General features: G+C 76.3%; 72 protein-coding genes, 4 pseudogenes and 1 riboswitch (1 of these 77 running past the window's edge). Of the genes and pseudogenes, 22 read left to right on the forward strand and 54 right to left on the reverse strand.

Going from position 1 to position 115,343, the window contains the following annotated elements; translation table 11 throughout:
• Nucleotides 1-15: 15 nt before the first annotated feature.
• From ACIQKA_RS10865 to ACIQKA_RS10880, 4 genes are all read right to left on the reverse strand, one after another.
• Nucleotides 16-297, reverse strand: a complete 282-nt coding sequence (locus ACIQKA_RS10865; RefSeq protein ID WP_383154560.1) for an STAS domain-containing protein — start codon at nt 295-297, stop codon at nt 16-18.
• Nucleotides 297-4,448, reverse strand: a complete 4,152-nt coding sequence (locus ACIQKA_RS10870; protein WP_402540954.1) for a SpoIIE family protein phosphatase — start codon at nt 4,446-4,448, stop codon at nt 297-299. Before ACIQKA_RS10870 ends, ACIQKA_RS10865 begins: the two co-directional genes overlap by 1 nt.
• 222 nt (nt 4,449-4,670) lie before the next feature.
• Entirely contained in the window at nt 4,671-5,507 is an 837-nt protein-coding gene (locus ACIQKA_RS10875) for a hypothetical protein (protein ID WP_402540699.1), read from the reverse strand.
• A gap of 88 nt (nt 5,508-5,595) precedes the next feature.
• Nucleotides 5,596-5,799 carry a DUF6059 family protein gene (locus ACIQKA_RS10880; protein WP_383154566.1) on the reverse strand — a complete coding sequence of 68 codons (204 nt, stop codon included), beginning with the start codon at nt 5,797-5,799 and terminating at the stop codon, nt 5,596-5,598.
• A 187-nt stretch (nt 5,800-5,986) separates the two neighbouring features.
• Here ACIQKA_RS10880 and ACIQKA_RS10885 point away from each other — a divergent pair, with 187 nt between their 5' ends.
• Nucleotides 5,987-6,760: a BTAD domain-containing putative transcriptional regulator gene (locus ACIQKA_RS10885; protein WP_383154569.1), complete on the forward strand. Its 774-nt coding sequence runs from the start codon at nt 5,987-5,989 to the stop codon at nt 6,758-6,760.
• 88 nt (nt 6,761-6,848) lie between these two features.
• Here the strand turns inward: ACIQKA_RS10885 and ACIQKA_RS10890 are convergent, their stop codons facing one another.
• Nucleotides 6,849-9,608 carry an AAA family ATPase gene (locus tag ACIQKA_RS10890; RefSeq protein WP_402540700.1) on the reverse strand — a complete coding sequence of 920 codons (2,760 nt, stop codon included), beginning with the start codon at nt 9,606-9,608 and terminating at the stop codon, nt 6,849-6,851.
• A 236-nt stretch (nt 9,609-9,844) separates the two neighbouring features.
• Entirely contained in the window at nt 9,845-11,275 is a 1,431-nt protein-coding gene (locus ACIQKA_RS10895) for an MFS transporter (RefSeq protein ID WP_383154575.1), read from the reverse strand.
• A gap of 389 nt (nt 11,276-11,664) precedes the next feature.
• Between ACIQKA_RS10895 and ACIQKA_RS10900 the strand changes: the two genes are divergently transcribed.
• The 3 genes from ACIQKA_RS10900 (at nt 11,665) to ACIQKA_RS10910 (ending at nt 13,944) form a co-directional block, all read left to right on the forward strand.
• Nucleotides 11,665-12,261 carry a TetR/AcrR family transcriptional regulator gene (locus ACIQKA_RS10900; protein WP_383154578.1) on the forward strand — a complete coding sequence of 199 codons (597 nt, stop codon included), beginning with the start codon at nt 11,665-11,667 and terminating at the stop codon, nt 12,259-12,261.
• 103 nt (nt 12,262-12,364) lie between these two features.
• Nucleotides 12,365-12,880, forward strand: coding sequence for an allene oxide cyclase barrel-like domain-containing protein (locus ACIQKA_RS10905; RefSeq protein ID WP_366378923.1), 516 nt, complete (start codon nt 12,365-12,367; stop codon nt 12,878-12,880).
• 95 nt (nt 12,881-12,975) lie between these two features.
• Complete coding sequence (locus tag ACIQKA_RS10910) at nt 12,976-13,944, forward strand: aldo/keto reductase (protein WP_383154588.1); 969 nt, start codon at nt 12,976-12,978, stop codon at nt 13,942-13,944.
• A gap of 106 nt (nt 13,945-14,050) precedes the next feature.
• Here the strand turns inward: ACIQKA_RS10910 and ACIQKA_RS10915 are convergent, their stop codons facing one another.
• The 19 genes and pseudogenes from ACIQKA_RS10915 to ACIQKA_RS11005 form a co-directional block, all read right to left on the reverse strand.
• Nucleotides 14,051-14,257, reverse strand: a complete 207-nt coding sequence (locus ACIQKA_RS10915) for a 4Fe-4S domain-containing protein (protein WP_391095380.1) — start codon at nt 14,255-14,257, stop codon at nt 14,051-14,053.
• A gap of 14 nt (nt 14,258-14,271) precedes the next feature.
• Nucleotides 14,272-15,483 (reverse strand): cytochrome P450, encoded by a 1,212-nt coding sequence (locus tag ACIQKA_RS10920; protein WP_383160248.1) that lies wholly within the window; start codon nt 15,481-15,483, stop codon nt 14,272-14,274.
• Nucleotides 15,484-15,540: 57 nt separating this feature from the next.
• Nucleotides 15,541-16,704 (reverse strand): acyltransferase family protein, encoded by a 1,164-nt coding sequence (locus ACIQKA_RS10925; protein WP_383446521.1) that lies wholly within the window; start codon nt 16,702-16,704, stop codon nt 15,541-15,543.
• Between the two features lie 76 nt (nt 16,705-16,780).
• Entirely contained in the window at nt 16,781-16,987 is a 207-nt protein-coding gene (locus ACIQKA_RS10930; protein ID WP_383438609.1) for a ferredoxin, read from the reverse strand.
• Between the two features lie 5 nt (nt 16,988-16,992).
• The gene (locus ACIQKA_RS10935; protein WP_402540702.1) at nt 16,993-18,180 is read right to left on the reverse strand and encodes a cytochrome P450; all 1,188 of its coding nucleotides are present in this window, start codon (nt 18,178-18,180) and stop codon (nt 16,993-16,995) included.
• A 335-nt stretch (nt 18,181-18,515) separates the two neighbouring features.
• Nucleotides 18,516-20,171: a dipeptide ABC transporter ATP-binding protein gene (locus tag ACIQKA_RS10940; RefSeq protein WP_402540703.1), complete on the reverse strand. Its 1,656-nt coding sequence runs from the start codon at nt 20,169-20,171 to the stop codon at nt 18,516-18,518.
• Nucleotides 20,168-20,977 carry an ABC transporter permease gene (locus tag ACIQKA_RS10945; RefSeq protein WP_402540705.1) on the reverse strand — a complete coding sequence of 270 codons (810 nt, stop codon included), beginning with the start codon at nt 20,975-20,977 and terminating at the stop codon, nt 20,168-20,170. Before ACIQKA_RS10945 ends, ACIQKA_RS10940 begins: the two co-directional genes overlap by 4 nt.
• The gene (locus tag ACIQKA_RS10950; RefSeq protein WP_383359329.1) at nt 20,974-21,978 is read right to left on the reverse strand and encodes an ABC transporter permease; all 1,005 of its coding nucleotides are present in this window, start codon (nt 21,976-21,978) and stop codon (nt 20,974-20,976) included. The genes ACIQKA_RS10945 and ACIQKA_RS10950 overlap by 4 nt, the downstream gene beginning before the upstream one ends.
• Entirely contained in the window at nt 21,963-23,621 is a 1,659-nt protein-coding gene (locus ACIQKA_RS10955) for an ABC transporter substrate-binding protein (protein WP_402540707.1), read from the reverse strand. The genes ACIQKA_RS10950 and ACIQKA_RS10955 overlap by 16 nt, the downstream gene beginning before the upstream one ends.
• Nucleotides 23,622-23,734: 113 nt before the next feature.
• Nucleotides 23,735-24,766 carry an LLM class flavin-dependent oxidoreductase gene (locus ACIQKA_RS10960; RefSeq protein ID WP_383435004.1) on the reverse strand — a complete coding sequence of 344 codons (1,032 nt, stop codon included), beginning with the start codon at nt 24,764-24,766 and terminating at the stop codon, nt 23,735-23,737.
• 49 nt (nt 24,767-24,815) lie between these two features.
• Complete coding sequence (locus ACIQKA_RS10965) at nt 24,816-26,825, reverse strand: HAD-IIIC family phosphatase (RefSeq protein WP_402540708.1); 2,010 nt, start codon at nt 26,823-26,825, stop codon at nt 24,816-24,818.
• A pseudogene (locus ACIQKA_RS10970) lies at nt 26,822-30,118 on the reverse strand (type I polyketide synthase); the annotation flags it as partial. The gene ACIQKA_RS10965 and the pseudogene ACIQKA_RS10970, both read right to left, overlap by 4 nt.
• 27 nt (nt 30,119-30,145) lie before the next feature.
• On the reverse strand, nt 30,146-40,678 hold the full coding sequence (locus tag ACIQKA_RS10975) for an SDR family NAD(P)-dependent oxidoreductase (RefSeq protein ID WP_402540955.1): 10,533 nt from the start codon (nt 40,676-40,678) through the stop codon (nt 30,146-30,148).
• A gap of 155 nt (nt 40,679-40,833) precedes the next feature.
• Nucleotides 40,834-59,805, reverse strand: coding sequence for an SDR family NAD(P)-dependent oxidoreductase (locus ACIQKA_RS10980; protein ID WP_402540710.1), 18,972 nt, complete (start codon nt 59,803-59,805; stop codon nt 40,834-40,836).
• Nucleotides 59,806-59,823: 18 nt separating this feature from the next.
• The gene (locus tag ACIQKA_RS10985; RefSeq protein ID WP_383435016.1) at nt 59,824-60,654 is read right to left on the reverse strand and encodes a thioesterase II family protein; all 831 of its coding nucleotides are present in this window, start codon (nt 60,652-60,654) and stop codon (nt 59,824-59,826) included.
• Nucleotides 60,651-61,769 (reverse strand): alpha/beta hydrolase, encoded by a 1,119-nt coding sequence (locus ACIQKA_RS10990; RefSeq protein ID WP_383158445.1) that lies wholly within the window; start codon nt 61,767-61,769, stop codon nt 60,651-60,653. Before ACIQKA_RS10990 ends, ACIQKA_RS10985 begins: the two co-directional genes overlap by 4 nt.
• Entirely contained in the window at nt 61,766-62,521 is a 756-nt protein-coding gene (locus tag ACIQKA_RS10995) for a 2-oxo acid dehydrogenase subunit E2 (RefSeq protein ID WP_383158442.1), read from the reverse strand. The genes ACIQKA_RS10990 and ACIQKA_RS10995 overlap by 4 nt, the downstream gene beginning before the upstream one ends.
• A complete protein-coding gene (locus ACIQKA_RS11000) occupies nt 62,518-62,763 on the reverse strand; it encodes a phosphopantetheine-binding protein (protein ID WP_383158439.1) in 246 nt (81 codons plus the stop codon). Before ACIQKA_RS11000 ends, ACIQKA_RS10995 begins: the two co-directional genes overlap by 4 nt.
• Before the next feature lies 1 nt (nt 62,764).
• Entirely contained in the window at nt 62,765-63,814 is a 1,050-nt protein-coding gene (locus ACIQKA_RS11005) for a 3-oxoacyl-ACP synthase III family protein (RefSeq protein ID WP_402540713.1), read from the reverse strand.
• Between the two features lie 332 nt (nt 63,815-64,146).
• Here ACIQKA_RS11005 and ACIQKA_RS11010 point away from each other — a divergent pair, with 332 nt between their 5' ends.
• Nucleotides 64,147-64,785 (forward strand): 4'-phosphopantetheinyl transferase, encoded by a 639-nt coding sequence (locus ACIQKA_RS11010; RefSeq protein ID WP_383158434.1) that lies wholly within the window; start codon nt 64,147-64,149, stop codon nt 64,783-64,785.
• Between the two features lie 127 nt (nt 64,786-64,912).
• Here ACIQKA_RS11010 and opcA read toward each other — a convergent pair whose 3' ends face one another.
• A complete protein-coding gene (gene opcA / locus ACIQKA_RS11015; RefSeq protein WP_383158431.1) occupies nt 64,913-65,824 on the reverse strand; it encodes a glucose-6-phosphate dehydrogenase assembly protein OpcA in 912 nt (303 codons plus the stop codon).
• Nucleotides 65,825-66,040: 216 nt separating this feature from the next.
• Nucleotides 66,041-66,574: a DoxX family protein gene (locus ACIQKA_RS11020; RefSeq protein WP_383158430.1), complete on the reverse strand. Its 534-nt coding sequence runs from the start codon at nt 66,572-66,574 to the stop codon at nt 66,041-66,043.
• Nucleotides 66,575-66,780: 206 nt separating this feature from the next.
• Between ACIQKA_RS11020 and ACIQKA_RS11025 the strand changes: the two genes are divergently transcribed.
• The 3 genes from ACIQKA_RS11025 to ACIQKA_RS11035 all read left to right on the forward strand — a co-directional run bounded on the left by ACIQKA_RS11025 (nt 66,781) and on the right by ACIQKA_RS11035 (nt 69,457).
• Nucleotides 66,781-68,157: a dipeptidase gene (locus tag ACIQKA_RS11025; protein ID WP_383158427.1), complete on the forward strand. Its 1,377-nt coding sequence runs from the start codon at nt 66,781-66,783 to the stop codon at nt 68,155-68,157.
• A gap of 117 nt (nt 68,158-68,274) precedes the next feature.
• Entirely contained in the window at nt 68,275-68,889 is a 615-nt protein-coding gene (locus ACIQKA_RS11030) for a DUF308 domain-containing protein (protein ID WP_391096985.1), read from the forward strand.
• Nucleotides 68,890-69,034: 145 nt separating this feature from the next.
• Nucleotides 69,035-69,457, forward strand: coding sequence for a DUF350 domain-containing protein (locus ACIQKA_RS11035; protein ID WP_383158422.1), 423 nt, complete (start codon nt 69,035-69,037; stop codon nt 69,455-69,457).
• An 11-nt stretch (nt 69,458-69,468) separates the two neighbouring features.
• Here the strand turns inward: ACIQKA_RS11035 and ACIQKA_RS11040 are convergent, their stop codons facing one another.
• The 5 genes from ACIQKA_RS11040 to xylB form a co-directional block, all read right to left on the reverse strand.
• Entirely contained in the window at nt 69,469-69,960 is a 492-nt protein-coding gene (locus ACIQKA_RS11040; protein WP_402540715.1) for a hypothetical protein, read from the reverse strand.
• Nucleotides 69,957-71,390 carry a WGR domain-containing protein gene (locus ACIQKA_RS11045; RefSeq protein WP_383158417.1) on the reverse strand — a complete coding sequence of 478 codons (1,434 nt, stop codon included), beginning with the start codon at nt 71,388-71,390 and terminating at the stop codon, nt 69,957-69,959. Before ACIQKA_RS11045 ends, ACIQKA_RS11040 begins: the two co-directional genes overlap by 4 nt.
• 10 nt (nt 71,391-71,400) lie before the next feature.
• Nucleotides 71,401-72,666, reverse strand: coding sequence for an ROK family protein (locus tag ACIQKA_RS11050; RefSeq protein ID WP_383158414.1), 1,266 nt, complete (start codon nt 72,664-72,666; stop codon nt 71,401-71,403).
• Nucleotides 72,667-72,998: 332 nt separating this feature from the next.
• Nucleotides 72,999-73,232, reverse strand: a complete 234-nt coding sequence (locus tag ACIQKA_RS11055; protein ID WP_402540717.1) for a hypothetical protein — start codon at nt 73,230-73,232, stop codon at nt 72,999-73,001.
• A gap of 73 nt (nt 73,233-73,305) precedes the next feature.
• Nucleotides 73,306-74,814 carry a xylulokinase gene (gene xylB / locus ACIQKA_RS11060; RefSeq protein WP_402540718.1) on the reverse strand — a complete coding sequence of 503 codons (1,509 nt, stop codon included), beginning with the start codon at nt 74,812-74,814 and terminating at the stop codon, nt 73,306-73,308.
• Nucleotides 74,815-75,083: 269 nt separating this feature from the next.
• On the opposite strand from xylB, the gene xylA reads away from it, so the two are divergent.
• From xylA to ACIQKA_RS11085, 5 genes are all read left to right on the forward strand, one after another.
• Complete coding sequence (gene xylA, locus ACIQKA_RS11065) at nt 75,084-76,256, forward strand: xylose isomerase (protein ID WP_383158407.1); 1,173 nt, start codon at nt 75,084-75,086, stop codon at nt 76,254-76,256.
• A gap of 210 nt (nt 76,257-76,466) precedes the next feature.
• Nucleotides 76,467-77,192, forward strand: a complete 726-nt coding sequence (locus ACIQKA_RS11070) for a (Fe-S)-binding protein (RefSeq protein WP_383435034.1) — start codon at nt 76,467-76,469, stop codon at nt 77,190-77,192.
• A gap of 50 nt (nt 77,193-77,242) precedes the next feature.
• On the forward strand, nt 77,243-78,640 hold the full coding sequence (locus ACIQKA_RS11075; protein WP_402540956.1) for a LutB/LldF family L-lactate oxidation iron-sulfur protein: 1,398 nt from the start codon (nt 77,243-77,245) through the stop codon (nt 78,638-78,640).
• Nucleotides 78,637-79,272 (forward strand): lactate utilization protein C, encoded by a 636-nt coding sequence (locus tag ACIQKA_RS11080; RefSeq protein WP_383158403.1) that lies wholly within the window; start codon nt 78,637-78,639, stop codon nt 79,270-79,272. The genes ACIQKA_RS11075 and ACIQKA_RS11080 overlap by 4 nt, the downstream gene beginning before the upstream one ends.
• A gap of 133 nt (nt 79,273-79,405) precedes the next feature.
• Complete coding sequence (locus tag ACIQKA_RS11085) at nt 79,406-79,663, forward strand: hypothetical protein (RefSeq protein WP_383158400.1); 258 nt, start codon at nt 79,406-79,408, stop codon at nt 79,661-79,663.
• Nucleotides 79,664-79,840: 177 nt separating this feature from the next.
• On the opposite strand, the gene ACIQKA_RS11090 is transcribed toward ACIQKA_RS11085, so the two are convergent.
• From ACIQKA_RS11090 to ACIQKA_RS11150, 13 genes are all read right to left on the reverse strand, one after another.
• Nucleotides 79,841-81,802: an acyl-CoA dehydrogenase gene (locus ACIQKA_RS11090; RefSeq protein WP_402540720.1), complete on the reverse strand. Its 1,962-nt coding sequence runs from the start codon at nt 81,800-81,802 to the stop codon at nt 79,841-79,843.
• Nucleotides 81,803-82,035: 233 nt separating this feature from the next.
• Nucleotides 82,036-82,521 carry a DedA family protein gene (locus ACIQKA_RS11095; protein WP_402540721.1) on the reverse strand — a complete coding sequence of 162 codons (486 nt, stop codon included), beginning with the start codon at nt 82,519-82,521 and terminating at the stop codon, nt 82,036-82,038.
• A gap of 373 nt (nt 82,522-82,894) precedes the next feature.
• Nucleotides 82,895-84,679 carry an ABC transporter ATP-binding protein gene (locus tag ACIQKA_RS11100; protein WP_383446165.1) on the reverse strand — a complete coding sequence of 595 codons (1,785 nt, stop codon included), beginning with the start codon at nt 84,677-84,679 and terminating at the stop codon, nt 82,895-82,897.
• Entirely contained in the window at nt 84,676-86,415 is a 1,740-nt protein-coding gene (locus ACIQKA_RS11105) for an ABC transporter ATP-binding protein/permease (RefSeq protein WP_402540723.1), read from the reverse strand. Before ACIQKA_RS11105 ends, ACIQKA_RS11100 begins: the two co-directional genes overlap by 4 nt.
• Nucleotides 86,412-87,863, reverse strand: coding sequence for a SagB/ThcOx family dehydrogenase (locus tag ACIQKA_RS11110; RefSeq protein ID WP_402540725.1), 1,452 nt, complete (start codon nt 87,861-87,863; stop codon nt 86,412-86,414). Before ACIQKA_RS11110 ends, ACIQKA_RS11105 begins: the two co-directional genes overlap by 4 nt.
• Nucleotides 87,864-87,871: 8 nt before the next feature.
• On the reverse strand, nt 87,872-89,251 hold the full coding sequence (locus ACIQKA_RS11115; protein WP_383438043.1) for a YcaO-like family protein: 1,380 nt from the start codon (nt 89,249-89,251) through the stop codon (nt 87,872-87,874).
• Complete coding sequence (locus tag ACIQKA_RS11120; RefSeq protein WP_402540727.1) at nt 89,248-90,894, reverse strand: CocE/NonD family hydrolase; 1,647 nt, start codon at nt 90,892-90,894, stop codon at nt 89,248-89,250. The genes ACIQKA_RS11115 and ACIQKA_RS11120 overlap by 4 nt, the downstream gene beginning before the upstream one ends.
• Nucleotides 90,891-91,820, reverse strand: a complete 930-nt coding sequence (locus tag ACIQKA_RS11125) for a hypothetical protein (protein ID WP_402540728.1) — start codon at nt 91,818-91,820, stop codon at nt 90,891-90,893. The genes ACIQKA_RS11120 and ACIQKA_RS11125 overlap by 4 nt, the downstream gene beginning before the upstream one ends.
• Before the next feature lie 90 nt (nt 91,821-91,910).
• Nucleotides 91,911-92,024, reverse strand: a complete 114-nt coding sequence (amiA, locus tag ACIQKA_RS11130; protein ID WP_243900507.1) for a streptamidine family RiPP — start codon at nt 92,022-92,024, stop codon at nt 91,911-91,913.
• A 56-nt stretch (nt 92,025-92,080) separates the two neighbouring features.
• A complete protein-coding gene (locus ACIQKA_RS11135; protein ID WP_390108301.1) occupies nt 92,081-92,890 on the reverse strand; it encodes an ABC transporter ATP-binding protein in 810 nt (269 codons plus the stop codon).
• Nucleotides 92,891-92,934: 44 nt separating this feature from the next.
• Nucleotides 92,935-93,867: a FecCD family ABC transporter permease gene (locus ACIQKA_RS11140; protein WP_402540958.1), complete on the reverse strand. Its 933-nt coding sequence runs from the start codon at nt 93,865-93,867 to the stop codon at nt 92,935-92,937.
• 206 nt (nt 93,868-94,073) lie between these two features.
• Nucleotides 94,074-95,096 (reverse strand): FecCD family ABC transporter permease, encoded by a 1,023-nt coding sequence (locus ACIQKA_RS11145; RefSeq protein WP_402540959.1) that lies wholly within the window; start codon nt 95,094-95,096, stop codon nt 94,074-94,076.
• Between the two features lie 128 nt (nt 95,097-95,224).
• On the reverse strand, nt 95,225-96,229 hold the full coding sequence (locus ACIQKA_RS11150; RefSeq protein ID WP_383158821.1) for an ABC transporter substrate-binding protein: 1,005 nt from the start codon (nt 96,227-96,229) through the stop codon (nt 95,225-95,227).
• Between the two features lie 87 nt (nt 96,230-96,316).
• Between ACIQKA_RS11150 and ACIQKA_RS11155 the strand changes: the two genes are divergently transcribed.
• Nucleotides 96,317-97,510, forward strand: coding sequence for a YncE family protein (locus ACIQKA_RS11155; RefSeq protein ID WP_383446181.1), 1,194 nt, complete (start codon nt 96,317-96,319; stop codon nt 97,508-97,510).
• A gap of 161 nt (nt 97,511-97,671) precedes the next feature.
• Here the strand turns inward: ACIQKA_RS11155 and ACIQKA_RS11160 are convergent, their stop codons facing one another.
• From ACIQKA_RS11160 to ACIQKA_RS11170, 3 genes are all read right to left on the reverse strand, one after another.
• Nucleotides 97,672-98,154, reverse strand: a complete 483-nt coding sequence (locus ACIQKA_RS11160) for a hypothetical protein (RefSeq protein WP_390108290.1) — start codon at nt 98,152-98,154, stop codon at nt 97,672-97,674.
• A gap of 30 nt (nt 98,155-98,184) precedes the next feature.
• Nucleotides 98,185-98,403, reverse strand: coding sequence for a hypothetical protein (locus tag ACIQKA_RS11165; RefSeq protein WP_402540730.1), 219 nt, complete (start codon nt 98,401-98,403; stop codon nt 98,185-98,187).
• A 180-nt stretch (nt 98,404-98,583) separates the two neighbouring features.
• A complete protein-coding gene (locus ACIQKA_RS11170; protein ID WP_383158831.1) occupies nt 98,584-98,961 on the reverse strand; it encodes a hypothetical protein in 378 nt (125 codons plus the stop codon).
• Nucleotides 98,962-99,234: 273 nt separating this feature from the next.
• Here ACIQKA_RS11170 and ACIQKA_RS11175 point away from each other — a divergent pair.
• From ACIQKA_RS11175 to ACIQKA_RS11200, 6 genes and pseudogenes are all read left to right on the forward strand, one after another.
• Nucleotides 99,235-100,455, forward strand: a pseudogene (locus tag ACIQKA_RS11175) (metallophosphoesterase).
• Nucleotides 100,456-101,053: 598 nt separating this feature from the next.
• Nucleotides 101,054-101,209: riboswitch (cobalamin riboswitch) on the forward strand.
• 158 nt (nt 101,210-101,367) lie between these two features.
• Nucleotides 101,368-101,700, forward strand: a pseudogene (locus ACIQKA_RS11180) (acyl-CoA thioesterase); the annotation flags it as partial.
• A 174-nt stretch (nt 101,701-101,874) separates the two neighbouring features.
• Nucleotides 101,875-102,186, forward strand: coding sequence for an aldehyde dehydrogenase family protein (locus ACIQKA_RS11185; protein WP_402540732.1), 312 nt, complete (start codon nt 101,875-101,877; stop codon nt 102,184-102,186).
• Nucleotides 102,187-102,194: 8 nt separating this feature from the next.
• A pseudogene (locus ACIQKA_RS11190) lies at nt 102,195-102,374 on the forward strand (aldehyde dehydrogenase family protein); the annotation flags it as partial.
• A 277-nt stretch (nt 102,375-102,651) separates the two neighbouring features.
• Entirely contained in the window at nt 102,652-104,463 is a 1,812-nt protein-coding gene (locus tag ACIQKA_RS11195) for a PP2C family protein-serine/threonine phosphatase (RefSeq protein ID WP_402540733.1), read from the forward strand.
• Complete coding sequence (locus ACIQKA_RS11200; protein ID WP_383154887.1) at nt 104,460-104,921, forward strand: response regulator; 462 nt, start codon at nt 104,460-104,462, stop codon at nt 104,919-104,921. Before ACIQKA_RS11195 ends, ACIQKA_RS11200 begins: the two co-directional genes overlap by 4 nt.
• Here the strand turns inward: ACIQKA_RS11200 and ACIQKA_RS11205 are convergent.
• The 3 genes from ACIQKA_RS11205 to ACIQKA_RS11215 all read right to left on the reverse strand — a co-directional run bounded on the left by ACIQKA_RS11205 (nt 104,882) and on the right by ACIQKA_RS11215 (nt 109,973).
• The gene (locus tag ACIQKA_RS11205) at nt 104,882-107,269 is read right to left on the reverse strand and encodes an ATP-binding protein (RefSeq protein ID WP_402540734.1); all 2,388 of its coding nucleotides are present in this window, start codon (nt 107,267-107,269) and stop codon (nt 104,882-104,884) included. The two genes, ACIQKA_RS11200 and ACIQKA_RS11205, sit on opposite strands and share 40 nt — an antisense overlap.
• Nucleotides 107,270-107,292: 23 nt before the next feature.
• Nucleotides 107,293-108,186 carry a diacylglycerol/lipid kinase family protein gene (locus ACIQKA_RS11210; protein WP_383154797.1) on the reverse strand — a complete coding sequence of 298 codons (894 nt, stop codon included), beginning with the start codon at nt 108,184-108,186 and terminating at the stop codon, nt 107,293-107,295.
• A gap of 191 nt (nt 108,187-108,377) precedes the next feature.
• Nucleotides 108,378-109,973 (reverse strand): FAD-binding oxidoreductase, encoded by a 1,596-nt coding sequence (locus ACIQKA_RS11215; RefSeq protein ID WP_383154800.1) that lies wholly within the window; start codon nt 109,971-109,973, stop codon nt 108,378-108,380.
• A 74-nt stretch (nt 109,974-110,047) separates the two neighbouring features.
• Here ACIQKA_RS11215 and ACIQKA_RS11220 point away from each other — a divergent pair, with 74 nt between their 5' ends.
• Nucleotides 110,048-110,686, forward strand: a complete 639-nt coding sequence (locus ACIQKA_RS11220) for a TetR/AcrR family transcriptional regulator (RefSeq protein ID WP_383446200.1) — start codon at nt 110,048-110,050, stop codon at nt 110,684-110,686.
• Nucleotides 110,683-112,242 (forward strand): glycerol-3-phosphate dehydrogenase/oxidase, encoded by a 1,560-nt coding sequence (locus tag ACIQKA_RS11225; protein ID WP_383154805.1) that lies wholly within the window; start codon nt 110,683-110,685, stop codon nt 112,240-112,242. Before ACIQKA_RS11220 ends, ACIQKA_RS11225 begins: the two co-directional genes overlap by 4 nt.
• 20 nt (nt 112,243-112,262) lie before the next feature.
• Here ACIQKA_RS11225 and ACIQKA_RS11230 read toward each other — a convergent pair whose 3' ends face one another.
• The 3 genes in view from ACIQKA_RS11230 to kdpA are tightly spaced (at most 26 nt apart) and all read right to left on the reverse strand, a layout consistent with a single transcriptional unit that may run on beyond the window.
• Nucleotides 112,263-112,934 (reverse strand): potassium-transporting ATPase subunit C, encoded by a 672-nt coding sequence (locus ACIQKA_RS11230; RefSeq protein WP_383154807.1) that lies wholly within the window; start codon nt 112,932-112,934, stop codon nt 112,263-112,265.
• A 6-nt stretch (nt 112,935-112,940) separates the two neighbouring features.
• Nucleotides 112,941-115,049, reverse strand: a complete 2,109-nt coding sequence (kdpB, locus tag ACIQKA_RS11235; RefSeq protein ID WP_390108579.1) for a potassium-transporting ATPase subunit KdpB — start codon at nt 115,047-115,049, stop codon at nt 112,941-112,943.
• Between the two features lie 26 nt (nt 115,050-115,075).
• Nucleotides 115,076-115,343 carry the final stretch of a potassium-transporting ATPase subunit KdpA gene (kdpA, locus tag ACIQKA_RS11240; RefSeq protein ID WP_402540735.1) on the reverse strand. Its footprint extends 1,397 nt past the window's final position, so the window shows 268 of its 1,665 coding nt (coding positions 1,398-1,665); its start codon lies off the right edge, out of view; its stop codon occupies nt 115,076-115,078.

Below are 115,343 nucleotides of genomic sequence, written 5' to 3' on the forward strand. Positions count from 1 at the left end.
CCCGCCGGACACGCCCTAGTGGTGCGTGGTGAGGTCGGTCAGCCCGGAGATGCTCAGGACCGGGGCCAGGAGCGGACCCGCGACGAGTTCGAGGCGGTCGGCGTGGGAGAAGAGGACGCTCAGGCCGGCGCTGTCGAGGTACTCGACGTCGGTCAGGTCGAGGACGAGCGGGCCGGGGGTGCCGTCGAGCGCGGCGGCCAGGCTGTGCGTGTTGCTCATGTCGATCTCGCCGACCACGGTCAGCACGGGCGTGCCGTCCGGCCGCCGACCGGGCGTGAGGGTCAGGGGTGCAGTCATCAGGCGATCCTCGTGTGCATGTCGACGGTGGTCCCGGTCGGTCCCCGGGTGACGGTGACCTGTTGCATCAGGGCCCGCATCAGGGCCATGCCGCGGCCCCGGTGGGCGTTGCGCTCGGGTTGGGGGACCTTCCACCGGCCGGTGTCCGCGATGGTCAGGCGCAGGTTGTCGACGGACGCCTCGGCACGGAAGTAGACGGTGTCGCCGGGCGCGTCGCGGTGTCCGTGCTCGATGGCGTTGGCACAGGCCTCGCCCGCCGCCACGAGGATGTTCTGCACGGTGCCCGGGGGCAGGTCGCACTGGTCGAGCCAGCCGCGCAGGGCCTTGCGGACGGGGGCGAGCTGGCCCGACTCGGCGGGGAAGGACATCTCCAGCGGCGCCGGGTGCCGGTAGAGCAGCAGGGCGACGTCGTCGTCGTAGCCGCCGGCGGGGGCGAGCCGGGACATGACGTCGGTGGCGAGGTCGTCGATCGCGGTGTCCCGGCCGGCCTGGAGCGCCTCGCCGGCCTGGTCGATGCCGGCGCTGAGCGGGCGGCGGCGGCGTTCGACGAGTCCGTCGGTGTAGAGCAGCAGGGTGGAGCGGGCGGAGAGGGTGCAGCGGCCCTCGGGGCGCGGGGTGCCGGGGCGGACGGCCAGGGGCAGGGAACGCCCGTCTTCGAGGAGCCGGGTGGTGCCGTCGGGGCGGACGAGGATGCCCGGGGGGTGTCCGGCGCTGGAGTAGGTGAGCTCTCCGGTGCGGGCGTCGAGGACCCCGCAGAAGACGGTGGTGCACACCGCGCCGGGGACTCCGGCGGCGAACCGGTCCAGGGCCATGAGCGCCTGGGCCGGGCCGGCGTCCTGGAGCAGCAGGGCGCGGCAGGCGCTGCGCAGCTGGCCCATGACGCTGGCGGCTTCCAGGCCGCGGCCGACGCAGTCGCCGACGACGATGCCGATGCGGCCGTCGGGCAGGATGACGGTGTCGTACCAGTCGCCGCCGACCTCCAGGGGCCGGGTGGCCGGTTCGTAGCGGACGGCGAAGCCGTCGGGGAGGTGGGACGGGCCGAGGATGGCGCGCTGGAGGGCGATGGCCGTCTCGCGCTGCTGGTCGATCTGGCGCGCGCGGGCCAGGCCCTGGGACAGGCGTCCGGCCAGGAGGGACAGCAGGAGCTGGTCCTCGCCGGTGAAGGGGCGCTGTTCGTCCAGCTCGATCCGGAGGGCGAGCGGTCCGTCGGGGTGTTCCAGGAGGACGGCGGCCCCGTTCCCGTCGGTGACGGGGGTGAGTTCCGGCTGTCCGCACAGGTCCGTGAGCGCGCGGCGGCGTTCGGCGGACAGTCCCCGCCAGGTGAGGGAGGGGTCGGTGGCGGTGAGGACGGGCTCGTCGCCGTGGCCGAAGACGGCGGCGGCGACGTGCCGGGCCTGCCACACCTCCTTCAGCTCCTCCAGGGCGCCGGCCGTGGCGTCGGGCAGGCTGGAGGCCTGGGAGAGGCGGGCGCCCAGGGCGGCCAGGGCGCTCTCGCGCTGGACGGCGTAGTGCTCCGCGGTGACGTCGCGGAAGGTTCCGACGATCACGGTGCGGCCGGTGTCGGGGTCCTGGACCTGGTTGAACGTGGCGGTGACCCACAGGCGGTGCCCGTCCCGGTGGGTGACGGGGATGGTGTAGCTGCCGCGTTCCTGACCGGTGAGCGTGGCGAAGGCGTCGGCGACCTGGCGGTGGGCCTCGGGGTGGGCGGCCGCGTCCGGCCACCAGGGGTGGACCGGCTGATACGGCAGGTCCTCGGGACCATAACCGAGGATGGTGGTGAAGGAGGCGTTGATCTCGACGACCGCGCCGTCCTCGTCGCAGACGAAGAAGGCCTCCTGGAGCGAGTCGATCAGGGCGGTGCGCCAGCGGGCGTGGTGGTTGCGCAGCCGGGTCAGCTTCACGTTGGCCTCGACCCGGGCGAGGAGTTCGGCGGCGGCGAACGGCTTGACGAGGTAGTCGTCCGCGCCCGCCCGCAGGCCCTCGATGGATGCCTCCTGTCCGGCGCGGGCGGACAGGAGCAGGACCGGCACCGAGGCGGTGCGCGGGTCGACGCGCAGCGCCCGGACCAGGTCCAGGCCGTTCAGGCGGGGCATCATGACGTCGCTGACCACCACGTCGGGGGCCTCCGCGCGGATGGCGTCGAGGGCCTGCCGGCCGTCGTCGACCGCGTGGACCAGGTGGCCGGCGCCGCGCAGCAGGCGGGTGAGGTACTCGCGCATGTCGGCGTTGTCGTCGGCGATCAGCACCCGTGCCGGGGCCGTCGGGCGGGGCGTCCGCGCGCCGTCGCCGGTCTCCGCGGCGTCCGGGGCGGCGTCGAACGCGGGAGCCGCCGCCGTGGCCCGGTCGCCCGGCAGCCAGCGCAGGGCCTCTTGGACGAAGGGGTCGGCGGTGGCGGGGAACGCGTCGGTCTCCGTCTCCGCGCCGACCGGGTCGGGGCCGGTCGCCGGCCGGACGGCGTCGGCGGGCAGGTGCGCCGTGCCGAAGGGCAACCGGACGGTGAAGCGGGTGCCCTCCCCCTCGGTGGAGGAGGCGGTGATGGTGCCGCCGTGCAGGCCGACCAGCTCCTTCACCAGGGCCAGGCCGATGCCGCTGCCCTCGCCGGAGCGGGAGCGGGCGTTCTCGATGCGGTGGAACCGTTCGAACAGCCGGGGCATCTCCTCGGCCGCCACGCCGATCCCGGTGTCCGCGACCGTCACCACGGCCCCGCCGTCCTCCGCGCGCACGCCCACGCGGATCGCGCCGTCGAAGGTGAACTTCAGCGCGTTGCTGAGGAGGTTGAGGACCACCTTCTCCCACAGGCCGCGGTCGACGTACACCGGCTCGGGCAGGGGCGCGCAGTCGACGTGGAAGTCCAGGCCGGCCCGGTCGACGGCGGAGCGGAAGACGCTGGCCAGCTCGCCGGTGACGGCGGCCAGGTCGACCGGTTCGTAGCTCGCCTCCATCCGGCCCGCCTCGATGCGGGAGAAGTCGAGGAGCGTGTTGACCAGCTTGCCGAGGCGCAGTCCGTTGCGGTGGACGGCCCGCAGCTCCTCCCGCACCTGCGGCTCCGCGTCGGCGAGCTGCTGCCGCAGTTCCTGGACCGGTCCCATGATCAGGGTCAGGGGAGTCCGGAACTCGTGGCTGATGTTGGAGAAGAAGGTCGTCTTGGCGCGGTCGAGTTCCGCGAGCTCCTCGGCGCGGCGCTGCTGCGCCTGGTAACCGCGGGCGCTGGCGACCCCGGTGGCCACGTGCCCGGCGACCAGCTCCACGAAGCCCCGGTAGCCCTCGTCCAGGGCGCGGTAGCGGTTCAGGCCGGCCACCATGAAGCCGTACGGCGCCCCGCCCTGCTGGAGCAGGGGGACGACCAGCGCCTGGGTGGGGGCCTCTTCCCAGGCCCCGGAGGGCAGGTCGCCGAACGGTTCGCCGTCCAGGGGCACCAGCAGGGACTCCCCGCGGGCCGGGGCGTCCGTCGGCCACACGGACGTGGAGCCGGCGGGGAGGGTCTCCGCCGCCGCGGGGTGGCCGGCCGGGATGCCGACGGCGGAGAAGAGGCGGGCGGTGCCGTCCTCCTGGAAGAGGTAGGTCAGGGCGAACGGCAGGTCGTGCGGGTTGCGGCGGAGCTGCTCGCCGGCGAAGTCGAGCATCTCCGGCTCGGTGCGGATGACGCTCGGGTCGGAGCCCAGGTCGCGCAGGGTCGCCATGCGGCGCTCGCCGATGACGCGCTCCGTGTCCTCGCTGACCACGCACAGCATGCCCACGACGACGCCGTCGTCGTCGCGCAGCGGGCTGTAGGAGAAGGTGTGGTAGCTCTCCTCGGGGTAGCCGGAGCGCTCGACGAACAGCAGCAGCGCCTCGTCCCAGGTCGCCTCGCCGCCGGTCAGGACGGTGTCGATGCGCGGACCGATGTCGTTCCAGATCTCGGACCACACCTGGCTGGACGGCCGGCCCAGTGCCCAGGGGTACTTCTGTCCCAGGGTGTCGCGCCGGTAGGCGTCGTTGCAGAAGAACGTCAGCTCCGGCCCCCAGGCCATCCACATGGCGAACTTCGACGACAACAGGATGCTCACGGCGGTCCGCAGGCTCTGCGGCCAGTCCTGCGGCGGCCCCAGCGGCGTCGCCGCCCAGTCCACCCGGGCGAGGTCCTCGCCGATCCCCCTGTCGGCACCGAACACCCCGGTCACAGCCGTCGACGGCGTGGCGGGCCCGCCACCCTCCGAGCGCGTCACAGACCACCCTTTCGTCGCACGCCACAGGTCCGGTACCCCGTGGGAGACGCCGGAGTGCTTCTCCACCGCACCGGGGATTCACTGGCGTATCCGTAGGATAAGACAACCGCACACGTGGTGACGGCCCCGGTGGTCGGCGGCGGGCGGGGCGGGGCTCCGGGTGTCCCGTCAGATCCGCGGCGCGGCGTCCAGGAACCGGTGCAGGGAGGCCGTCACGGCGGTCACGAAAGCGTCGCGGGTCCGGTCGGGGACCCGGTCGAGGGACAGGTAGGGGTTGAGGTCCTCCAGCTCGACCAGGAGCAGTCCGCCGTCCTGGGTGCGGCAGGCGTCCACCCGCTGGATGCCGTGGTCGAGGGTGTTCCAGTCGATGAAGCGGCGGGCGAAGGCCAGGTCGGCGTCGGTCGGCCCGTAGGGTTCGAGGACCCAGCGCCGGCCGGTGTCGGGGGCGTGCAGGGCGTACTGGAAGGTGTCGTCGACGTAGTAGAAGGACACCTCGTAGCGGAAGTCGACGCCCGGCTGGACCAGGATGTCGCCGTACGGGAGGCCGTCGAGCCGGTCCCGGGGCACGAAGGTCAGGCCGATGGAGTCGGCCCCGTCCTTCGGCTTGACCGCGTACCGCTCGGCCGGGGGCAGCACGTGCAGGTCCTCGGGGCGGTCGACGGTGGGGATGACCGGGTACCCCTCCGCCGTCAGGTCCAGGAGGTACTGCTTGCCGGCCATGTCCCCGCGCCCGTGCAGGGGGTTGTAGACCCGGGTGCCCCGCGCGGCGGCCTTCGCGCGGAACGCGTCGTACTCCTCGCGGTAGTGCAGCACCGGCCCGCTGTTGCGGACCACGACCGCGTCGAAGGCGTCCATCAGCGCCGCGGCGTCCAGGGGGTGGCACAGGGCCACGTCGAAGGCCTCGCGCAGCCGCGAGGTCAGGAGCACGTCCTCGTCGCAGTAGCGCCGCCCCCGGGCCTGATAGGCGAGATCGGTCACGAACAGGATGCTGGGGCGGACGGGCATGGTGCGTCTCCTCGTGGTGTGACGACCAGCCTAGACGCGGGTGCGAGGGGTGCTCCGGCGGGGTGGGGCCGCGCGGTTCGGGGACGTGTCACCGGGTCCCGCCCGTGAGGTCGTTCCACAGGGCCCGTTCCCGGTCCGTCGGCGGGACGTCCGGGCACAGGCGTTCCGGGTGGCCGGGGGCGGGGCCGGTGGGGTCGGCGGGTGGGGGGACGGGGATGTGGACCCAGAGGTGGCCGAAGGCGATCAGGGCCTCCCACAGCCCCGTCAGGCGGCGGAGGACGAAGAGCGGCATCCCCGCACTCTCGGGCCGGGTGCCAAAGCGGCGCCAAAGCCGGAGGCCGGGGCCGTGCCACGGGCGGCGGACGCGGGCGGCGCGCGATACGTACGTACTTTCCCCGATGCGTGGACCCCGGGACGGAGGTGACAGTGAATCAGCCACCGAAGCACAGACACCTGTTCCCCTACTGGACGAGGACTCGATGCGCTACGAACTCCTTGGGCCCCTCCGCGTGCGCCACGCCGAGCAGAACCATTCGCTGTCCGCCCCGAAGGTGGAGGCGACGCTCGCCGCCCTGCTGATCGGGAGCGGCCGGGTCATCACCAAGGAACGGCTCGTCACGGAGCTGTGGGGGGACAGACCACCACGCAGGGCCTCGGCCGCGGTCCACGTGTACATATCCCAGCTCCGCAAGTTCCTGGCCCGCGCGGGCGCGCCGGAGGGCGGGGCCATCGTCACCCGGCCGCTCGGGTACGAGCTGCGGCTCGACGGGGCCGCCTGGGACGTCGAGGAGTTCAAGGAGGCCATGCGGCTGGGCCGCGACCTGCGGGCGGCCGGGCGGCACGAGGAGGCCCTGGACCACTTCGAGCGGGCCACGGGGCTGTTCCGGGGCCCGGTGCTCGACGGGCTCGCGGAGGGGCCGGTCCTCACCTCGTTCGCGACCTGGGCGGAGGAGGAACGGCTCCAGGGCCTGGAGCTGTCGGTGGAGGCGCGCACGGCGCTCGGCCGGCACCGCGAGGTGATCGGGCTGCTGAGCACGCTGACCGCGCAGCATCCGCTGCGGGAGTCGTTCTACCGGCAGTTGATGCTGGTGCTGTACCGCTCGGAGCGGCAGGCCGAGGCCCTTCAGGTCTACCGCTCGGCGCAGCGGGTGCTGCGGGCCGAACTGGGTCTCGAACCGCACCGTTCGCTGCGGCTGCTGCACCGGGCGATCCTCACCTCCGACCGGCTGCTCGACCTGCCCACGGCGGGCTGAGCGCCGCCCGGGGCGCGTCCCCGGAGCCGGGCGGAGGCCTCCGGCCGGGCCCGGGGACGTCTTTCCGCCCCCGGGCGGAGGGCCGCGCTCAGGCCGCGCGCGCCATCAGCCGGACCAGCGCGGCGCGGGTGTGGACGCCGAGCTTGCTGTAGATCCGGGTGAGGTGGACGTCGACCGTGCGGGGGCTGACCAGGAGCCGTGCGGCGATGTCCCGGGTCTTCAGCCCCTCCCCCGCGAGCTCCGCGACCTGCCGCTCCCGCAGGGTGAGTTCGGCCAGCGCGCCGCCGTCCGGGCCCTCGTGGGCGCGGGCCTCCGCGGTCGCGGCGCGGGCGAGGTCGCGGGCGCGCATCCCGGCCGCCGTCTCGCCGAGCAGCCCGTACGCCTCCTCGTAGCGGCGCGCCGCCCGCTCCGGGAGCGAGCGCGCCCGCAGGTCGTGGCCGCGGGCCAGCAGGGCGTGGCCGCGCTGCTCGGCGACGTTGACCGTGGCCGCGACGGACTCGGCGCGGTGCGCCCACTCGCCCGCCTCGGCGCCCGTGGCCGCGCAGGCGGCCGCGAGGAGTTCGTACACGCGCGGCGCGAGGATGGCGGGCGGTTCGGGCATCCGGCGCGTGTCGGCCGGGAACAGCAGCGCCAGCGCGCCCGCGCCGTCCCCGGCGGCGAGCGCCGCCTCGGCGTGCAGCAGGGCGACGACGGAGGTGCGGGGCAGGTCGCCGTGGGCCGGGTCCGGCGCGGTGCGGCGGGGCCGGAGCGGCCCGGTGTCCCCGAGCCAGGCCCAGGCGGCGGCGGTGACGGCGTCGGCGAGCGTCACGAGGTGGTTCCGGCCCGCGGCGAGGGCGACGGCGCGGGCCTCCTGCGCGGTCTCCAGCGCCTCGGCCATCCGGCCCGACTGGTAGGTGACGTAGGCGAGGACGTTGAGCAGCGCGGGCAGCAGGGGCACGTCGCCGCGCAGCCGGGCCGCGGCGAGCCCCCGCTCCACGTGGGCCTGCGCCGGGCCGTACCAGCCCATGGCCGACTCTCCGCAGGCCAGGACGAGCAGGTAGCAGGCGAAGACGTCGGCGCAGTCCCGCGCGCCCGGCTCCAGGCCGTCGAGGAGCTGGGCGCTCGCGTCCAGGGCGCTCTCGGCGGCGCTCGGGTCCCCGGCGAAGACGGTGCTCAGGCCCTGGAGCGCCAGCGCGCCGCCGGCGGTGAGCGGGGAGGCGCCCGCCAGGTGCCGGTTCAGCGCCTCGACGTCCGCGCGGGGCGGGAGCTGGCCGGCGAGCACCCACAGGAGCTGGGACTGCACGTGCAGCGCGGCCTCCTGCTCCGGACTCGTGTGGCGGGCCGAGAGCAGCGGGACGAGCAGGGCCTGCGCCTCCTCGACCAGGCCGGCGGCGGCCTGGACCAGGGCGAGCGGGACGACGGCGGGCACCCGCTCGGCGGCGGGCCGGTCGGCGAACGCCGCGAGGACCTCGCGGGTCACGGAGCGCAGCCGGGTGAGGTCGCCCTCGGCCGCCAGGGCGCGGACGACGGGCAGCCACACGTCGCGCCCGACCAGGTCGGGACCGGATCCGTCCGGTGCCGCCCGCTGGAGCCGCAGGGCGAAGACCGTCCACTGGGCGGCGCGGCGGGCGCGGCCCGCGGGCAGGGCGTCCTTGGTCGCGGCGACCAGGGCGGTCCGGTCCTCGGGGGTGGCGAGGGCGCCGGAGCGCACGATGTGCGGGGCGAGGTCCACCGGCGGGGCGCCGCGGCGGGTGAGGTGGACGAGGGCGCGGCGGTGCGCCTCGACGCGCCAGCAGGCGTCGGCCTCGGCGTACAGGAAGTCCCGCAGCAGGGTGTCGCGGAAGGCCAGGGTGCCGGGGCGGAGCGCGGTGCGGACGAGGTCGCGGCCTTCGAGGGAGCCGAGGGCGTGGCAGACCTCGGCGTGGGGCGACCGGGTGACGGCGGCGACCGACTCGACGTCGAAGGCCTCGCCGAGGACGGCGGCGGCGTGCGCGGCGAGGCGTTCCTGCGCGGTCAGGGGGGCGCATTCGGCGAGCAGCCGGGTCTCCAAGTCCCGGCGGACGTCGAGGTGGGCGGGGTCGTCGGGTCCGCCGTCGGCGGCGGCGAGGGCGACGAGGCGGAGCGGGTTGCCCCCGCTGCGGGCGTGGAGCCGGCGCAGTCGCGGGGTGTCGGGCGCGGCGCCCAGGAGTTCGGCGCTCTGCGCGGGGGTGAGCGGTCCGAGGCCCACCTCGTCGACGGTGCCGAGTTCCACGCCGTGCCGGACCGCGAGCCGCAGTCCGACGGAGGCCTGGCGCGGGCGGTGGGCGACGACGGTGACGAGCCCGCCGCCCACCGGTCTGCGGATGAGGGTCTCCAGGAGGCGCACGGAGCACGGGTCGGCCCAGTGGAAGTCGTCGAGGACCAGCAGGAGTCCGTGCGGTGCGGCGGCGGCGCAGTCGGCGAGCAGGGCGCGCAGTTCGGCGTAGTACCGGCAGCCCCGGGTGAGTCCGCCGCCGGCCGGGACGAGGGCGTCGGGGTCCCGGGGCGGGCGGGCGAGCCGGTGGAGCAGGCGGGCGATCTCCGGCGACGGGCCGTCGGCGCCGGGCGCTCCCGGGGTGCCCGGGCCGCCGAGGGCCTCCAGGAAGGGCGCGAAGGAGGCCGGTTCCCCGGCGTCGGCGACGCACAGGCCGCGCAGCGTCACGAGGCCTTCGCGCCGGGCGTCCGCGGCCAGTGCGGTGAGCAGGGCCGTCTTGCCCGAGCCGGGGTCGCCGGTGAGTTCCACGACGGTGTCGCGGCCGATCGCGGCCGACCGGACGATCTGCCTGAGGGCGTGCCGTTCCGTGTGGCGGACGGTGGTGCGTGCGTGTCTCGATTCGAGGGCGGTGACCATGGCGGCAGGTCTCCTTCCGCGGTCTGAACTGCGGTCCGGGCACCCCGGGATCGCGCGGAACGCGGGGCGGACAGCAGCATAGGAGAGCGGAGGGAGGGAGGTTTGTCCCGCAACAAAACCTTCATGCAACCGCGTGCGGACGGGCCGGCGGGCCGGGAGGGACGTCCCGGCCCGCCGGCGGCTGCTCCGCCCCGGGGCCGCGGCGGCCGCTCCGGCCCCCGGTCCCGGCGGGCGGTTCACTCCCGGGGCGCGGCGGCCGTCTTCCTCGCCCCGGGGCCGTACCAGAACAGGACGGCGACGAGCAGTGCGAGGACGGTCAGCCCCGAGGCCCAGAGGAAGACGGAGGAGATGGTGTCGGCGGTCTCGCCGCTGCCTCCGGTGAAGGGGACGAGCAGCACCGCGAGGCCGACCGAGCCGCCGATGGTCAGGGCGGTCTGCAGGACGCCGGCCGTGACGCCGGCGTACTCGGGCGGGGCCGTCGTCAGGATGATCATGTTGAACGGGATGATGGCCACGCCGACCCCGACGCCGATCAGCACGATCTGGGGCAGGACTCCGGTGGCGTACGTGCTGTCGCCGTCGAGCAGGCTCAGCCAGGCCACTCCGGCGAGGACGACGACCAGGCCGCCGATCGCGCGGAGCTTGAGGTCGATCGCGGCGACGCGCGGGGTGAGGACCTGGGTGGTGAGCAGCAGGGCGGCGCCGAAGGGCAGGATCGCGAGGCCGCTCTGCAGGGCGTTCAGGTCCAGCACGTTCTGGAGGTACTGGACCAGGTAGATGAGGTAGCTCGTCAGGACGGCGGCGAGCAGCAGCAGGTTCAGGAAGGAGCCGGCGCGCACCCGGTCGGCGAAGATCCGGCCGGGCAGGAGGGGTTCGGCGCTGCGCCCGTCGACGGCGAACAGCGCGATCCACAGCACGGCGGAGACGGCGAGCGGGACGACGGTTCCGGTGTCGCTCCAGCCCTTCTCGGCGGCGTGCACGAATCCGTATACGAGGGCGGTCACCGCGCCGCCGACGAGGACGGCGCTGGGCAGGCCGAGGGAGCGGCGGCGGGTGGGGCCGTCGTCGGTGCCGAGCGCCTTGACGGTGACCAGGACCAGGACGAGGCCGACGGGGACGTTGACGAGGAGGCTCCAGCGCCAGTCCCCGACCCAGGTCAGGAGGCCGCCGAGGACCATGCCCGCGGACGCGCCGAGTCCGGTGACGGTGGAGTAGAGGCCGAAGGCGCGCTGTCGGCGTTCGCCCTCGAAGACGAGGGCGAGGAGGGCGAGTCCGGTCGGTCCGGCGACGGCGGCGCCGGCGCCCTGGAGGGCGCGTCCGACGAGCAGGACCTCCAGGTTGGGGGCGAGGCCGGCGAGCAGCGAGGCGGCGACGACGAGCAGGATGCCGCCGAGGAAGACCTTGCGGTGGCCGAGGACGTCGCCGAGCCGGCCGGCCAGGAGCAGCAGGCCGCCGAAGGCGAGGAGGAAGGCGTTGGGCACCCAGGAGGCCGAGGCGACGGTGACGTCGAGGTCCTCCTGGAGGGCGGGCAGGGCGACGTTCACGATGGTGCCGTCGAGCTGGAGCATGAACTCGGCGCCGACGATGGCGGTGAGGGCGAGGCCCCAGGGGGCGCGTGCGGGGGCGGCGTCCTTCGGGATGCCGTCGGGGACGGTTTCTGCGGTCACGGGTGGTCCTCCACGGTCGGCGGCCGTCCGCCGGGATGCGGATCGGGCGGAGCGGGTCGGGCGGGGCGGGCAGGGCGGGTCGAGCGAATCGAGCGGGATCGGGCCGAGTGGGGTCGGGTGCGGCGGAACGGGTGCGGAACGAGTGGGTCGGGTCGGGTGGGGCGGTCCGGAGGGAAGGGCTCGGGTGGAGCGGCTTCGGTGGAGCGGGGCGGGGCGGTGATGCCGCCGGAAGCGGGGCGTCCGGCAGGGGGTCCACCGGGGTGGCGGAGCCGTCGGCGCACGGCCGTCCGGTGCGCGGCCGTCCGGCGCGGGCTACTATCGTGAGACAGCCTCAGGTTAATTGCCCGCAGTTAACCTGAGGCGACCTCAGGTAGTCAAGTGGAGGCCCCGTGGCAGACAACCCGCCCTACATCGCGCAGCGCCCGAAGCGGGCCGACGGCGCCCGCAACTACGACGCGATCCTGGCCTCGGCCCGCAAGGCCTTCGAGGCGGAGGGCTCCGACGCCTCCCTGGAGGACATCGCCGCCCGGGCCGGCGTCGCGATCGGCACGCTCTACCGGCACTTCCCGACCCGCGCCGCGCTGGTCGAGGCGGCCACCCGGGACGGCCTCGCCGACCTCGTCGCGCGCGCCGAGAGCCTGGCCGGGGACGGGGATCCGCTGGAGGCGCTGGCCGCCTGGATGAGCCGCGCCGTACGGCACTTCAGCACGTTCCGCGGCCTGGTCGGCATCCTCACCCGGAGCATGTACGACGAGGGCACGCCCTCGCACGCCGCGTGCGCCGCGATGCACAGCAGCGGCGCGGAGCTGCTGCGCGCCGCCCAGCGGGCCGGACGGGTGCGCGCCGATGTCACGCCGGACGAGCTGTTCGACCTGCTCAGCGGGGCGGCCTGGGTACGGGAGAACGCGCTGCCCGGCGGTGGGGAGCGCGGCGACCGGCACCTGCGGCTGGTCCTGGAGGGCATCGTCACGCGCCCGCAGGCCTGACGGGCGTCGGCAGACGGCCCCGCTCCGGCCCTTTAGGACCGCTTGAGAGGGCCCTCCTAGCGTCGGCCGGGAATCGGCACATCCCGCATCAGGAGGGCTCATCGTGGTGTTGCAGGTCCTGTCCGACTGGCTCACGCCGCTGGTCGCGACACCCCCGAAGACCGTCTCCCCGGAGGTCGGCGCCCTTCGCGACACCGGCAGGTCGCTGATCCTGCGCGACCTCACAGAGAAGGTCGTCGCGTACGAGTCGAACAACCCGGATCCCACCGGCACCACGCCCACCGAGAAGGACTTCGCCACCGTCCGGCTGGAGATCTTCGGTCCCGACGGCACGCGGATCGGGCGGACCGAAGGCGCCGGCCGGATGCTCTACCGCCGGGAGGAGGACGGGCACTTCATCGCGTACTTCGGCGAGGAGATCACGCTCGACGACGGCAACGTCGTCCGGGCGGGCGGGCTCGTCGACGACGCCCGGCTGACCGCGGGCGAGCACGCGACGTTCCCCGCCGTCGTGGTCAGCGGTCCGCTGCGCGGGGCGATCGGCTTCCGGCAGTTCCGCCCCGTGGCCAAGGAGTCGCACACGACATACGAGTCCTCGATCGTCCTGTACCGGAGGTGACGGCCGCCGTGTCACCGACCCCCGCGGCGCGCCCCGCCGCCCCTCCGCCCGCACCTCCCTCCCCCGCACCCCCCGCACCGCTTCCCACCCGCCGCATCGGCTCCCTGACCGTGGGCGCCCAGGGCCTCGGCTGCCTGGGCCTGTCCGAGTTCTACGGGCCGGTCGCCCCGGAGACCGCGATCGCCACGATCCGGCGCGCCCTCGACCTGGGCGTCACCCTCCTCGACACCGCCGACGTGTACGGGCACGGCGCGAACGAGGAGCTGGTCGGCCGGGCGATCGCCGGGCGCCGCGACGAGGCGGTGATCTCGACGAAGTTCGGCGTCGTCCGGCCCGGACCGGGCGTCGGCACGGGCATCCGCGGCGACGCGGCCCACGTCCGGGAGAGCTGCGAGGCCTCGCTCCGCAGGCTCGGCGTCGAGCACATCGACCTGTTCACGCTCACCCGCCCCGACCGGAACGTCCCCGTCGAGGAGACCGTGGGGGCGCTGGCCGAACTCCGGAAGGAGGGCAAGATCCGTGAGTTCGGGCTGAGCGAGGCGGGACCGCGGACCCTGGAGCGGGCGCACGCCGTCGCCCCGGTGGCCGCGCTGCAGACCGAGTGGTCGCTGTGGTCGCGGGGCATCGAGCGCGAGGTGGCGGGGGTGTGCCGGCGGCTCGGCATCGCGATCGTCCCGTACGCGCCGCTCGGCCGCGGGTTCCTGACCGGCACGGTCCGCTCCGCCGACGCGTTCGGCGAGGGCGACTTCCGCGGCTTCGGACTGCCCCGGTTCACCCGGGACAACCTCGCCGCGAACCTGCCGCTGGCCGACCGGCTCTCCGCACTCGCGGCCGAACTCGGCACGACCCCGGCCCGGTTGGCGCTGGCCTGGCTGCACCACCGGGGGCCCGACGTCGTTCCCGTGCCCGGCACCGGCAGCCTGGAACACCTGGCGGAGAACGCCTCGGCGGTCGGCCTCCGGCTCGGCCCGTCCCAGCTGGCGGCGGTCGAGGCGGCGGTCCCGGCGGACGAGGTCCACGGCGCCCGCTGGAACGAGCAGAGCCTCGCGTACATCGAGGAGTGACGGACGGGCTCGTTCGGGGCCGTCCGGGCCGCAGGAAGGACGGTGGGGCGGCCTCCCTCTCGGGGAGGCCGCCCCACCGTCCTTCCTGCGTTCTCTTCGCCGGCCCCTACCCGGGCACCTCCTCCCGCGACAGCGAGAGGGCCCGCGACGGGCAGAGGTCCACGGCCAGTTCGAGCTCCTCCAGGAGGTCCTCGCCCGGCTTCTCCTCCACGACCACCACCAGGCCGTCGTCGCCGTGGTCGAAGACCCCGGGGACGGTGACCGCGCAGTGTCCGGCCGCCATGCAGCGGTTCCGGTCGGCGTGCACCCGCATCGTCGTCCCCTCCCTCACCACTCGACCGGCAGGCGGTGCACGCCCTGCATCGTCCCGCCGCTGCGGGAGGGCAGTTCGGCGACCGGAACCGCCGGCCGCAGTCCCGGGATCCGGGCGAACAGCGTGGTGAAGGCCACCTCCAGCTCCATCCGCGCCAGGTTCTGGCCCAGGCACTGGTGGATGCCGAAGCCGAACGCGAGGTGCTGCCGGGCCGCCGCCGCGCCGCCGCGGCCCTCGGAGCGGTGGATGTCGAAGGTGTACGGGTCCTCGTACACGGCGGGGTCGCGGTTGGCCATCGAGGAGGAGACGAGGATCCCCTCCCCCGCCCTGATGACCTCCCCGTCGATCTCGATGTCCTCCTTCGCGACCCGGACGCCGGAGACGTCCGTCACGGAGACCATCCGCAGCAGTTCGTCGACGGCCGCCGGGACCGCCTCCGGCGGTGCCGCGCGGAACGCGGCCAGCTGGTCCGGGTGTTCGAGGAGGGTGACGACGCCGAGGGCGATCATCTGCGAGGTCGTGTCGTGGCCGCCGATCAGCAGGGCCAGCGCGATCCGCAGCAGGTCCTCCCGGGTGAGGTCCTCGCCGTCGACCCGGCCGGCCAGCCGCCCGAGCACCCCGTCGCCGCCGCCCGGGGTGCGCTCCTTCGCGGTGACGAGCTCGTCGAGGTAGTCCCACAGCGCCCGGCCCGCCGCCTCCGCGCCCTCGGCGTCCTTCGCCTGGAGCAGTCCCGCGGTCTTCTCCTCGAAGAAGGCGTGGTCCTCGTACGGGACGCCGAGCAGCCGGGAGATCACCATCGAGGGGATCGGCAGGGCGAAGTCCTCGACCAGGTCCGCGGGCGGCCCCTTGCGGAGCATGTCGTCCACCAGCCCGCCGGTCAGTTCCTCGACCCCGGCGCGCATCTCGCGGACGTGCTTGAGGCTGAAGTCGGGGGCGAGCAGGCGGCGGTGCACGTCGTGCACCGGCGGATCGAAGCCGATGACGGCGATCGGTTTGAAGATGGGCGCCTCGAAGCGCGGCAGCACCACGGGGAAGTCGTCCCGGGAGCGGTCGGCGGAGAGCCGCGGGTCGGCGAGGAGCTTCCGGCCGGTGGCGTGTCCGGTGACCATCCAGAGGGACGATCCGTCCCACAGGGACACCCGGTGCAGCGGTCCGTTCCGCCCGAGTTCCCGGTAGCCCGGGGAGGGTTGGTAGGGGCAGGTCCTGTCCTGGGGATAGGAGAGCACCGTAAGCGTTCCTTCCGTCGTGTCGGGTCGGATCGAACCGGGTCGGGTCCGGTCCGGTCAGTCCGAGGCGGTCGACACCGCCGGTGCCGGCGCGGTGGTCGGAGTGGCGGGCGGAGCGGGGCGCTCCCGCGTACGCCCCCATCTGCGCATCCCCGGTTCCTCCACGAACCGGTGCAGCGCCCAGGAGAGCAGGGTGGTGACGGCGAACAGCGCCGCGAGGAGGCCGGTGGCCTGCACCACGTCCCAGGTCCGGCCCGCGCCGAGGAGCGTGTGCCCGTACGTCAGGACCAGGAAGTGCACGAGGTACGAGGCGTACGACACGGTGCCCAGCCACTGCGGGACGCGGCCCCGGAAGGGCGAGAAGCCACCGCGCACGTCCGCCGTGGCCACCGCCGGGATCAGCAGGGCGAGCGGCGCCACGATCGGCGCGGTCAGGCTGTAGACCCCCGGGAACCGGGAGACCTGGACGGCGAAGCCGAGGACGAGGAGCGCGAGCGCGGGCACCGGGCCGAACCGGATCCAGCCGCCGGTGCGGACGATCCGGGCCATGACGATGCCGAGCGTGAAGTCCAGCGCGCGTACGGGCGGGAAGGACACCAGGAACCAGTTCTGGGTGAGCGACATGTCCTGCCCCGGCAGCTTCGGCGCGCCCGGCAGCCAGGCCTGCGCGACGGCGGGCAGCAGCATGACGACCGCGACGAGGGCGCCCGCGGCCCACCACAGCCGGTGGGCCGGGATCCGCCGGACGAGGGCGTACAGGAGCGGGAACGCGAGGTAGAACAGCAGGTCGCAGGCGAGGGACCAGGTGACCACGTTGAGGGACAGGATGACGTCGAGCCGCGGGTACCAGGTGTGCACCAGGAACAGGCTCGGCAGCAGCTTGAACAGGTCGAGCGTCTGCCCGGCCCAGAGCGCGAGGCCGAGGGCGGCGAACCAGGTGACGACGTGGTTCGGGTAGACCTTGGCCAGCCGGCGGCGCCAGAAGCGGCCGGCCGGCTGCCCCTCCCGCACCGACCAGGTGAGGACGAAGCCGCTGAGGACGAAGAAGAACTCCACCCCGAGCCAGCCGATCGCGAAGGCGTAGGGCCGCAGGGCCGCCTCCGTGTCCGGGTGGTAGAAGCCGAGGACGAAGGAGTGGCAGAGGAAGACCAGGAAGGCCGCGGCGAAGCGCATTCCGGTGAGCGAGGGGAGTCTGGAGGGCTCCGTCGGCTGGGAGGACATGGATCTCTTCTCGTCGGGGGGTTCTCGTGCGGGGTGGGGCTCGTGTGTGTGGGGGGCTCGTGCGGGGACGTCCGGGTCAGTGCGGGGACGTCCGCTCGGTGATGTCGATGGCCCGTGCCGGGCACAGGTAGGCGGCCTCGCGGGCCCTGTCGTGGTGTTCCGGCGCGGGTTCCGGGGTCAGGACGACGACGAGGCCCTCGTCGTCCTGGTCGAAGACCTCGGGGAGGGTGGCCATACAGCGGCCGCCGCTGATGCAGGACTCCCGGTCGGCGCGCAGCCGCATCGCGGTCACCACTCGACGGGCAGGGACAGCACGCGCTGCACCGTGCCCGCGCCGAGGATCGGCAGCTCGTCCACGCCGACCGCCAGGCGCATGCCGGGGATGCGGGTGAGCAGTTCCCGGAAGGCGACCTCCAGTTCGAGGCGGGCGAGGTTCTGGCCGAGGCACTGGTGGATGCCGAAGCCGAAGGTCACGTGGTGGGTGTCGGAGCGCAGCACGTCGAACTCGTCGGGCCGCTCGTGGAAGTTCTCGTCGCGGTTGGCGAGGGTCCCGGAGACGAGGACGCCCTCGCCCTCGCGGATGAGGTGGCCGGCGATCTCGATGTCGCCCTTGGCGATCCGGGTGGCGACGAGGTCGGTGGTGGCGATGAAGCGCAGCAGCTCCTCGACGGCGCCGGGCAGCCGTTCGCGGTCCTCGTGGAGCTTCGCGAGCTGGTCGGGGTGTTCGAGGAGGGTGATGAGGCCGAGGGCCAGGGACGAGGAGGTGGTCTCGTGCGCGGCGATCAGCAGGACGAGCGCGATGGAGACGAGCTCCTCGTGGCCGATGTCGCCGGTGAGCACCCGCTCGGTGACGAGCTGTCCGAGCAGTCCGTCCGTGGGGGACTTGATCTGCTCGGTGACCAGGCCGTCGATGTAGTCGACGAGGTTCTGCGCGGCGGTCGCCGACTCCTCCTCGGTGCCCAGCATGACCTTGCCGCTGGCGTCCTGGAAGAACTCGTGGTCCTTGTAGGGGACGCCGAGGTGGCGGCAGATGACGAGGGACGGCAGCGGCACGGCGAGCAGCGGCACCAGGTCCGCCGGCGGGCCGTGGGCGATGATCCGGTCGACGAAGCCGGAGACGATCTTCTCGATCTCGGGCCGCATCCGCCTGACCTGCTTGAGGCTGAAGTGCGGGTTGAGGTAGCGCCGGTAGATGTCGTGCTGCGGCGGGTCCATCGCGATCAGGGCGAGGCTCCGGGCGATGTGGGACCGGAACCGGGGCGCGACGATGGGGAAGTCGGGGTGGGTGCGCAGCGAGGAGAGGTTCGGGTGGGTGAGGATCTCCCGGGACTCCTTGTAGCCGGTGACCATCCAGGCCTCGCGGCCGTCGAACAGGGTCACCTTGAGGACCGGGCCCGCCTCTCCGATCTCGCGGTATCCGGCGGGCGGCTGGTAGGGGCACGTGCGCGGCTGCGGGTACGGCGGTGCTTCTGCCATTGCCTTCTCGTCCTTCGAACGGGGCGGAACGCCGGGATGCGGGGTGCGGGATGCGGGTGCGGGGGGCTCCCCGACCGGACCCGTGGGCGGGTCAGGGGGTCGGGACCGGGAATCGGGGAGCGCGGATCGGGAGCCGCCGGCTTCGGGCCGTCGGGGCCGGGGTCGCCAGGACCGGGGTCGTCGGGGCCGGGACCGCTCGGGCCGGGCTTCCCGGCCGGGGTCGTCGGGGTCGGGCGGCGGAGGGGCGCCGGGGCGGCGCAGGTGGGGTTCGGCGTCCCTGGAAGGGCGACGCTATTGAGCTCCGGGACGCCGGGCAAGCGCGGTTAAGCGCCGCTTCAGAACTCCTTTCGTCCGGTTCCGGGCGGACGCGGGACGGCCGCCAGGAGGGCGCGGGTGTAGGGGTGCTCGGGGGCGCGCAGGACCCGCTCGGCCGTGCCGGACTCGACGATCCGTCCGTCCTTCATGACGGCGACCCGGTGGCTCAGCCGGCGCACCACGCCCAGGTCGTGCGAGACGAACACGTAGGCCACGCCGAGACGTTCCTGGACGCGGATCAGGACGTCGAGCACCTGGGCCTGGACGGAGGCGTCGAGGGCGGAGACCGGCTCGTCGCAGACGACGACGTCGGGTTCCGGCGCGAAGGCCCGGGCGATCGCGAGGCGCTGCGCCTGGCCGCCGGACAGGTCGCGGGCCCGCCGGTCCAGGACGTCGGGAGCGAGGCCGACGTGCTCCAGGAGTTCGGCGACGCGTGCCGCGCGGGCGTCCCGGGGGGTGCCGATCGCCCGCAGCGGCTCCTCGAGGAGCTGCCGTGCGGTGTAGCGGGGGTCGAAGGAGCCCAGCGGGTACTGGTGGATCGTCTGGACCCGGCGGCGGGCCGCGCGGCGTTCGGCGCGGGTGCGTTCGGTCCAGGTGCGCCCGTCGAGCTCCACGCGGCCCGCGTCGGGCGTCACGACCCCCGTCAGCATCCGGCCCACGGTGGTCTTGCCGGAGCCGGACTCGCCGACGACGCCGAGGGTCTCCCCGGCCCGTACGGTGAACGACACACCGTCGACGGCGGTGAGTTCGGGCCGGCCGGGCAGCCGGTACCGCTTCACCAGTCCCTCGGCGCGCAGCAGTACCGGGCCGGGTGCGGGCGCGGCCCTGGTCTCCTCGCCGGGGACGGCCGCGACCAGGGCCCGGGTGTACGGGTGGCGGGGCGCGGACAGGATCCGCCCGGCGGGGCCGTCCTCGACGAACCGTCCGTCCTTCATGACGTGGACGCGGTCGGCCAGTTCGCCCACGACGCCGAGGTCGTGGCTGATGAGCAGGACGGCGGTGCCGTCGCGGGCGCGGGCGCGCAGCAGCCGGAGGATCTGCTGCTGCACGGTGGCGTCGAGGGCGGTGGTGGGCTCGTCGGCGATGAGCAGGTCGGGGCGGGCGGCGAGCGCGGAGGCGATCAGGGAGCGCTGGCGCAGGCCGCCGGAGAGCTGGTGGGGGTACTGGGCGGCCCGGGTGCGGGGGTCGGGGACGCCGGCCGCTTCGAGCAGCCGTTCCGTCTCCTCCCGTATGCGCGCGGGCGGGACGGTCCGGTGGGTGCGCAGCGGTTCGGCGACCTCCGCGCCGACGCGGCGGAGCGGGTCGAGCGAACCGAGCGCGTCCTGGAGCACGAACCCGACGCGCCGGCCGCGCAGCGCGCGCAGCCGGCGGCCGTCGAGTCCGCGCAGGTCGACGCCGTCGAAGGTCAGCGCGGCGGCCCGCACGTCGGCCCCCTCGCCGGCCAGGCCGACGAGGCTGCGGGCCGTGACGCTCTTGCCGGAGCCGGACTCGCCGACGACCGCGACGATCTCCCCCGGCCGTACGGTGAACGACACCCCGCGCACCGCCTCCACCCGGCGACGGCCGCGGCCGAAGGAGACGGTCAGGTCCTCCACCCGGACCAGTTCGCGCGCGGCGGCCGGTGCGCCGGGCGCCGCCGGGGCTTCGGCCGGGGCCGTGCGGGGCTCGGTGCTCATGCGGTGCTCCCGTCGACGGTGCGCTGGATGTGGCGGCCGACCGTCGTGATCGCGAGGACGGCGAGGGTGATGGCGGCGCCGGGGAAGGCGGCGGGCCACCAGGCGAGGGCGAGGAAGTCGCGGCTGCCGGCCAGCATCGCGCCCCATTCGGCGGTGGGCGGCTGGGGGCCGAGGCCGACGAAGCTCAGGCTGGAGCTCGCCACGATCATCGCGCCCAGGGAGACGGTGGCGAGCGCGAGGACCGGTCCGAGCGCGTTGGGCAGCACGTGCCGCAGAACCACCTGGGCGCGGCTCCAGCCGAAGCCGTACGCGGCCTCGACGTACGCCCGGCCGCGCAGCGAGATCACCTCGGCGCGGGCGACGCGGGCGAAGCCGGGCAGCGCACCGACGGCGAGGCCGACGGTGGCGGCGCCCGCGCCGGGGCCGAGGACGGCGACGACGAGGAAGACGAGCAGGAGGCCCGGCACGGAGAGCAGGACGTCGAGGAAGCGGCCGATGGCCTGGTCGGCGAAGCGGCCGAGCTGGGCGGCGGCGACGCCGACGAGGGTGCCGCCGACGAGGGCGAGGGCCACCGCGCCGACGCCGATGAGCAGCGACGGCCGGGTTCCGTGGACGATCCGCGCGTACAGGTCGCGGCCGTTCTGGTCGGTGCCGAGCCAGTGCCCGTCGCCGGGCGGGCGCAGCAGGGCGTCGATGTCGGCCGCGTCGGGGTCGACGGAGGTGAAGAGGCCGGGGAAGGCGGCCATGGCGGTCAGCACCGCGAGGACCGCCGCGCCGAGCCAGAGGCCGGTGCGGGGGCGGGTCACGCGGGCCTCCCGGCGTCGCGGGTGCGGGGGTCGACGAGCCACTGGAGGGCGTCGACGACGAGGTTGACGAGGACGAACACGGCCGCGGCGAGCAGGACGACGGCCATGACGACGGGCATGTCCTTGTTCTGCACCGCCGAGAGCACCAAGCGGCCGACGCCCTGGCGGGAGAAGACGATCTCGACGATCACGGCCCCGCCGATCAGGGAGCCGGCGATCCAGCCCAGGAGCGTCGTGGCGGGCAGCAGGGCGTGCCGCAGCACGTGCCGCAGGCGCAGGGCGAGTTCGCCGATGCCGCGGGCCCTGGCGGTGACCACGAAGGGTTCGTCGAGGGCGCGCAGGAGCCCTTCGCGCAGCACCTGGGCGACGACGGCGGTGGGCGCCGCGGCGAGCGCGAGCGTCGGCAGGACCAGGCTGCCCGGGCCGGACGCGCCGACGGTCGGGAACCAGCCGAGGCCGAAGGAGAAGAAGGTCAGCAGGAGCAGGCCGAGCCAGAACGGCGGCAGCGCGACGACGACGGACTCGGCGGCGGCGAACAGGGTGCGGACCCAGCGGCGGCGGTGCGCCCCGAGCACGGCGAGGACGACCGAGCCGGCCGCGGTGACGAGCAGGGTGGAGGCGATCAGCGCGAGGGTGTCGGGGAGCTGGGACCCGACGGCCTCCCACACGGGCCGGCGCAGCACGTACGAGTCCCCGAAGTCGCCGCGGACGATCCGGCCGAGGTAGCCGAGGTACTGGGCGGGCAGCGGGTCGTCCAGGTGGTACTCGGCGGTGATCTCGGCGCGGACGCGGGGCGAGACGCTGGAGCGGGCGAGCAGCACGTCCGCGGTGCTGCCCGGCATGATCTGGAGGACCGCGAAGGCGAGGGTCACCGCGCCCCAGAGGACGACGACGGCGCCGGCCGCGCGGCCGAGGACGAGCCGGAGCAGGCGGGCGGGGCGGGCCCGCTCCCGGGCGGTGGCGCCGGGAGCGGGCCCGCCGCCGGTCAGGAGGCCAGCCATGCCGCGTAGAGGTCGGCGGAGCCGTCGGAGGTGAAGCCGGTGCCGCGCACCGCGTCGCGGGCGGCGAGGGTGGAGACGGGCGAGTAGACCGGGAGGACGGCGGCGTCCTCGGTGATCCGCCGCTGCACCTCGCGGTAGATCCGGAACTGCTCCTTCTGGTCGGTGGCGCGCTGTGCGTCGGCGAACAGCCGCTCCACGTCCGGGGCGTCGTAGCGGGCCATGTTGTTGCTGATGCCGCGGGCGGGGGTGGGGATGTTGTCCTTGCCGAACAGGACGCGCAGGACGTCGGGTCCGGGCGAGGAGAAGCTGGTGTCGATGATCTCGTAGTCGCCGGCGAGCAGCCGTTCGACGAAGGTGCCGCCGTCGACGTTCTCCTCGACGAACTCGACGCCGAGCTTCTTGCCGGCGGACTGGATCTGCACGGCGAGGTTGGTGATGGACGGGTCGGACCACAGGTGCCGGACGCGCAGCCGCTCGCCGTCCTTGGTGCGGTAGCCCTGGGCGTCGCGGGCGGTCCAGCCCGCCGCGTCGAGCAGCCGCGCGGCCTCCTGGGGGTCGTGGGCGTAGGCGGCGGCGAGGGAGGCGTCGTGGCCGGGGGTGGTCGCGGACAGCGGGCCCTCGGCGGAGGGGTACTGGCCGAAGTGGACGCGCTGGGCGATGGTCGACCAGTCGATGCCGGCGCGCAGCGCCTTGCGCACGGCGGCGTCGGCGAGGGGGCCCTTGGCGGTGTTGGGCCAGTAGCTGTAGTTGGCGCCGGGGAAGCTGGTGCTGTGCAGGGTGAAGCCGGGGGTCTTCGCGAGCTGCCGGGTGCTGGTGGGGTCGAGGCCGGTGGCGGCGTCGACCTGGCCGCTGGTGAGGGCGCCGAAGCGGGAGGCGTTGTCGGGGACGACCTGGACCCGGATGCCGTCGAGGCGGGCCGGTCCGGAGTGGCCGGCGGAGTCGGGGGCCCAGGCGTGGTCGGGGTTCCGGGTGTACTCGATGCCCTTCTGCGCGACGAGTCCGGTGGCGGTGCGGAACGGGCCGGTGCCGACGATCTTCTTGCAGAGTTCGGCGGTGGGCCCCTTGAGTCCGGCCGGGGACTCGATGCCGAGGTTGGGCAGCGCGAGGGCGCCGAGGAAGCCCGAGTCGGGCTGCTTGAGGGTGATCTCGACCGTGTGGGGATCGACGGCCCGGGAGGACTTGTAGGCGGAGATCAGGCTGGAGGCGAGGAGGGACTTGGTCGCGGGGTCGGCGACGTGGTCGAGGTTGGCGACCACGGCCGCCGCGTCGAAGCGGGCGCCGTCGGTGAAGGTGACGTCGTCGCGGAGGGCGAAGGTGTAGGTCCGGCCGTCGGGCGACAGCGTCCAGCTCTTGGCGAGCCAGGGTTCGAAGGCACCCTTCGGGGTCTGGTGGACCAGGGAGTCCAGGATCGGCCGGGACAGCAGCCGGGCGGCCTCGGTGGGGCTCTGGTGGGGGTCGAGGCACTCGGGTTCCTTGGCGATGGCGATCCGCAGGGTGCCGCCGTCGCGGGGCGGGCCGCCGGCGGCGTTGCCGCCGGCGGTCCCGGTCCCCGCGGAGCACGCGGTCACCAGCGTCGTCAGCAGGGCGGTTCCCGCCGCCAGCAGGGCGGATCTCTTCGGCCGTGTCCGTGTACCCGAGTGCATGCTCGTCGTCCTCATCGCTTGTGCCGTGACGTTCGGTCAGTCACGGTGCACGGCCGGACTAAAGCCGGTCTGAAAGCGGACGGCGGGCGGTGGGGGCGGGCGGTCCGGGCCGGTCAGAGCGAGGCGGCGATCTTCGCGACGAGTTCGTACGAGCGGATCCGGGCCTCGTGGTCGGGGACCTGGGTGAGGACGAACAGCTCGTCGGCGCGGGTCCGGGCGACGAAGTCGGCGAGGCGGGGCGCGATGCGGTCCGGGGCGCCGACGAACTGGGGGTCGATGCGCGAGCGCAGGAAGTCCCGCTCGGCGGACGTGTGGGTGTGCGCGGCGGCCTCCTCCTCGGTGGGCAGGACGCTCTCCGGGTCGACGGTGCGCATGAGGATCTGTCCGTGCACGAAGGCCTCGGCGAGCCGGTGGGCGCGCGCGTCGCTGTCGGAGGCGACCGCTATCACCGCGACGCAGGCGTGCGGTTCGGACAGGCCCGGGGCGGGCCGGAAGGCCTCGCGGTAGGCGTCCAGCGCCTGGGGGGCGCCGCCGCCGACGATGGCGTGGGCGTAGACGTACGGCAGTCCGGCCCGGCCGGCGTGGACGGCGCTGCCGATGCTGGAGCCGACGAGCCAGAACCGGGGCGGGACCTCCGGCTCGGGGACCGCCCGCACTCCCTGGTGCCCGCCGGCGAAGTATCCGCGGAGCTCGTCGAACTGGGCGTCGAAGCCGAGCCGGCGGGGGTCGCCGAGGCGGGCCGCGGAGGCGGGCGAGCCGCCGGTGGCCCGGCCGAGTCCGAGGTCGACGCGGCCGGGGTAGAGGCTCGCGAGCACGCCGAACTGCTCGGCGACGGCGAGGGCGGAGTGGTTGGGCAGCAGGACCGCCCCGGACCCGACGGTGAGGGTGCGGGTGGCCTGCAACAGGGGCCCGGCGAGGACGGCGGGGCTGGACGTGGCGAGGGCGGGGGTGCCGTGGTGCTCCGCCACCCAGTAGCGGCGGTAGCCGAAGCCCTCCACCGCCGCGGCCAGGTCGACGGTGCGGCGCAGCGCGTCGCCGGGCGTGTCGCCGCGCCAGACGGGGACCGTGTCGTGCACCGAAATCGCGATTCCCTCGGCCACCTGGTTCTCCTCCTGCTGCTGGGCGGTCGCCGGTCTCGCGGACACGATCCTGAGGCGACCTCATGTTGTCCCGGGAAGTTAAGTCGAGCATGCCTCAGGTTGTCAATGCCGGGGCGCCCGGGGCCGGGAGCAGGTCTTCGGCCGCCTCCAGGGACAGATGGCCGGGCACCTCGGGCCGCCGCTCCAGACGGTGCACGAACACGGTCCCGGCCGCCGCCCCGCCGGAGGCGCCGACCGGCCCGGGACCGCCCGTACCGGAGCCGTCCGTCCGGAAGTCGGTTTCCTCCGGGCCGAGTTCCTCGAACCCGTAGTGCGCGTAGAGGCCGGCGACCTTGGCGTTCTTCGCGGTCGGCCGGTACGCGCCCCGCACCTCCGCGAATCCAGCACGGGCGGCCCGGTCGAGGAGCGCCGCCAGGCAGGCCTGCTCGATGCCCCGCGCGAAGACCCGGCAGCTGAGCAGCATGTTCTCGATGTGCAGGACCTTCTCCTCGGCGCGCAGGAACACCGCGCCGACGAGCCCGTTGCTCCCGAACCGGTCCCCCGCCGTCAGCCCGAGCACGGTGGTGCCGGGACCGTCGGCCCCGGCCCGCACCTCCTCGGCCGACAGCCGCCGCGTCGTGAGGTTGAACTGGTTGGTGCGCAGCGTGAGCTGGGACAGCCGGGGGATCTCCGCCGGGGCCGCCGGGGCCAGCCGGACGGTCACGCCGAGCCCGTCGAGGAACTCCTCCGCGCTCCCCGCCGCGGACAGGAAGTCCGCCCGCGCCGACTCCTCGTGGTAGCGGCGGGTGCGGACCCGGTCCTCGGACGTCACCTCCGTCGTCGTGAACCAGCCGTCCGCGAGCAGCCGCGTCACGTGCAGCGCCGGGTCGCCGTCCAGCGGGATCACCGTCGTCTCCGGGAGCTCCGCGGCCACCGCCGCGCATTCGCGCACGTTGTCGTCGGCGAACACCACGCTGTCGCCGCCCAGGTTGAGACCGCCGGCCAGCGCGCGCAGCGACTCCGCCTTGGGCTGCCAGCCGGCGAGGATCCGGACGAAGTCCTCCTCCCGCACCCGCAGGTCCGGGTGGTCGCGGAGCGCCGCCACCACGGTCTCCCGGTCGTTCTTGCTGACCGCCGCGAGCAGGACGCCCTGCGACTGGAGCTGCTTCACCACCCCCTGGACCCGGTGGAAGGCCTCGCCCCGGCGCCCGTGCGCCACCTCGATGCCCTCCACGCCGTCGTCGCCCAGGACCCCGCCCCACAGGGTCTCGTCCAGGTCCACGGCCAGCACCTTCTTCGTCCGGCCGGTCACCGCCCGGACCAGGTGGCCCAGTTCACGGGCGTACGCGGCGAGGAACCCGTCGGAGAACCGGGCCCCGGCGTACGCGTCGAAGCGGGCGTCGGCGAGTTCGACCGGCCCGCCGAGCAGCGGGTCGACGTCGAGCACGACGACCCGGCCCAGCTCCTCCCCGAACCCGAGGAGTTCCGCGTTGGCCGTCCGCCAGACGGCGCCGAGCCGCGCGCGGGACGGCAGGTCGAGCAGCTGCGCCTGCTGGTTCCCCGGCAGCGGCAGCGTGTTGAGCACGAGGGTGCCGGAGGAGCGGTCGGCGAACCGGGCCGCCAGCCCCCGCCACAGCGTCAGTTTGCGGCGCAGGACGCCGTCGACGTCCTCCGCCGTGAACGGCACCGGCACCTCGTCGAAGACGGTCGCGTGGTCCAGGACGCACACGGTCACGTCGGCGGGCTCCGTGTGCAGCGAGCTCCCGGGGTCGCCGAGTTCGTGCACGTACGAGCCGAAGCCGGTGAGCCGCACCTCGGGCAGGAAGCCGTGCCGGGCGAGTTCGGCGAGCAGCGCCGTCCGCAGCGCGTCCAGGGTGCCGCCGCCGGTCAGCGCGACCGTGACGGCGGGCAGGCCGGGGTGGTGCGCGCGGGCCCGCGCCGGGTCGACGCGGGCGAGCAGGCGGGCCGCGCGGGCGAGGTCCGTCCGGTCGAGCGCGGCGAGCAGGGCGGGCACGCGGTCGAAGTGGCGGTCCAGGCCGCCGTCGCGGTGCAGCGCGCGCAGGACGTCGAGGGCGCGGAGGGCGCCGGCGGGCACGGCGGCGGTGGCGGCGGGATCGGTCGTCATCGGACGGTCTCCGGGGTGCGGGTGTCGAGCGACAGGAGGAGGTGCGCGGCCAGTTCGTGCGCGGTGCGGTGCTCCAGGACGACGGAGGGGCGGACCTCCGCCCCGGTCTCGCGGTTCAGCCGGGCCGCGATCTCCAGCGAGCCGAAGGAGGTGATGCCGATCTCGGTGAGGTCGGCGGCCGGGTCGACCTCGCCGGGGGCGTACCCGAGGGAGGCGGCGACGGCGTCGAGGACGCGCGCGAGCACGACGTCCCGCCGTTCCTCCTCGGGCACCTCGCCCAGGACCAGGAGGGGCGCCCCGGGCCGCTCGGGGGCGGCCGGGGGCGCGTCCGGAAGGGGGCCAGGCGCGGGGCGGCCCAGCCAGTACGGACGGTGCTGGAACGGGTAGACGGGCACCAGCGCGGGGTCGGCGGCCGGTCCCGCGCCGAGCAGCCGGCCCCAGTCGACGCGGACGCCCCGGCAGTGCGCCTGGGCGACGGCCCGGACGACCGAGGCGGCCTCCGCCGCGGGGCGGCGGACCAGCGGGATCACGGCGGCCTCGTCCCGCCGGTCGGCGAGGCAGTCGGCGACCAGGCCGGTCACGGTGGTGTCGGGGCCGATCTCGACGAAGGTGTCGACGCCGAGGCCGCGCAGGGCCGTCACGCCGTCGTGGAAGCGGACCGCGCCGCGCACCTGGGCCGACCAGCGGCCCGGCGCGGAGAGTTCGGCGAGGTCCGCCACCTCCCCGGTGCGGTTGGCCACCAGGGGGACGCGCGGCCGTGACACGGCGAGGCCGGCCGCCGCCGCGTCGACCGCGGCGAGCGCGGATTCCATGTGCGGGGAGTGGAAGGCGTGGCCGACCTTGAGCGCCTTGGTCCGCACGCCCTCCGCACGCCAGAGGGCCGCGAGACGGCGCACGGCGTCGGCGTCGCCGGACACCACGGTCGACCGGGGGCCGTTGACCGCGGCGACGGCCACCGCTCCCCCGGCCCGCGCGAGCGACTCCCGGACCTCGTCCTCGGAGGCCCGGATCGAGAGCATCGCCCCGCCCGAGGGGGCGGCCTGCATGGCGCGGGCGCGGGCGACGACGAGCCGGGCGGCGCCGTCCAGGGACAGGGCGCCGCCGACGTACGCGGCCGTGAGCTCGCCGATCGAGTGGCCCAGGAGCGCGACCGGGACGAGCCCGAAGGACTCGGCGAGCCGGGCGAGCGCCGCCTGGACGGCGAACAGCGCCGGCTGGGCGTACTCGGTCCGCCCCAGGAGCGCCGCCCCCGGGCTGCCGGGCGCGGCCAGGACCACGTCCCGCAGGCCGGGCCCCCCGTCGGGCCCGCGGGCCGCGTCGAGGGCGGCGCACACGGCGTCGAAGGCCTCGGCGTACACCGGGAACGCGTCGGCGAGTTCGGCGCCCATGCCGGGCCGCTGGGTGCCCTGGCCGCTGAACACGAAGGCGATCCGGGGCCCGGCGACGGCGCTCGTGACGGGCGCGGAGGGGGCCGCGAGCGCGTCGAGCTCCCGGCCGAGCCCGGCCGCGTCGGCGCCCTGGACGGCGGCGCGGTGCCGGAAGGAGGTCCGGCGGGTGGCCAGCGTCCGGGCGACGGCGCCGAGGTCGGTGTCCGGCCGGTCGCGCAGCAGCGCCCGCAGCCGTCCCGCCTGGGCCCGCACCGCCTCGGGGGACCGCCCGGACAGGGGCCAGACGACGTCCGTCCGCGGGGCTGCGGGGACAGGGGCCGGGGCCTCCGCGGAGTCCGCTTCCGGGGCCCTGCCCGCGACGGCCGGAGTGGCGGGGGTCCCGTCGGCGACGGCGGGGGCGACGGCCGGGACGGCGGGCTCCGGGGCCCCGTCGGTGACGGTCCGGGCGACGGCCGGGGCGGGTTCCCGGGCGGGCGCGGACCCCTGGGCCTGCGCGGGCTCCCGGGGCGGTGCGGGCTGCCGGGCCTCCGTGGCCTCCGGTACGTACTCCTCCACGATGACGTGGGCGTTGGTGCCGCTGATGCCGAACGAGGAGACGCCGGCCCGGCGCGGGCGGCCCTCGGCGGCGGGCCAGGGACGGGCCTCGCTGAGGACGGCCACGCGTCCGGAGGGCCAGTCGACGAACTCGGACCACTCGTCGGCGTGCAGGGTCGCGGGCAGGACGCCGTGGCGCAGGGCCTGGACCGTCTTGATCACGCCGGCGACCCCGGCCGCCGCCTGGGTGTGGCCGAGGTTCGACTTCACCGAGCCGATGTGGAGCGGGGCCGCGCGGCCGGGGTCCTCGCCGTACGCGGCGATGAGGGCGCCCGCCTCGATCGGGTCGCCGAGGGCCGTCCCGGTGCCGTGGGCCTCGACCGCGTCGACGGCGGACGCGGGGATCCCCGCGGCGCGCAGGGCCGCCTCGACGACCTTGCGCTGGGCGGGTCCGCTCGGCGCGGTGAGTCCGTTGCTCGCCCCGTCGGAGTTGATCGCCGAGCCCGGCAGCAGGGCCAGGACGGGATGCCCGTGGCGGCGCGCGTCGGAGAGCCGCTCCAGGAGCAGGAGCCCCGCTCCCTCGCCGAAGCCCGTGCCGTCCGCGCCCTTGCCGAAGGCCTTGCAGCGCCCGTCGGCGGCGAGCCCGCCCTGGGCCGCGAAGTCGGTGAAGACCCGGGGCGTCGACATCACGGTCACCCCGCCCGCCAGCGCCAGGTCGCACTCGGAGCGGCGCAGCGACTCGGCGGCCAGGTGCAGCGCGACCAGCGACGACGAGCAGGCGGTGTCGACGGTGAGGGCGGGGCCCTCGAAGCCGAAGGTGTGGGCGAGCCGCCCCGAGACGATGCTCGCCGCGTTGCCGGTCATCAGATGGCCCTCGACGTCCGCGGCCACGGTGCCGGGCGGCGGCGCGTACTCCTGGTAGATCGCCCCGGCGAAGACGCCCGTGCGGCTGCCGCGCAGGTCGTCCGGCAGGAGCCCGGCCCGTTCCAGCAGTTCCCAGGACAGTTCGAGGAGCTGCCGGTGCTGGGGGTCCATCGCCAGGGCCTCCGTGGGGCCGATGCCGAAGAACCCGGAGTCGAAGCCGGCCGCGTCGTCGAGGAAGCCGCCGGCGCGCGCGTGCTCCAGGGCGGCCGGGTCCCAGCCCCGGTCGGCCGGCGGTCCGCCGACGGTGTCCGTGCCCCGTGCGACGACCTCCCAGAGGTCCTCGGGCGAGCGGACCCCGCCGGGGTAGCGGCAGGCCATGGAGACCACGGCCACCGGTTCGCGGAAGGCCGCGAGCCGCGCCTCCCGGTCCGCCAGCTCCCCTCTGATCCGGGCGAGTTCGTTCGTCGTCCACCGGAGGTACTCGACCAGTCTCTTCTCGTCGGCCATGGCTGCGGCCCCCTCTCGTCGTCGGGATCAGGATCGGAACTCGGCGTCGATGAAGCGGAAGAGCTCCTCCGCCGTCGACGGGGCGCCGGCCGCGTCCGCCGCGTCCGGGTCCGCCGGCCCCGGTCCGGGGGCCAGCCGGTCCAGGAGGTGGTCGGCGAGCGCCCCGGGCGTCGGGTGGTCGAAGACCAGGGTCGCCGGGAGCCGCAGGCCGGTCGCCCGGCCGAGCCGGTTGCGCAGCTCGACCGCGGTGAGCGAGTCGAAGCCGAGCTCCTTGAAGGTCCGGCCGTCCGTGGCGCCGTCCGCGCCGGGCGCGGCGCCGAGGACGGTGGCGATGTGCCGGAACACGGTGTCGGCCACCAGTTCCCGCCGCCGCTCCGGCGCGGCCGCCGCGAGCCGCTCGGACAGCCCGTCGCCGGCCGGCTCCCCGGCGCCGGCGGGCGCCTCGGCCCGGGGGCGGACGAGGGAGCGCAGCGGCGGCGCGGGTTCCGTCTCCGCCGCGAGCCGGGCCGCGTCGAGCCGTACGGCGGCGAGCGCCGGCTCCCCGGCCTCCAGGGCCGCGTCGAGGAGGGCGAGGGCGCGCTCCGGGGACAGCGGCAGGAGGCCGCCGCGGCTCATCCTGGCCCGGTCCGCCCGGGACAGCGTGCCGGTCATGCCGCTCTCCGAATGCCACAGGCCCCAGGCCACCGAGGTGGCCGGGAGGCCCGCCCGGGCCCTGGCCGTCGCCAGGGCGTCCAGGTGGACGTTGGCGGCGGCGTACGCGCCCTGGCCCGCGCTGCCGACGAGTCCGGCCGCGGAGGAGAACAGGACGAACGCCGCGAGGTCGGCGTCCCTCGTGAGCCGGTCCAGGTGGCGCGCGCCGTCGGCCTTGGGCCGCAGCACCGCGTCGAGGCGGGCCGGGTCGAGGGTGCGCAGCGTGGCGTCGTCCAGGACGCCCGCGGCGTGCACGACCGCCGTCAGGGGGCGTTCGGCCGGGATGCCGGCGAGCAGCGCGGCGACCTCCGACTCGTCGCCGACGTCCGCGGCGACGGAGGTCGCCTCGGCGCCGAGGGCGGCGAGTTCGGCGTGCAGGGCGCGGGCCCCTTCCGTGTCCGCGCCGCGCCGGCCGACGAGGAGCAGGTGCCGTACGCCGTGCCGGGCGGCGAGGTGGCGGGCGACGAGCCGGCCGACGCCGCCGTACGCGCCGGTGATCAGGGTGGTGCCGTCCGGGTCGATCGGCCGCGGTATGCGCAGCGCCACCTTGCCGGTGTGCCGGGCGAGGCTGAGGTGGCGCAGGGCCGTCGGCGCCCGGTCCACGTCCCAGGCGGTCACCGGGAGCGGCGTGAGGACGCCGGTCCGCAACAGCTCGACGAGGTCGGCGAGCATCTCCCCGATGCGGTCGGGTCCCGCCTCCATCAGGTCGAAGGAGCGGTAGCCGACGCCGTGTTCGGCCCGGACGCGGAAGGCGTCGCGCAGGTCGGTCTTGCCCATCTCGACGAACGTGCCGCCGGGGGCCAGCAGTTCGAGCGAGGCGTCCACGAACTTCCCGGCGAGGGAGTTGAGGACGATGTCCACGCCGCGTCCGCCGGTGGCGGCGCGGACCTCGGGGACGAAGGAGAGGTCGCGGGAGTTGCCGATACGGTCGGCGGGCAGTCCGGCGGCCTCGACGGCGGGGTGTTTGGCGAGGCCGGCGGTGCCGAAGACGTGCAGGCCCCAGTGGCGGGCGAGCTGGATCGCGGCGCCGCCGACGCCGCCGGCGGCGGAGTGGACGAGCAGCCACTGCCCGGGTCGGGCGTCGGCCAGGTCGCTCAGGGCGTAGTACGCCGTGAGGAAAACGGCGGGCACGGTGGCGGCCCGCGCGAAGTCGATGCCGTCGGGGATCGGGGCGAGCAGCCGGTGGTCGGTGACGGCGACCGGTCCGATGCCGCCGGACACCAGGCCCATGACCCGGTCGCCCGGGGCGAGTCCGACGACGCCGTCGCCCGTGGCGAGGACCACACCGGCCGCCTCGGTGCCGAGTTCGGCCTCGCCCGGGTACATGCCGAGGGCGAGCATGGCGTCGCGGAAGTTGAGTCCGGCGGCGCGGACGGCGATCCGCACCTCGTGGTGGCCGAGGGGCCGTTCGGGCACCGGGCGGCGCACGAGGTCGTCGGCCGAGCCGCTCCCGCCGGTGGCGAGCCGCCAGTTCCCGTCCCCGCCGGTGCCCGGGGCGAGGGCCGGCCGGTACGGGTGGAGCCGGGGCACCAGGAGGTCCGCGCCGCGCAGCGCGAACTGGTTCTCGCCGCCCGCCAGGACGCGCGGCGGCAGGTCCCCTCCGGGGCCGTCCGCGTCGACGAGGACGACCCGGCCGGGTTCCTCGGTCTGCACGCTGCGGACCAGGCCCCAGACCGCGCCGCCGACCGGTCCGGCGACGCCCTCGCCGGGCACGGCCTCGACGGCGCGCCGGGTCCGGACGACGAGGCGGACGGAGTCCAGGCCGGGTTCGGCGAGTCCGTCCCGCAGGGTGGCGACGAGCGCCTCCAGGGTGCCGCGCAGGGTCTCGGGGCGGTCGTCGCCGGGGTCCGGGACCGGCAGCACGAGGGCTCCGGGCGGGCGGGTTCCGGCGGCGAGCGCCGCCCGTACGGCGGCGAGGTCGGGGTGTCCGGGCGAGCCGAGCTCCCACACCTCCGGCCCGGGGGCGGCGGGGCCGTCCGGGGCCGGGGCCGCCTCCCAGCCGAGGACGTACAGGGGGTCGGTCCCGACGGGTTCGGCGACCCGGAAGGCCACGGCGTCGAGGTCCGCCACGGGGGTGCCGTCGGTGCCGGTGAAGGACACCGAGACGGTGTCGCCCGCGCCGCGCCGCAGGTGGGTGCGGACGGTGTCCGGGACGTCGCCGTACGGTCGCAGACCGCGCCAGCTGAAGGGGAGCCGGACGGCTCCGTCGTCGGGGAACAGGCCGGCGGCGCCGGCGGCGTGCAGGGCGGCGTCGAGCAGGGTCGGCGCGATCCGGAAGCCGGGCGCCGGAGGGGTCGGGGACAGTTCGGCGTGCACCTCGTCGCCCGACCGCCACGCGGCGCGCAGACGACGGAAGGCGGGTCCGTACCGATAGCCCTTGAGCGCCAGGTCGTCGTACAGCGCGTCGACGTCGACCGGCTCGGCGCCCGACGGCGGCCAGGGGCCCGGGAGCGCTTCGGGACGCTCCCCCTCGGGTGCGAGGGTGCCGGTGGCGTGGGCGGTCCACGGCGCCCCGAGCGGATCGGCGTCGGTCCGGTCGGCGTCGGTCCGGTCCTCGACGGGCCGGGCGTGCACGGTCAGGGGCCGCGTGCCGTCCCGCTCCGGGGGCCCGACGGCCACCTGGACCTCGACGGCGCCGCCGCCGGGTCCGTCCGCCGCGAGCACCAGCGGCTCCCGCAGGACCAGTTCCTCCAGCTGTCCGGTGCCCGCCAGTCCGCCCGCGTACAGGGCGAGTTCGGCGAGGACGGCGCCGGGGACGAGGACCGCGCCGTCCACGGCGTGGTCGTCGAGCCACGGCTGCTCGTCCGGGGAGAGCCGGCCGAGGAGCAGCAGCCCGTCGGCCCCGGCGGTCCGGACCGCGCCGGTGAGGAGCGGGTGGCCGGCCGGGCGGAGGCCGGCGGCCGGGGGCCCGGCCGCGGGCCCGGGGGCGGCCGGGTCGAGCCAGTGCCTCCGCCGGTCGAAGGCGTACGTGGGCAGGGGCGGCAGGCCCGGTGTCCGGGGTCCGGTGTGGGCGGTCCAGTCGACCGGCACGCCCTGGACCCAGGCCTCCGCGACGGAGCGCAGCACCCGGTCGAGGCCGCCCTCGTCGCGGCGGAGCGTGCCGAGGACGGCGGTGGCGTCGCCGCCGGGCGCGGCGTCGAGGATGTCCTGGACGCCGACGCCGAGCACCGGGTGCGGGCTGATCTCGACGAACACCTCGTGGCCCGCCGCGAGGGCGGCTTCCACGGCCGTCCGCAGCCGCACGGTCTCGCGCAGGTTCCGGTACCAGTAGGCGGGCCGGCCGAACTCGGGGTCGCCGGGTGCGACGGGCCCGCCGGTCACGGTCGAGAAGACCTCGGCCGTGAAGGCGTCGCGGGGCTCGGTCTCCGGGAGCACGGCGAGGAGTTCCGCCTCCAGGGACTCCACCTGGGCGGAGTGCGAGGCGTAGTCGACGTCGATGAGCCGGACGCGGACGTCCCGCTCGTCGAAGGCGCGGCGGACCTTTTCGACCTCGGCGGGCGGGCCCGCGACCACGGTGGACCGGGGGCCGTTGACGGCGGCGACGGCCGCCGCCGCGCCCGTCGCGCCGAGCACCTCCCGGACCGCGGTCTCGTCGGCGGCCACCGACAGCATCGCGCCGCCGCCCGCGAGGGCGCGGAGGGTCCTGCTGCGCAGCGCGGCGACGGCGGCCGCGTCGACGAGGGACAGCGCCCCGGCCGCCGGGGCCGCGGCGATCTCGCCCTGCGAGTGTCCGACGACGGCCGCCGGGCGCACCCCGAACGACTCCCACACCGCCGTGAGGCCGGTCATGGTCGCCCAGAGCACGGGCTGGACGACGTCCACCCGGGTCAGGTCGGCGTCGCCGCGCAGCGCGTCGAGCAGCGACCAGCCGGTGACCGGGTCGAGGACGGCCGCGACCTCGGCGATCCGCCCGGCGAACGCGGGCGAGCGGTCCAGGAGTTCGCGGGCCATGCCGGGCCACTGGGCGCCCTGGCCCGGGTAGAGGAACACCGGGGCGCGGTCGGCGGGGGCGTGGCCGGTGACGGCGTGCGGGGACGGGGTGTCGTCCGCGACGGCGGCCAGTCCTTCGAGGACCGTGGCGCGGTCTCCGGCGACGACGACCGCGCGGTGGGCGAACACGCCCCGGGCGCCCGCGAGTTCGGCGGCGACGGCGCCCGGGTCGGTGTCCGGGCGGGCCTCCAGGTGGGTGAGCAGGCGCCGGGCCTCGCCCCGCAGGGCGCCCGCCGACTTCGCGGACAGGACCAGCGCGTACGGGGTGCCGCCGCCGGGCCCGTGGTCCGGCGCGTCCTCCGGGCGGTCCGGCGCCGGGGGCTCCTCGATGACGACGTGCGCGTTGGTGCCGCTCATCCCGAACGCCGAGACGCCGAAGCGGCGCGGGCGGTCGCCCGCGGGCCAGGGGACGTTCTCGGTGAGCAGGGCCAGTCCGCCGCGCTCCCAGTCGACGTGCCGGGTCGGCGCGTCGACGTGGAGGGTGCGCGGCAGCGTCTCGTGGTGCAGCGCCTGGACCATCTTGATGATGCCTCCGACGCCCGCCGCGGCCTGGGTGTGCCCGATGTTCGACTTCAGCGAGCCGAGCCGGAGCGGCGGCCGGCCGTCCCGGCCCGCGCCGTACGCGTCGAGCAGCGCCTGCGCCTCCACCGGGTCGCCGAGGGTGGTGCCGGTGCCGTGGGCCTCGACGGCGTCGACGTCCGAGGGCGCGAGCCCGGCGTTGCGCAGCGCCTCCTCGATGACCCGCTGCTGGGAGGGGCCGTGGGGGGCGGTGAGGCCGTTGCTGGCGCCGTCCTGGTTGGTGGCGGAGCCCCGGAGCACGGCGAGGACGCGGCGCCCGTTGCGCCGGGCGTCCGAGAGGCGCTCCACGAGCAGCAGTCCGACGCCCTCGCTGAAGCCGGTGCCGTCGGCGGCGTCCGCGAAGGCGCGGCAGCGGCCGTCCGGGGACAGCCCGCGCTGCCGGCTGAACTCGACGAACGTGGCGGGCGTCGCCATCAGCGTCGCGCCGCCGACCAGCGCGAGGTCGCACTCCCCGGCGCGCAGGGCCTGCGCCGCCAGGTGCAGGGCGACGAGCGAGGAGGAGCAGGCGGTGTCGACGGTGACGGCCGGGCCCTCCAGGCCGTAGGTGTACGAGATCCGGCCGGAGGCGACGCTGCCGGCGCTGCCGGTGCCGAGGTAGCCGCCGTGCTCGCGCGGGTCGGCCTGCGCCCGGCCGCCGTACTCGGTGTAGATCAGGCCCACGTACACGCCGGTGCGCGAGCCGCGCAGACCGGCCGGGTCGATGCCGGCGCGCTGGAACGCCTCCCAGGAGGTCTCCAGGAGGAGCCGCTGCTGGGGGTCGGCGGCCCGGGCCTCGCGCGGGGACATCTCGAAGAAGTCGGCGTCGAAGTCGGCGGCGTCGTGGAGGAACCCTCCGCGCCGGACGTAGGAGGTGCCGGGGTGGTCGGGGTCGTCGTGGAAGAGGCGGTCCAGGTCCCAGCCGCGGTCCCCGGGGAAGTCGCCGATGGCGTCGCCGCCGCGCTCCAGGAGCTCCCAGAGCCGCTCGGGGCTGTCGGCGCCGCCCGGATAGCGGCAGCTCATGGAGACGATGGCGATCGGGTCGTCGTCGGTCCGCGCGGCGGTGCCGGGCCGGGTGCGCTCCGGGTCGGCCGGGGCCGCCCCGGCGGCGAGGAAGGAGGCGACGGCTCGGGGCGTGGGGTGGTCGAACACGAGGGTGGCGGGAAGCCTGCGCCCGACGGCCCTGCCGAGGTGGTCGCGGAGCTGCACGGCCGTGATCGAGTCGATGCCGAGGTCGCGGAACGGCCGGTCGGGGCGGACGTCCCGGGGCGAGTCGTAGCCGAGGACGCCGGCGACCGCCCTGGAGACCGTGGCGAGCAGTTCCGCCGGGCCGGCGGGGCGGCCGGTGGCCTCCGGTCCGGCCGGGCCGACGACGCCCAGGCGGCGGGTCTGCGCGGGGACGGTCGGCGGGGCCTCGGGCAGGGGGCCGTCCAGGGTGCGCAGCCGTATCCCGGCGGCGGTGAGGACGGGACGCCCGTCGGCGTCGAGGGCGGCGGCCGCGAGCTCCTCGGGACCGCGCCGGGTGACGGCGATCCGGGCCACGGGGGTGCCGGGGGCGTGCACCCGGACGTCGGTCCAGGCGAAGGGGACGGTGACGGTGACGGGGGCGGCCTCCCCGGCGTTCGTGGCCGTAGCGGTCCCGGTCGGATCGGCCGGGCCGGCCGGAGTGCTCGGGTCGGTCGGGCCGGTCGTGGTGAGTCCGGCCAGGAAGGAGGCCTGGAGCGCGGCGTCGAGTACCGCCGGATGGACCGCGTACCCCGGCCCCGAGATGCCGGGGAGGACGTCGGCGACGACGGTGACGCCGTCCGTGCGGGCCTCGCGCACCGACCGGAGGGCGGGCTCGTAGTGCACGCCCCGCGCGGCGAGGGCGGCGTAGCCCGCGGCCACGTCGACGGGCTCGCCGCCGTCCGGGAGCGCGACGCCGGCGGTGTCCCCCTCCCCCGGCTCCTCCGCCGTGAGCACTCCGGTGGCGTGCAGCAGCCACGCCGCGTCCGGGGTGCCGTCGTCCCGCCGCGCGTGCACGGTGACCGCCGCGTCGCCGTCGTCCTGGGCGTGGACGGCCACCTGGAGCCGTACGGGGGCGTCCTCGGGCACGTCGACGGGGGCGAGCAGGGTCAGCTCCCGCACCCGGGGCAGGCCGACGCGCCCGCCCGCCGCGAGGGCGAGCTCGGTCAGCGCGCCGGACACGAGCAGCGTCCGGTCCCCGAGGCGGTGTCCGCGCGTCCAGTTCCGCTCCGTACCGCTCGCGGGGACGGAGCCGGTGAACAGCACGCCCCGGCCGTCGGCGCGCTCGACCGCGGGGCCGAGCAGCGGGTGGCCGCCGGGGTCGGCCGGGGCGGGCGCGTCCCCGCCGGTGCGGGTGTCGAGCCAGTAGCGGCGCTCCTGGAAGGCGTACGTGGGCAGCGGCACCGTCCGGCCCCCGGCGGCGGCCGGGCGGCGGACCTCCGCCCCGGCGACGTACAGCTCGGCGGCGGCGGTGAGGAGCCGGTCGGGGCCGCCGTCGTCGCGGCGGAGCGTGCCGGAGACGTGGACGGGCGCCTCCTCGTCCGGGCGGCCGTCCTCGGCCGTGTCCGTGAGGGCGGCGACGAGCACGGGATGGGCGCTGACCTCCAGGAAGTGCCGGTGGCCGGCGTCGATCAGCGCGCGCACGGTGTCGGCGAGCCGGACCGGCTCGCGGAGGTTGGCGTACCAGTAGGCGGCGTCGAGCCGGGTGGTGTCGCTCGCCTCCGCCCCGGCCGTCACCGTGGAGTGGAAGGGGACGGCGGAGGCGCGCGGACGCAGTCCGGCGAACCCGTCCAGCAGGGCGTCCCGCAGCGGTTCGACGGCGTGGGAGTGGGAGGCGTAGTCGACCGGGATCGGGCGGGCCCGCAGGCCGTCGTCCCGGGCGGCGGCGACGAACGCCGTGACGGCGTCGGCGTCCCCGGACACGACGGTGGAGCGGGGGCCGTTGACGGCGGCGACGCCGAGGTCCGTACGGGCGCCGATCCGGCGCCGGGTGTCGTCGGCCGACAGTTCCACGGAGGCCATCGCGCCGGTTCCGGCGAGGGAGAGGAGGGCCTTGCTGCGCCGGGCCACGAGCGCGGCGGCCTCGTCGAGGGACAGGGCGCCGGCGACGTACGCCGCGGCGATCTCGCCCTGCGAGTGGCCGACGACGGCGGCGGGCTCGACGCCGAGCGAGCGCCAGGCGGCGGCCAGCGACACCATGACCGCGAAGAGGGCGGGCTGCACGACGTCGACGCGGGCGAGCTCGGGGGCGTCGTCCCGGGACACGACGTCGAGCAGGTCCCAGTCGGTGTGCGGGGCGAGGGCCCCGGCGCAGCGGGTCAGTTCGGCCCGGAACGGCTCGGAGGAGGCGAGGAGTCCACGGGCCATGCCGGCCCACTGGGAGCCCTGCCCGGGGAAGACGAAGACGGGGCGGGCACCGCCGTGCGCCTCGCCGCGCGCGGTGCGGCGGGAGGGCACGCCGTCCGCGAGGGCCGCGAGTTCCCGGGCGAAGTCGTCCGGGGTGCGGCCGACGGCGACGGCCCGGTACGGCAGGGCGGCGCGCCCGGTGCTCAGGGTGTGCGCGACATCGGCCGGGGCGAGCCCGGGGTGCGCGTCGAGATGGGCGCGGAGCCGGACGATCTGGTCGTCCAGGGCCCGTTCGGTGTGCCCGGACAGCTCCCAGGCGACGGGCGGGGGCGCGTCGGCGGGGTCGGACACGGGCGTGGTGCCGGGATCGGGGTCGGGCGCGGACGCGTGGAGCGGGGCGGGGCCGGCGTCCGGCGCGGGTTCGGGTACGGGATCGGTCGCGGCGTCCGGTGCGGGCCCGGGTGCGACCCCCGGTGCGGACTCGGACTCGGGTGCGGAAGCGGAAGCGGTCACGGCCCCGGGCGCAGGATCGGTCGCGGTCCCGCGTGCGGGCTCCGGTGGTGCCTCGATGACGACGTGCGCGTTGGTGCCGCTGATCCCGAAGGACGACACGGCGGCGCGGCGCGGCCGGTCCCGTGCGGGCCAGGGACGCTCCTCGGCGAGCAGTTCGACGCCGCTGTCGGCCCAGGCGACGTGCGGGGACGGCGCGTCGATGTGGAGGCTGGCCGGCAGCACGCCGTGCCGCATCGCCTCGGCCATCTTGATGACGCCCCCGATGCCGGCGGCGGCCTGGGTGTGCCCGATGTTGGACTTCAGCGAGCCCAGCCAGAGCGGGTCGTCGGCGGCGCGCCCGCTGCCGTACACGGCGATCAGGGCCGCGGCCTCGATCGGGTCGCCGAGGCCCGTCCCGGTGCCGTGGCCCTCGACGGCGTCCACGTCGGCCGCGTCGAGCCCCGCGTCGTCGAGCGCGGCCCGGACCACCCGCTGCTGCGCGGAGCCGTTCGGGGCGGACAACTGGGTGCTGGCGCCGTCGGAGTTGACGGCGCTGCCGCGCAGCACGGCGACGACGGGGTGGCCGGCGGCGAGCGCGTCGGAGAGCCGTTCGACCAGGACGAGGCCGGCGCCCTCGGCCCAGCCGGTGCCGTCCGCGCCGGCGGCGTACGCCTTGCAGCGGCCGTCCGGGGCGAGGCCGCGCTGCCGGCTGAACTCCACGAAGGTCGCCGGGGTGGCCATCACCGTCGCCCCGCCGGCCAGGGCCATCCGGCAGTCGCCCCGGCGCACCGCCTGGGCGGCGTAGTGCAGGGCGACGAGCGAGGACGAGCAGGCGGTGTCGACGGTGACGGCGGGGCCTTCGAGCCCGAAGGTGTACGCGACCCGGCCGGAGGCGACGCTGCCGGCGCTACCGGTGCCGATGAAGCCCTCGAAGCCCTCGGGGGCGCGGGTGTGGCGGGAGCCGTAGTCGCCGTACATCACGCTGGCGAAGACTCCGACGGACTGTCCGGACAGGGAGCGCGGGTCGATGCCCGCGCGTTCGAAGGCCTCCCAGGCGGTCTGTAGCAGCAGTCGCTGCTGCGGGTCGACGGTGAGGGCGTGGCGGGGGCTGATGCCGAACAGTTCGGCGTCGAAGTCGGCGGCGTCGTGGAGGAAGCCGCCCCGGTCGGAATAGGTGGTGCCCTCCTTGGCCGGGTCGGGGTCGACGAGCCGGTCGAGCGGCCAGCCGCGGTCGCGCGGGAACGGCCCGATCGCGTCGGTCCGCGACGCGACCAGCCGCCAGAGGTCCTCGGGCGACCGGACGCCTCCGGGGTAGCGGCAGGCCATGCCGACGATCGCCAGGGGTTCGCCGGCGGCCTGCTCGACCTCGTCGAGCCGCGCGCGGGTGCGCAGCAGGTCGGCGGTGGTCCGCCTGAGGTAGTCGCGGAGCTTGTCTTCGTTCGCCATCGATAAACCGCTCTCCGAAGCTCGGTCGGTGCTCAGTTCGGCTGGTTCGCTGCTCGTTTCGGGCGGACACCCGGTACGGGCCGGTGGCCGGTACGGGTCCGCACCCGGTGCGCTCCGGCCCGGTCGGTGCTCGGCCGGGGTCCGGGCCGGACCGGTCGGTGCCGGCTCCGGCCCGTCGGGTGCTCGGCCGGTCAGTCGGTCAGTTCTCGGTCCAGCAGTCCGAACAGCTCATCATCGGAGGCTGAATCCATTCCAAAGGCGGTCGCGGGATCGGTGTCGTCCGGGCCGGTGAGGCGTCCCAGGGCCGTCTTGAGGGCCCGTACGAGTCCGGCCCGCCGGTCGTCCTCGGTCCCGAGGCCGGACGCCACGCTCACCCAGTCGCCCAGGGCGTCCGCGTCGTACACCGTCCGCTCCCCGGCGGCGCGTTCCAGCAGGTGACCGGTGAGGTCCCTGAGGGTGGGGTGGTCGAAGAGGACGGTGGCCGGGAGCCGCGCGCCGGCCTCCGCGCCGAGCCGGTTGCGCAGCTCGATCGCGGTCAGGGAGTCGAGTCCCAGGTCGAACAGGCCCCGGTCGTCGGGGACGTGGACGCTCCGCGGCAGACCGAGCACCTCGGCGACGCACGCCCGGACGACCCCGTGGACGAGGACGCGCGCGGCCTCCGGTTCGAGGCCCGCGATCCGCTCGGTGAGCGGGACGGCCGCGGGACCGCGGTCCGCCGCCGTCGCGCGCCGCGCGGGGACGAGGTCGGCGAGCAGCAGGGGCGGGCCCCCGGGCCGACGCGCAAGGGCCGCCGTGTCGAACCGCGCCGGGACGAGGAGGGCGGGCGCCTTCTCCCCGAGGGCGAGCGCGGTGTCGAGCAGGGCGAGTCCGTCGGCGGTCGACAGGGGGCGGATGCCGAGCCGGTCGATCCTGGCCCGGGCCGCGCTGTCGAGCGAGCCCGCCATCCCGGCCGCGTCGTCGGTCTCCCAGAGGCCCCAGGCCAGCGAGGTGCCGGGGAGTCCGGCGGCGGTGCGGTGCTGGGCGAGGGCGTCCAGGTGGGTGTTGGCGGCGGCGTAGCCGGCCTGGCCCGCGTTGCCGAGGACGCCGGCGACGGAGGAGAACAGCACGAACGCGGTGAGCGGCAGCCCGGCGGTGGCGCGGTGGAGGTGCGCGGCCGCGTCGGCCTTGGGCCGCAGGACGTGGTCGAGGCGTTCGTCGGTCAGGTTGGCGAGGACGGCGTCGTCGAGCGTGCCGGCCGCGTGGAAGACGGCGGTGAGCGGGCGGGCGGGGTCGATCCCGGCGACGAGCCGGTCGACCGCCGCCGCGTCGGCGAGGTCGCACGCCTCGGTGCGGACCTCGACGGACTCCCCTCCGGCGGCGCGCAGTTCCTCGGCGAGGGCGCGCAGGGCGGGGTCGGCGTCGCCGCGCCGGCTCGCCAGGAGCAGGCCGCGGACGCCGTGCCGGGCGGCGAGGTGGCGGGCGACGGCCGAGCCGAGGGCGCCGCCCGCCCCGGTGACGAGCACCGTGCCGTCGCCGAAGGCGGGCGCGGTGCCCGCCGACCGGGTGACGGGGACGAGCCGAGGTCGGAGGGCGGTGCCGTGCCGGAGGGCCGTCTGGTCGGCCCCGGCGGCGATCGCGCGGGGCAGCGCGGCGGTCGAGTCGGGGTGGCCGTCGGTGTCGACGAGGCCGATCCGGCCGGGGTGTTCGTGCTGCGCCGAGCGGACGAGTCCCCAGAGCGGGGACGCGGCGAGCCCGGTGACCGGGTCGGCCGGGTCGACCGCGACGGCGTCCCGGGTCAGTACGACCAGCCGGGTGTGCTCGGGCAGGGCGAGGATCAGCTCGCGCACGGCGCGCAGGTTGGCGCGCGCGTCGCCGTGCGCGGCGACGGCGACGACGGTGTCCTCGGTCCCGTCGGGCGCGGCCACGACCGGGAGGGGCAGCTCCCCGGCGGTGGCGGGGTCGCCCAGGACGAGGGCGACCGCGCGGCCCGCCGGTCCGGCGGGTTCGAGCGGGGCCTCCCGCCAGACGACCTCGTGCAGCGGGGTGCCGCTCCCCCGCCGGCCGGCGCCCAGCGCGGCCGCCGGGACCGGGCGGAGCCGGACCTCGTCGACGCCGAGCACGGGCCGGCCCAGGTCGTCGGTGACGTCCAGGGCGAAGGCCGCCGCGCCGAGGCGGCGAACGCGGGCGCGCAGCGGCCCGGCGGGCTCGGCGTACGCGCGGATCCCGTGCCAGCTGTACGGCACGTTCACCCCGGTCCCGTCGGTCCCCTCGCCGTCCTCGTCGCGGCGCAGCGCGTCGGCGAGCCACGGGTGCAGGGCGGCGTCGAGGAGGCCGGCGGCCAGGAGGTCGCCGGTGTCCACGTCCGCGTAGAGGGTGTCGCCGTCGGACCACAGGGCGCGCAGTCCTCGGAAGGCGGGCCCGTAGTCGTATCCGTGCGCGGCGAACTCCTCGTACACGTCTCCGAGTCCGACGGTCCGCGCACGCTGCGGCCGGTCGCCGGTCCAGGCGTCCGGGGCCGTTCCCCCGGTGGCGAGCAGGGCTTCCGCGTGGAGGGTCCAGGGCGCTTCGCCGGTCCTGGCGTGGACGCGTACGGCGTCCTCGGCCACGGTGACGCGCAGCCGGGTCTCGGTGTCGGGGCCGACGACGAGCGGGGCGTGCAGGGTGAGTTCGGCGAGGCCGTCCGCGTCGTGCCGCCGGGCCAGCCGGGTCAGCAGGTCGACGAGGGCGGTGGCGGGCAGCAGCGGCGAGCCGTGCAGGGCGTGGTCGGCGAGCCAGGGCTGCCGGCGGTGCGACAGGACGCCGGTGTACGCGGTCCGGCCGCCGTCGGGGTCGGCGATCGCGGCGGACAGCAGCGGGTGGCCGGGGTCGTCCGCGCCGACGCCCGTCGCGGTGCCGTCGCCGCCGGCCGGGGGCAGCAGCCACAGGCGTTCCCGGGCGAACGGGTACGTGGGGAGCGGGACGGTCGCGGCGCCGGGGCCGAGCAGGGCGTGCCAGTCCCAGGCGACGCCGGCCACGTGGGCGGCGGCCACGAAGGACCAGAGCGCCGCGAGGTCGTCCTTCCGGCGGTCCAGGGACGGCACGGCCACGGCGGTGCCGAGGTCGGACTGCGCGGCCATCGCGGTGAGGGCGGCGTCCGGTCCGAGCTCCAGGAAGCGGGTGGCGCCGAGGGCGCGCAGCCGGTCGAGGGCCTCGGCGAACCGGACGGTGCCGCGCACCTGGTCGGCCCAGTGCGCCGGGGACCCGAGGACGTCCGCGCCGGCCTCGCGCGCGGTGAGCGTGGAGACCACGGTGGCGGTCGGCTCCGCGGCGGCCAGCGTGCCCAGCCGGTCCCGGAGGGCGTCGAGCATCGGTTCCATCCGGGCGGAGTGGAAGGCGTGGCTGACCGTGAGCCGCTTGGTGCGGTGGCCGCGCCCGGCGAGCAGCTCGGCGAGTTCGGCGACGGGTTCGGCGTCGCCGGAGAGGACGACCGAGCCGGGCGCGTTGACGGCGGCGACGTCCACCCGGAGGCCGGTCTCCGCCATGAGGGCCTCGACCGTGGCGGGATCGGCCTGGACCGCGGCCATCAGGCCGCCCCCGGGCAGTTCGCCCATGAGCCGGCCCCGGTGGACGACCAGGTGGGCGGCGTCGTCGAGGCTCAGGGCCCCGGCCGCGTGGGCCGCCGCGATCTCGCCGACGGAGTGGCCGGCGACGAGCGGCGCGGACAGGCCCCAGGAGGCGAGCAGCCGGTACAGGGCGACCTCGACCACGAACAGCGCGGGCTGGGTGTTCTCCGTCCGGTCCAGGTCCGGGACCGTTTCCGGAGCCGGGGCCGGACCCTGGTCCGCGTCCGGAACCGGGCCCCGGTCCACGTCCGCGTCCGGGGCCGGGGCAGAGCCGTGGACGGCGGCGGTGACGTCCGGGCCGCCCGCGCGGAGCACCGCTTCGGCGGCCTCGTCGAAGGCCCGCGCGTAGGCCGGGAACGCCCGGTGGAGCGCGGTGCCCATGCCGGTCCGCTGACTGCCCTGGCCGGTGAAGAGCAGGGCGGTCTCGCCCCGCACCGGGGCTCCGGTGACGACGAGGGGGAAACCGGCGGGCTCCGGCTTCGTGCCCGCCGCGAGGTGGTCGAGTCCGGCGAGGAGTTCGGGCAGGTCGCGGCCGAGGACGACGGCCCGGTGCTCGAAGGCGGTCCGGGTGGTCGCCAGGGAGAGCGCCACGTCGGCAGGGCGCGGTTCCGGTCCTTCCAGGACGTGCCGGCGCAGCCGGACGGCCTGCTCCCGCAGGGCCTCCTCGGTGCGGGCGCTGAGCACCCAGGGCACGAGGTGCGGGGTGGCGCCGCCGTGGGCAGCGGGGTCGTGCCGGTCGGCGTCGTGCGCCGGGGGCTCCGCGACCGGCGCCGGGGCGGGGGCGGGGGCGGGCTCCTCGGCCCGCTCCAGGATCACGTGGGCGTTGGTGCCGCCGATGCCGAAGGAGGAGACGGCGGCGCGGCGCGGCCCGTCGCCGCCGGGCCACGGGGTCGGGCGGGTGGGGACCCGTACCTCGCCCTCGGTCCAGTCGACGTGTTCGTTCAGGCGCTCCAGGTGGAGCGTGCCGGGGACCCGGCCGTGCCGCATGGCGAGGACCGACTTGATGATCCCGGCGACACCGGCCGCGGCCTGGGTGTGGCCGAGGTTGGACTTCACCGAGCCCATCAAAAGCGGTCCGTTCCCGGCGCGTTCGCGGCCGTAGGTGCGCAGCACCGCGCCCGCCTCCACGGGGTCGCCGAGCCGGGTGCCGGTGCCGTGCGCCTCCAGGACGTGGACGTCGCCGGGGCCGAGCCCGGCGGCGGCCAGGGCCGTGCGGATGACGCGCTCCTGGGCGGGGCCGTTGGGGGCGGTCAGCCCGTTGCTGGCCCCGTCCTGGTTGACGGCGGAGCCGCGCAGGACGGCGTGGACGCGGTGGCCGGCGCGACGGGCGTCCGACAGGCGCTCCAGGACGAGCAGGCCCGCGCCCTCGGCCCAGGCGGTGCCGTCGGCGTCGGCGGAGAAGGGCTTGCAGCGCCCGTCGGGGGCGAGTCCGCGCTGCCGGCTGAACTCGACGAACGTGGCGGGGCTCGCCATCACGGTCGCGCCGCCGGCGAAGGCGAGCGAGCACTCTCCGAGCCGCAGGGCCTGGGCGGCCTGGTGGACGGCGACGAGCGAGGAGGAGCAGGCCGTGTCGACCGTCACCGCGGGCCCCTGGAGGCCGAGGGTGTACGAGACGCGGCCGGAGGCGACGCTGCCGGCGCTGCCGCTGACGAGGTAGCCCTCCAGGTCGGCGGCCGCGCCCCGGTGCTGGTGGACCCGGGCGCCGTAGTCGGCGTACATGACGCCGACGAACACGCCGCTGTCGGTGCCGCGCAGGCTCGCGGGGTCGATGCCGGCGTCCTCGGCCGCCTCCCAGGCGGTCTGGAGCAGCAGGCGCTGCTGCGGGTCGACGGCCAGCGCCTCGCGGTGGCTGATGCCGAAGAACGCGGGGTCGAACTCGGCGGCGTCGTGCAGGAAGCCGCCGTGCCGGGTGGAGGAGGTGCCGGGACGGTCGGGGTCGGGGTCGAAGAGGTCCGGGTCCCAGCCCCGGTCGTCCGGGAACTCGGTGATGGCGTCCGTGCCGGAGGCGAGCAGCTCCCACAGTTCGTCGGGGGTGCGGACGCCGCCGGGGAAGCGGCAGGCCATGCCGACGATCGCGACGGCGTCGTCGTCCGGGTCGGCGGCGGGCGCGGGGGCCCCGGCGGGGGTGTCGGCGGGGACGGGCTCCGGACCGGTGTCCGCCGCCTCCGCCAGGAGGGCGGTGGCGTGGGCGGTCAGGGCGGCCGGTGTGGGGTGGTCGAAGACGACGGTTCCGGGCAGCCGGACGCCGAGGTCGGCGGTGAGCCGGTTGCGCAGTTCGACGGCCGTGAGGGAGTCGAAGCCGAGGTCGGTGAAGGGGCGGTCGGGGTCGATGACGGTGTCCGGCGCGTGTCCGAGCACGTCGGCGACGGCGGCGAGGACGATCCGGGGCACGTCGCCGCCGGTGGCCCGGGGGCCCGCGTCGCCGTCCGGCGTGCGCGGTCCGGCGGCGGGGAGCCGGCGCGGGGCGGTCGCGCGGGCGTCGAGTCCGGCGGCCGTCACGACGGGCAGGTCGGCGCGCAGCGCGCGGTCGAGCAGCGCGAGCGCGTCGGCGGCCGGCAGGGGCCTGATCCCGGCCCGCGCCAGGCGGGTGACGTCCCGTTCGCCGAGGTCCCCGGCGAGGCCGCCCTCGGTGTCCCACAGGCCCCAGTGGACGGTGAGCGCCGTCCGGCCGGCGCGCCGCCGTCCGTGGGCGACGGCGTCGAGCGCGGCGTTGGCGGCGCCGTAGCCGCTCTGGCCCGCGGTGCCGAGGACTCCGGCGACCGAGCCGAAGAGCACGAAGGCGTCGAGTGCGTTGTCGCGGGTCAGTTCGTCGAGGTGGCGCGCGGCGAGCGCCTTCGGCGCGAACAGGCGGCGCAGGGCGTCGGGGGTGAGCCGTTCGGCGACGGTGTCCTCGGCGATCCCGGCGGTGTGCACGACGGCGGACAGGGGCGCGTCGAGTCCGGCGAGCAGGGCCGCGAGCGCGTCGCGGTCGGCGGTGTCGCAGGCCCGGACCTCGGCCCTCGCGCCGAGCGCGGCCAGTTCGGCGACGATCGCGTCCGCGTCCGGGTGCTCCGGGCCGCGCCGGGAGACGAGGAGCAGGGTGCGGGCCCCGTACCGGGTGACCAGGTGGCGGGCGGTGGCCCGGCCGAGGGCTCCGGTCCCGCCGGTGACGAGGACGGTGCCGCCGTCGGCGGTGCGCGGCCAGGGGGCGGGCGCGGCGTCCGGGGTGTCGGGCACGGGCGTCAGTCGCGGGACGTACGGGACGCCGTCGCGGACGGCGGCCTGCGGCAGCCGGGCCGCGAGCGCGGCGAGCAGGGCGTCGTCGTGGCTGCCGTCGGTGTCGACCAGGGCGAACCGGCCGGGCTGTTCGGCCTGGGCGGCGCGGACGAGGCCCCATACGGCGGCCGTCCCGGCGCGGGCGGTTTCGCCGTCGGCGACGGCGAGGCCCCGGGTGAGGACGACCAGCGGGTCGGCGGCGTCCGAGGCGAGGCGTTCGGCGACGGCGGCCCGCGCCGCGTCGGCGGCGGCGAGCGGATCGTCTTCCGCCGTCCGGTCGTCCGCCGCCCCGTCTTCCACCGCCGCGTCGACGGTGAACACGCCGGGGGTGCCGGACGGGGCGGGCAGCGGTTCGGCCGGTTCCCACGCCGTCCGGTACAGGTCGGACCCGGTGGGCAGCGGGCGCAGCGTCAGGCGTTCCACGGTGAGGACGGGCCGGCCGTCCGGGGCGGTCAGGTCGAGCCGGTGGGCGCCCGGCCCCACGGGGGTCAGGAGGGCCGTCGCCCGGGAGGCGCCGCGCTGGTGCAGCCGGACGCCGTCGAGGGCGTACGGGACGAGGCGCGGGCCGCCGGGCGCGTGCAGCGGCAGGACGTGCAGGGCCGCGTCGAGCAGCGCCGGGTGGATCCCGAAGGAGCCGGCGGTGCCGTGGAGGGCGGGCGGGAGTTCGGCCTCGGCCCGCAGGGCGCCGGTGGTGTCGCGGTAGGCGGCGGCCAGGCCCTGGAAGGCGGGTCCGTAGCCGTAGCCGGCGTCGTCGAGCAGGCGGTAGATCGCGGCGCGGGCGCCCGGGTCGATCCGGTCTCCGGCGGGCGCGCCCGGGGCGGGTCCAGCGGGGACGGGGTCGTCGGTGAGCCGGGCGGTGGCGTGGACGGTCCACGTCCCGTCGGCGGCCCTGGCCCGTACGGTGAGTTCTCCGTCGGCGTCTGCGGCGACCTGGAACGGCGCGTCGGCGGTGGGGTCGAGCTCCAGCGGGGACCGGACGAGGAAGTCGCGGAGCGTGGGCCGGCCGAGGGCGCGGCCGGCCGCCAGGGCGAGTTCGGCGAGGGCCGCCGCGGGGACGAGGATCCGGCCGTCGATCCGGTGGTCGGCCAGCCAGGGTCGCCGCCGGGGCGCCAGCGAGCCGGTGAACAGCGTGCTGCCGTCCGGCAGTTCGGTCGCTCCGGCGAGGAGCGGGTGTCGGGCGTCGTCGAGGCCGTACGCGTCGGCGGCGCCGTTCTCCTCGGGCGCGTCGAGCCAGTAGCGGCGGGTCTCGAAGGGGTACGAGGGCAGGTCGACGATCCGGGCGCCGGGAAGGTCCGGGACGAGGTCGACGTCCACGCCCGCGACGTGGAGGCGGCTCAGCGCGGCCCGGACGGTGTCGCGTTCGGGGGCGCCGGGGCGCAGGAGGGGCACGGCCACGACGTGGTCCGCCCCGCCGTCCCCGGCGAGGGCGGTCAGGGTGCCGTCGGGGCCGAGTTCGGCGAACCGGGTCACGCCGAGCCCGGTGGCCGTGCGGACGGCGTCGGCGAACCGCACGGGGCGCCGGATCTGGCGCACCCAGTAGTCGGGGGCGGTCAGTTCCAGCGGGTCGGCGACCTCGCCGGTGACGGTGGAGACGACCGGGAGGTTCGGGGCGGAGAAGGAGAGCCCGGTGGCGACGGCGCGGAACTCGTCGAGGACGTCGTCCATGTGCGCCGAGTGGAAGGCGTGGCCGACCTTGAGCCGGGAGGCCTTCCGTCCGGTCTCCTTCCAGTGCCGGACGAGCCGGTCGACGGCGTCGGCGTCCCCGGACAGGACGACGGAGCCCGGTCCGTTGACGGCGGCCAGCCCGACCGCGCCGTCCGACGCGGCGACGAGTCCGGCCACCTGCTCCTCGGTCGCGGCGAAGGCGCCCATGGCCCCGCCCTCCCGGGCGGACTGCATGAGCCGGCCGCGCGCGGCGACCAGGGCGGCGGCGCCGGGCAGGTCGAGCACCCCGGCGACGTGCGCGGCGGCGAGTTCGCCGACCGAGTGCCCGACGACGAAGTCCGGTCGCAGGCCGTGGGACTCGGCGAGCCGGAAGAGCGCGACCTCGACGGCGAACAGCGCGGGCTGGGCGTACCGCGTCTCCCGCAGCGCCCCGTCCGACCCGTTCGCCCCGGTGACCAGGTCGCGCAGCGCGGTCCCGAGGAGCGGGTCGAGGTGGGCGGCGACGGCGTCGAACGCGGCGGCGTACACCGGGGACGTGGCGAGCAGTTCGGCGCCCATGCCGGTGCGCTGGGACCCCTGTCCGGAGAAGAGGAACGCCAGCCGGCCGTCGGGTTCGGCGCGGCCGGTGACCGCCCCCGGGTGCCGTCGGCCGTCCCGTACGGCCGCGAGGGCGGCCAGGACGTCCCCGTCCGCGTCCACGACGGCCCGGTGGTCGAACCGGGCGCGGCGGGCGAGCGTGTGGGCGACGTCGGACGCGCGCGGGGCGGCGTCCCGTGCGAGGACGTCGTGCAGCGCGGCGGCGTGGGCGCGCAGCGCCGCCCCGGTCCGCGCGCTCAGCACGAGCGGTGCGGCGGGGACGGATCCGGAATCGGGGGCGGTGGATCGCGCGTCGTCGGGGGCCTGTTCGAGGATGACGTGGCTGTTGGTGCCGCTGATGCCGAACGAGGACACGCCCGCCCGGCGCGGACGCCCACGCTCCGGCCACACCTCCTGATCCCCCAGCAGCCGGACCCCGGACCCCTCCCACTCCACGAACGGCGACGGCTCCTCCGCGTGCAGCGTCCGGGGCAACACCCCTTCCCGCAACGCCATCACCGTCTTGATCACACCACCCACACCCGCGGCGGCCTGCGCGTGCCCGATGTTCGACTTCAACGACCCCAGGAACAAAGGCACTTCACGATCCCCGCCGTAAGCCGAGATCAACGCCTGCGCCTCGATCGGATCACCCAACCGCGTCCCCGTGCCGTGCGCCTCCACCGCGTCCACGTCCGAAGGAAGCAGACCCGCGTCCGCCAGAGCCCGACCGATCACCTCCTCCTGCGCACGCCCGTTCGGCGCCGTCAGACCGTTCGACGCACCGTCCTGGTTCACCGCCGAACCCGCCACCACCGCGAGCACCCGATGACCCTCACGACGCGCCTTCGACAACCGCTCCACGACCAGCATGCCCGCGCCCTCGGCCCAGCCGGTGCCGTCGGCACCAGCCCCGAAGGCGCGGCAGCGCCCGTCGGCGGACAGGCCGCGCTGCCGGGAGAACTCCACGAAGGTGCCCGGGGTGGACATGACGGCCACACCGCCGGCGAGCGCGGTCGAGCACTCGCCCGACCGGACCGACCGGACCGCCAGGTCCAGCGCCACCAGCGACGACGAGCACGCCGTGTCCACCGTCAACGCCGGACCCCGCAACCCCAGCACGTACGCGATCCGCCCCGAGGCCACGCTGGACTGGTTGCCCGCCAGGAGCAGGCCCTCGACGTCCTCGGGGGCCGTGCGCAGACGTGCCGCGTAGTCGTCGTACATGGCGCCGACGAAGACGCCGGTGTCGGAGCCCTTGAGGTCGTGCGGGTCGATGCCGGCCCGCTCCAGGGCCTCCCAGGTGATCTGGAGCAGGAGCCGCTGCTGCGGGTCGGTGGCGAGCGCCTCGCGCGGGCTCATGCCGAAGAAGTCGGCGTCGAACTCGGCGGCGTCGTGGAGGAATCCGCCGCGCCGGGTGTACGTGGTGCCCTTGTGGTCGGGGTCGGGGTCGTACAGCTTCTCCAGGTCCCAGCCCCGGTCCTCGGGGAAGCCCCCGGTGGCGTCGACGCCGTCGGAGACCAGGCGCCACAGGTCCTCCGGCGAGGCCACGCCCCCCGGGAACCGGCAGCCCATGCCCACGACGACCACCGGATCGTCGTCGGCCCGCTCCCGGACGACCGCCACGGCGTTCTCCGGCGCCTCCGTGGTGAGCGAGGCGTGCAGGTGACCGGCGAGTTCGGCGATCGTGGGGTACTCGAAGACGACGGTGGCGGGCAGGGCGAGGCCGGTGAGCCGGCCGAGCCGGTTGCGGAGTTCGACGGCGGTCAGGGAGTCGAAGCCGAGCTCCTTGAAGGGCCGGTCCGCTCCGACGTCCCCGGTCCCGTCGTGCCCGAGGACGAGCGCCGCCTGTTCGCGCAGCAGCGCGGTGAGCGTGCGTAGCCGTTCGTGGGCCGGTACGGCGGCGAGCCGGTCGGCCCACGCGCCGCCGCCCGGGCCGGCCGTGCGCCGGGCGGTCGCGGGCACGCGCACCAGGGCGCCGAACACCGGGCGGAGCCGGCCGTCCACCGCCTCCTGGCGCAGCAGGCCCTCGTCGAGCGGGGAGACGATCGTGTGCGCCCGTTCCGCCGCGAACAGGGCGTCCAGACCGGCTTCGGTCGCGACGGGCCCGACGCCGTACCGGGCGAGCCGGGTCCGGTCGGCGGCGCCGAGGTGCCCGGTCATGGCCCCGGTCTCCTCCCACAGGCCCCACGCGAGGGAGACGGCGGGCAGGCCGAGGCCGCGGCGGTGGGCGGCGAGGGCGTCGAGGAAGGCGTTGCCCGCGGCGTAGTTGGCCTGGCCGGGCACGCCGGCGACGGCCACGGCCGAGGAGAACAGGACGAACGCGTCGAGCGGCAGTTCCGCGGTGAGCTCGTGCAGCAGCCAGGCGGCGTCGACCTTGGGCCGCAGCACCTCGGCCAGCCGCTCGGGGGTGAGCTCGGCGACGGTGGCGTCGGCGAGCACCCCGGCCGTGTGGACGACCGCGCGCAGCGGACGGTCGGCGGGTACGGCGGCGAGCAGCCGCGCCAGGGCGTCGCGGTCCGTCACGTCGCAGGCGGCGACGGTCGTCGGTGCGCCGGCCGCGCGGAGTTCGGCGGCCAGGTCGTCCGCGCCCGGCGCGTCCGGTCCGGTGCGGCTGACCAGCAGCAGGTGCGGTGGCCTCGGCCGCGCCGCGAACCGGCGGGCGACGAGCGCGCCCAGCGCTCCCGTACCGCCGGTGACGAGGACGGTGCCGTCCCCGTCCGGGGCGGGCGGGGAGGCCGGGGCGAGGTCGTGGACGGCGAGGCGGGGGACGTGGGTCCGGCCGTCGCGGAGCGCGGACTCGGGTTCGCCGTGGTCACCGGCGAGGAGGGCGGCCGGGGCCGGCCCGTCGGTCTCGACGAGCGCGAAGCGGCCGGGGTGTTCGGCGGCGGCGGTGCGCAGGAGGCCGCGTACGGGGGCGGCGGCCAGGTCCCCGGCCCTGATCACGACGTGCAGGGGGACCTCGCGCAGGCCGGGGGTGGCGATCCAGTGGCGGAGGAGGGCGAGGACGGCGGCGGCGAGCGCGTGGGCGCGGGCGGGGACGGCACGGGGGTCCGGATCGGTGCCGGAGCCGTCGGTGCCGGTGGTGACGGGGACGAGGACGGCCGTGGGCGGCGTGGCGCGGTGCAGCAGAGCCTCGGTGTCCGGAACGGTCTCCGCGCCGGTGACGAGGCCGGTGTCGCCGAGTCCGGCGAGGACGAGGGGGGTGCCCGTGGCCGGGCCCGCGAGGGGCAGCTCGGGCCAGTCGAGGTGGTGGGCGGTGGTCCCGGCCGCCGGGCGGCCGGCGAGTTCGGCGCGGCCGACCGGCCGGAACGCCAGCGAGTCGATCTCGGCGACCGGGTTCCCGCGCGCGTCGGCCAGGGTGAGGCGGAACCGGGCGTCGGCGAGCGGCTCGATGCGCACGCGCAGCCGGTCGGCGTCGGCGGCCGCGGCCGCGTCGGTGATCCGCAGTCCCTCGAACGCGAAGGGCAGCAGCGGTCGCTCCGGGTCCGGGCCGTGCGTCCCGACGAGTCCGGCGACGACCGGGTGCAGGGCGGCGTCGAGCAGCGCCGGGTGGAGCGCGAAGCCCGTACGGGGCGCGGTGCCGTCCCCGTCGGACGGACCGGGGTCGAGCTCGGCGTACAGCACCCCGTCGGCGGTGCGGCGGGCGGTCGCCAGGCCCTGGAAGGCGGGGCCGTAGTCGTAGCCGAGCCGGAACAGGCCGGTGTAGACGTCGTCGAGGGCGACGGGCTCCGCGTCGGCGGGCGGGGAGACGGGGACCGCCGGCGCCGCGGCCGGGCCGGCCGCGCGCAGGGTCGCCGAGGCGTGCAGGGTCCACGGGGCGGCGTCGTCGGGCCGCGCGTGCACGGTCGCCTCGCGGGCTCCGGCGGCGTCGGCGGGTGCGAGGCGGACCTGGAGCGCCGTGGGGCGGTCCGGGTCGGGGGCGAGGGGAGTGCGGACGGTCAGGTCCGCCACCGTCGGCAGGTCCACGGCGGCGCCCGCGTGGAGGAGCAGTTCGGCGAAGGCGGTGCCGGGGACGAGGACGGTACCGAAGACGCTGTGGTCCGTGAGCCACGGCTGGGCGCGCAGGTCGATCCGGCCGGTGAACAGCTCCGCCCCGTCGGCGAGTTCGACGCGGGCGCCGAGCAGCGGGTGGGCGTCGGGGGTGAGGCCGGGCAGGGCCGTGGCCGCGGGGCCGCCGGACGGGACGAGCCAGTGGCGGTCGGCGGCGAAGCGGTACGTCAGCGGGAGGTCCGGCGCGGTCGCGGGGACGGCCCAGTCGACGGGCGCGCCGCCGAGGTGCGCGGCGGCCAGGGAGCGCCGGAACGTGTCCGGGCCGCCGTGGTCGCGGCGCAGGGTGCCGCCGGTGAAGGCGGTGACGCCGCGCTCGGCGAGGATCTCCTCGACGGCGAGGGTGAGGACGGGGTGGGGGCTGATCTCGACGAAGCGCCGGTGCCCGGAGTCGACCAGGCTGCCGACGGCGGTCTCGAACCGGACGGTCTCGCGCAGGTTGCGGTACCAGTATCCGGCGTCGAGGGTGTCCGTGGCGACCGGGCCGCCGGTCACCGCGGAGTAGAACGCGGTCCCGGCCGTGTCCGGCGTCAGACCGGCCCCGAGTTCCAGCAGGTGGTCGCGCAGCGGTTCGACGTACCGGGTGTGCGAGGCGTAGTCGACGGGGATGCGGCGGGCGCGCACCCCGCGCTCCTCGCACCAGGCCAGGAGGGCGCCGAGGGCGCTGTCGCCGCCCGCGACGACGGTGGCGCGGGGCCCGTTGAGGACGGCGATCTCCAGCTCGTCCGGGTGCTCGGCGAGCACGGGGGCGAGGCCGTCGGCGCCGAGGGCGACGGAGACCATGCCGCTGTCGCCGGCGATGCCGGTCAGGGCGCGGCTGCGCAGGGTGACGAGCTTCGCCGCGTCCGCGAGGGAGAGCGCGCCCGCGACGTGCGCGGCGGCGATCTCGCCCTGGGAGTGCCCGACGACGGCGTCGGGCACGACGCCGGCCGCCCGCCACAGTCCGGCGAGGGCGACCATCACGGCGAAGAGGACCGGCTGGACGACGTCGACCCGGTCGAGGCCGGGGGCATCGGGCTCGCCGTGCAGCACGTCGAGCAGGGACCAGTCGGTGTGCGGGGCGAACGCGTCGGCGCAGGCCTCGATCCCGGCCCGGAACACGGGGCTGGACCGGAGGAGTTCACGGGCCATGCCGCTCCATTGGGAGCCCTGCCCGGGGAAGACGAACACGGTGCGCCCGGCGGCCCGTTCGCCGGTGATCAGGGCGTCGTGGACCTCTCCGGCGGCGAGCGCGCGCAGGGCGTCGGGGAGCCGGCCGGGACCGCCGTCGGCCGGGACCGCCGCGCCGTGGGCGTGGCGGGCGCGCCGGGCGAGGGCGGCGGCGAGCGCGTGCGGATCGGTGTCGGGGTGGACGCGCAGGTGGTCGGCGAGCGCGGCGGCCTGGCGGCGCAACGCGGCCGGGGTGTTGCCGGAGAGCAGGACGGGCGGGGCCGGACGGTCGGGGGCGGTGTCCGGCTCGTCGGGCGACGGTCCGGGATCGAGGGGCCCGGGGTGGCCGGGGTGACCGGCCCGGTCCACGTGCTCCGGGGCCTGTTCGAGGATGACGTGGCTGTTGGTGCCGCTGATGCCGAACGAGGACACGCCCGCCCGGCGCGGACGCCCACGCTCCGGCCACACCTCCTGATCCCCCAGCAGCCGGACCCCGGACCCCTCCCACTCCACGAACGGCGACGGCTCCTCCGCGTGCAGCGTCCGGGGCAACACCCCTTCCCGCAACGCCATCACCGTCTTGATCACACCACCCACACCCGCGGCGGCCTGCGCGTGCCCGATGTTCGACTTCAACGACCCCAGGAACAAAGGCACTTCACGATCCCCGCCATAAGCCGAGATCAACGCCTGCGCCTCGATCGGATCACCCAACCGCGTCCCCGTGCCGTGCGCCTCCACCGCGTCCACCTCCGAAGGAAGCAGACCCGCGTCCGCCAGAGCCCGACCGATCACCTCCTCCTGCGCACGCCCGTTCGGCGCCGTCAGACCGTTCGACGCACCGTCCTGGTTCACCGCCGAACCCGCCACCACCGCGAGCACCCGATGACCCTCACGACGCGCCTTCGACAAGCGTTCGACCACGAGTACGCCGACGCCCTCCGCCCAACCCGTGCCACTGGCGCCGGACGCGAAGGCGCGGCACCGGCCGTCCTGCGACAGGCCGCGCTGGCGCGAGAACTCCACGAACATCCCGGGCGACGCCATCACGGCCACACCGCCGGCGAGCGCGGTCGAGCACTCGCCCGACCGGACCGACCGGACCGCCAGGTCCAGCGCCACCAGCGACGACGAGCACGCCGTGTCCACCGTCAACGCCGGACCCCGCAACCCCAGCACGTACGCGATCCGCCCCGAGGCCACGCTGATGGTGGAGCCGGTGAGGAGGTAGCCGTCGGAGCCCGCGCCGCCCTCGTGGAGGCGGGGCGCGTAGTCGGAGGCGGTCGCCCCGACGAAGACGCCGGTGTCGGAGCCCTTGAGGTCGTGCGGGTCGATGCCGGCCCGCTCCAGGGCCTCCCAGGAGGTCTGGAGCAGCAGCCGCTGCTGCGGGTCGAGGGCGAGCGCCTCGCGCGGGCTGATGCCGAAGAACTCGGCGTCGAACTCGGCGACCGTGTCGAGGAACCCGCCGTGGCGGGTGGTGGACGTGCCGGGGCGGTCGGGGTCGTCGGCGAAGAGGGAGTCGAGGTTCCAGCCCCGGTCGGTGGGGAACGGGCCGATGGCGTCGACGCCGTCGGAGACCAGGCGCCACAGGTCCTCCGGCGAGGCCACGCCCCCCGGGAACCGGCAGCCCATGCCCACGACGACCACCGGATCGTCGTCGGCCCGCTCCCGGACGACCGCCACGGGCTTCGCGGCCCGCGCGGTCTCCCCGGTCTTCCCCGTTCCCGCCGGAACGCCCGTGTCGGCGCGGAGCAGGTCGAGCAGGGCCTCGGTCGTCGGGTGGGCGAAGAGGGCCGCGGCCGGAAGTTCCGTGCCCAGGGCGGTGTCGAGCCGGTCGCGGAGTTCGACCAGGCCGAGCGAGTCGATGCCGAGGTCCTTGAAGGTGGCGGTGCGGTCGAGGCGCGCCGGGTCGGCGAAGCCGAGCACGGCGGCGACCTCTTCGACGACCCGCTGTTCGAGCCGGAGATCGACGGCGGACACGGGCGCGGAGTCCTTCGCGGGGGCGACCGGAGCACGGGAGCCCGAAGCGTCCGCGTCCCGGCCCGGGGCGGGGTCGGGGCCGGGCCCGAGGTCGAGCCAGTGGCGCTCCCGCTGGAAGGGGTACGTGGGCAGCTGCGGGCGGGGGCCGCCGGGCGGGGCCACGGCGTCCCAGTCCGGGTCGGCCCCGGCGGTGAAGAGCCGGCCGAGGGCGGCGGCGGGCGCGTCGTCCTTGCCGAGGACGGGCACGAACGTCGCCGTGCGGCCGGTGACCTCCCGGCCGAGGGCGCTGAGCGTCGTCCCGGGGCCGGCCTCCAGGAGGACGGTCGCGCCGAGGTCCGCCAGCCGGCGGACGGCCGCGTCGAACCGGACCGGTCGGCGCGCGTGCTCCACCCAGTAGTCGGCGTCGGTGGTGGTGACGAGGTCTCCGGTCACCGTCGAGACGAAGGGGATGCGGGCGGGCCGGAAGGCGATGCCGGACAGGGTGCGGCGGAACTCGTCCAGCATCGGGTCCATGAGCGGCGAGTGGAAGGCGTGGCTGACGTCCAGCCTGCGGTGCCGCAGCCCGCGTTCGGCGGCGCGTGCGGCGATCTCGTCGAGCGCGGCGGCGTCGCCCGAGAGGACCACCGACGCCGGGCCGTTGACGGCGGCGACCGCGACGGTGCCGGCGGTGTGCGCGAGCAGTTCGGCGGCGGCCTCCTCGGTGGTGCCGACCGCCAGCATGCCGCCGCCCCCGGGGAGCGCGTCCATCAACCGGCCTCGTGCGGCGATGAGTTCGGCGGCGCGGTCGAGGTCGAGGACGTCCGCGACGTGCGCGGCGGCGACCTCGCCGATCGAGTGCCCGGCGACGAAGGCGGGTTCGAGGCCCACCGAGGCCAGCCAGCGGTAGGTGGCCACCTCGACGGCGAACAGCGCGGGCTGGGTGAAGGCGGTGCGGCCCAGGAGGGCCGCCTCCTCCGTGCCCGGTTCGGCGCGGATCACGTCCTCGATCCGGCGCGGGAGGTACGGGGCGAGCGCCTCGGCCGCCTCGTCGAACGCGGCCCGCCAGACCGGGGACCCGGCGTGGGCGCGCAGGCCCATGCCGAGCCGCTGGCTGCCCTGGCCGGGAAAGAGCACGGCCGGTCCCGTCCCGGCGGGCGCGGCGCCCGTGCCCGGTGCGGCGACCGTGCCGGTGACGACGCCCGCGGAGGCGCGGCCCGCGGCGAGGGCGGCGAGTCCGGCGCGGACGTCGCCGGTGACGGCGGCGCGGTGCTCGAAGGCGGTGCGGGTGGTGGCGAGGGCGCGGGCCAGGCCGGGCGGCAGCCCGCCCTCGCGCTCGATCAGCGCGGCGATCCGGGCGGCCTGGTCGCGCAGCGCGGCCGGGGTGCGGGCACTGAGCACCAGGGGCAGGACCGGCTCCACGCCGACCGTCCCGGGGTCGGCCGCCCCGGGACCGGCGGAGGCCCCGGCCCCGACGAGCACCGGACTCTGGACCCGTACCGAGGCGCCGGCCCGTACCGGACTCCCGGCCCCTGCCGGAGTTCCCGCCGCCGCGGGGGCGTCCGTCGGCGCGGCGGTCCCGTCGGCCGGCGCCGGGGGTTCGGCGACCACGACGTGGCAGTTGGTGCCGCCCATGCCGAAGGAGCTGACGCCCGCGAGGAGCCGTTCGCCGGCGCGCGGCCAGGCGCCGGGCTCGGTGCGGACGGCGAGGCGCAGCCCGTCCAGGTCGATGTCGGGGTGCGGCTCGGCGTGGTGGAGCGTCGCCGGCAGTTCGCGGCGCGCGACCCCGAGGACGGTCTTGAGCAGCCCCGCGATGCCGGCCGCGCCCTCCAGGTGGCCGATGTTGGTCTTGACCGAGCCGACCTCCAGGACCGGCCGGTCCCCGGCGCCGTCCCGCGCGAGGCCGAGTCCGCGGGCCTCCAGCGGGTCGCCCACCGGGGTCCCGGTGCCGTGGAGTTCGACGTACTGGAGCGCCTCGGGCGCCACTCCGGCGGCGGCGCAGGCGCGCCGGACCACGTCGGCCTGCGCCTCGGGGCTGGGCACGGTGAGGCCGTCGGTCGCGCCGTCGTTGTTGACGGCGCTGCCGAGGAGGACCGCGTGGACGCGGTCGCCGTCCGCGAGGGCGGCGTCGAGCGGCTTGAGCAGGACGAGTCCGGCGCCCTCGCCCCGCACGTATCCGTTGGCGCGGCGGTCGAAGGTGTAGCAGTGGCCGTCCGGCGAGAGTCCGCCGAAGCGGGCGACGGCGGCGGTGGAGGCGGGGTCGACGATCAGGTTGACGCCGCCGGCGAGGGCGAGCGCGGACTCGCCGCGCCGCAGGCTCTCGCAGGCGAGGTGGACGGCGACGAGGGAGGAGGACTGCGCGGTGTCGACGGCGATGCTGGGGCCGCGCAGTCCGAGCACGTAGGAGACGCGGTTGGCGAGGATGCCCCGGGTGGTGCCGGTCAGGGTGTGGCGGCCGGGCCCGGTGCGGCGGGCGAGGGCGGCGTACTCGTCGGCGAGCGAGCCGACGAAGACGCCGGTGGCGGTGGAGCGCACCGCGGCGGGCAGGACGCCGGCGTGTTCCAGCGCCTCCCAGGCCAGTTCGAGGACGAGGCGCTGCTGCGGGTCCACGGCGGCAGCCTCGCGCGGCGAGATGCCGAAGAAGGCGGGGTCGAACCGGTCGACGGACTCCAGGTACCCGCCGTACCGGACGCCGGGGTGGCCGCCGGCCAGCTCGGCGACGGAGCCCGGCCCGGACGGCGGTCCGGCGCGGTCCTCGGGCACGTCCCGGACGGCGCTGCGGCCTTCGCGCAGGAGGTGCCAGAAGGCCTCGGGATCGGGGGCCCCGGGCAGCCGGCAGGCCAGGCCGATCACCGCGATCGGGGCGACCGGCCCGGCCGTGGCGGTCGTGGTCCTCGGGGTTTCCCGCGTGTCGTTGCCCTTGCCGCTCAACTACAGCCTCACTCTCGGTCAGGACAGTTCCGCGAGCACCGTGCGTACGGTGTCCGCCACGTCCGTCAGCCGCGGATTCAGATAGAAGTGGTCGCCCGGGAGGACCCGGAGCCGGAAGGTTCCCGTGGTGTGGTCCCGCCAGCGCCGCGCGTCGGCGACCGGCACCAGCGGGTCGCGGTCGCCGACGAGCGCCCGGACGGGGCAGCGCACGCGGGCGGCGGGATCGGGGACGTAGGACTGGAGCGCCCGGTAGTCGGCGCGCAGCGCGGGCAGGATCAGCTCGCGCAGGTCGGGGTCGTCGAGGACGGCCCGGTCGGTGCCGCCGAGCAGCAGGACCTCCTCGACGAGGGAGTCGTCACTGCGCAGGATCGCCGGGTCCACCCGGGTCAGGTCCGGGGCCCGGCCGCCGGACGCCAGGAGCGCGGCGGGGGCGGGTCCGTGTCCCCGTTCCGCGAGCAGGGCGGCCTCGAAGGCGACGAGCGAGCCCATGCTGTGTCCGAAGAGGACGAGCGGGGCGGTCCCGTCGCCCGCCGGGGTCCCGGCGACGGCCTCGGCGACGGCCGCGAGCGCGTGGCGGGCGAGTTCCCGGACGTCTCCGGCGGGCGGGTGGGCACGGCGTTCGAGCCGGCCGGGGTACTGGACGGCCAGGACCCGGACGGCGGGGGCGAGGGCGCGGGCGAGCGGGGTGAAGAAGCCGGCCGATCCGCCCGCGTGCGGGAAGAGCACCAGGCAGGGGGCTCCGGCGTCGGCGGGGGCGTACTGGCGGAGCCAGTCGGCGGCGGCACCGGTCCGGGCCGCGGTCGCGGCACCGGTCCCGGCCGTGGTCGTGGCGGGTCCGGCCGTGCTCATCGGGCGGCTCCCGCGCCGCGTGCCGCGGCGACGGCGGCGGCGAGGCGTTCGGTGACCGCCGGGTCGGCGTCGGGCCGCATCCGCTGGACGGCGAGCAGGCTCCAGGCCTTCGTCTCGGCGAGGTGGGCGGGGGCGCCGTGGACGTCGTCGTGCTCCAGGACGTCGAGGTGGGCGACGTGGCGGCGCAGCCGTTCGGCGTCGGAGGGCGGCACGATCTCGTCGCGGAGGGCGGAGACGGTGGCGAACGGGATGTCGAGGGAGCGGAGTTCGTCGTCGGTGAGGGCCCAGTCCCGCAGGTGGTCGTAGACGGTGTCGGCGGGGACGCCGGTGAGGTGGGCGAGCGTGTCGCGAGTGACCCGGGGGACGGTCCGCTGCCAGTCCGGGTCGGTGAAGAAGTCGTGGACGGGGGTGCCGTTCCCGACGATGCCGCGGATCCGGGGGTCGGTCAGGGCGGCGCGGACGGCGAGGTGGCCGCTGAAGCTGAGGGCGAGCAGATAGGTGCGGGAGACGTCGGCGCGGTCGGCGAGGACGTCGAGGATCGCGCCGAACAGACGGGCGCCGTCGCGCTCGTAGCGCAGGGGGTTCTCGCCGACTCCGGGCAGTTCGGCGACGGCGGCGGCCAGGCCGAGGGAGGCGAGCTGCGGCAGCAGCGGCCCCCACTGCTCCTTGGTGCTGACGATCCCGCCGGTCACGACGAGCAGCGGGCGGGGGCGGGCGGCGTCGAGGCCGGCGGTCCAGATCCGGACGGGGACGCCGTCGACGTCGGCCGTCCCGCTCTCGATCCCGGTGTCCTCGGCCTTGCGCCAGCGGTCGAAGGCGTCGACGGAGCGCGCCAGGGCGCGGGCCCGGCCGGGGCCGTCCACGAACGGAAAGCGGCCCAGGACGTAGTACTGGCCGGCGGCCGGGGTCTGCCCGACCGCGTCCAGCTCGTCGCCTGCGCGGATCCATTCGTACGCCCAGGAGCCGGGGGCGTCGCCGGTGTCGGTGGTGATCCGGTCCAGGAGCGGTGCGTAGTGGTCGGCGGGAAGGTTCTGGGAGACGGCGTGCGCGACGACGAAGCGTTTGAGTTCGTCCAGGTCGTTGCCACGGCCGGGCCCTCCGGGTGTGTCGGTCATGCGGGGTACGCCTCCAGCGCGTCCTTGATCTCGGTGAGGACGTCGGCGGCCTCGGCGCCGTCGATGACCCGGTGGTCGAAGGTGAGGGAGAGCCGCAGGACCGGTGCGACGACGACCGCTCCGTCGCGGACGACGGGCCGGTCGGCGATGCGGCCGACGCCGAGCGTGACGGTGGTGCCGCCGACGGAGTGGAATCCGTCGACGGCCCGGTGGCCGAGCGAGGTGACGCTGAACGTGCCGGTGAGCTCGGGGCGGCGTTCGAGCAGTCCGGCGGCGGCCCGGAACCGGTCCAGGGCCTCCTGCCAGGGCAGTGCCCTCAATGCCCGTACGGAGGCGAACCGTTCGGCGGTGTCGGGGTCGTCGGCGAGCGCGCGGTCGAGGTGTTCCTGGATCGCGTCGAGGCCGGCGTCCTCCAGGCGGGGGACGACCGTGGCGAGGACGACGCGGCGGCCGTCGAGGTGCCGGTCGAGGGCGACCTTGGCGCTGACGGTGTCGTAGGTGGCGACGGTCGGGTCGAGCCGGCCGTGGATCGCGGCGTTGGCCTCGGGGTGCTCGCGGAGCACTCCGGCGGCGGCGTGCACGACGTGGGCGACGACCGAGCGGCGTGCGCCGGCCTCGCGGGCGCGGCGGCGGGAGGCGACGATCGCGGTGGCGTCCACCTCGGTGTCGAGGTGGACCGGGGAGAAGTCCCTGATCTGGTCGAGGAAGAAGAGGGTGTGCCGGCGCTGGCCGGGAAAGGGACGGCCGGTCACCGGGCCACCGCCTCGTGGATGGCGGCCAGGCTGCCCGCGTCGAGGAAGTCCGGCAGGGACAGCGGCCTGCCGGTCTCCTTCTCCAGGAGGACGAGCAGGGACAGCAGGTGGACGGAGTCCCAGCCGGTCAGCGCGTCGAGGGGGAGGTCGAGTTCGGCCTCGGTGACGTCGATCCCGATCTCGTCGCGGACCAGGTCGGCGAACTCCCGGCGGTTCGGGGTGCGGCCGGGTGCGGCGCTCATGTCAGGTGCTCCCGTTCAGTTCCAGGGCGAGGCCCGAGCGGATCCACTTGCTGGACTCGATGGCCACGGCGACGGCCCGCGACGGGGTGTCCATCGCGCCGAGCAGCCGCTCCAGCTGGAAGAAGAGCAGGGCGTTGCCGTTGTTGCCGGTCTCGCCGACGCAGCTGATCTCCTCGGCCAGCGGGAAGTCGAGCCGTTTCACGATCCGGTCGGTCATGGTGACGGAGAGCTGCGGGGGCAGCAGGTAGGCGACGTCCTCCCGTTCCCAGCCGAGGTCGTCGAGGATCTCGTCGGCCACGTCGGCGGCGAGTTCGGGGACCAGTTCCTCGATGGCCTTGTAGTCCTCGCCGGCGGGTGGCTGGGGGCTGTCGCGGTCGGCGAGCCCGTACCAGCGGAGCACCTGGCCCGGTTCCCGGTCCAGGCCGGAGAGCCGGGTCAGGACGGTGCGGACGGCCGGGGCGTCGTCGTGGCCGGGCGCGGTGGTGAGGACGGCCGCGCCGGCGCCGTCGCCGAAGAGCACGTAGTTGACGAGCTCCCCGGGCGGCAGGGCGCCGAGGTCCGCGGTCACGTCGTAGTGCTTGGCGATGACGTCGCCGCCGATGACGAGGGCCGTGCGGTGGCGGCCGGCGACGAGCAGCGAGGTCGCCACGTCGAAGGTCTGCACGGCGCCCGAGCAGCCGGACTGGAGCTGGAAGGTCGGGATGCCGTCGATGCGGAGCCGGTCGGCGACGACGTTGACGGTCGCCGGCATCAGGGTGTCGGGGGTCGCGGTGCCGAGGACCACGAGGTCGACGTCGTCCGGGGACAGCCCGGCGCGGTCGAGCGCGGTCGCGGCGGCGGCCGTGGCGAGGTCGGCGAGCGACTCGCGGGGTTCGCCCGTCGCGAGGTCGAGGGCGAGATGGCGGGTGCGGGTGCCGATGAACGCGTCGACCCACTGCTGCCAGAGCCGGTCCATTCCGAAGCGCCCGGCCAGCGCCTCGGTGTCGATGGGGGAGCCTGGCAGTGCGGTCCCCGCCGACAGAACACGCACCGTACGGTCCGGGTCCACCACGTGGCGTCCTCTCTCTCGTTCCGTCCGGTCTTCCGTCCGGCTTGCGTCGGGACGCTAGGTCGGGGTTCTAAAGCAGCCCTGAACCACCGCGGCCGGGTGAGGTGCCTTCAGCGGCGCTTCAGCGGGGCCGCCGAGCCTGGGCGGGTGACAGCCATCGGATCCACGGCCGCGCCCGGGCGGCCGACCGCGCCGCGCGGCGCCCCGGGCCGTTTCCCGACCGGGACGACCTGGATGACCGGGATCACCGGTATGACGGAGGCGACCGGAACGACGGGGGCCGCGGGGCGCCCCGCCGCCGGGCCCTCTCCCTCCCGCCCGTTCGGTACGACGACGTGATCGAGCTGCTGCTGCCGCCGGGGGTGGCGTCGGCGGAGGCGTACGGCGACCCGCCGGACGCGCCGCTGTTCCCCGCCGAGGAGGCGCTGCTCCGCCGGGCCTCGGAGGGCCGCCGGCGCGAGTTCACCACGGTGCGGCTGTGCGCCCGGCGCGCCCTCGCCGGGCTGGGCGTCGCCCCCGCGCCCCTGCTGCCGGGCGAGCAGGGCGCGCCGCGCTGGCCGGAGCGGGTGGTGGGCAGCATGACCCACTGCGACGGCTACCGTGCGGCGGCCGTCGCGCGGCGGGCGCCGGAGGTGCTGTCCGTCGGCATCGACGCGGAACCGCACCGGGGCCTGCCGCCGGGCGTACTGGCGGCGATCGCGCGGCCCGCCGAGCTCCGCCGCGTCGACGGCCTCGTGCGCTCGCGTCCGTACGTCCACTGGGACCGGCTGCTGTTCAGCGCGAAGGAGAGCGTCTACAAGGCGTGGTTCCCGCTGACGCGGACGCGGCTCGCCTTCGAGGAGGCGGACGTCACCTTCGATCCGGCGGGTTCGTTCCGGGCGGCGCTGCTGCGGGGCCCCGGGCCCTCGGAGTTCACCGGCCGGTGGCTGGTGGCCGGCGGACTGCTGGTCACGGCGGTCACGTACCGGGGCTGACCCGCCGGGAGGTCTCCGCGCCGACGGCCGGGGGCGGCCGCCGGGCGTTCAGGCCCGCTCGGGTTCGGACCGGTCCGGGTCGGGCCCGCTCGAGGCCGGCCCCGCCCGGGTTCAGGCGCGCCCGGGTTCAGGCCCTCCCGCGCAAAGCGCTCTCGTAGGCCTCGTCGGGGTCGAGGCGGCGCAGTTCCTCGGCGATCAGCTCCGCGGTGGAGCGGACCTTGAGGGCGAGGACGCGGTGGGGCTGGCCGGGGATGGCGAGGCGGGCGACCGGGCCCTCGGGCCGGTCGATGAGGATCTCGCCGTCCGGGGTGCCCATGCGGACGCCGGTGATCACGGGACCGTCGGTGACGACCCGGTCGACGGGGACGCCGAGGCGGACCTCGAACCAGCGGGCGAGGAGTTCGGCGCTGGGGTTCTCCGCCTCGCTCTCCACGGCGGCGGAGGTGACGGCGAGCGGCGCCTGGTCGAGCGCGGCGGCCAGCATCGAGCGCCAGGGGGTGAGCCGTGTCCAGGCGAGGTCCGTGTCGCCGGGGGCGTAGGAGGCGGCGCGGGCCTCCAGGACGGCGAGCGGGTCCTCCACCGCGTACGCGTCGGTGATGCGGCGCTGGGCGAGCGAGCCGAGCGGGTCCTTGGAGGGGACCTCCGGCGCGTCGACGGGCCACCAGACCACGACGGGCGCGTCCGGCAGGAGCAGGGGCAGGACCACCGACTCGGCACGGGCGCAGAGTTCGCCGTGGAGCCGGAGCACGACCGTCTCGCCCGAACCGGCGTCGCTGCCGAGCCGCACCTCGGCGTCGAGCCGGGTCTCGTGCCGCTCGCGGGGGGCGCGCGCGTGGCGCTTGATGACCACGAGGATGCGGGAGGGGTGCTCCCGGGAGGCCTCGTTGGCGGCCTTGACGGCGTCGTAGGCGTTCTCCTCGTCGGTGACGACGACGAGGGTGAGCACGGCGCCGACGGCCGGGGTGCCGACGTCCCTGCGTCCCTTGAGGATCGCTTTGTTGATCTTGCTGGAATTGGTGTCCGTCAGATCGATCTTCATGTCGCGGCGCCCGTCCCTTCCTCTCCGGCGAGCCTAACTCCCCCGCGCGGCGAACGCGTGCGGGTCCCCGGCGGGCCCCGGGGAGCGCCTCGTCGATCGTGCCGGGCGCGCGGTGTCCGGTGCCTGATCCGGCCCGATCGGCAAGACGCCTCCTGGGGCGTGTGTCGAAAGTCCCGCCTGCCCTCCGGGCAGACGGCGCTACTTTCGACACACGCCCTAGGACTGCTCGGGGTCCGGCTCCGGGGCGGCCCGGTCCTGGGCGCGGCGGCCGACGACGGCGGCGGCCGCGAGCGCGGTGCCGAGGAAGGCGACGGCCACCACCCAGGGCCGGTCGAGGACGTGTCCGGTGAGGTGGTCCAGGGAGTACCGCCCGGCGCCGGTGACGCCGATCGCGGCGGCGGTGAAGCCGAGGAAGGCCGGGTACTCGTAGCCGCCGCCCTGGGCGAAGAAGCCGGCCGGGGCGTGCACCGAGACGGCGCCGGCCATGGCGCCGGCCGCGGCGGCCCCGGCGGCCGGGGTGGCGAGGCCGAGGGCGAGGAGGGCGCCGCCGCCCGCCTCGCCGAGACCGGCGGCGATCGCGCTCTGCCGGCCCGGTGAGAAGCCCATGGCCTCCATCGCCCCGCTCGTGCCCTCGACGCCCCCGCCGCCGAACCAGCCGAAGAGCTTCTGCGTGCCGTGCGCGGCGAGCACGGCGCCGGTGCCGACCCTGAGCACGAGCAGTCCGAGGTCGCGTCGGTTGGGGTGGGACATGGGGTTCTCCAGGTGCGGGAAGGGGCGCGTACGCCGTCCACTGTCCGCGTCCGCCGGGACTCCCGCCGTCCGAGCCCCGGATCCGTACTCCGTACGAGTACCCTTTTGCGGCTTTTGTCCGCTGTTGCTTTAGTGGGAGGGCTGTCGCCGTCCCGGGACCTTCGCGAGCCGCGCCCCCGGAAGCGGCCCGAGGGAAGTGGGTGCGCATGACCGCCGAGTCCACCGAGACCGCAGCCCTGCGGGAGAAGGTCCGGGCCCTGATGCCCCGGGCGAAGGAGGACCTGACCGAGCTGGTGGCGATGCGCTCCGTCGCCGACCCGCGCCAGTTTCCGCCCGAGGAGTGCGCGAAGGCCGCCGACTTCCTCGTCCGGGCCTTCACCGAGGCCGGGCTCAGGGACATGCGGCGGGTGACGACCCCGGACGGCACGGACGCGGTCGTGGGGCACGCGCCGGGCCCCGAGGGGGCGCCCACCGTCCTGCTGTACTGCCACTACGACGTGCAGCCGCCGCTGGACGACGCCGCCTGGCGCACCCCGCCCTTCGAACTCACCGAGCGCGAAGGGCGCTGGTACGGCCGCGGCGCCGCCGACTGCAAGGGCAACATCGCCATGCACCTGACGGCGCTGCGCGCGCTCGGCGGGCCGGAGGGGCGGGGCTTCCCCGTCAACCTCAAGTTCGTGGCGGAGGGCTCGGAGGAGCAGGGAACGGCCGGTCTGGAGAAGCTCGTCCCGCTCCAGCCGGACCTGTTCGCCGCCGACGCCCTGCTGATCTGCGACACCGGCAACTTCGCGCTCGGTCTGCCCACCGCGACCACCTCGCTGCGCGGGCTCACCAACGTCGTGGTGACCGTCTCCACCCTGAAGGGGGAGATGCACTCCGGCATGTTCGGCGGGCCCGCGCCCGACGCGCTGGCCGCGCTCGTCCGGATGCTCGACGGCCTCCGCGACGAGCACGGCAACACGGCGGTCAAGGGGCTCGCGGGCGACGGCTCCTGGCAGGGCGTCGACTACCCGGCCGAGCAGTTCCGCTCCGACGCCGGCGTCCTGGACGGGGTCTCCCTCGTCGGTACGGGGTCGGTCGCCGACGAGCTGTGGGCCCGGCCGGCCGTCACCGTCCTCGGCATCGACTGCCCGCCGGTCGTGGGCTCCTCGGCGGCGGTGCAGGCGAAGGTACGGGCCAGGGTCAGCCTGCGGGTGCCGCCGGGGATCGACGCGGACGACGCCCTGCGCGCCCTGACCGACCACCTGACCTCGGCCGCCCCCTGGGGCGCCCGGGTGGAGGTGGAGCCGGAGAGCGCGGGCCAGCCCTTCCGGGCGCGCACCGACGGCCCCGCCTACCGGGCCCTGGCGACGGCGTTCCGCGAGGCGTACGGGAAGGACATGGTGCAGGCGGGGCAGGGCGGATCGATCCCGCTGTGCAACGTGCTCGCCGCGCACTTCCCGGACGCCGAGATCGCGCTCATCGGCGTCGAGGAGCCGGGCTGCCTCATCCACGCGCCCAACGAGAGCGTGGACCCCTCGGAGATCGAGCACATGGCGCTGGCGGAGGCGCTCTTCCTCAGCGGCTACGCCACCCCCCTCTGACCCCGCCCCGCGCACGGCCCTCTGCGCGAACAGTCAGTCCTCCCCGCGAACGGCCTTCCTCGTGAACGGCCCCTCCCGCGAACGATCCCTCCCCGCGAACAGAACGGTTTCCGTCCCATGACACAGACTCACGACCGGTCCCACGAACGGCCCCAGGACCGGGACGCACCGCCCGGGCCCCTCGGCGTGCTGGCGGGCGCCGCCTGGCAGGCCCTGCTCCTCGCCGGTCTCGTGGCGCTGGTCCTCGGCGTCCTCGTCCTGGTCTGGCCCGGTGCCTCGCTGGTCGTGGCCGGCGTGCTCTTCGGCCTGTACCTGCTGTTCAGCGGTGTGATGCAGCTGGTGGCCGCCTTCGGCACCCATGTGAGCACCGCGCTGCGGGTCATGGCCTTCATCAGCGGCGCCCTCTCGATCCTGCTCGGCCTGCTCTGCTTCCGGGGCGCCATGCAGTCGATCCTGCTGCTCGCGCTCTGGATCGGCATCGGCTGGCTCTTCCGGGGCATCACCCAGACCGTGGCGGCGGCCTCCGACCCGGCGATGCCGGCCCGCGGCTGGCAGGTCTTCCTCGGCGTCGTCAGCGGGCTGGCCGGGGTGGTGCTGATCGTGTCCCCGCTGGAGTCGGCGGCGGTGCTCACGCTCCTCGGCGGCATCTGGCTGGTCGCCGTCGGCGCCGTCGAGATCGTCACGGCCCTCCAGGTCCGCTCGCGCGCCAGGAGCCTGCCGCCGGGAGCCTGACCGGGGCCCACCTGCCCGATCGCCGTCCTCCGCCGTCCGTCCGGTCCCCGGGCGGACGGCGGTCGTCGTTGACGCGTGCGCTACATTTTGCCGGTCCCCGACCGTCCGATCCCCGCGATCGCGAACCCTCCGGAGCCCGCATCCCATGAGCGACATCGTCAACGGCCTCGGCCGGACCAGTGCCTACGGCGCCCTCGGCGTGGTCCTGCTGATCCTCGGCATCGTGCTCGTGGACGTACTGACCCCCGGCAGGCTCGGGCGGCAGATCTGGGAGGACCGCAACCGCAACGCCGCCGTCCTGCTGAGCTCGGCGCTCCTCGGCATCGGCGGCATCGTCTTCACCTCGATCTGGACGACGTACGACGACTTCGGCAAGGGCCTCGTCTCGACCGCCGCGTTCGGCCTCCTCGGCCTGGTGATGATGGCGGTGGCCTTCTTCGTCGTCGACCTGGTCACGCCGGGGAAGCTGGGCGCCACCCTCGTCGACCCCGAGCCGCACCCGGCGGTCTGGGTGACGGCCTCCTGCAACGTCGCGGTCTCGGCGATCGTCTCCGCCTCGATCGCCTGAGCCCCCGGGGCTCAGGCCCCCATCGGCTCCACCTCCAGGAAGCGCCGGCCGCGCGGCCCCTTGTAGAGCAGGGCGTCCCAGCCGAGCCGGGCCAGGACGGGGACGCACGCGCCGAGCGCCTCCGCCTCCTCCCGCGCGGCGCCCGCGCCCGGCGGTCCCGACCACTCGACCACGGCCGTGCCGGGCCGCTCCCCCGCGGCGACCCGGTAGCCGGTGGAGCTCCGCGCCCCGGCGGCGTCCACGGACGAGGGCGTGATGCCGCCGGACTCCAGGGCCAGGGCCACCGCCCGGACCGGCTGGCGGCGCTCCCAGTCGGCGGGCACGGCCTTCGGGTCCCCGCCCCGCTCCCCCGTCAGCCCCCTGATCCGGAGCAGACCGTCGAGGGCCGCCCGGACCTCCCGGGAGCGCTGCTCGGCGTCGGCCGGGGGCAGGGGCGGGCCGTCGCCCGTGGCCGCCTCGAAGACGCCGGCGCCGCCCCCGTCGCCGCCTCCCCACACGGTCACCGCAGCCGCCGGATGTCGCCGCGGACCCGGTAGAAGCCGCCCGCGGCGGGGTGCAGGGCGTCGACCACGTAGCGCGCGCCGGGCTCGCGGATCGCGCGCGGGAACTGCACGTTCCACGAGGAGTCGTAGCCCCCCGAGACGACCCGCACCCGGGTCCTGCCCGACTCGCCGACACACTCCACGACCACCGCGCCGGCCGGGGCGTCGCTGACCACGGTCACGGCCGTGGCGGTCGTGGCGGGCTCGTACACCGGCATCGCGGCGGCCAGCTTGACGTCCCGGGCGACCGGGACCGTGCCCGCCTGGGCGGCCGTGATCGCGGCCTCGCTCGCGTCCACGCAGACCAGCGAGCCGTCGGTGGTCACCAGGTAGAGCCGCTCGTCCCGGTACTGCATGGAGAGCGCCGAGCCGCCGCCCGTGCCGAGCTTCCACAGCCGGGTGCCGTCCTCCGCGAAGCAGTAGACGGAGGAGGACGAGTCGCCCGCGAAGACGAACCGGCCGCCGGGCGAGGTGGCGCAGGAGTACACCGCGCTGTCGCAGGAGTACACCGCCTCCACGCGCCCGTCCTTCTTCGCGAGCCGCTGCACCTTCCTGCGGCCCGTGCCCGCGTAGACCGCGGTGTCCTCCTGCCAGCCGAAGAGGACCGCGCCGTCGGTGGCCGTGTGCCACAGCTCGCCGCCGCCGTCCGGCGCGTGGGCCGCGACGCCGCGCGTGTCCCCGTAGTAGACGGCGTCGCCGTCGGCGCGGACCATCCAGGCGTGCTCGCCCTGGCCGCCGCGCGCCCACTGGTGCTCGTCCTCGTGGTCGATGACGGTGAGCCGGCCCGAGCGGTCGGCGACGTGCAGGACGCCCTCGTGGATGTCGAGCCAGAAGATGTCGACGTCAGTGGCGATGTCGTACGCGGCGAAGGGGAGCTTGGACGACAGGTCGTACACCTTGCCGTCGTCGCAGCCCGCGTAGATCCAGAAGTCGTCGGCGACCAGGCACTTGACGCCGTCCGGCAGGCTGAAGCGGGCCTGGACCTCGCCGGTGCGGTCGAGCGTGAAGACGTCCCCCGCCTGGTTGCCCACCCAGCAGCGCTCCTCGTCGACGTGGATGCCGAAGGCCGCCGAGCCCGTCCGGAAGCGCCAGAGCACCGGGGCGACGGCCCGCGCGGTGGAGGGCGCCGAGGTCACCGCGCGGCGCGTCACCGGGCGGGCGGCGCGCGCTCCGCGCACCGCGGGGGCGTAGCCCTTGCGGACCTTCTCCCCTATCTTCTTCGCGGCGGCGGCCCGGGCCTTCTCCGCGGTCGGGAACGCGGAGCGCTGCGTCTGCCCGTCCGTGCCGATCCGGCCGTAGCGGACCGACACCGCGAGGTCCTCGACGGTCACTTCGTAGAACTTGTGGGCACCGCCGCCGTCCTGCGACAGCTCCAGGTAAGTCGTCGTCATGGGGAGAACGTTAGGGGCGACCACTGACAACGCCCCCGGGGCGGCCGCCGGCCCGCTCACGCCCCCGGTCGCCCGCCGCCGCGGCGTGGGCCAGCGGGTCGGCCAGGACGTCGCGCAGGACCAGGGCCGCCGCGCCCCGGGCCGCGTCCGCGGCGGCGGAGGCCGGGCGCAGGCGGCCCGCGTCCGGGGTCCAGAGGCCGGAGACGACGCGGCCGGCGAGCTCCTCCGTCAGGGCGGGCGCCAGCCAGGGCATCAGGCGCGGGTAGATGCCGCCCAGGACGACCGCCTCGGGGTCCAGGAGGTTCACGGCCCCCGACAGGGCGCGGCCGAGCATGCGGCCCGCCTCCGCGAGGGCGGCGAGGGCGCGCGGCTCCCCCGCTCCGGCGCGGCGCGCCAGGTCGGGGACGCCGGCCGCCCCGGCCGAGGCGAGGAGGGCCGCCTGTCCCGCGTACTGCTCCAGGCAGCCGCGCGAGCCGCAGCGGCAGCGGGGGCCCTCGGCGTCGACGGCCAGGTGCCCGATCTCGCCCGCGAACCCGTGCGCGCCGCGCAGGAGTTCGCCGTGGACGACGATCGCGCCGCCGACGCCGATCTCCCCCGTCAGGTGCAGGAAGGTGCGCACCTCGCCGAGGGAGCCGAACCACAGCTCGGCGAGGGCCGCCGAGTTCGCCTCGTTGTCGGAGGCGACGGGGAGGCCGGTGGTGGCGGGGCGCAGGGCGGTGAGGGCCTCGGCGAAGAGGCGTTCGGCGGGGACCTCGTTCCAGCCGAGGTTGGGGGCCTGCCGGACGGTCCCGCCGGAGACCAGGCCGGGCAGGGCGAGCCCGGCCCCCGCCGGGAGGAGGCCGAGGCCGGCCGCTTCGTCCAGGGCCCCGGCGGCGATGCGGGCGGCGCCGGCGAGGACCTCGCCGGCGTCGGCCGCGCGGTTGTCGAGGCGCTCGGTGCGGCGGACGCGGTCGGTGCCGGTCAGGTCGGCGACGCAGGCGGTGACGTAGTCGACGTTGATCTCGACGCCGAGTCCGGCGGGGCCGGTGTCGGCCGGTTTCAGGACGGTGCCCGGCCGTCCCGCCTGCCCGCTGAAGGTCTTGCCCGACTCGACGAGGAGGCCGAGGTCGAGGAGCTGCTCGACGAGGGAGGAGACGGCGGGCCGGGTGAGTCCGACGCGGGCCGCGACGGCGGCCCGGGTGGTCTCGCCCGCCTCGTGGACGCTCCGCAGGACGAGGCTCAGGTTGTGCCGTCGCACTCCCGACTTGTCGGCCTTGGGTTCCGTGGGCTGGTTCATGGTGAGCGAGAGCCTAGTCGCCCGTTTCGTTCGCACGGCAACGGCGTCCGGTGCCGTGTTCCCAGCTCCGTACGGCTCCCCGGTGCCGGACCCGTCGCGCCGGGGCTTCGCGGAGGGCGAGGCGCGGACCGCGCACCGGACCGGAGAGCAGCGGTGGACGCGACGGGCCTCCGCCGCCGTGCCGGGGCGCCGGGTCGTGTGCCGGAGGTCCCGGCCGACGGGCGTCGCGGCCCCGCCCCTGACCCGCCGGACGGGCCCTGGGGGGTGTCTCGGCGATCATGCCGGGCTCGCGGCGCCCGGTGACCGATCCGGCCCGATCGACAAGACACCCCCTACGGCCGGTTGCCGCCCCGGCGGTGGTAGGCGTCGCTGATGGTGGGCAGGGAGTTGTGGACGGCCCAGGAGTTGAAGGAGATCCGGTCGACCCGGGCCCGGCGCCGGGCCTCCTGCTCCTGGAGCAGGCCCTCGGCCGTGTCCGTCCTGCTTCCGCCCCGGCGGTGCACGACGACGAACGCCAGCACCCCCGCGCCGACGACGACCCCGAACAGCATGAACAGAGCGATCATGTGCGCCTCCCCGTGGTTACCGGCAGGGTAACCCGGAGATCACGGCCGGATCAGGGTGCGGCGGCGGAGTGGATCATGCCCGTTCCGCTCCCGCGCCCCGGTGGTCCATCAGCGGGGTCGGCGCCGCGGCCGTCAGGATTGCGGCGATCCGGTCCCAGGCCTCCTCGTCGCGGGGCAGCGGGGGCAGGACCTCGCCGGCGCCCGTGCCCCAGGCGGTGGCCAGGGCGACGGGGTCGGAGCCGGTGACCGCGCCCGCCGCGAGGGCGGCCGCGCCGAGGGCGACCGGCTCACCGGCCGCGGGGACGACCAGGGGGCGGCCGGAGAGTCTGCGGACGGTGTCGGTCCAGGTCCGGCCGCGCGCGCCGCCTCCGATCAGGCGCAGCGGCCGGTCCCGCGCGTCCGGCGCGGCCGGGTCGAGGCCGCAGGCGGCGAGGAGTCCGTCGAGGGCGCGCAGGACGGTGAAGGCGGCGCCCTCGTAGGCGGCGCCGAGGACCGCCCGGGGGTCCGTGCCGTGCCGGAGGCCGGTGACGAGTCCGGCGGCGTGCGGGAGGTCGGGGGTGCGTTCGCCGTCGAGGTAGGGCAGGACGACGACCCCGCCGCCGGGCACGGCGTCCTCCCGGTCCAGGCCCAGGAGGGCGGCGAACCGGTCGACGGCGAGGGTGCAGTTGAGCGTGCAGCCGAGCGGGAGGTACGTGCCGTCGGTGGCGGCGAAGCCGGCGAGTCCGGGGGCGGCGGGGCGGACGCGGGTCGCGGCGAAGACCGTGCCGGAGGTGCCGAGGCTGACGACGGGGTGGTCGAGCAGGCCCGCGCCGCCGAGGCCGAGCCCGACCGCGGCGGCCATGTTGTCCCCGGTCCCGGCGGCGACGGTGACCGTGCGGGGCAGGCCGAGGGCCCCGGCCGCCGCCGGAGCGAGGGTGCCGACGCGGGTGGCGCCGGTGGGGGCGAGGGCGGGCAGCAGGGCGGGGTCGAGGCCGACGAGGTCGAGGACCTCCCGGTCGTAGGCGCCGGTGGCGGTCCCGTACCAGCAGGTTCCGGAGGCGTCCCCGGGGTCGGTCGCGGCGGTTCCCGAGAGGCGCTCGGTGAGGTGGTCGTGCGGGAGGCGGACGCCGGTGACGGCGTCGGCCCGCCGGGGCTCGTGCTCGCGCAGCCACTGCCACTTGGCGGCGGTCATGGAGGCGACGGGAACGGAGCCGGTGCGGTCCCGCCAGGCCTCCGGGCCGCCGAGGCGGGCGGCGAGCGCGGCGGCCTGGGGTGCGGAGCGGGTGTCGTTCCAGAGCAGCGCGGGCCGCAGGGGCCGCCCGCCGGGGCCGAGGGCGACGAGGCCGTGCTGCTGGCCCGCGACGGCGATGCCGGTGACGACTCCGGCGGGGACGCCCGCGTCCCGTACGGCCGAGCGGACGGCGGTGACGAGCGCCGTCCACCACTCCTCCGGGTCGCTCTCGCGCGCACCGCCGGCCCCGGTGACGGTGTGCGGGGCGCGGCCGACGGCGAGGAGTTCGCCGGTGTCGGCGTCGACGGCGGCGGCCTTGGCGGACTGCGTGGAGCTGTCCACGCCGATCACGACGGAGCGGCTCGCGGGCACGCCCTCACCTCGTCTCGGTCTCGTCTCCCGGTGGGTGGCACCGAGGAGCGTCCTGGGGTTCGTTCCGGTTCGCCCCGAGGGTTCGTTCCGGAGGTTCGTTCCGGGGCGGGTCTGGCGCGGGTCTGGCGCGGCGGCGCCCCGTCCCGTATTAGTTATCTCAGAAAACAAATCCGGTGGCCAGTACCCGGCCGCCGGACGGCCCCCGCGCGCACGGCACGGGCCCGCCGCTCACGGAGCACGGCCCCCGGCGCACGAAAGAAGGACACCGCATGCCGGAGCGCTTCTCCCCCACCCCCGCGGACCGCTTCACCTTCGGTCTCTGGACCGTCGGATGGCAGGGCCGCGACCCCTTCGGCGAGGCCACGCGCCCCGCCCTCGACCCCGTGGAGGCCGTCGAGCGGCTCGCCGGGCTCGGCGCGTACGGCGTCACCTTCCACGACGACGACCTGATCCCCTTCGGCGCGCCGGAGGCCGAGCGCGACGCGGTCGTGAAGCGCTTCCGGGACGCCCTGGACCGCACGGGGCTCGCGGTGCCGATGGCCACCACGAACCTCTTCGCCCACCCCGTCTTCAAGGACGGCGCGTTCACCGCCAACGACCGGGACGTGCGCCGCTTCGCCCTGCGCAAGACGCTCCGCAACATCGACCTCGCCGCCGAGCTCGGCGCCGGCGTCTACGTGGCGTGGGGCGGCCGGGAGGGCGCCGAGTCCGGCGCGGCGAAGGACGTGCGGGTCGCGCTGGACCGGATGAAGGAGGCCTTCGACCTGCTCGGCCAGTACGTCACCGAGCAGGGCTACGACCTGCGCTTCGCGATCGAGCCCAAGCCGAACGAGCCGCGCGGCGACATCCTGCTGCCCACGATCGGGCACGCGCTCGCCTTCATCGAGCGCCTGGAGCGCCCGGAGCTCGTCGGGGTGAACCCGGAGACCGGACACGAGCAGATGGCGGGGCTCAACTTCCCGCACGGCATCGCGCAGGCGCTGTGGGCGGGCAAGCTGTTCCACATCGACCTCAACGGGCAGTCGGGCATCAAGTACGACCAGGACTTCCGCTTCGGGGCGGGCGACCTGCGCCAGGCGTTCTGGCTGGTGGACCTCCTGGAGACGGCCGGGTACGAGGGGCCGCGCCACTTCGACTTCAAGCCGGTGCGCACGGACGGCTTCGACGGGGTGTGGGAGTCCGCGGGGAACTGCATGCGCAACTACCTGATCCTGAAGGAGCGTGCGGCGGCCTTCCGCGCCGACCCGGACGTCGTGGCGGCGCTCGACGCCTCCCGGCTGCCCCGACTCGCCGTGCCCACGGCCGCCGACGGCCTCGCCGGGCTGCTCGCCGACCCCACGGCGTACGAGACGTTCGACGCGGACGCGGCGGCCGGGCGCTCGATGGCCTTCGAGCGCCTCGACCAGCTGGCCCTGGAGCACCTGCTCGGGGTGCGCCGGTAGGCAGGCGGGACGTCGGCGGCCGTGGGCGGGGACCGTCGGTGGCCGTACGGGCACCGGTGGACGCACGGCCGTCAGCGGATGTACGGGCATCGGCGGACGGGCGGGCGTCCACGGGGTCGCGCGGGGCGTCGGCCGGGCGTCCGGCCGCGTCCCCTGCCAGACTACGGACCGCGTCCGACCCCGCGCCGAGCCGTCCCCGAGGAATCCGCCATGCGTGTCGCCCTCTTCGTCACCTGCGTCAACGACGCCGTCTTCCCCGCGACGGGCGTGGCCACGGTCCGGCTGCTCGAACGGCTCGGCGTGGAGGTCGACTTCCCGGCCGCGCAGACCTGCTGCGGGCAGCCGCAGTTCAACACCGGCTACCGCGGGGAGACCGTGCCCCTCGTGCGGCGCACGGTGCGCGCCTTCGAGGGGTACGAGCACGTCGTCGTCCCGTCCGGTTCGTGCGCGGCCATGGTCCGGCACCACTACGGGGCGTTCGGCGCGGAGGTGCCGGGAGCGGCGGAGCTCGCGCCGCGCGCGTACGAGCTGACGGAGTTCCTGGTGGACGTGCTCGGCGTGACGGACGTGGGCGCGTACTTCCCGCACCGGGTGACGTACCACCCCTCCTGTCACGGCCTGCGCCTGCTCGGGCTCGGGGAGCGGCCCCGGCGGCTCCTGGAGGCGGTGAGGGGCCTGGACCTGGTGGAGCTGCCGGGCGCGGAGGAGTGCTGCGGCTTCGGCGGCACCTTCGCGGTGAAGAACCCCGACGTCTCGGCCGCCATGGGCGCCGACAAGCTCGCGAACGCGCTGTCGACGGGCGCGGAGGTGTTGTGCGGCGCGGACAACTCCTGTCTGCTGCACCTGGGCGGCATGGCGAGCAGACGGGAGGCGCCGCTGCGTCCCCTGCACCTGGCGGAGATCCTGGCGAGCACGGAAGAGGAGCCCTGGCGTTGAGCGGCGACGAGAGGACACCCCCGACGAGGTCCGGCCCGGCCTTCGTCGGCATGCCGGCGTTCCCGGAGGTGGCGCGGCGGGCCGTCGGCGACACGACCCTGCGGGCCAACCTCCGGCACGCCACGCACACGATCCGGGACAAGCGGGCGCGGGCGGTGGCCGAGCTGGACGACTGGGCCGCCCTGCGCGAGGCCGGGAAGCGGATCAAGGACGAGACGCTCCGCCACCTCGACACGCACCTGCTCCGGCTGGAGGAGGCGGTGACGGCGGCGGGCGGCACCGTGCACTGGGCACAGGATGCGGACGGGGCCAACCGGATCGTCACCGATCTCGTGCGGGCCACCGGCGAGCGCGAGGTGGTCAAGGTCAAGTCGATGGCCACGCAGGAGATCGGGCTCAACGAGCACCTGGAGGCCGAGGGCATCGCCGCCTACGAGACGGACCTCGCGGAGCTGATCGTGCAGCTCGGCGAGGACCGCCCCTCGCACATCCTGGTCCCGGCCGTCCACCGCAACCGGGGTGAGATCCGCGACATCTTCCGGGAGAGGATGGGGAGGTGGGGGCGACCGGCGCCGGAGGGGCTGGGCGACGCCCCGGCCGAGCTGGCGGAGGCGGCTCGGCTGCACCTGCGGGAGAAGTTCCTGCGGGCCAGGGTCGGGATCTCCGGGGCGAACTTCATGGTCGCCGAGACCGGCACCCTGGTCGTCGTGGAGTCCGAGGGCAACGGCCGCATGTGCCTGACCCTGCCCGAGACCCTGATCTCGGTCGTCGGCATCGAGAAGGTGGTGCCGACCTGGCGGGACCTGGAGGTCTTCCTCCAGACCCTGCCCCGCTCCTCCACCGCCGAGCGGATGAACCCGTACACCTCGATGTGGACCGGCACCGCCGACGGCGACGGGCCCCGCTCCTTCCACCTCGTCCTCCTCGACAACGGACGTACCGCCGCCCTCGCCGACGAGGTCGGCCGCCAGGCCCTGCGCTGCATCCGCTGCTCGGCCTGCCTCAACGTCTGCCCGGTGTACGAACGGGCCGGCGGCCACGCCTACGGCTCGGTCTACCCCGGCCCCATCGGCGCGATCCTCACCCCCCAGCTCCGGGGCACCGCCAGCGAGATCGACGCCTCCCTGCCCTACGCCTCCTCCCTCTGCGGCGCCTGTTACGAGGTCTGCCCGGTCGCCATCGACATCCCCGAGGTCCTGGTCCACCTGCGCGGAAAGGTCGCGGAACAGGGCGGTCACGCCCTCGAGAGGGCGGCGGTCAAGGCCTCCGCCTGGGTACTGGACCACCCGGGCGTGCTGGCGGCCGGGGAGCGCCTGGCCTCCCGCACCCGCGCGCTGCGTCCCCGGCGGGCGCCGGGTCCGGGTGTCCGCCGGTGGACCGAGAGCCGCGACCTGCCGGAGATGCCCGCCGAACCGTTCCGCGACTGGTGGAGGAAGAACCGCACATGACCGACGCACGCGCGCGCGTCCTCGCCCGGATCCGCGCGGCCGTCGCGGACGCGCCCGAGGCGCCCGCCACCGCCCGCGACTACCGGACGAGCCACGCCCCCGAGGACCCGGCGGCCCTCCTCGACCTGCTCCACGAGAACCTCGTCGACTACCGGGCCCACGTCCACAGGACCGCCCCGGACGGCCTGGCGGGGCTGATCGCCCGGCTCCTCGCGGAGCGCGGCGCCCGCAGCGTCGTCGTACCGCCCGGACTGCCCGCCGGCTGGCTCGCCGCCACGGAGGCCGCCCGGCGGACCGACGTGCCCCGGCTGACCCCGTACGAACTGGACGGCACCGACGCCGTGGTGACGGGCTGCGCGGTGGCGGTCGCCGAGACCGGCACGATCGTCCTCGACGGCGGCCCGGGCCAGGGCCGCCGCGCCCTCACCCTCGTCCCCGACCTGCACCTGTGCGTGGTCCGGGCCCCGGAACAGGTCGTCGCCTCGGTCCCCCTGGCCCTCCCCCGCCTCGATCCGGCACGCCCGCTGACCTGGATCTCGGGCCCGTCCGCGACGAGCGACATCGAACTCGACCGCGTCGAGGGCGTCCACGGGCCCCGGACCCTGGAGGTGGTCCTGGTGACCGGGCCCTGACCGGGCCGGCCGGGACCGCGTCCCGGCTCCTCCCTCAAGTCCCCGTGTCGGCAGGGAACTTCGGGGTACCCGGGTGGTGGGCCGGTCCGCTTCCGGATCGGCCCTCAGGGTGATCCTCCCGAAGGAGCGGAACATGACGACGCAGTATGACAACCGTCCGGCCGGTCAGCAGGTCCGCGCGACGAACGGCAACGTGATGAGCATCATCGCGATCGTGCTGGGCGTGATCTCGCTGGTCTTCTTCCCCATCGTGTTCGGCGTGATCGGCCTGGTGCTGGCCGCCGTCGCCAAGTTCGTCCGCCACGAGCGGCTCGCCACCGTCGCCCTCGTGGTCAGCGCCGCGGGCCTGGTCGGCGGCATGATCCTCGGCGCCGTCGTAGCGAGCGCGTGACCTCGTGGCCCGATGAACCGGGGCCCCGCGCCGAGACCGTCCCGGCCGGTGGTGGCGCCCCCCCCCCCCGCGGGGGGGGGCCCCCCCCCGGCCGGGACGGTCTCGCGTCCGTACGGTCCGGCTCGACGACGCGCCCCGAAACGGCCGGCCGGCCGTTTCGGGGCGCGTCGTCGGGCCTCAGCCCACCAGGTCCGGCGCGCGCAGCATCTCCGGCGGGACGCGCCAGGCGTCGACGAGGTCGACCGCGAGGGGGCGGACCTTGCGGCAGAGGTCGTTCACCTCTCGGGTGATCGCCTTGGAGCGCTGGACGGTGAGCCGGCCGTGCTCCATGAACCAGGCCCGGTCCGCCTCGATCGCCGAGAGGGCGAACAGGTCGCAGAGCAGACCGAGCGCCTCCTTGTTGCCGCCCTCGGGCATCGCCCGCACCCCGTCGACGAACGCTTCGAGGACGAGGCGTTCGACGTGCGCGTGGGCGAGCGCGATGACGTGGTCCTGGACCTGGGAGAAGACGGCGCCGGGGTCCTGCTTCCGGTCGATGCCGTGCTTGAGCCGCCGGGCCACGCCCGCGAGCATGTGCTCCTCGCGGTAGCGGACCATGGCGAGCTGGTACTCCGGGTCGAGCAGTCCGGCCTCCCGGTCCCACTCGTCGCCGCCGGGCAGCAGGTCGCGGACCCGTTCGAGCAGTTTGTGGGCCGAGGTCCGCTCCATGACCGTCTCGACGGCGAGGCCGGTGACGTAGCGGACCATGCCGAGCTGGTCGAGGTCCTCGAACTCGCTCGCGTGGTCGGTGAGCAGGCCCTTGGCCACGAGCTGGAGCAGGACGTGGTTGTCGCCCTCGAAGGTGGTGAAGACGTCGCTGTCGGCCTTGAGGGCGGCGAACCGGTTGACGGCGAGGTAGCCGGCGCCGCCGCACGCCTCGCGGCACTCCTGGACGGTCCGGGTGGCGTGCCAGGTGCCGAGCGCCTTGGTGCCGGCGGCCCGCGACTCCAGGCGGCGGCGCGCCTGCGGATCGTCCGCGGCGCCGGAGAAGACCTCGTGGAGCTGTGTGCGGACGACGTCCTGCGCGAAGTGCAGCGCGTACGTGCGCGCGACGAGCGGCAGCAGGCGGCGCTGGTGGAGTCCGTAGTCGAGGAGGAGCTGCTCCTCCGAACCCGGCGACGCCTCGAACTGCCTGCGCCGTACGGAGTACTTCACGGCGATCGCCAGGGCGACCTTGGCGATGCCGACCCCGGCGCCGCCGATGCTGACCCGGCCCTGGACCAGGGTGCCGAGCATGGTGAAGAAGCGCCGGTTCGGGTTCTCGATCGGGCTGGTGTAGACGCCTTCGGGGCTGACGCCGGCGAACCGGTCGAGCAGCGCCTCGCGCGGCACCCGCACGTCGTCGAACCGGATGCGGCCGTTGTCGACGCCGTTGAGGCCCATCTTGCGCCCGTCGTCCTCGATGCGGACGCCGGGCGCGGTCTCGCCGCCCACCCGGACGGGCACGACGAACGCGTGCACGCCCTCGGACGTGCCGCCCACCTCCAGCTGCGCGAAGACGACGGCCAGTTCGGCGTGGCGGGCCGCGTTGCCGATGTAGTCCTTGCGCGCCCCGTCGTCGGGGGTGGTGATGACGAACTCCCGGGTCGCGGCGTCGTACCTGGCGACGGTGCCGAGCGCCTGGACGTTGGAGCCGTGTCCGCTCTCCGTCATCGCGAAGGACCCCATGAGCCGCCCGGCGATCAGGTCCGGCAGGTAGGCCTCGTGGTGGCGCTCGGTGCCCAGGTGCAGGATCGCGCCGCCGAAGAGCCCGAACTGCACGCCGCTCTTCACCAGGACCGACAGGTCGCCGAAGGCCAGCGTCTCGAACGCGGCGATCGAGGCCCCGACGTCCCCTCCCCCGCCGTACTCGGCCGGGAAGCCCATGCCGGTCTGCCCCGTCGCCGCCATCTCGACCACGACCTCGCGCACCCGTTCGCGGAACGCGTCGACGCCGAGCTCGTCGGCCTCTTCGAGGACGGAGGCGTGCGTCACCAGGTTGGTCCGGACGAGGTCGCGGATCCCGGCGTACTCGCCGTCGAGCACCTCGGCCAGTGCGCGGACGTCGATCTCGGGCTGTGCGTAGCCGCCCTCGGAGGGGGATGCGTTGTCGGTGGCCATGCCCCTTCGCTACCCCGCCCCGGGACGATCAAGCGGGGCGATCGGGCGGGTGACCGGCGACACGGGCGCCGGACGGTGCCGGCGGCTCTCGCCGGGCCGGGCCGCGGCGGCCCTGAACAGGACGTGGTCGATGCCCTCCGGCTCGCGGAACAGCGGGCGGCCCTCGCCCGTGTCCCGGCCGGCCGCTCCCCGATGGGAGGCACCGGCGTCCGGCGGCGCGCGCCGTTCCTCGCTCAGGCTCCTTCGGGCGCGGCCTCTTCGGTGGTCCGGGCGGCGGCGCGGCGCCTGCGGTACAGCACCGCACCGCACACCGCGAGGAGGAGGGCGCCGACCGCGGCCACTCCGAGGGCCGTCCGCTCGGCGAACAGCCGCGCCAGCACTTCGAGCACCCCGAGCCCGGCGGTCGCGTAGATCAGGGCCCAGGCCGCTCCCCCGACGAACAGCGCGGGGAGGTAGCGCGGCAGGGGCATCCGCATGCTGCCCGCGAGGAAGTTGGCGGCGGTCTGGAAGCCGACGGTCAGGAAGGAGACGGCGACCACCGGGGCGCCCCAGCGCTGGATCGCCCGCTCCGCGCGCAGGAACCTGGCCGAGGAGATCCGTCCGGCGAGCCTGCTGCGCCGGGCACCGGCGCCGGCGAGCCACCCGACGGCGAAGGTGCCTCCGGCGCGCAGGAGGACGATGACGTACAGGGCGCCGGCCGTGAGCGCGATCTTATCCACGGCGCCTCTTCCCGGACGCCGGGCCGGGACCCGTGCGACTCCGATCCGCCGGGCGGGCCCTGGGGCGGACGTCCTCCGTCGGCCGTGCCGAAGGGCCCGTCCCGGCGTGCCCGCGACGGGCGCGCGCCCGGTCTCCGCTTCTCACCTGAGGTCCGCCTCTGCCCGTTCCGTCTCCCGCGTTCCCGCCGTGGCGGTCCGGGGTGCGGGCCCGGCGCCGGGCCGGGCTCCCCGGAACAGCCAGGTTAACCGAACGCCCGTACGCCGGACACGCGCATCCGGATGCCGGAAGGGGAGCCTCCCCACCGCCGTCCGGGGTCATGCCCGCGCGCCCCGTCTGCCGCGCGGCACGCGGCGCGTCCGGGCGCGGTCCTCCTCAGGAGGGCAGGCGGGCGAGGCCGCGGTGGAGGGCGCCGTCGGGGCGGGCGACCAGCTCCTCCCAGGTGCCCTCCTCGACGATGCGCCCCGCCTCCAGGACGGCGACGCGGTCGGCCCTGCGGATGGTGGCGCGGCGGTGGGCGATGACGACGGTGGTGCGCCCCTCCCGGTGGAGCGCGGCCGCGATCCGGGCGTCGCTCGCGTTGTCCAGGTGGGCGGTGGACTCGTCCAGGACCAGGACGCGCGGCCGGGCCAGGAGCGCCCGGGCGAGGGCGACGCGGGCCCGCTGGCCCCCGGAGAGCGTGGCGCCGCGCTCGCCGACCGGGGTGTCCAGCGGCGCGATCCGGTCGACGCCGCACAGGCGGGCCGTCTCGGCGAGGAGGGCCTCGTCGGCCCCGGGGGCGGCGAGCCGCAGGTTCTCGGCGAGGGTGCCGTGGAAGAGGGGCGCCTCCTGGCCGACCAGCGCGACGGCACTCCGGAGGTCGTCGTCGGCCAGCTCGCGCAGGTCGACGGCGTCCCCGTCGGCCGGTATCAGCTGCACCTCTCCCTCCGAGGGGTCCCAGAAGCGGGCCAGGAGGTGGGCGCAGGTCGACTTTCCGGCGCCCGAGGCACCGACCAGGGCGAGCGTCTCCCCCGCGCGGACGGTCAGCTCGACGCCGTCGAGGACGGGGCCGCCGCCGTAGTCGAATGTCACGCCGCGCAGCCGGACGCCCAGCGGCCCGGGAGGGAGCGGGCGGGGCACGGCGGGCGGCGGGGCGAGCGCGGGGGCCCCGACCGCCGCTCCGACGCGGGAGGCGGCGGCGCGCAGGGACACGGCCCGGCTCAGCGACCGGGCCGATTCCGCGACGGGGCCGAGGACAGCCAGGGAGAGGGCCACCGCCGCCGGGGCCCAGGCGCCGTGCAGCCGGCCCGAGGCCGTGGACTGCGCCGCCGCGGCGACCACGCCGAGGACCGCCGCCACGACGAGGAGGTCGCGGACCGCGGCGGCACCGGCCTCCCACGCGGCCTCGGCGCGCTGGGCGTCGCCCACCCGGCGCCCGCCCTCCGCCAGCCGGCGGCGCCGCCCGGGGAGCGCGCCGAAGGCGAGCAGCTCGCGCAGTCCGTCGACGGTCTCCACCGCGTCGGCCGACAGCTCGGCGACGGCCGCCCGGGTGCGGGCGCCGCGCGCCGCGCTCCCGCGCGCCTCGGCGAAGGGGGCCGCGGCGAGCAGGGCCGCGACCGGCAGCACGGCCGCGAGGAGCCACGGCTCCACCGCCGCGAGCACCGCCGTGCCGCCGGCGAGGACCGTCCCCGCCGCCAGGAGCTGGGCGGTGGTGTGGGCGTAGAAGAACTCCAGCGCCTCCACGTCGGCCATGGCGGTGGCCGCGAGGTCCCCGCTGCGCCGGCCGGCGACACGGGCGGGCGCGCTGCGGGCGAGCCCGTCGAAGACGCGCACGCGCAGGGCGGCGAGGACCCGGTAGGCCAGGTCGTGCGAGAGGTCCATCTCGCGCCAGGTCGCCAGGGCCCGTACGAGGACCAGGGCGACGAGCGCGGCGACGGTGCCGGGCGACGGGGCCCGCGCCCCGATGACGGCCGTTCCCACGGTGTGCGCCGCGAGCGTCACGAGGGCGACGAGGGAGCCCTGCTCGACCAGGGCGGCGGCGCAGGTGCGGGCGGTCGTGGCGCGGTGCCCGGCGAGGGCGGGGAGGAGGGCGCGGAGGGCCCCGGGGGCGGGTGCGTCCGCGCCGGGTGCGGGGGCGGTCCCGGGTGTGGTGGTCCCGGTGGCGCCGGGGGCGGTGCTCATGCGGCGAGTTCTCCTCGGTGGGTGCGGCCGGCTTCGACGAGGCGCGTGTAGACGCCGCCGGCCTCGACCAGGCCGGTGTGGTCGCCGACGGCGTCCACCCGTCCCGCGTCGAGGACGACGATGCGGTCGGCGTGGCGGACGGCGGCGAGCCGGTGGGCGACGACCAGGACGGTGCGGTCGCCGGCGGCGTCGAGGAGTTCGCGGACGATGCCGGCCTCCCGGCGTTCGTCGACCGAGCTGGTCGCCTCGTCGAGGACGAGGACCGGGGCGTCCGCGAGCAGGGCCCGGGCGAGCGCGAGCCGCTGCCGCTGTCCGCCGGAGAGGGTGGCGCCGCGTTCGCCGAGGACGGTGGCGTAGCCGTCGGGGAGGGCGGCGATCTCGTCGTGGACGCCGGCGGTGCGCGCCGCCGCCGCGAGTTCGCCGTCCGTGGCGCCGGGGCGGGCCGTGCGCAGGTTGTCGGCGATGGTGGCGTGGAAGAGGTACGTCTCCTGCGACACCACGGCGACGCCCCGCCGGAGCGCGTCGAGGGAGTACGCGGCGGCGGGGCGCCCGTCGAGGGTGACGCGGCCCCCGTCCGGGTCGTGGTGGCGCAGGAGCAGCGCGAGGAGGGTGGACTTGCCCGCGCCGGACGGGCCGACGATCGCGGTGGTGCGTCCCGCCGGCGCGGTGAAGGAGACGCCGCGGAGGGCGGGCTCCGTCGCGCCGCCGTAGGTGAACCGGACGTCCTCGAAGCGCAGCTCCGGGGGCGCCGGCCAGTCCGCGGGGGCCGTCCCGGTGTCGCGGACGCCGGGCTCGGCGGTGCGCAGTGCCGCGATCCCGTCCGCCGCCGACGCCCCGAGGTAGCCGGCGTGCCACTCGCGGGCCAGGTCGCGGACCGGCCGGAAGCACTCGGAGGCGAGGAGCAGCACCAGGTAGGTGCCGGTCGCCGTGGTGGACCCGCCGAGGGCCGCGTGGCAGGCGAGGAGCGCCGCGGCGACGGTGCCGCCCTGGATCGCGAGGTCCGTGATGCCGGTGTCGGCCAGGGAGACGCGGAGCTTGGCGACGGTCGCCCGGTGCAGGGCCGCCGAGCGCTCCTCCAGGCGGGCCCGGGTACGGCCGACCGCGCCGGCGGCGCGCAGCGCCGGCATGCCCTGCAGGGCTTCCAGGTAGTCGGCGCCCAGCCCCTCGTACGTGTCCCAGTGCTCCTTGCCCCGGGCGGCCAGGAGGCGGTCCCAGGCGCGCGGGCCGCACAGGGCGAGCAGCAGGGCGGGGACCAGGCCGAGCAGCACCGGGGGTTCCACGGCGGCCAGGACGGCGAGCACCAGGGGCGGCACGGTCAGGGTGACGAGGAGCTGGGGCAGGTAGCGCGAGACGTAGGCGTCGACGCCCTCCACCCCGTCGACGAGGGTCGTACGGACGGCTCCGGCGCGCGCGGTGGTCAGGTGGGCGGGTCCCAGGCGCCCCAGCCGGTCGAGGAGTTCGTCCCTCAGGGCCACTCTGACCCGTGCTCCGGCGCGGGTGGCGGTGCGCCGCTGCCACGTGCCGAGTCCGGCGCGGGCGGCGACGGCGGCGAGCACCGCGGCGAGCAGCCAGGGGAGCCGTTCCGCGCGGCCGCGGGCCAGTTCGGCGAGGGCGAGGGCGAGCAGGGCCGCCTGGGCGAGGTGGGTGAGGGCGACGGCGCCCTGCAGGAGGGTGGCGGCGAGCAGGGGACGGTGTGCGCGCCGGGCGGCGCGGCGCAGTTCGGGGTGGACGATCACGGGGTGTTCTCCTCGTCGGCGTGACGGGTACCGAGGGCCAGGGCGTGGACGATCCAGTCCCGGCCGGGGGCGGCGCCGAGCGCGGCGCCGAGGTCGGCCCGCTGCCAGGAGCCCACGGGCCGGGCGGTCAGGCCGTGCTGTCGGGCGGTGAGGTGGGCGAGGTGGACGGCGAACCCGGCCCGCAGGTGGGCGCGGCGGATGTGCGGCGCGCCGGCGTCCTCGGGGCAGCCCCGGGCGAGCAGGACGGCGCCCGCGCCGGCGATCCACGCCTGGCCCGCCGCCCAGGCCGCGAGCGTCGGGCGGGCCTCGCCCGCCGCGCGCCGGCGCAGCGTCGTGCCGTCGGGGGCCAGGTCGACGAGGCCGGGCCCCGGCGGGCCCACGGCGGCGCACCACCGCAGGTCGTCGCCGCCGGCGGCGGTCGCGGTGGCGAGGACGGCGCGCAGCGCGTCCGGGGACGGAGGTCCCGCCAGCGGCGGCGGGGTGCTGCGGCGGGCCAGCAGTTCTTCGGGGGTGGGCGCGCGCGACAACGGCGGTCCCGGGAGGGCGCGGTGGACCGACGGCCCCTCGGGGGCGGGTACGCGCGCCGGCGACGGGGAGGACGAGGAGTCGGCCGGGCCGGGCGGGGCGATGCGTACGGCCGCCAGCGGGTGCTCGGCGGCCCCGTCGAGGACGGGTTCCGGCTCCCCCGCGTCCGTCGCGCGGGCCGCGAGGAACAGCGCGGCGGCGGCGTGCCCGGTGTCGAGGAGCAGGAGCGGCCGGGCGCGGTGGCCGTAGTGGGAGGCGGTGCGCCGGGCGGTGACGGAGAGTTCGGCGGTCACGCCCGGCGGCGTGCCGTCGGGCTGCCGGCCGAGGCGGTGGACGCGGTGGCGCAGCGGGTCGTAGCCGTAGCGGCCCGGCGGCAGGGAGCAGCCGGCGCCCACGACGAGTTCGGTGTCCACCGGGTGCAGCGCGCCGGCGGAGGCGGCCGGGCGCAGCCGCCCGGAGGCGTCCGAGGCCGCCAGGGAGAGGCGCAGCAGGGTCCCCAGGTCGAGTTCCGCCGGTCCGGGGTCCGGGATCGGGCGCGGCGGCCCCGGCCAGGCGGGAACGGCCGTTCCGGCGGACGTGTCGGGGCCGGGGGCGCGGGAGGAGCGGGCGAGGGCGAGTTCGGCGGCGAGGCCCTCGGGGCGCGCGCCTCCGGGGCGCCGCCCGCAGGCCGGGCGGTCGGTGTCGGCGTCGGGGGCGGGGGCGGGGGCGGTGCCGGCATCGCCACCCGGGCGCACCCCGGCCACCGGACGGTCGGCGTCGGCGTCGATACCCGGGCGGGCCCCGCCCGCCGGGCGGTCGGTGTCGGTGTCGGTGTCGGTGTCGACTTCGGCACCCGGGTACACCCCGGCCACCGGGCGGTCGGCGTCGGCGTCGGGCCCCGGGTGGGACCCGCCCGCCGGGCGGTCGGTGCGGAGGCGTTCCACGGTGGTCCTCACATGTGCGGCGGAGGCGCGAGGGTGAAGTCCTCGGGCGCTTCCGGCGCGGTCGTGCGCCAGCCGCGCCGGACGGCCGCCCCGGCGAGGCGCGGGCAGCCGAAGTAGCCGAAGGCGGCGGGGGCGTTGGGGAGGAGGCCGGAGACGAGGACCCGGGCCACCCGCAGGGACGTCTCGGCCACGTCCTCCGTGGTCAGGTCGAACGTCATGAGGCGGTGGCCGCCCGCGCGCAGGGCGGCGTCCAGCCGTTCCCGGCCGCCGGGCTCGACGGCGTCGACGGAGACGGTCCCGAGGGCGGGGTCGGTGAACCGCCGCGCCTCGCGCGCCATCCGCCCGTCCAGCCACACCTGTACGTGCGCGCCCAGGTCCCGCACGTGCTCGAACCGTTCGCCGCACGCGTCCAGGTACCGGCCGTCGGCGCGGTGGTCCAGGTAGAGCCCGCGGGCCAGCAGGCCGGCCTCGACGGCCTGGAAGACCCAGCCGTCGGGGTCGGTCAGGCCCTGGGTGAAGACCCAGGTGTGGACGGCTTCGAGGACCGCCTTGCGGGCGGCCTCGGCCGGGTCGTACTTGCAGGCGAACCCGGCCGCGTACAGGCCGAGGCGCGGGTCGTGGACGAGGGCGGCCATGCACGGGGCGAACTCCGAGGGCATCTCGACGAGGTGGACGTCGAGCGCGGATCCGGCCAGGTCGTCCATGAGGCCGGGCACACTGGCCGGGTCGATGCCGCGGGCCGGTCCGTCGAGGTGCCACCACAGTTCCAGGGCGTCGCGCTCGACGGTCTCCAGGAGGCCGCGCTCGACGGCGTCGTCGAAGCCCTGCCCGGTGGCGATGCCCGCGTAGTTGAGGTGGTGGGTGCGGGGCAGTGCGCGCAGGTCGCCCTGGCGCCAGTTGAGGTGGGTGAGGGCGACGGGCGCCCAGACCTCCGCCGTGCGTCCGTCGGGCAGCGCTTCGGTGCCGCGCGTCCACAGGGACGGGGTGTCGGCGGTGAGGGGGCGGTACGGGAACCCCTCCCGGGCGTACTGCCACGGCGCGTAGGCGGGCAGGTCGCCGGGGCCGTAGAGCCGCAGGCCCTTCTCCGTGAGTTCGGCGGCGGTGGCGCGCAGGGGCGCGTCGGGGTGGCCGGGCGGGGGGACGCGGTTGCCGCAGTACCGTTCCACGCCCTCGGCTATCGCGGCGGTGCGGGCCTGTCCGGGGTCGCCGAAGGTGGTGCCGAGGGAGACCCGGTCGGCCGGCCACAGGCCGAGTCTGCGGGCGTCGGACACCTCGGCGGTGAGCGCGGTGTAGCGGGGCGGGGTGCCCGGGGGGTGTTCGACGGGCTTGACCTTGCGGACGATGCCGCAGAGGGGGTCGACGAGTGTGTCCAGCGGGAGCGCCGTCATCGCGGTATCTCCTGGAAGGGGTCGGTGGGGGTGGTGGGGCGGGAGGCGAGGACGTGCAGGGTCAGCGTCACGCCCCCGGGGTCGACCTCCCGCCGGGAGGGGAGCAGTCGGCGGGCCGTGACCGGGTCGTCGCCGGTGTGGGGGTTGCGGGCGTGCGCGGGGAAGTGGTGACCGGCGATCTCCAGGCGCAGCCGCACCCCGGCGCGCAGCCGGCGCGCGATCCGGCCGAGGTCGATGGTGAACTCCTCGGCCCGGTCGGCCGGGTCGACCGGGTCGGTCCGTCGCTCGCGGCGCAGGACGCCGACGGCGAGCCGTTCGGCGGTCCCTTCCGGCGCGAGGGCGACGAGCCGGGCGGTCCAGTCGGCGGACGGGGTGTCGGCGGCGGCCCGCAGTCCCACCCGTACGGGCCCCACGGCGTCGAGCGGACGCGGCAGGGGCGAAGTGGCCAGCACGCAGCGGTCGGGCTCCCCGCCGACGGGCACCACGAGGTCGTCGGAGCGTACGGGGCGGTCGGGGTCGGCGGTGAAGACGGAGCCGCGCAGCAGCCGCAGGCGGTACGCGCGCGGTTCGCCGCCCGCCCGCCGCCGGCCGTACGCGCGCGGTTCGCCGCCCGTCCCCCGCCGGCCGTACGCACGTGATTCGCCGCCTCCCCGTCGCCGACCGCGCGCACGTGCTTCGTCGCCCGCTCCCCGCCGGCCGTACGTGCGCGGCTCGCCCTCCGTGGCCGCGGGGAGCCACAGGTCGCCCCCGCCCAGCGCCAGCGCGCCGCGGCGGCCGGGGGCGAGTGCGCCGGTCAGGGCGCGGTGGGCCCAGCGCGCGTACAGGTCGCCGAGGTTCACCCGGTGGGCGGGGCCTGCGTCGGGGCCGGGCAGGGAGGTCAGGCCGTGGCCCCAGGGGCCGAGGAGCAGACGGGCCGAGGGCCCGCCCCAGGCGCGCCACAGGGCGGCGGTGTCCTCGGCGAAGTGGTCGTGGTGCCCGCCGACCGCGAGCAGGGGGACGCAGGCGTCCGCGGCCCGCGCCGTGAGGCGGCCGCGCTCGTGGTGCCGCCACAGTCCCGCCCAGGAGGGCAGGCTCCGGCCCAGCCGGTCGGGGAGGGCGGTGAGCGGCAGGTGGGCGAGCAGTCCGGGGTCGGCCGCCAGGGCCGCGCCCAGCGCGCCCTCGTCGGAGTCGCGCCGGTCGCCGTGGGCGGCCCACCACCCGGCGCGGGACAGCAGCCGCTCCGCCCCCGACGGTTCGCGCGCCGTCTCGGCGGCGCCGAGCGCGGGCACGGCCGCGAGGACGGCGTCCGGCCGCGCCTCCCGGTCCGCTTCGAGGGCGAGGACGAGGGCGCAGTGGGCGCCGTAGGAGCTGCCGACGGCGACGTACCGTCCGTCGTTCCACGGCTGCCGCCGGATCCACCGCGCCGTCGCCGCCCCGTCGGCGGTCTCGTTCGCGTACGGGTGCCACTCCCCCGCCGAGGCGAACCGGCCCCGTACGTCCTGGACGACGGCGGCGAAGCCCCGGCGGGCCCAGCCGCGCGCCTCGGCGCGGTGCCGGGTGCGGTCGTAGGGGGTGCGGACGAGGACGGCGGGGAAGGGGCCGGGGCCGTCGGGGAGCCGCACGTCCGTGGCGAGGCCGTCGACGTGTGCCCGGAAGGACGTCATCCGTCCTCCTCCGGCCGGGGCGCGACGGCAGGAGCCGGTGCGGCGGCGAAAGCCGGTGCGGCGGCGGGCGTCGGCGCGACGGCCGGCACCGGGAGGACGGGGTGTTCGGTGACGGTCAGCGTGCGCAGGTCCACCTGCCGGAGCCGGCGCCGCGCCGGGACGCCCGTCGCGCCCGCCGCGTCCGGGGCCCCGGTGGCCCAGCGGGCGAGGTCGTCGGCGAGGAGGGCCGCGATCAGCGCGGCGGCGGTGACGGCGAGCCGGACCGGTTCGCCGGACGTGCGGGGTCCGTTCCAGTAGGCGGCCAGTTCGCGGTGGGCCGGGGTGGCGGCGAGCCGGCGGGCCCGTACGTGCGCCGCCGTGACGTCCCCGGGGGCGGCGGCGAGGGGTTCGACGTACGCCCGCAGGCCCTCGCGGTGGCAGCGGAGCCAGGCGGTCCCGTGTTCGGGAAGCCGGTCGGCGGCGTCCCACAGTCCGTCGGGCACGGGTCCGTCGAGGCACCACACGACGGCGGCGGGGTTCCCTTCGAGCAGTTCCTCCGTTCCCGGGGGCGCGGCGGGCGCGGCGGATGCCGTGCGAGGGGCGAGGGGCGTCGTCCGGGGAGCGGCGCCCAGGGCGGTCAGGTGGGCGGCCAGCGGGCCGGTCAGCGCCGGGTCGCCGAGGAGCCGGACGTCACGGCGGGCGGCGGGCCACCGCGGGGGCGGTGCGGCGTCGGCCAGGTAGCCGGCCTCCTCGAAGCCCCGGACCAGGCGCCGCAGTTCCCCGTCCGCCGGGGCCCCGGGAGCGCCCGAGAGCAGGGAGAGCAGGGCGCTCTCGTCCGCGTGCCGTGTCCTGACGGTGAGGAACTCTCCCTCGCCCGTGCGGACGGCGAGGCCCCGTCCGGGTACGGCGACGACTTCGACACCGGGTGCGAGCCGGTTGCGGGGCACGGCGATCTCCTGACTGCGGGGCTTGTCATGGGCGTGGGCCCGCCCGCGATGCGGCGGGCGGGCCCACGGTCGAGGGTGGTGGGCCCTCGCTTACTCCTCGGTGTCCTCGAAGGGGTTCTCGACGAGCGCGTTGGAGTGGGAGGCCGAGTCGTGGGCCAGCTGACCCGGGTCGGCGATCGGGGCGAAGATCTGCTCGTTGTCCATGAACTCTCCTTGTTCGTAAGGGAGATGCGGCGTTCGGTCGAGCGCCGTGACCGACACTAATCGAAATGATTTTCATTTTCTACATCGGGCAGGGGGTGATCTGGGTAACACACGGGCCAGCCTCCCTCCGGGTCCCGGCCGACGCGGCCGGCCACCTTCAGCACGTCCGCGAGCAGCCCCGGCGTGACGACCTCCTTCGGCGCCCCGTCGGCCACCACGACCCCTTCGCGCAGGGCGACGACGCGCTCGGCGAACCGGGCGGCGTGGGCCAGGTCGTGCAGCACCATCACCACGGTGAGCCCGCGCTCCTCGCGCAGGCGGACCACCGTCCCGAGCACGTCGAGCTGGTGGTGCAGGTCCAGATAGGTGGTGGGTTCGTCGAGCAGCAGGACGCGGGTGTCCTGGGCGAGCGCCATCGCGAGCCGCACCCGCTGCCGCTCGCCCCCGGACAAGGCGTCGACGTCGCGGTCGGCCCACCCCTCCACGCCGACGTCGCGCAGCGCCCGCCGCACGACGGGGTCGTCCCCCTCCCGCAGCATGCCCAGCGGGCCGCGGGCCGCGTACCGCCCCTGGCGCACCAGGTGGCGGACCGTCATCCCCGGCACGGCGGGCGCGGACTGGTGCAGCAGCGCCACCCGCGTCGCCGTGGCGCGCCGGGACAGCCCGGCCAGGTCCTCCCCGCCGAGCAGCACGCGGCCCCGGTCCGGCCGGAGCAGCCCCGCGGCCAGCCGCAGCAGGGTCGACTTCCCGCAGCCGTTGAGCCCGATGAGGGCGGTCAGTTCGCCCGGTCGCACGGTCAGGTCGACGCCCCGCAGCACGGGCCGTGCGGGGTAGCCGAAGTGGACCCCCTCGACGTGTATTCCCATGGACCGGGTCCGGGTCAGGGTCATGCTCTGTCCTCCGTCGGCTTTCAGAACGTACGGCCCGGCGCGCGGCGCACCACGACCAGCAGCAGGGCGGCGCCGAGGCAGGCGGTGAGCGCGCCGACCGGCAGCGTGAGCCGGTCGGCGTCCAGGGTCAGGGCGAGCAGCCGCGAGGAGAGCTGCGCGACGGCGTCCGCCCCGCACACCACGACCGCGCCCGTCAGGGCGGCGCCGGGGAGACTCGTCCGCAGGTCGGCGCCGAAGACGGCCACGGCCAGGTGCGGTACGAGCAGTCCCACGAAGCCCAGCGCCCCGACGGCGGCCACCGCGCCGGCCGTCAGCGCCACCGCGCACACCAGGGCGAGGGTGCGGGCCCGGCGGGCGGAGAGGCCGGCGGCCAGGGCGATGTCGTCGCCGCAGCGCAGCAGGGTCAGGGGCCCGGCGAGCAGCCAGGCCGCGGCCCCCCAGGCCAGCGCCCAGGGCCACAGGAGGTGCCAGTGCTCCCACACCCGGCCCTCCGTGGTGCCCACCAGCCACTGCACGACGCTGCCGAGTTCGCCCGGCTCCACGAGCAGCACCATGGCGGTGAGTCCGCCCAGCACCGCCGACACCAGCACTCCGTGCACGGCGGTCCGGGCCGGGTCGCCGTCCCCGCGGCCGGCGAGCAGCCAGAGCAGCAGCGCTCCGGCGCACCCTCCCGCGCAGGCCGCGAGCACCACGGCCAGGGGCGAGTCCCATCCCGCGAGCCCCAGGGCCGTCGCGGTCACGGCGCCGAGGACCGCGCCCGGCGTCACACCGGTCACCTCGGGACCGGCGAGGGGGTTGCGCAGCGCGGACTGGAGGACGAGGCCGGCCACGGCGAGGCACGCGCCCGCGCCGAGGGCCACCAGCGTCCGGGGGAACCGCAGTTGGAGGAGGATGTGGCGTTCCGTCGCGTCGCCGCCGCCGCCCAGCACGTCCCAGACCGCGCCCGGGGACATGCCGCGCCCGGCCACCAGCTCCGCTCCCGCGCACACCGCGGCCAGGGCGGCGAGCACCGCGAAACGCCGGGTCGCCGCGCGTCCTCCGGTGCGGCGCGAGGCGCCCCGCCGGCCGCGACGGGGACCGGCGTCGACGGCTCGTCCAGCGGCGCTCGCACTCGTTCCCGCATTCGTACTCGTTGCCGCCTTCATATGCGCATTCGTCTTCACGCTCGTGCTCGCATTCGTGCTCGTGCCCGTGCTCGCATCCGTGCGAGGGCTTCCGTCGTCGGCGCGCGTCCGGTCGTCCGGCCGCGGCGGCCCGACCTCATCAGGGCGACGCCGGCCGGCACTCCCAGGAGGGCGGTCCAGGCACCGGCCGGTGTCTCCACGGGCGCGAGTGCGAGCCGGGCGGGGACGTCGGCGACCGCCACCACGACGGCGCCCCACGCGGCGGACCAGGGCAGCCAGCGCACCGCTCCCGAGCCGGGGGCGAACCACCGGGCCAGGTGCGGGGCGAGGAAGCCGACCCACGCGACGGGCCCGCACACGGCCGTGACCGGCGCGATCAGGACGACGGCGACGGCCAGGGCGGCCGGCCGCGCCCGCCGGGCGCGCACGCCCAGCGCCTCCGCGTCCTCGTCGCCGAGCCGCATCACCGAGAGCACCGGCGCGCACAGGACGAGGGCGGGCAGCGCGACGAGCAGCCACGGCCACAGGCCCGCGACGTCGTCCCAGGTCCGGGCGGAGAGGGAGCCCAGCAGGTAGCGGTAGATGAGCTGGAGGTCGAGCTGGTCGGCCATGACCATCAGGACGAGCAGCGCGGACTGGAGGGCCGCCGCGACGGCGGCACCCGTCAGCAGCACCGCGGACGGGCTGCGCCCGAGGCCCGCGGCGAGCAGGGTGAGGACGCCGCCGAGCGCGGCTCCGCAGAGGGCGAGCAGCGGTTGGACCACGGCGGGCAGGGACAGGGCCAGCACCAGCGGGGCGGCCACTCCCAGCGCCGCGCCGGACGAGACGCCCAGCATCTCCGGCACCGCCAGGGGGTTGCGGAGGGCCTCCTGGAGCACGAGCCCCGCCGCGCCCAGACAGGCTCCGGCGATCAGCGCCAACACCAGCCGGGGGACGCGGAGTTCGGTGACCACGATCCCGGCGAGCGTGGCGTCCCCGTCCAGCAGCGCGGCGGGGAGCCGGTGCGGCGGGACCCGGGGGGTGCCGAGGCAGAGGGCGCAGAGCGACGCCGCGGCCAGCGCCGCGACCACCAGGAGGGGCTGCCACAGCCGCGCGCGGGGGGCGGTCCGCGGTCGGGCGCCCGCCGTTCCCGCTTCGGCGCGGTCCGCCGTACGGTCCGGCGCGGCGGGCGCCGGGGAGGGCGTCCTCACCGCAGTGCGGCCGTGGCCTCGTCGAGGACGATGCCCAGCGAACGGGTGCCGCGCCCCTTGGCCCACACCTCCGGGTCCACCTCGTGGACGCGGCCGTTCCGGACCGCCGGGATCCTGCTCCAGAGGGGGTTCTTCGCCAGTTTCTCCGACAGCCTGCCGTTCGCGTCGCCGAAGCCCATCGTCTCGACGAACAGCACGTCGACGTCCTGGGCGAGGATCTCTTCGAGGCTGTAACTCCCCTCCACACCACGGGACTTCCACGGGTAGTCGGCGATCTCGGGGAACAGGCTGGCGGTCACGTCGCCCTCGGGAGTCGCGACGCCGAAGTTCTCGTCGCTTCCGTAGACGGTGAGGGCGGTCTTGTCGCTCGGGGTCTTCCGCGCCTCGGCGAGCCTGGTCCGGAAGGTCCTCTCGGCCTTCTCCCCCTCGGCGGTGCGGCCGGTGAGGGCGGCGGCGTCGCGCAGGTACCCGACGCTGTCCTCCCAGGTCTCGGGCTGCATCGGCCAGAACGTGGTGACGCCCTTCAGGGCGGGGGCGAGCTTGCCGTGGGTGTCCCCCAGGCCGATCACGAGGTCGGGCTCGTGGGAGAGGATCGCCTCCACCTCCGGAGCGATGAACCCGCCCGGGACGACGGCGACCTTTCCGGCCCTCTCCTTCCCCAGGAAACCGGGGTGGGCGAGCAGGGCGCTGTTGGTGGCCGTCGGGACGATGCCGAGTTCGGTCAGGATGTCGTCGCAGAGCGCGAACAGGCAGACGATGCGCTCCGGCTTCCTCTTCGGGGTGACCTCGACGCCGTTGACGTCGGTCAACCCGGCCGTCGCCCTGATGGGTTCGACGGTGACGGCGCCTCCGCCCTTCGCGGCCGGCCCGGTCTTCCCGTGGGACGGCCCGGCCTTGTCGCTCGTGGGCCCGCCGGCCGACGAGCCGCAGCCGACCAGGACGGAGCCCACCACTGCCGCGGTGAGCCAACTGCGGACGAATCTCGACGGTGCGTGCGGCATCGACGCCCTCGCTTCTTCTTCGGAAACCTGGAACGCACCGAACATACATGATAATCGTTTTCACTAAACAGACCACCGGAGGATCCCATGACCGCTGCCGCACTCCTCGTCTCCGACCACGTGGACGGGGCCGTGTACGCGCTGGCCGTGCCGGACGGCACGGTCACCGGGCGCCTCACCGGACGTCATCTGTCCGAGCACGCGGGGTTCCTGGCGCTGCCGGGGGGACGGGTGGCCTGCGTCGACGACCGCCGGGGAGAGCTCTTGGTGCTCGACCCCTTCGGCGAGGAGCTGGTGGAACGCGCGATCCCGGTGGCCGTCCCGGCGGAGCACCTCGCCTGCGACCCGTCCGGGCGCCGGCTGGCCGTCACCACCGGTCTGGGGAAGAACGGCGAACCGTGGTCGGACCTGCTGACGGTCGTCGACCTGGCCACCGGGGAGACCGCCCGGGTGCGCACGCGCGTCGGCGAACCGGGCGTGACGGTACTGGGCGGCGGCGACCCGCTCGTCGTCCTGCGGCACCGGGAACCCGGCGCGCTGGCCGTCCACCGGTTCGCGGACCTGCTGGCCGCGCCGCCCGGCTGCCCGGCGGTCACGCCGCACGCGCTGCTGCCCCTGCCGGACGACGGGCACGGCGACGCCCAGGACCCGGCGTCGGGACGGGTGTTCGCGGCGACGGGCGCGGGGGTGCACACGGCCCGGAGGAGGGGCGACGGGCTGGTGGCCGGGCCGGTGATCCCCTGGGAATCGCCCGCCCGGGGCTGGTACCTCCGTCTCGACGCCCGTCGGCGGGCCCTCTGGAGCACGCTGCGCGGCGGCGACCCGGACCCGCTGCGCTGGCCGGACTGGACGAACCTGGCATGGCGCCACGACCTGGGGACGGGCCGTACGGTCCGCACCGAACTCGGCCCCGGCCTGGTCTTCCGGCTGGCCCTCGCCCGCGACCGCACCGCCTTCACCCGCGTGCACCCCGACGGCGACGAACTGGTGCTCCTGGGCGACGACGGCGCCCTCCGCCGCGTCCCGCTCCCCGCCATGTCCGGTGCGCCGAGGCGCGGCGGCACGCCCTGGGAGGGCGTCCAGCGCCGCGCGGTGGCCGCCTCACCGGGCGCCGACTGGGTGGCCGTGACCCGGGGCGGCCACGGGGAGGTGCACCTCTTCGACGCGCGGACGGGCCGGGAGACGGCCCGCCCGCGGTTGGACACGCCGCTACACCACGGCGGTCACGCGGCGCTGTTCGGCCGGGACGACGGCTCCGACGGCGATCCCCTGGGCCGCTGACGGAAACTCCCCGGGCTCCCCGGGGAGCCGGCTCCCCCGCGTCGGGAACGGGCCACGAGGACGGCGAGCCCCGCCCGGACGGCGGCCCCGGTCCCGCGGAACGCCCGGGAGAAGCGAGTCCCGACGGCGCGCGGACCGAGGCGGGGCCGGGCGGGGAACGGCTACCGGTAAGCGGGTTCGGCCCGCGCCGTCCACTCCTCCACCTGCTCGCGGGTGGTACCGGGGTCGGCGACCAGCGCGCCCAGGTCGTCGCCCTCCACGACGGTGGTCGCCACGGCCGGACACCGGCGGCAGCCGTCCACACCGATCTGTGCCCACCACTTGCAGTGGGCCCGCAGATGGCACCGCGGCACGTTCCGGTCCTCGTCCGCCGGCGTGGCCGCCACCCGCTCCACCAGGGTGCAGTCGTTGCCCCTGCGGTGCAGGCAGTCGCTGACGCAGTGCGACGCGAAGCGCAGGACCCGGGTCGGCTCGACGTCCTTCGGGACGACCGGGAGGACGTCCCGGGCCGGCACGGGGTCGGCGAGGTACACGACCTCCCCGCCCCGCCCGGAACGGACGCCCAGCACCACCGCCTCCGGCGCGTCGGGTCTGCCGCTCGGGCACCAGGCCCCGCTCTTCCCGGAACGGTCCGCGGTGCTCATCTCCACCTCCTCGTCGGTCCGTCGCGTCCGCTACACGATCTGGCCGGCGCAGGCCGGGAGACAGGCGGCGGCGAGGCGCTCCTGCGCGACGGCCTCGGTGAGGTGCGCCCGCAGCTGCGGCGAGCTGATCCGCTGCGGCTCGGACGATGACGGCTGCGCGGCCGCCGTGCCCGATCCGCCGAGAAGGAGCGCGGCCGCGGCGGCGGCCGCCGCGGCACCGCCGGCGGCGGAACGACCCGGGTGCGTCATGACGAAACCTCCTGGATGTGCCCTCGTGGAAAGGGGGTGTACGAGGACGGTAGGACGCCCCCGCTCCCCCCGGCGGCAGTTCCGGCGGCTGTTCGGCGGCGGCTTCGGGGCGGCTTCCGGCACGGAAGGACCGCGGTACCGGGCTCCCCGGCCCCGGGGCCGGAGGACCGGCTCCTCCCCTCAGGGGCCTTCCGGGTCCGTCCGGAGCTCCGGGTCCCGCATGCCCGGCAGCGCGTAGCCCTCCGCCTCGTCCCAGGGGACGTCCAGGTCGTCCAGGTGGACGTGCCAGTCGGTGCCGGGGAGGGCGCGGCGCAGCTCGGTGAGGGAGTCGAGGACGTGGGCGATCACCGGAAGGCAGCGTCCGGGGTCGGAGGGCATCCTGGTGGAGCCCGCCAGGACCTCCCGGGGATCGTCGCCGACGGGCCAGAAGTACAGGGCCTCCTCGTCCCCGTAGGGGAAGGAGGCGTGGTGGGCGGCCGTGATCCGCTCGGTCGCGGCCGACTCCGCGCCGGTCAGGGGCTCGGTCCGGCGGACCCGGTAGTAGAGGGAGACGCTCATGGGCCGAGCGTACGGCGGGGGTCCGACAACGCACTTCGTCCGGTTCCGGCGCCGCTCGCTCACCGGCCGGGCCGGCACCCGGAGGACGGTCCTCCCCCGCGGCGGCGGACAATGGGTTCTCCGGAAGGCTCCGGCGGCCGGGCCGGAGCGGGATCGGGGTGCGGACGGCGGATCACGCCGGGCCCCGGGCGGACGGCCGGTACGGCGACCGTGCCGCGGCCGTCGCCCCGGCCCCGTACCCGATCCGCCGGACGGACCCTCAGGAGGGCGAGCGTGACCGAGACAAGCGACACCCGATCCGCCGACGGCGAGGCGCGGGAGGCGCCGCGGAGCCGGCTGCGACGCCTGATGCGGTACGTCCCCCTGATCGCGCCCGTCCTGCTGTGGGCCGTGCCGTGCTGGGTGCTCCTGCACACCGGTCAGCACTGGCCCTTCCCCGTCGCGGCGGTCGGCACCGCGCTGTTCGCCCTCGGCCTGGTCGGCATGCCGCTCGCGATGACGCGCGGTCACGGCCGGCGTCAGCGGGACCGGGCGGCGATCGTCGGCGACGTGCTGCTGGGCGGCGTCTGGGTCCTGTTCACCTGGTCCGTCCTGCTCGGCGTGCTGCTGCGGGCCGCCCTGGCCGTGGCCGGTGCCGGCGACGGCCAGGACCGGGCGCGCGTCGTCACCTGGGCCGTCCTCGGCACGACCGCCGCCCTGCTCGCCCGGGGGTACGCCGAGGCCCGGCGGGTGCCGCGCGTGCGCCGGCTCGACGTGGAACTCCCCCGCCTGGGAGCCGGTCTGGACGGCACCCGGGTCGTCCTGATCACCGACACCCACTACGGCCCGCTCGACCGGGCCCGCTGGTCGGCACGGGTCTGCGAGACGGTGAACGCCCTGGAGGCCGACCTGGTCTGCCACACCGGCGACATCGCGGACGGCACGGCCGACCGGCGCCGCGCCCAGGCCGCCCCGCTGGGCACGGTGCGGGCGACCCGGGCCCTGGTCTACGTGACCGGCAACCACGAGTACTACAGCGAGGCCCAGGGCTGGGTCGACCTGATGGGCGAGCTGGGCTGGGAGGCGCTGCGCAACCGCCACCTGCTGCTCGAACGCGGCGGCGACACCCTCGTGGTCGCGGGCGTCGACGACGTCACCGCCGAGTCCTCCGGCCTGGCGGGCCACCGCGCCCACCTCGACGGAGCCCTCCGGGGCGCCGACCCCGACCTGCCCGTCCTCCTCCTCGCCCACCAGCCCAAGTTCGTCGACCGGGCGGCGGCTGCGGGTGTCGACCTCCAGCTCTCCGGCCACACCCACGGCGGCCAGATCTGGCCCTTCCACCACCTGGTCCGCCTCGACCAGCCGGCCGTCGCCGGTCTCAGCCGCCACGGCGCGCGCACCCTGCTCTACACCAGCCGCGGCACCGGTTTCTAGGGCCCGCCCTTCCGCGTCTTCGCCCCCAGCGAGATCACCCTGCTCGTACTCCGCTCCCCTCGGCGGCCCGCCTCGTCCTAGGGGTGCCCGGCCCCGGCCGCCGGGCCCCGGGAGGAACCGGGCCGCGAGGAGTACGGAACGGGGCGGGAGGAGAGACGTCGGCGCCGTCCGCGTTTCAGCGCCGGGTGATGTCCACCCGGTCCCGGACCGTGATCCGGCCACGTCCGCGCGAGCGCGCGGGCCGTGAACCGGAGTGCGGCCGACGGCGGCTGACGCTCCGTACGCCCTTCGCGGTCGTGGCGGCGGCCCGGCCGGACGCGGCAGCCGGACCCCTCGCCCCGTGGGCCCCGGGGCTCGGGGCGCGACAGGCTTTCGGCGACCTCGCGCGCGGCGCGTTCCCCGGTCTCCGGGCCGGCCGCGAGGAAGCACGGGCGCCCGGGGCCACAGCGCTCCCCGGGCGCCCCGCAGGGTCTTCCGCCAGGCGTCCGGATCGGGGATCTCCCGGGCCGCGTCCGCCGTCTGCGTCGATCGCACGGCCGAACCCGTGCGGAGCGGGCTCCGGAGGGCCGCCGGGCACCGCGGTCCCGGCAGGCGGCGACGCGTGGAACGGCCCCGTCGGAGCGCGGCGTAGGCTGGTCGGGCAGCTGGTTCGCCCCCGTCCGCCGGGCGGGACGCGTCGTAAGAGGGAACCCGGTGGGAATCCGGGACTGCCCCGCAGCGGTGAGCGGGAACGACCGCCGTCATACGCACTGGCCCCGGGAAGGGGCTGGGAAGCGACGGCCACTAGGTGTCCGCCGGACCAGTCCGGAGGGCGTGCCCGCGAGTCCGAAGACCTGCCCGCTGCCCGCGCGCCCACACCCCGTGCGCGCGGAACAGCCCCGCCGCGACTCGCGAAGGAGAGTTGACGTGGCAGATCCCACCGTCACCGGTCCCGTTCCCACCGCCCGTCCCGCCAAGACGCCGGAGGACTCCCGGGTCGTCCTCGCCCACATCATGAGCGAGCACGACACCAACCTCTACGGCACCATCCACGGCGGCGTGATGATGAAGCTCATCGACGACGCCGCGGCCGCCGCCGCCGGGCGGCACGCCGACGGCCCGGCCGTCACCGCCTCCGTCGACCGGATGACCTTCCTCGCCCCCGTGCGGGCCGGAGACCTGCTGAGCGTCGAGGCCGGGCTCGAACGGGCCGGGCGGACGTCGATGACCGTCGGGGTCCGGGTGACCTCCGAGCGCTGGAACAGCACCGGCCCCGCCACCGAGGTGGCCACCGCCTTCCTGACCTTCGTCGCCGTCGACGCCGACGGCACCCCGCGCCCCGTCCCGGTCCTCGACACACCGCTGCCCGGCCCGTCCTGACCGGGCGGGCCGCCGCCCCGGCCGTGCGCGCGCACGGCCGGGGCGGCGGTCTCCTCGCCCACGAGTGTCGGACCCGGACCCCGCCGACCGCCCGTGGCCCGGTGCCCGGCCGGCGCGGGGCGTTCCTCCGGGCGGAGCTGCGTGGCGTCGAAGCGGTTCATCGTCCCCGACGGGGTCTACGACGACTTCGTCGCGGGGATGCGCCGCGCGTTCGAGGCGCTGGTGTCCGGCGACCCGGCGGACGAGGCGACCACGCCCGGCCCGCTCTCGTCGGAGCAGGCCGCCGCCGGCCCGGTCGAGCAGATCCGCGAGACGGTGGACCAGGGGGCCGAGCTGGTCACCGGCGGCCACCGGATCGACCGCCCGGGTGCCTTCGTCGAGCCGACCGTCCTCACCGGCGTCAAGTCCGGGATGCGGGCCTACGCGGAGGAAGTCTCGGCCGCGCCGCCGTGATCCACCGGGTGGCCGACGAGGACGAGGCGATCGCCCTCGCCGACGACGGCCAGTACGGTCTCGGCGGCTCCGTCTTCTGCGCCGACGCGGAGCGCGGACGCCGGGTCGCCGAGCGGATGGAGACCGGCATGGTGTGGGTCAACCACCCGGCCTCCACCCGGCCCGACCTGCCCTTCGGCGGCATCGAGCGCTCCGGTTACGGACGCGAGCCGTCCGCGCTCGGCATGCGGGAGTTCGTCCGCCGCAAGCCGGTGCGCGTCCTGCCCGCCGACGCGGAGCTCGGCGGCATCGCCGGCCGAGTCCCCGGGCCCGGCGGTCCGGGCACCGGCCGTGCCACCGCCTCCGCGGACCGGCGGCGGCCACGTACGCTGGGACGTGCGGCCCGCCCGGAGACTTCCGCCATCCGGTCCCCGGGGCGGCGGGGCGAGAGTTCCGGCCAGTACAGCCGACATGATCGAGGAGAGCGTGAGGCGAGTCGAGGGCGCGACCGGTACGGACCCGGAGGCCTGGTCCGCCGGCCTGCACCGCATGTGGCTGGCCGCCCAGGACGCCCAGGACATCACGGACATGGCCCGGCACGTCTACTCCCTGATGCTGGCGGAGCGGGGCGTCGTCGCCGTGACGGGAAGCCGCTGGGACGGCGGCAGCCTGCGGTACGTGCGGCGGCTGACGGCCGACGGCGCCACCGCGGTGGCCACCACGACCCCTCTTCCCGGCAGCGTGCGGACCGGGCCGGGCCGGCCGCCCGCCGGAGGCGGGGAGGACGCCGGGAACCGCGCGCCGGTGCACCTGTACGAGCACGACCTCACGACGGACGACGAGGGGTTCGCACCCGAGGGGGCCCTGCTGGCCGAGGCGGGCGCGCGCCGGGCCCTGGAGGCCCGCTTCTCGCTCGGGGGCGACGACTGGGCGTCCTTCTCGCTGGGGCTGGGCGGGCGCGAGGAGGCCGATCCCGTCCTGCCGACGCGGCTGCTCCAGCTGAGCGAGGTCCTGGTGGCCGGCAACCGGCGGGTCCTCGAACACAGGGCCGCGGAGCGCCGCCGGGTGGAGGAGGCGTTCCTCGCCGAGGCGTCCCTCCAGATGGACGCCAGCCTCGACGCGCGGGAGACGCTGGAGCGCGTCGCCCGGCTCGCCGTCCCGGCGGTGGCGGAGGCCTGCGTGGTGCACCTGCGCCGGCCGGGCGACCTGCTGTCCCCGGTGGCCACCGTGCACGTGGCGGCGGCCGTGCAGCCCTGGCTGCACGGAGTGGCCTCGGACGACCCGTGGCTGGACGGGGCCCTGCGGGCCGCGGCGGACCTGCCGCACGGCACCCTGCTCACGGGCGAGGCCCTGGAGACGTCCGCGTTCGGGCCGCACGGCGAGGGACCGGGCCGGGCCGTGCGGGCCGTGAGCATCAGCCCGCTGCGGGCGCGCGGGAAGTTCCTCGGCACGCTGACGTTCGTCTACCACCGTCCCGAGCGGGAGATCGTCGACCTGCGGGTCCTCGACGACCTGGCCGGCCGGGCGGCGCTGGCCATCGACACCACCACCGCCTACGAGCAGCGCCGCCGCAACACCGAGCAGCTCCAGCGGCACCTGCTGCCGGGCTCGCTCCCCGACTGGCCCGGCGTCGGGCTGACCGCCGCCTACGAGGTGGCCGACGACTCCCTGGAGGTGGGCGGCGACTTCTACGACGCCGTGGTGCGCCGGGACGGCGCGCTGGCCCTCTTCGTCGGGGACGTGTGCGGCCGGGGCGCCGAGGCCGCGGCCCTGGCCGGCCTGGCCCGGCACACCCTGCGCGTCCTGCTGGAGGACAAGGCGCCGCCGGGCGAGGCGCTGAGCCGTCTCAACAGCGTGCTGACCGGCCAGCAGGCCGCGCGGTTCGTCACCGCGTTCGTCGGCGTGCTCACCCCGGACGGCGACGGATACGCCGTCGAGGCCGCCTCGGCCGGGCATCCGCGTCCGCTGATCCGCCGCGCGGACGGGCGGGTCGAGGAGGTCCGGGCGTCCGGGATGCTGCTGGGAGTGGTGCCGGACGCCCTGTACGAGCCGGGGAAGACCGCGCTGGAGCCGGGCGACGCGCTGGTGATGTTCACCGACGGCCTGTCGGAGGCCCGCTCGGCGGACGGGACGATGTTCGAGGACGTACTGCCCGATGCGGTCCGGGAGAGCTGCGGAGACGGGAGCGACGCCGCCGGGCTGATCGCCCGCGCGACCGCCTTCCGGGCCGTGGGCGACGACGACACCGCGGTGCTGGTCGCCCGGGTGGAGGAGGAACGGGTGGAGGACACACGATGAGCGGCGTGCCGGAGACGACGGACGAGCGGCGCCCGGCCCGCGACCGGATCCTGGTCGTGGAGGACAGTCCGGAGGACGCCGAGGCGATCGAGCGCGCGCTGCGCCGCACCCACCCCGACCTGGCCCTCGAGTTCACCGACCGCGGAGAGGGCCTGGTGGACGCGCTGCTCGCCCGCGAGGACCTTCCCGGGCTGATCCTGCTGGATCTGAACATGCCCGGCATCGGCGGGCACGCGGTGCTGGAGCGGATCCGCTCCCGGCCGGAGCTGGGCGCGGTGACGGTGGTGGTCTTCACCTCCTCCACCGCCCCCGCCGAGGTCGACGCCTGCTACGCGGCGGGAGCGGACAGCTACGTCTACAAGCCGGTCAACTTCGCGCTCTTCCAGACCGTCCTGAAGGGCGCCGTCGACTACTGGCGTCAGGCCGGGTCCGGCTCGGAGCTCCCGAGCGTGAAGTAGAACGCGGTCCCGCCGCCGGGGACGGCGTCCAGCCAGATGCGGCCCCCGTGCCGTTCGACGATCCGCTTGACCAGGGCGAGGCCCACCCCCGTCCCCCCGCCGTGCTCGCCCGGCCCGTGGAGGCGGCGGAACAGGTCGAAGACGTCGTCGCGCCGGTCCGCCGGGATGCCGATGCCGTTGTCCCTGACGACGACGGTCAGCTCCGGCCCGGCGGACGCCCCCGGGGCTCCCCCGGCGGGCGGGACCGGGTGGCGCTCCACGGTGACCTCGACCCGGCGCTCCCCGTCCGGCCGGGCGTACTTGGCCGCGTTGACCAGCAGGTTGACCAGGATCTCGTCCAGCCGGTCGGCGTCCGCCCGGACCCGGGGCAGCGTCCCCCGGACCACGGTCACCCCCTGCTCGGCCAGCCGGGGCCCGGCCACCTCCAGGGCCGCGTCCAGGGCGCTGCCGAGCTCCACCTCGCGGACCCGCAGTCCGGCGCGGCCGAGCCGGGCGTAGTGCAGCAGCGAGTTGAGCAGCTCGTCCATGCGTCCGGCGAGTCGCTGCATGGTCCGCAGCCGGCGCAGCGTGACCTCGTCGAGCCCCTCCCCTGCGTCCTCCATGGCGAACGTCGCCGCGTTGGAGATGCCGCGCAGCGGCTCCTTGAGGTCGTGGGCGGCGGCGTGGGCGAAGGAGTCGAGGTCGACGTTGCGCATCCGCAGCTCGTCGTTGATCGCGTCCAGGACCTCGGCGTGCCGCAGGACCAGGCCCGTGAGGAGCCGCCACAGCTCCTTGGCCGCCACCCGGTCGCGGACGGTCCAGGGCAGGCTCCGGCCGCGTACGGTGGCCCGGAAGACGGCCCCCGAGCCGCGCGGCGTCAGGCGTTCGCCGCGCGGCCCGACCCGTACCGGCGCCGAGGGGTCGGCCGCCCACTGCCGCGGCATCGGGCGCTCCGGACGGCGCCAGGCGATGTACTCCCCCGCTCCGGACAGCGGCACCACCAGCACCCCGGCCGGTCCTCCGTCCGCCGCTTCCGCGCCGCCGCCCGGCCCGTCCTCCTCGGCCAGCCGGTCGGTGCACCAGGGCACGCCCGGCGTCAGCAGGCGGGCCCGCTCCTCCAGCGCCCGGAGCAGGCCGGGCCCGAACGCCTCGCCCGCGCCCAGGGTGCGTTCGGCCCGCCGGAGCACCACCCCGTCCGCGTCGAGGAGCTCCATGAGCGGGCCGCCGCCGTCGCCGAGGCCCTCCTCCAGGCGTTCCCGTTCGAGCGCCTCGGCCACCGCCGCGGAGCGGGCGGTGGACTCCACGTGCGCGTCCGCGCGCTCGCGCTCCTCGATCGCGGACAGCTGGAGCGAGAACGCGGCGCCGAACATCTCGCACGCCGAGCGCACTTCCGGGGTGATCCGCGCGGGCTCCGCCCCGTGGCAGGCGATCAGCCCCCACAGGTGCCCCTCGCGCAGCACCGACACCGACATCGAGGAGCGCACGCCGATGTTGCGCAGGTACTCCAGGTGGAATCCGGAGACGGTGCGCAGCGCGGCCTGCGACAGGTCCAGGGGCGCGCCGGTGGCCTCCCGCACGGGCGGGTGCAGTCCGACGGCGGCGTCGTCCACGTCCCCGATCACCCGGATCCAGTTCTCCCGGTACAGCCTCCGGGCCTGCGGCGGGATGTCGGTCGCCGGGAACCACAGGCCCAGCCACGGTTCCCAGTCCTCCCGGACGTCCTCGGCGACCACTTCGCCCGGGCCGTCCTCGCCGTCGAAGCGGTAGGCGACCACCCGGTCGAAGCCGGTCAGCGCCCGCACCTCGCGGACCGCCACCCGGCAGCAGTCCTCCGTGTCCCGCGCCGACCGCAGCCGGGCCAGCGCCCGGCGCACCCCCTGGTAGAACCCGCGCGCCTCGGCGCCGTCGGCGCCGCGCGGTTCGAACTCCATGATCAGCAGTCCGTCCCGGCGGTGGGCGGACACGTCGAACCGGTGGCCCGGGGCCGTCGCGTCGTCCGGCAGGGCGAGCGCGGCGGGCGTCCCTCCCTCGTCGCCGGCCGCCTCCAGCGCCTCCTCGAAGGCGGCGGCGGACACCAGGCGCGTCACCGGCCCGCCGACCAGGTCCACCGCCTCCACGCCGAGGAGGGCTCCCGTGTTGTGCGCGGCGACCTCGACCACGCCGGTCTCCGGGTCGACCGCCACCAGCGAGCCGGAGGACTGCACGCCGCCGAGCAGGTGGATCGGTTCGCGTACGCACCGCGTGAGGTCGAAGCCCCCTTCCGCGGCCCCTTCGGCCTCCTGCGCCCGCCGCGACAGCCATCGCTGTTCCACTGGTTCACCGCTCTCCCGGGTCCCGGCCGGAACCTCCGGCCCCGGACCCGGTCCCATCCTCCCCGTTCGCCGCCGGCGGCTCATCTCGAAGGGGGCGCCAGGACGTGCAGCGCGCCCGGCCGCACCCGGGCCGTCACCGGCAGGGCGGCGTCGACCTCGCCGTCGGCGCCGTACGGAAGCGTCCGGTCCGCCTCGATGCGTATCTCCCGGCCGCGCAGGATCTCCACCTGCGGGCGCCGTACGTGCGCCCCGGTCTTCAGTTCGTTCATCGTCGCGAAGAAGTGGTGCTTGGGGGCGTCGCCGATGACGACGACGTCCAGGAGTCCGTCGTCGAGCCGGGCGCCGGGGGCGACGTTCCTGCCGAAGCCGTAGAAGCCGGAGTTCGCCGCCACGACGGTGTAGCCGGTGCGCTCGTGCGTCACGCCGTCGACGGTGACGCGGTAGGCCGCGGGCTTCCACGCGAGGACGGCCCGCAGGCCGCCCGCGTAGTACGACGCCGCTCCCCGCAGCAGCCGCGAGGCGTTCGCGTGGTGGTTGGCGACCGCGTCGACGCCGGCGTACACGCTGCCCAGGACGGAGATCCGCGCGTGTACGGCGGACTCCACCTCGATCGTGTCCACCGGGCGCGGCTCGGCGTCGAGCAGCACCCGCGCGAGGTCCGGGGCGCCGGCGGGCAGGCCGAGCGCGCGGGCGAAGTCGTTGCCCCGGCCGGCGGGGACCAGGCCGAAGACCGTGTCCGTACCGCTGAGCGCGCCGCCGACGCAGCCGGCCATCCCGTCGCCGCCGACCGCGAGCACCACGTGCCCCCGCCCGCCGGCGTCCCGGGCGATCTCCCGCGCGTGTTCCAGGCTCCGGCTGTAGACGGTGTCGAGCCGCGCACCCGCTTCCCGCAACAGCCGGGCCAGCGGGAGCAGGGCCGCCGTGCCGCTGGATCCCCCTGCGGTGGGGTTGACGACGGCGGTGAACTGTCGCATGGGTCAGGCCTCCGAGCGGGAGAGAGCGGGAGAGAGGGGAGCGACGGACGGGCGGGGCGACGGGCGGGCCGTCGGGCGGTCGGCTCCCGGGGCACCGTACGCGGACGCGGTCGGCGGCGGGAGTCCCCGGGGCCGCCGGTCCGCCCGCCGGCCCATGGGGGGAGTCGTCCGCGGACCGGCGGGGGCGGGGTTCAGCGGACGGGGACGAGGACGCCGGGGCTGAGGACGCCGGAGGGGTCGACCTCGGCCTTGACGGCCTGGAGCAGGCGGACGCCCAGGGGGCCGATCTCGCGGGCGTACCAGTCGCGGTGGTCGGTGCCGACGCCGTGGTGGTGGCTGATCGTGCCGCCCGCCGCCAGGATCGCGTCGTTCGCGGCGTGCTTCGCGGGCTCCCAGTGGGCGACCGGGTCCTCGCCCTGCGCCGAGACGACGGTGAAGTACAGCGAGGCGCCGTTCTCGTAGGTGTGGGAGACGTGGCACATGACGAGCGGCGGGGTGCCGGCCTCGGTGAGGGCGTTCGTCAGCGCGTCGCGCACCGCCGTGTGGAGGCCGGGCAGCGCGGACCAGAAGGCCGCGGTCTCCAGGGTCTCGGCGAAGGCGCCGGCGTCGAGCAGGGCGTCGCGCAGGTAGGGCGCGTCGTAGCGGCCGTGCGCCCAGCGGTCGCCGGGCTCCTCGCCGACGTACTCGCCCCCGGCGTCGAGCAGGATCGCGCGGGCGGCGGCGCGGCGGGTCCCGGTCTCGGCCTCGGTGCCCTCGTAGCCGGCGATGGCCATGCAGCCCCCGCCCTGCGGGACGTCGGTGGCGCCGATGGCGTCCGGCTGGGCGAGCCCGACGAAGGTCTCGGTCTCGTCGGAGAGGCGCAGCACGGTGGGGCGCGGGCCGTCCTGCGCGAGGCGGCGGAGGGCGGCGGTGCCCGCCTCGAAGGAGGCGAAGCGCCAGCCCTCGTAGACGCGCCTGCGGGGCAGGGGGCGGATGCGGACGGTGACGGCCGTGATGACGCCGAGGCTGCCCTCGGAGCCGAGGATCAGCTGGCGCAGATCGGGGCCCGCGGCCGAGCGGGGGGCGCGTCCGGTCTCCAGGGTGCCTTCGGGGGTGGCGACGGTGAGGGCGAGGACCATCTCGTCGAAGCGGCCGTACCCGGCCGAGGCCTGGCCGCTGGAGCGGGCGGCGGCGAAGCCCCCGACGGACGCCCATTCGAAGGACTGCGGGAAGTGCCCGAGGGTCCAGCCCTTCGCGTTCAGGAGTTCCTCGACGCGCGGGCCGCGCAGGCCGGGTTCGAGGACGGCGGTGCGGGAGACCTCGTCCACGCTCACGAGCCGGTCGAGGCGGCGCAGGTCGAGGGCGACGAAGGGCCGCTTCGTCTCGGGCGCCAGGCCGCCGACGACGGAGGTGCCGCCCCCGAACGGGACGGCCGACAGGCCGTGCGCGGCGCAGACGCGCAGGACGGCGACCACCTCGTCGTGGCTGCCGGGGAGCACGACGGCGGCGGGGACGTCGTCGACCTCGCCCGCGCGGATGCGCAGGAGGTCGGGGGTGGACTTGCCCCGGGTGTGCCGGACGCGGCTCTCGGCGTCCTCCCGCAGGGCGTCCCCGGCGGCGAGCGCCCCGGCGAGCGCGGTGCGCGCCCCGTCGGTCAGGGGGGAGGGCGGGAGGCCGATCGCGTCGAGGGCCGCCGGCCCGCTCGGGCGGGGGGTGACGCCGAGCAGGTCGCGCAGCAGGCCCGTCACCGCGTCGGGCAGGGGGGCCGCCTTGGCCGGGTCGCCCCAGCCGCTCCACAACATGTCCACTGCGAGGGTTTCCTCTCGGTCTGTTCCACGGACGGTGCTGCCGCTCGGCCCGTACTGGCATTACACTGTGACAGATGACGCCCATTCGTCACAACCACTCGGACCCCGCGGAACCCGGCCGGCCGGAGCGCAGGCGCTCGGACACCGACCTCGTCCTGGACGCGGCACGCGACTGCGTCCTGGCCGTCGGCGTGCGCCGGACGACCCTGACCGACGTCGCCCGGCGCGCGGGCGTGTCCCGGATGACGCTGTACCGGCGGTGGCCCGACGTCCGCAGCCTCGTCGGCGACCTGATGACCCGTGAGTGGACCGCCGTGGCGGCCGGGGCCATGCCGGCCGGGGCCGACGACCGGCCCGTCCGGGCGCGGATCGTGGACGGGCTCGTCGCGGGCGCCGCCGCGTTCCGGGCCCATCCGCTCTTCCACAAGATCCTCGACGTGGACCCCGAGCTGCTGCTGCCCTACGTCCTCGACCGCAGGGGAGCCAGCCAGGAGGCCTTCCTCGGGCTGCTCGTCGCCGCGATCGGGGCGGGCCACGAGGACGGGTCCGTGCGCCGGGCGCCGGTGGACCTCCAGGCCCGGTCCCTGCTGCTCGTCGTGCAGTCCTTCACGCTCTCGCTGCGCACCATGACCGACGAGACCGATCCCGAACTGAACCAGGACGCCTTCCTGGGCGAACTGCGCACCCTGCTGGAGAGGACCCTCACCCCATGACCTCCACGAGCGGCCCCGCCCTGCCCGGTTCCTCGCTGAGCGCCGCGCGCCGCGGCCGCGAGCTCGGCGCGCTCGCCGACGGCGCCGAGGTCGACGTCCTCGTCGTCGGGCTCGGCGCGACCGGCGCGGGCGCCGCGCTCGACGCGGCCACGCGCGGACTCCGCGTCGCCGCGATCGACGCGCACGACCTCGCGTTCGGCACGTCCCGCTGGAGCTCGAAGCTGATCCACGGCGGACTGCGCTACCTCGCCACCGGGCAGCTGGACGTCGCCCACGAGAGCGCCGTCGAACGCGGCGTGCTGATGGAGCGGACGGCGCCCCACCTGGTCCGCGCCCAGCCGTTCGTCCTCCCCCTCACCCCGCTCGTGAGCCGCGGTCAGGCCGCGCTCGCCCGGGCCGGCTTCCTCGCGGGCGACGCGCTGCGGGCCTCGGCCCGCACGTCGCGCCGCACGCTGCCCGCCCCGCGCACCCTGTCCGCGGTCGAGACCCGCCACCTCGCTCCGGCCCTGCGCCCGACCGGCCTGCGCGGCGGCCTCCTGTCCTGGGACGGTCAGCTGAGCGACGACGCGCGCCTGGTCACCGCGATCGCCCGCACCGCCGCGGCCCACGGCGCGCGGATCCTCACCCGCGTCCGCGCCCTCGGACTCACCGGCGACGGCGCGCTGGTCCGCGACGAGACCAGCGGCGAGGAGCTGCGCGTCCGCGCCCGCGCGGTCGTCAACGCGGCCGGGGTGTGGGCGGGCGGCCTCGTCGACGACGTCCGGCTGCGGCCCTCCCGCGGCACCCACCTCGTCCTGCGCGACCAGGACCTCGGCCGGCTCTCCGCGGGACTGCACATCCCCATCCCGGGCGAGGCCAACCGCTTCGTCCTGGTCCTCCCCCAGGGCGACGGCCGGGTGTACGTGGGGCTCACCGACGAACCCGTCGACGGCGAGGTCCCCGACGTGCCGGAGGTCCCCGAGACCGACATCGGCTTCCTCCTCGACGTGCTCGGCTCCGCCCTCGACGTCACCCTCCGCCGCGAGGACGTCGTCGGCGCCTTCGCCGGTCTGCGCCCCCTCCTGGACACGCGCGACGCGGGAGGCCGTACCGCCGACATCTCCCGCAGGCACGCGATCCTCACCTCGCCCGACGGGGTCGTGACCGTCGTCGGCGGCAAGCTGACGACCTACCGGCGGATGGCGCAGGACGCCCTCGACGCCGCCGTGGCCGCCCGCGGCCTGGCCGCGGGCCCCTGCCGCACCGCCTCGGTGCCCCTGGTGGGCGCCGCCCGGCCGCGGGCCCTCGCGGGCCTCGACGTCCCGGCGCGGCTCGTGCGCCGCTACGGCACCGAGGCCACCGCGGTGCACGCGCTCGGGCTCCGGGAACCGGACCTCGCCCGTCCCGTCGTCCCCGGCCACCCCGTCACGCGCGCCGAACTCCTGTGGGCGGTCCGCCACGAGGGCGCGCTCGACGCCTCCGACCTCCTCGACCGCCGCACCCGCATCGGCCTCGTCGCCGAGGACCGGACGGCGGCGGTGGCGGCGGCGGACGAGGCGCTGACGCGGACGGCCTGACGACGGCCGGCCGGGGGCCGTCAGCCCCCGGCCACCAGGTCCTTGAGCGCGGTGTTGAGCTTCAGGACGTTGACGCGGGGCTCGCCGACGAAGCCGAGGACGCGGCCTTCGGTGTGGTCCGCGACCAGCCTGTCCACCGTCGCGACGGGCAGGTGGTTCCTCGCCGCGACGCGGTGGACCTGGAGCGCGGCGTACTCCGGGGAGACGTGCGGGTCCAGGCCGGAGCCGGAGGACGTGACCGCGTCGGCCGGCACGTCCGAGGGCCCGACCGGGTGGCCGGGCACCGAGTTGTCCCGCACGACGGCGGCCTTGGCCTCCGCGATCCACCGGATCAGGTCGGCGTTGTCGCCGGAGCGGTTGGTCGCGCCGGACAGGACGATCGCGTACCTGGTGTTGACGCTGTTGGCGCCCAGGCCGTTGGACGGGCGCGGCTGGAACCAGCGCAGGTCGGGGGCCGGCGCCTCCTCGCCCTCCTCGGGCGGCAGGTCGTAGCGCTGGCCGATGAGCGCGGAGCCGACGACCCTGCCGCTCGCGTCCTCGATCTCCGAGCCGTTGGCCTCGTCGGGGAAGGCGGCTTGGGCGGCGCCGGTGACGGCGAGCGGGTAGAGCACGCCGGTGACCGCGGTCAGGACGAGCAGGGCGCGCAGGCCCGCCCAGAGCACCCGGCCCGTGTTCACTGCTGAGTTGTTCATCGTGGATCAGCCGATTCCGGGGATGAGGGAGAGGAGCATGTCGATGAGCTTGATGCCGGCGAACGGGGCGACCAGGCCGCCGAGTCCGTAGACGCCGAGGTTGCGGCGGAGCATCGCGTCGGCGCCGGAGGGCCGGTAGCGCACGCCCTTGAGGGCGAGCGGCACGAGGGCGACGATGACCAGCGCGTTGAAGATCACGGCGGAGAGGATCGCGGACTGGGGCGAGGCCAGGCCCATGACGTCGAGCTTGTCCAGGCCCGGATGGGCGACCGCGAACATCGCGGGGATGATCGCGAAGTACTTCGCGACGTCGTTGGCGATCGAGAAGGTGGTCAGGGCGCCCCGGGTGATGAGGAGTTGCTTGCCGATCGCGACGATCTCGATGAGCTTGGTCGGATCGGAGTCGAGGTCGACCATGTTGCCGGCCTCCTTCGCGGCCGACGTGCCCGTGTTCATCGCCACGCCCACGTCCGCCTGCGCGAGCGCCGGGGCGTCGTTGGTGCCGTCGCCGGTCATCGCGACCAGCTTCCCGCCCGCCTGCTCCCGCTCGATGAGGGCCATCTTGTCCTCGGGGGTGGCCTCGGCGAGGAAGTCGTCGACGCCGGCCTCCTCGGCGACGGCCTTCGCGGTCAGCGGGTTGTCGCCGGTGATCATGACCGTGCGGATGCCCATGCGGCGCAACTCGTCGAACCGCTCCCGCATGCCCTCCTTGACCACGTCCTTGAGGTGGACCACGCCCAGGACCCGCGCGCCCGCGCCGTCCTCCACGGCGACGAGCAGCGGCGTGCCGCCGGCTCCGGCGATCCGGTCCGCGAGCGCCCGCGCGTCCCCGGCGACCCGGCCGCCCCGCTCCTCCACCCAGGCCGCGACCGAACCGGCCGCGCCCTTGCGGACCTTGCGCCCGTCCACGTCCACGCCCGACATGCGGGTCCGGGCGGTGAAGGCGATCCACTCGGCGCGGGCGAGTTCGCCCCGGTCGGGTCCGCACAGGCCGTGCTCCTCCCGGGCGAGGACGACGATCGAGCGGCCCTCGGGCGTCTCGTCGGCGAGGGAGGAGAGCCGGGCGGCGTCGGCGAGTTCCGCGGCCGTCGTGCCGCGCACGGGCAGGAACCCGGCGGCCTGCCGGTTGCCGAGGGTGATCGTGCCCGTCTTGTCGAGGAGCAGGGTGCCGACGTCGCCGGCGGCCTCGACCGCGCGCCCCGACATCGCGAGGACGTTGCGCTGGACGAGCCGGTCCATGCCCGCGATGCCGATCGCGGAGAGCAGGGCGCCGATGGTGGTCGGGATCAGGCAGACGAGCAGGGCCGTCAGGACGATCAGGGAGGTCTGTTCGTCGGCGCCCGCGTAGATCGCGAAGGGCTTGAGGGTCACCACCGCGAGCAGGAACACGATCGTCAGGGAGGCGAGGAGGATGTCGAGGGCGGTCTCGTTCGGCGTCTTCTGCCGCGCCGCGCCCTCGACCAGGCCGATCATGCGGTCGATAAACGTCTCGCCGGGTTTCGCGGTGATCCTGACGACGATCCGGTCGGAGAGGACCTTCGTGCCGCCGGTGACGGCCGAGCGGTCGCCGCCCGACTCGCGGACGACCGGGGCGGACTCGCCGGTGATCGCCGACTCGTCGACGCTCGCGACGCCCTCGGCGACGTCGCCGTCGCCCGGGATCACGTCGCCCGCCTCGCAGACCACCAGGTCGCCGACGCGCAGGTCGGTGCCGGGGACCCGCTCCTCGCCCGTCCCGGTGACACGGCGGGCGACGGTGCCGGTCCTGGCCCTGCGCAGGGTGTCGGCCTGCGCCTTGCCCCGGCCCTCGGCGACCGCCTCCGCCAGGTTGGCGAAGACCGTGGTCAGCCACAGCCAGGCGGTGATCGCCCAGCCGAACGGGTCCGTGGGGTCCGTGGCCGCCAGGACGGTGGTCACCACCGAGCCGACCAGGACCACGAACATGACCGGTGTCCTGATCATGACGCGCGGGTCGAGCTTGCGCAGCGCGTCGGGCAGGGAGGCGATCAGCTGCCCGGGGTCGAAGAGGCCGCCGCCGACCCTGCGCGCCACCGGCCGGTGGCCGGTGGGGGCGTCGTGCCGGGAAGCCGTCGCGGACGAGGTCGTGGGAGACATGGTGTTCCGCTTCTGCACGTCGATGGTCATGCCGCGAGCCCTTCGGCGAGCGGTCCGAGCGCGAGCGCCGGAAAGTAGGTGAGACCGGTGATGATCATGATGGTGCCGAGCAGGAGGCCGGTGAACAGCGGCTTCTCCGTACGGAGGGTGCCCGCCGTCTCCGGGACCGGCTTCTGCTCGGCGAGCGAACCGGCCAGGGCGAGGACGAACACCATCGGCAGGAACCGGCCGAGGAGCATCGCGATGCCGAGGGTGGTGTTGAACCACTGCGTGTCGGCGTTCAGACCCGCGAAC

It is taken from the genome of Streptomyces sp. NPDC092045 (assembly GCF_044756005.1).
Classification (GTDB): Bacteria; Actinomycetota; Actinomycetes; order Streptomycetales; family Streptomycetaceae; genus Streptomyces.

Excerpts from the sequence above, each read along its gene's own strand:
- ACIQKA_RS10875 (WP_402540699.1), bottom strand. The coding sequence starts at position 5,507 with ATGCCCGTCCGCCCCAGCATCCTGTTCGTGACCGATCTCGCCTATCAG.
- ACIQKA_RS11210 (WP_383154797.1), bottom strand. The coding sequence starts at position 108,186 with ATGCGACAGTTCACCGCCGTCGTCAACCCCACCGCAGGGGGATCCAGC.
- ACIQKA_RS10985 (WP_383435016.1), bottom strand. The coding sequence starts at position 60,654 with ATGAGCACGGCCGGACCCGCCACGACCACGGCCGGGACCGGTGCCGCG.
- ACIQKA_RS10865 (WP_383154560.1), bottom strand. The coding sequence starts at position 297 with ATGACTGCACCCCTGACCCTCACGCCCGGTCGGCGGCCGGACGGCACG.
- amiA (WP_243900507.1), bottom strand. The coding sequence starts at position 92,024 with ATGGACAACGAGCAGATCTTCGCCCCGATCGCCGACCCGGGTCAGCTG.
- ACIQKA_RS11135 (WP_390108301.1), bottom strand. The coding sequence starts at position 92,890 with ATGGGAATACACGTCGAGGGGGTCCACTTCGGCTACCCCGCACGGCCC.
- ACIQKA_RS11080 (WP_383158403.1), top strand. The coding sequence starts at position 78,637 with ATGACCGACGCACGCGCGCGCGTCCTCGCCCGGATCCGCGCGGCCGTC.
- ACIQKA_RS11045 (WP_383158417.1), bottom strand. The coding sequence starts at position 71,390 with ATGACGACGACTTACCTGGAGCTGTCGCAGGACGGCGGCGGTGCCCAC.
- ACIQKA_RS11035 (WP_383158422.1), top strand. The coding sequence starts at position 69,035 with ATGAGCGACATCGTCAACGGCCTCGGCCGGACCAGTGCCTACGGCGCC.
- ACIQKA_RS11090 (WP_402540720.1), bottom strand. The coding sequence starts at position 81,802 with ATGGCCACCGACAACGCATCCCCCTCCGAGGGCGGCTACGCACAGCCC.
- ACIQKA_RS11050 (WP_383158414.1), bottom strand. The coding sequence starts at position 72,666 with ATGAACCAGCCCACGGAACCCAAGGCCGACAAGTCGGGAGTGCGACGG.
- ACIQKA_RS11020 (WP_383158430.1), bottom strand. The coding sequence starts at position 66,574 with ATGTCCCACCCCAACCGACGCGACCTCGGACTGCTCGTGCTCAGGGTC.
- ACIQKA_RS10940 (WP_402540703.1), bottom strand. The coding sequence starts at position 20,171 with ATGAGCACCGAGCCCCGCACGGCCCCGGCCGAAGCCCCGGCGGCGCCC.
- xylA (WP_383158407.1), top strand. The coding sequence starts at position 75,084 with ATGCCGGAGCGCTTCTCCCCCACCCCCGCGGACCGCTTCACCTTCGGT.
- ACIQKA_RS11070 (WP_383435034.1), top strand. The coding sequence starts at position 76,467 with ATGCGTGTCGCCCTCTTCGTCACCTGCGTCAACGACGCCGTCTTCCCC.
- ACIQKA_RS10950 (WP_383359329.1), bottom strand. The coding sequence starts at position 21,978 with ATGGCTGGCCTCCTGACCGGCGGCGGGCCCGCTCCCGGCGCCACCGCC.
- ACIQKA_RS10965 (WP_402540708.1), bottom strand. The coding sequence starts at position 26,825 with ATGACGACCGATCCCGCCGCCACCGCCGCCGTGCCCGCCGGCGCCCTC.
- ACIQKA_RS11140 (WP_402540958.1), bottom strand. The coding sequence starts at position 93,867 with ATGTCCCCGGGCGCGGTCTGGGACGTGCTGGGCGGCGGCGGCGACGCG.
- ACIQKA_RS11150 (WP_383158821.1), bottom strand. The coding sequence starts at position 96,229 with ATGCCGCACGCACCGTCGAGATTCGTCCGCAGTTGGCTCACCGCGGCA.
- ACIQKA_RS11220 (WP_383446200.1), top strand. The coding sequence starts at position 110,048 with ATGACGCCCATTCGTCACAACCACTCGGACCCCGCGGAACCCGGCCGG.
- ACIQKA_RS11230 (WP_383154807.1), bottom strand. The coding sequence starts at position 112,934 with ATGAACAACTCAGCAGTGAACACGGGCCGGGTGCTCTGGGCGGGCCTG.
- ACIQKA_RS11155 (WP_383446181.1), top strand. The coding sequence starts at position 96,317 with ATGACCGCTGCCGCACTCCTCGTCTCCGACCACGTGGACGGGGCCGTG.
- ACIQKA_RS11120 (WP_402540727.1), bottom strand. The coding sequence starts at position 90,894 with ATGACGTCCTTCCGGGCACACGTCGACGGCCTCGCCACGGACGTGCGG.
- ACIQKA_RS11025 (WP_383158427.1), top strand. The coding sequence starts at position 66,781 with ATGACCGCCGAGTCCACCGAGACCGCAGCCCTGCGGGAGAAGGTCCGG.
- ACIQKA_RS10880 (WP_383154566.1), bottom strand. The coding sequence starts at position 5,799 with ATGCCGCTCTTCGTCCTCCGCCGCCTGACGGGGCTGTGGGAGGCCCTG.
- ACIQKA_RS11115 (WP_383438043.1), bottom strand. The coding sequence starts at position 89,251 with ATGACGGCGCTCCCGCTGGACACACTCGTCGACCCCCTCTGCGGCATC.
- ACIQKA_RS11100 (WP_383446165.1), bottom strand. The coding sequence starts at position 84,679 with ATGAGCACCGCCCCCGGCGCCACCGGGACCACCACACCCGGGACCGCC.
- ACIQKA_RS11075 (WP_402540956.1), top strand. The coding sequence starts at position 77,243 with ATGCCGGCGTTCCCGGAGGTGGCGCGGCGGGCCGTCGGCGACACGACC.
- opcA (WP_383158431.1), bottom strand. The coding sequence starts at position 65,824 with ATGAAGATCGATCTGACGGACACCAATTCCAGCAAGATCAACAAAGCG.
- ACIQKA_RS11165 (WP_402540730.1), bottom strand. The coding sequence starts at position 98,403 with ATGACGCACCCGGGTCGTTCCGCCGCCGGCGGTGCCGCGGCGGCCGCC.
- ACIQKA_RS11170 (WP_383158831.1), bottom strand. The coding sequence starts at position 98,961 with ATGAGCGTCTCCCTCTACTACCGGGTCCGCCGGACCGAGCCCCTGACC.
- ACIQKA_RS10915 (WP_391095380.1), bottom strand. The coding sequence starts at position 14,257 with ATGCGGGTGCACGCCGACCGGAACCGCTGCATGGCGGCCGGACACTGC.
- ACIQKA_RS10925 (WP_383446521.1), bottom strand. The coding sequence starts at position 16,704 with ATGTCCTCCCAGCCGACGGAGCCCTCCAGACTCCCCTCGCTCACCGGA.
- ACIQKA_RS11000 (WP_383158439.1), bottom strand. The coding sequence starts at position 62,763 with ATGAGCGCCGCACCCGGCCGCACCCCGAACCGCCGGGAGTTCGCCGAC.
- ACIQKA_RS10990 (WP_383158445.1), bottom strand. The coding sequence starts at position 61,769 with ATGACCGACACACCCGGAGGGCCCGGCCGTGGCAACGACCTGGACGAA.
- ACIQKA_RS10955 (WP_402540707.1), bottom strand. The coding sequence starts at position 23,621 with ATGCACTCGGGTACACGGACACGGCCGAAGAGATCCGCCCTGCTGGCG.
- ACIQKA_RS10930 (WP_383438609.1), bottom strand. The coding sequence starts at position 16,987 with ATGCGGCTGCGCGCCGACCGGGAGTCCTGCATCAGCGGCGGCCGCTGT.
- ACIQKA_RS10890 (WP_402540700.1), bottom strand. The coding sequence starts at position 9,608 with ATGGTCACCGCCCTCGAATCGAGACACGCACGCACCACCGTCCGCCAC.
- ACIQKA_RS11030 (WP_391096985.1), top strand. The coding sequence starts at position 68,275 with ATGACACAGACTCACGACCGGTCCCACGAACGGCCCCAGGACCGGGAC.
- ACIQKA_RS11205 (WP_402540734.1), bottom strand. The coding sequence starts at position 107,269 with ATGGGACCGGGTCCGGGGCCGGAGGTTCCGGCCGGGACCCGGGAGAGC.
- ACIQKA_RS11160 (WP_390108290.1), bottom strand. The coding sequence starts at position 98,154 with ATGAGCACCGCGGACCGTTCCGGGAAGAGCGGGGCCTGGTGCCCGAGC.
- kdpB (WP_390108579.1), bottom strand. The coding sequence starts at position 115,049 with ATGTCTCCCACGACCTCGTCCGCGACGGCTTCCCGGCACGACGCCCCC.
- ACIQKA_RS10935 (WP_402540702.1), bottom strand. The coding sequence starts at position 18,180 with ATGGCAGAAGCACCGCCGTACCCGCAGCCGCGCACGTGCCCCTACCAG.
- ACIQKA_RS11055 (WP_402540717.1), bottom strand. The coding sequence starts at position 73,232 with ATGATCGCTCTGTTCATGCTGTTCGGGGTCGTCGTCGGCGCGGGGGTG.
- ACIQKA_RS11200 (WP_383154887.1), top strand. The coding sequence starts at position 104,460 with ATGAGCGGCGTGCCGGAGACGACGGACGAGCGGCGCCCGGCCCGCGAC.
- ACIQKA_RS10885 (WP_383154569.1), top strand. The coding sequence starts at position 5,987 with ATGCGCTACGAACTCCTTGGGCCCCTCCGCGTGCGCCACGCCGAGCAG.
- ACIQKA_RS11225 (WP_383154805.1), top strand. The coding sequence starts at position 110,683 with ATGACCTCCACGAGCGGCCCCGCCCTGCCCGGTTCCTCGCTGAGCGCC.
- ACIQKA_RS11085 (WP_383158400.1), top strand. The coding sequence starts at position 79,406 with ATGACGACGCAGTATGACAACCGTCCGGCCGGTCAGCAGGTCCGCGCG.